We start from the raw sequence: 115,343 nt of genomic DNA, 5'->3' as shown, positions 1-115,343 counted from the left end.
AGTAATATGAAATTCTGCTTCTTCTCCTGCAATGTATTTCGCCTCTTGAGACCCATCTTTTACTGTTTTAATAAAAGAGACATTTTGTGCTGCAGGTTTTAATTCGGCATCATCCGTTACTGTTATGCCATTAAATTCCATTGTGGCGGTATTTTTTATAACACCAGTGGCTTTTACATTCACCTCTCCGCTAACTGTAAATGTCACGGTATCAAGCGGAGCGAGATCAATATTGACCTGAATATCTTCATTAATCGTCGAACTGGTTCGTGTTATAACGGTATCAGAATCATTCGCTTCAACATCTAGAACCCAATGGCTGAATGCTTGCTCTTGTATGCCATCTATCGTTTCTACAGTTAAAGCTGAAATGATGTCGTCTAATTTAATGTCGTCGGCAAAGCCATTGGTGCCATTGGTCACGGTAATAACAAAATCTGATGTTTCACCTGGAACATAGGTCTCAACCGGCGCTTCTTTTAGTAAAGTAACGACTGGAATAATAGGAAGGCTAATCGCTTCTGCGGTTTGAGTAACACCATCCAGTTCAACGGTAACTGTATTTTTAACTTCACCGTGAATCATTGGTAGTAGCTTACCGCTAATGTTAATTTCCAACTCATCGTTTGGAGCAATCTCAATCATTCCATTAATGTCACCGGAAGTAATCGTTGGGATAACCGTATGCCCGGTTAATGAACTTCCAGAAATACTAATAGAAGCGGGATCAAATGCAGTTAATGTATTTCCATCGATTGTTGGGCTTTCAATTGTAGATACAAAATCACTAATCTGGACATCTTTGGCCCATGCTGCAGTCGTATTTGTCACTTTAATGGTATACGTTAATGTATCACCAGCTTCATAGATTGGTTTATCTACTACTTTCGTTACCGTTAATGATGCTTTTTCCGGTGTATAAGTAGCTTCTGCTCTTTTTATTTTGTTTTCAACATCTGTAACATTAACAATATTAGTAATATCCCCCATTGCATCATCGTTTACTTTTCCTTCTAGATGCAGATTGATGATATGTGATGGTGCGATATTGTAATTAACCTCATAGCCATCAGTCCCTGTAACTTCACTGCCTGCTACCATTTGTGATAATGACGGTTCCGCTCCAATAACTGATACATCAGTAATGTCCCACTGTTCAAATGCGCGTCCTTCTCTGGCTTGGCCTGCAAAATCAGTTTTTATTGATTTACTTAGATCGCTAATATTGGCATTAGTTACATAGCCACCACCTGTATTCTCAACTTGAACATCAAACCCAATTGTCTCCCCAGGAACATAAGTAGCCGGAATTTTAGATGCAGTTTTTGTTACGGATAACTCCCCCTTTTCTGGAACAATATAGCCGACATCAACTTGATACTTTGCTCCGTTGACAGTTACCGTGTTTGTAAACTGGCCAATCGCATCTTTTCTGATCACACCATCAATAACAATCTCAACTTCTGTCATGGTTGAATCAGTATTTCTTGCTGCCATTTTTATAACAGAATTAATGTCTCCACTTGTTGGTAAGCTACTGATATCGGTATAACTCGGAGATGAATCATGATCACCATCAGAAATTACACGTGAAGTGATTGACCATGACCCTAAAGCTGGTTGCATAGAGCCGTCTGCTGTTTCAACCATAAATGTAGAGATAGAATCAACAACCGTAACTTCAGTGTTGGTATCAGATTTATTTAATACTCGAATAGTGTATTTAATTGGCTGCCCTGGTGAATAAGTGCTGATATCAGAGGCTTTCATGGCAACTATCTTAGCCGTGCCCGCTGCCAATGTTACATCATTAGAATTTACACCATCTATCTGAGCGGTATTTACTATTGACCCTGTAGCATTATTTGACACCGCTCCTGATATCTCAAACTTCAGGCTGTCCCCAGACATTAAATCAAACGTTGCGTTTAAATCAGATGAACCATCATATTGTCCAGATATAGAAAATCGAGAAGGATCTGGCTGCTCAATAAGATGCACATTACTTGATGTAAATGCATCGATACCATCTGAAGTTTTTAAAGCGCTAACTAAATCTTTTATTACGATATCATTAGCAGTACCTTCACCGTCATTTCGCACCATGACTTCATAAGTCACTTGTCCGCTTGGGTTGTATTGACACCCACTGCCAGTCGTTGACGGAAATGAACACGTATTACTGTCTGATGTTGTGTTAATCACTGTTTTTTCAAATACTAATAAAGGTGCTACTGGTGGAATAGGATCTGTTGTAACTGTGTTATTACCACCTATTGCCGTATTGGCGTCAACAACCCCAACAGCATCTTCACGAATATCACCAGTAATGGTAAAAGTAATCTCTTCCATTGGAGCAATATCTAAGCCATCTGACGCTTTAATATCAAGATCATCTTTAGGATCGTAATCTAAAGGCTTTGTATCAATATCAGCATCCAAACCTGTTGTTACTACATCCGTAATATTGGTGTTGATTAATGCAGGCTCTATCGCCCCACCAATAACTTCTACTTTTAATTCAGAAAGTAAATCTTGAATGATCGTATTATCACGCCAAACAGGTTGAATGTTTTTTACAACAAATTGATATTCTACACTGTCACCCGGCTTATAAGTGTCACCGCTACTATAAGAATTGCCTGCAATTGATATGATCTTTTTAGTAACTTCCAGTCCACTAGGGTCTGAATTAATATGTGATTTTGAAAAACCACTGCCATTATATAAAGGCTTAATTTGAATGGCATCTAAGCTATCGTCACGAATTTGTGATTCCATTACGAAGTCGATCCATCCATTAGGTGCAATAGACACATAAGCCAAATCAATATCTGCATTAACACCACCAACATAGGAACCAATAGAAGTCATCGATTCGCCTGAAGTTGTCGCTGTAACACTCCAACCGTTTGGTTGATATACGATACCTTTCTCGTTATCACCTTGGCCTAAAGCCGTTTGTGCTAATCTCACTTTTAATTCTGAGAACTTCTCAACCAACGATTTGCCATACTCAGTACCATCACCATTATTCTCTAAACGTAAGTGATAATAAACTTTCTGATCATCAACTTGGTGATTATAAGTCGTTTTAACAGCACTAAAGCTGCTATCTGAATAGGCTTTATGTGTTTTCTTAATGACCGAAGGTAGCATAACGGAACGATCAGAACTCACATGAAACCGGCCCGCGATGAGCGCTTCATTTTTAAACTCGCCAACAGCCTTCTCTACTATATGAGCTTTTATTTTATACCTAACAAACGAGCCTAATGGAGTGGCACTTTTTGCAGCTAGATCAAAGGTTGTGTCAATATTCTCGTTATCTTTAACGATTCCCGGATTAGATATTGGACTTCTATCCGTTTCCGTTATGATTTCCCAACGATCAAAAGCAGGACATGTCTGTACACTACCTGTATTGGGGTAATAACAATCTGTTGTTACTGATTGAATCCTGTCAGTAATCGCAACATTATCTAAATGCACTTCATTGTCATTAATAATTTCAATTTGATATTCAACAAATCCCCCCGGTTTATAGCCAGCTAAACCAGAGCTCAACTTAGTAACACCATCAGTATCGTAATAAGCTAAAATGGCTTTTGAATAATCAAATTTTTGAGCATCAGGCTTAGATATGGCACTCACTCGGTCACCATTAACTGATAATATGTTAATAATATCCCCAACAGCTTTAGGGTTTACGGTTGTAGTCACGACATAATCAATGGTCGCACCTGCTGGGATAGATGCTCTTGTATTAATGTCTTTTCCATCTGTTACCGTACCTACTTGGGCATTACCTCCAGTAGAACCACCAGTGACAACTGGGTTTATTGTCCAACCAGACATAAATGCAGGGCCTAAATTACCATCGACAAGCTCAACCTGAACTTTTGATATTTCATCAAGTACAGGAATATCGTAAGCATTACCTTTTCCGTCATTAGTAATAAGCAAATGGTAAGTTAGAGGTTCTCCCGGTTTATAGTTAATCTCATCAACTTCTTTAGAGAAGGTTAAATGAAACTCATTTGGTCGAATCGTTATACCACCAATATCAATATCACCTACGGCATCATCACGAACAATACCTTTTACTGTATATAAAACATAATCACCACCGGCTACATCTATTGTGGTATTAATATTTTTATTATTTTCAACCGTTCCGTCGAGGGTACCATCCGTAGTACCACGACCACCATTAGCATCATCTTTAATTACATCAACAGAGAATACGTTTGTGAATGGGTTTTCTGAAGTACCGTCCATAAGTAGAACGTTCAAACCTAAAATATCCTCAGATACTTTATGGTTATTTAAGTAACCCGTTTTAGAAAGCACTTTGATGGTATAAGTTAATTCATCACCAGGGCTGTAATACTGATTAGGAGAACCATTAACCAACACCTGTCTAATGGTATCAGCACCATTCCAAGTAATTTCATTTTCATGATGTGAAATATGAGATTGTTCTGTCACTTCTCCAAAATCACGATAAACATAAGCATCATTAGGCAGTAAATTCGTTAATGAGCCTGACATTACCGTACCAACGTAATTATCTTTAACCCTAGCCTTAATTTGAAAGGTTTTTACTTCTTGTGGTGCAAGCTCTAATACATCAGATGACCCTATTGCTGGATAAATAAAATCATCCGTATTTTGAGGGCCAAAAGAGGCCTCACCATCAAGTTTTATTTGCCAATAGTCAAAGGGAGACTGGTTTACATCATTTTCAAAATGATCATCTTTATCGTTTGCTAATACCGATTTTATTTGAGTCATTAAATCGGCAACAGTCAGCCTTTTTGCCGTTATCGTCGTACTGTTGTTCAATAATGATATGCTATAGGTAATATCTTCACCAGGAACTACTTTCACTTTATCTGAAGTTTTTAAGATCGATATATTAAATTTTTCTGTTACGGCCCCTTTACCTATTTCTGCCGTTGATGAATGATCCGTACCTGTAGCAGGATCATGGATTTCTACCGTATTTGATATTTCATCTTTCACATAATCGGATTTAACCGTGCCAGTGACTTTATAAACAACATAGCCCATGCCATTATAATCACCAGATGATTCTTTTGGATCAATATCAACTTTAGATTGAATATTTCCACCATCTGGCCACGTTGACTTTATATCAGCATAACTGCCACTCTTAGGGTGTCCTTCTGTACTTGCTTGAATTGTCCAACCTGGTTCAAATACGTCCATGCCAATAATATCATCACTGACATCTACGTCATTGGCATAACCTGCTCCTTTATTGAAAACATAAATATTGAACTCGACAGTTTCTCCAACTTTAAACACATCATTAGGCGTTGTTTTAGTTACCAATACATCCGGATCTTTAGGATGAACCCATGCATTATCACTATTCGACTTTCCATTATCTGGTGTAGAAACTGTGGCAATATTATTAAACTTTCCCCAAACAATTTTATTATCATCAGTACGGTCAATCTGTGCTGTAATCGTATAAATAATGCGTACATTCGGCGGGATTTGTGCTGTTGTATTTAAGTCTTTATTATTCTCGACGATACCTACATCAGTAGCAGCCAAAAGCTCTGCTTCTTCTTGTGATGACAAACCAGAAGCATCAATTACTTCTTTTTCCGTTGCAATTGTCCAAGTAGTAAATACTGGAATTTGAGTATTATCCGGTTCTAATATATCCGCTTGAACACTCGAAATAGGATCTACAATATTTACATTAGTAGCATAACCATTTGATTTTTCATTTTTTAATACAAGTTGATACGTAACTATTGTTGCCGGCTTTGAATATGACGTTTGCTCTCCACTAAAGGTTGCTGCACCATCAATTTTTACCGATTTATTTATAGAAACATTGAAATCTCTTGGTACAGATCCTCTATCTGCGATTGCTTTACCATCAACAATCACCTCATTTGTTATCGTACTATTTGCTGTTGCAATTGTTCTTGCACTTATGGTGTAAGTTATTGTAGTTTTTGGTTCAATTGTCGCTTTTACATCTAAAACATCGGGATAAACAATAGATCCGGAGAGCCCTGTATCTGTTGAGTTTGCAGGGGTTCCATCAATATGCTCCGCGCTTGCTGTAACTGTCCAATAAGAATAAGCGGGAACAGAGTTGCCATAAATATCAGTCACCATAATTGCCGTTAAATCATCAACAACAGAAACTTGATCGGCAAAACCATCGCCGTTATTTGTTACTTTTATAGTATAAGTAAGCAATTGACCTGATGAATAATAATAAGAATCGACATCTTTTGTTACCGATAAACTGTCATCAGGCATTTCAACCCCAGTACCATCTTCTATGACATCATCGGTACAGCTTGGATCATTATCAATAATAATCCCAACGCTAGTGTCATTGACCGTAGCTGTCAGTTTATAGATAACCTTTTTACCGGGAGCGACATCGGGTGAAACAACTACATCCCCCGTTCCTGACGCTGTAAATTTACCCGCATCTGTTCCTTGATTATCACTGCCATCAGTAACTTCTAACTTCCATGATTTAAAAGCACTTGCCGAGCCTGCACCACCCGCTTGCTCTGTTTTAATACATGATAATTTATCGACAACAATCAAATTGTTAGCAAAGTACTTACTTGACGTATTTTCAACCGTAATGTCATAAACCACCTCACCGCCTGGGGTATACTGACTTTGTGATGTCGATTTAGTGATTTTAATTTCTGGGTCGGCAGTTTGTAGCACTTTTTCAGCATTAATCGGAGTCGTAATTTGGCTCACCGAGCTAGCTAAAGACCCATCAGATTTTAAGGCTTTTGCGGTTAAATTCTTAATTTCACCGATAGTTACAGGTGTGATTGTTGCTGAAATCAAATAATCAATTGTCTCACCAGGATATACAGAAACCACATCATCAAATGCTGTATCTGTTAATTCACCACTGTTATTAAGAGCCGATACTGAATTGCTACCAATAGTATTTACTTTAGATACCCAAGAATTATATGGGTTTCCTTGTACGTCAATCTGATCAAAATTAAGCTCATTTAAATCGTTACCTAAAGTTGCTAACAATGCGGCAATATTATGTTGAACATGATAGTTATGAACAATACCACCGCCGGTATTTTCAACACTAAGATGAACTTTCATTTCGCCATTAACCAAATAAGGCGTTGTATTTTCAAATTCATGATTTGTAATGGTCAACTCACCAATAATTGGTGGCGTTGTGAGTTGGTTACTACTTAGGTTCCCTTCTTTGGTTACTGAGTCAGCAGAAGTGACAATGTCACCGACCAAAGTACCAATAACAGCAGCTTTGATTGTGTAGGTTATGCTTCCACTAACATCAAGAGTAGCATCACTAACAGCAAGATCTCCTTGTGAAACAAAAGTACCAGTTTCACTGTCTGCTCCACTTTTTTTTGCTGTGATAGAAGCCGATGAAAATGGAGAAACTAAATTGCCATCAATAGATTCAACCGCTAAAGAGGAAAACAATTGGTTAATGGCTAGGTGCTGTACTTTATAACTGCCTGTATTTTCGGCTTTTAATGTATAAGTTAATAGATCATTTAATGCGTATTGGCTTTTATCGACAGAAAGAGTCAATGTATATTCATAAGGTGCGGGTGTGATTATTTGTGTATTTGAATCAATATTTTCGGATGATGAAGTTACATTTGCTTGAATGGAAATATCAGTAATAGCGGTATCTGAAACTCTTGCTAAAACAGTGTAAGTTAACACACCACCCTGTTGTAATTTGGCATTGCTAACCATAAGGTCACCCGACGAACTAAAATCCCCTTTATTAGAGAACCAAGTAGCAGAGCCTGAAATTTCCGTCGATTGAAAAGCGGGTTCAGACCCTGACATTGTAGACAGAAAATCTGCCGAGACAGTAATATCATTAATTGTATTTAGAGATGAGTTGGTAATTGTTATCTGATAGGCAACAATTTCATTATTTTGGTATACAGGGTCATTCACCTTTACTTCAATCGCTAAGTCTGCCGAAAGTACAGAAGTAGAAAAGAATAAACTGGTAAATAACACCAGTAACTTATTAAATAAATTGTAGCTAAATCGAGAAATAAACATACTTATCAATAAACTCATCAAATCAAACTGTCAAAATGTTAATACCAGAACAAACTCACTATAGAGTAAATAGTCAATTTAATGACATGGTAACGTTAAGTTCTGTTCATATTAAATTAATACATGTAACATTTGTGAGAATGAGTTAACAAAAGTTTATTCGTGAGATCTATTCCCCATGTTTTTTTATTTTTCTTAAATTATCATTTACAAAGTAAATAAGTATCAGAAATTCATTAATTCAGTTAATAAAAAGGTGACTTAAAGCCTCCTTTTTATTCGTGTTACCAATTACCAAGTTTTGAATTTAGCTGGGTTTGATCCAGCTTCGAAACAACCTATTCAAGTTTGTTACTGGCTAAATCAGTATCGCGAGCTTGAGTTGTTCCTTCACGAGATACTCATGAATTGCTTCAATATTTTTCCTATATCCGCACTTACTATATGCTGCTCTTCCGATGTAGAAGCGATTTCAGCTTGTTTAACGGTGTGAACTGTCATCATCAGTAGTTACATATGGATTAAATAATATTGGTTACTTTCACGGCGGTTTATAAGAAATCACCATAGCGATACCCTAACAAAGTCATAGAGCTCTATAACTTCCCTTTACTCTTGTGACTTTGCCGCTAAAATAGCGTTTTTGATTTTTTAAAGGATTCACGCTATGTCCATCCAATGGTTCCCTGGTCACATGCATAAAGCACAAAAAGAGATCGCAGAAGTGATCCCTAAAATGGATGTGATCATCGAAGTACTTGATGCTCGTATCCCTTTCAGTAGTGAGAATCCGATGATCGCCTCTCTACGCCAAGATAAGCCTTGTATTAAAGTTTTGAACAAGCGTGATTTAGCAGATCCTGAAGTGACTCAACTTTGGATTGAACACCTTGAGAAAGAGCAAGGCGTTACAGCAATGGCAGTGACAACCAGTAACCCTGATGAAATCCATAAAATCATGGAAAGATGTCGTAAGCTGGTTCCTCACCGTGAAGCGATGGGAAAAAACGTTCGCACCATGATTATGGGTATTCCGAACGTAGGTAAATCAACCATCATTAATACCTTAGCCGGACGTATGATTGCAGTAACCGGTAACCAACCTGCCGTAACTCGTCGTCAACAGCGCATCAACTTACAAAACGGGGTCGTTCTTTCTGATACTCCTGGTATTTTATGGCCTAAAGTTGAAAATCCACACAGTGGCTTCCGTCTTGCTGCCACTGGTGCAGTTAAAGATACAGCAATGGATTACGATGAAGTGGCTTTCTATACTGTTGAGTATTTAGCAAAACAGTACCCAGAGCGTTTAAAAGAGCGTTACAACTTAGATGACTTACCGGATAACGATTTAGAGTTAATGGAAGCGATTGGTCGTAGTCGTGGTTGCTTGCAAGCTGGCGGACGAATTAATATCTATAAAGCGTCTGAAATTCTGCTTCATGAACTTCGTTCTGGCACATTAGGTCAATTGACTCTAGAGCTTCCAGACATGATCCCTGCTGAACTTGAAGCCGTTGAAATTGCAGCAGCGCTTAAAGTTGAACAACAAATTAAGAAAAAAGAAGAACGTCGTAAGCGTTACTTGAAAAACAAACGTTAATTCTTTTTAAACATATATATAAAAAGAGAGGTTAACCAATAAGTTAACCTCTCTTTTTTTATTCTTATTACTGAACCTATTACTCTTCAATAAGTAAACTTAATAACACACCTTCCAACTGATCCCAAGGTAACAGCTGAGTATCAATCACTTCTAATTTTGATTCCATGCCATCGATACTAAGTAAATTGACAGAAACAACACCATTAGCAACATTGAATGCATAAAAACCTTTGTTCGTGTTCATCACCGCTTTAACACGCTCAGCAGTCAGTGCTGAAAGCATTGAAAATAGTTCATCAAAATCAAATACCGACTCGGCTCCAAAGAACCAGCCACAGCTGACATAACCCTGTCCTTTATTTTCTTTACGGCAGAATTTTTGGCCCGGTTCTAATACCATTTCCACAATATCTTGTTCAGCATGATGGTGATGGTGCTCTTCAATAACTAACTCAGTCGTTCGCTCTTCATCTAACCACTGTAAAGGCAATTCACCATGGTTAATGGTGGTTGATTTTGGTTGATGTGGTAACGATTTAGCCCAAGAATGAAATAAACATTCATCATCATCTGTCGTCATGTCCATTTTAGTCCCGACAACGACATCAGAAATATTCAGTTGGTCATTAAAGTTTTGATTACTCGTATACTTCTCATCAGAGAGATTTCGAGGATCAACAAGGCCAAGTGTTGCTTTTAAATCAATGTAATTCTTATAGTTTTCTGACTGTAAAATTGCCAATATTTTTTTAGGATGACCTAAGCCCGTTGGTTCAATAATCAAGCGGTCTGGTTTTTGTCTTAAGAGTGCATTAATTCCAACCGACATTGGTAAACCTGCAGTACAACACATACAACCGCCAGGCACCTCTTTCACCATTGCACCACTTTCCGTTAAGAAAGCACCATCAATACCAACTTCACCAAATTCATTGACTAAAACAGCCCAAGACTCTTCTTCTGGTTTGTTTTTTAACAGCTGTAATATTGTGGTGGTTTTACCGACACCAAGGAAGCCGGTAATAATATTAGTTGGTATTTTTTTCATCATATTACTCTTTATTAGTACAATCTTTTTTTATGATACCTCTAGTGTGTCTCATGATACTAATTATTTTAGAAAACTTATCTATTAACTTATAAAATCAATTACATAAAGTTCTATTTTGAGTTATGTTAATCATATGTAGACATATCGTCTATTTTCTAATTTAAAGGTTTTATGTATGTTTAACTTCTTTGAACGGCTTACTACCGCTTTTCCAAAGCAAGAACCAAAACAGCCGCCTAAAGGCTTGTATGCATTTTGTCGTCATTATACAAGAGGTTATGAGATCCCTCTTATTGCTATGTCTTCTCTAAGTGCCATTATTGCGGTAATTGAAGTCTCTTTATTTGGTTTTATGGGGCAATTGGTTGATTGGTTATCAACACATGATAGAGAGACATTTCTAGCTCAAGAAGGGCACACTTTAATGTGGCTAGGTCTACTTGTGGTGGTTGGGGTTCCTATTTTAATCCTTATACACTCTCTTATTACCCACCAAACGTTATTGGGAAATTACCCAATGGCTATTCGCTGGCAGGCCCATCGATACCTTTTAAAACAGAGTGTGTCATTTTATTCCGATGATTTCGCCGGACGTATTGCGACAAAGGTAATGCAAACCTCTCTGTCTGTTCGTGAAACGGTAATGAAATTACTTGATGTATTGGTGTATATCTCCGTTTATTTCACCTCAATGATCGTTATGGTTGGTCAAGCAGACTGGCGTTTAATGGCACCAATGCTGATCTGGCTAGCGGCCTATATTGCTATCCAGTTCTACTTTGTTCCAAAATTAAAAGCGATTTCTGAAAAACAAGCCGATGCTCGTTCGACCATGACAGGCCGTATTGTTGATAGCTATACAAACATTAATACAGTGAAACTATTTAGTCACAGTAAACGTGAAACAGAGTACGCCGAAGAGGGTATGAAAGAGTTTCTTGGTACTGTACATAAACAGATGCGTTTAGCTACTGGGATTAATATCTCTGTTGAAATTATCAACTATCTTCTTGTTTTTTCTATCGCTGCGGTATCTATCATGCTGTGGATTGATAATGTTCTTTCTGTAGGTGCCATTGCTATCGCGATTAGTCTAGCTTTACGTGTTAATGGTATGTCTCACTGGATCATGTGGGAAATCAGTTCGTTGTTTGAAAATCTAGGTACTGTAACTGATGGGATGAATACCCTCGCAAAACCTATCACCATTAACGATAAACCGAATGCGACAGAACTAAAGGTTACTCAGGGCAGTATTAAATTTGATAACGTTAATTTTCATTATGGCGAAAATAAAGGCGTCATTAACGATTTAACCCTCGAGATCAAACCAGGCGAAAAAATTGGCTTAGTTGGTCGCTCTGGTGCGGGTAAATCCACATTAGTTAATCTGTTACTCCGTTTTCATGACATTGAATCAGGTTCTATTTCTATTGATGGTCACGATCTACGGGATGTAACTCAAGATTCATTACGTAGTCAAATAGGTATGGTTAGTCAGGATACTTCCCTACTTCATCGCTCTATCAGAGATAACATCAAATATGGTAGACCTGATGCAAGTGATGACGAACTGTTTGCAGCAACCAAGCAAGCCCAAGCTCATGAGTTTATTGAAACCTTAACAGACTCATATGGCAGTAAAGGCTACGATGCACAAGTTGGTGAGCGAGGGGTTAAACTTTCTGGTGGCCAGCGTCAACGTATTGCTATATCACGAGTACTCCTCAAAGATGCACCGCTATTGATCTTAGATGAGGCAACCTCAGCACTTGATTCTGAAGTAGAAGCCGCAATACAAGACAGCTTAGATGAGTTAATGGAAGGTAAAACAGTAATAGCTATTGCACACCGTTTATCAACCATTGCCGCAATGGATAGATTATTAGTGATGGATCAAGGCAAAGTGGTTGAACAAGGTACACACCAAGAGCTTGTTCAATTAGGAGGGATTTACGCTCAACTTTGGGCCCACCAAACTGGCGGATTTATCAGCGATTAAGAAAAGATAATTTATAAGTGAAAACATAATTTGATATTTTTCTTATTGTGTTTTCACTTTATATTCATATAGTAGCTAAGAGTATTAATTTTAGGACACTTTATTATAACAGGCTGATTTAGTGTAGATTTTAAGGATAATTTCTACTACATTATGAGTAACTCTTTTCAAAGGACTGACCATGCTACGCGGACCAATCTCCCTTCTTATTGTTTTATTACTTAATGTGGTAATGGACAAGGCTATTGCCCGGGATATTACCCCTGCCGATAGATTTGAAGCTGCATTCGCGACCTCGTTAGTTCTATCTGATAGTAATATGATCACCTTTGGTATCGCTGATTTTAATCCTAATAACTATTTAGAAACCGATAACGAAAATATTGGTAGCTCCGATTCTATTGATTTACGCAGTAAAATGACGGTTTACTCCCTCCCTTATACCTTTGAGTTAACTGATGATCCCGATTCTCTCTGGAGTCATGAAGTTACCTTACGAGCTTCTTATGTAAATACTGATATTGATGTTAAATTTGATGATAAATCCTCTCCAGATTCTGATTTAGATGAAGTCTTTGGTCTTTATGCTGAATACGCACAAAATTATGTTTTCCGTGAGAACTGGACCATATCCTTTGGTAATGCTTTCCACTTAATGCATTACAAAAATACACATAAATATAATTCACATTTTAGCCAAACTCTATCCCCTTACCTCGATGGTAATTACTATAACGTAACGACGAATACATTTGTGATTGAACCTAAAATCACATTTGAGTACAAAAAAGAAACAGACTGGGGAGAGTGGCGATTCAATAATAGTTATCACTATGCATTTGGCCAAGGTTTTGGTGGGTCATCAGATGTTAGTTCTGATGTTAATCCTGAGGTGTGGCGCTTTGTAAATAGCGTTCAACTTAGATACAACATGGCGCATTGGAATCGCTTGGCTCAAGTTCTTTACTTAAAAGCAAAACGTGTAGATCTTGGTGGTGATGTGAACGAACCTCTAGGTACTGATTACTATTATGAGTTCAATATTGCATGGTTAATCGATACTAGAAAATGGATTTCCCTTGTGGATAATGTAGGCATTGGTTTCACTTTTAATGTAGGTAGTGCTCTACGTGGTGGAAGTATTGTCTTGTTTTACGATGAATAACTACCAAAAACATCATTAAAAATAGCAACCATAACAGTGAGTTTATATATTTTACTTCACGATAACCCTATCGCATTGATAAAAATGGTACTATCGCCCCTTAAAATCAGACAATATCCTTCAAGGTAAATGCATTAAAATACATTTATTCTTCATTTATTTTCGTTAGTGTTATTTAATGAAAAAAAGGAATGATATTTCAACGTAGGAGTACTATGTCAAACACTCTATCTATTGGCGCACTAGAATCATTTTTAATTGCCATTGCGGTGCTATTTTTAGGTCACCTAATCAATTCAAAAGTTGTGCTATTTAAAAAATACAACATCCCAGAACCGATTGTTGGTGGGTTAATTGTTGCTGTCGCTATTACGCTATTGCACTTCCAGGGAATTAACTTACAGTTCTCTTTACCATTACAAAGTACATTCATGTTGATGTTCTTTAGTACGGTTGGTCTAGCGGCAAATTATAAGCAATTGATAAAAGGAGGAACTAAAGTCTTCTTATTCCTTGCAGTCGCTTCTGTTTACATCATTATCCAAAACGGTATTGGTGTCAGCCTTGCTAGCTTAATGGGACTTGATCCGTTAATGGGATTAATTGCAGGTTCTATTACACTATCTGGTGGTCACGGAACTGGTGCAGCTTGGTCGCAGACGTTTGCTGAAACGTATCATCTAAATACGCTTGAGCTTGCAATGGCATCAGCAACGTTTGGTTTAATTATGGGTGGATTAATCGGTAGCCCTATTGCTCAAAAGCTAATTCATAAACATAAGCTTGAATCTGAATACGGTACAGGAATCGATACGCATACCCGCTTCCCTGAAGTGGTAACCTATAATGAACGCGAAGAAGAAAAAGTCACCGCTAAAAAAGTAATTGAAACTCTATTCGTACTTTTACTATGTGTTGTGGGTGCTGGTTATCTTGGTGATTTTGTAGCTACCTTTGATATTGCATGGCTAAAGATCCCTGATTTTGTCTATGCCTTGTTTATTGGTGTATTCATTACCAACATTACTGAAGTGACTAAAGTTCATAAAATAGATACTGAGACCGTGGATATTTTGGGTACTGTCTCACTGGCTCTATTTTTAGCTATGGCATTAATGAGCCTAAAATTATGGAATATCTTTGATTTAGCCATTCCATTGTTAGTTATTCTGTCAGTTCAAACTGTTGTATTAGCATTGTTCTCATACTTTATTACGTTCCGTGCTATGGGCTCAAACTATGATGCGGCTGTAATGGCAGGCGGACACTGTGGCTTTGGCCTAGGTGCAACGCCTACCGCGGTAATGAACATGGGATCATTAGTTTCTCGTTTTGGTCCCTCTCCACAAGCATTTATGGTAGTACCTATTGTAGGTGCGTTCTTTATCGATATTGTAAATTTAATTATTTTACAAACCTACATTAGCTTTATTGGATAATCTTTATTTCAAATAACAAAAAGCCGACCATTCAGTTTTGAATCGTCGGCTTTTTTGTATGAGTTCACAGCGTATAGTTAACAATTCAATCTGGGTATTGTTGACGTATATCTACAAATTCATCTATATTTCTAAGAAACAAATCGCATAATTCTGGATCAAATTGCTTCCCACACTCTCGAGTAAACAGCTCAACAACCTTTTCTAGCGGCCATGCTTCTTTATAGCAACGTTTACTCATTAATGCATCAAACACGTCAGTAATGGCAGTAATACGAGCAAAAATATGTATCTCATGTTCGGCGAGTTTATTTGGATACCCTTTCCCATCCCAGCGTTCATGATGTTCCAATGCTATTCTAGCGGCCGATTGCATTAGTTCGCCATCACCAGAGCTTAACAACTTATAGCCAATTTCAGTATGAGTTTCAATAATCACTCTTTCTTCTTGGGTTAATCTTCCAGGCTTATCCAATATTGCTTCAGGGATCCCAATTTTACCAACATCATGCATTGGGCTTATCACTTCAATAAGTTTATATTCACTTTTAGGCAAGCCATATATCTTACCTAACAATCGTGACATTTTAGCTACACGACGTACATGATTTCCCGTTTCTCCTGAGCGTGTTTCAATCGCCTCTCCGAGAACTTCAATCATTTCCCTTTGTACGTTTAACGTTTTATTTTGTAGAGCTAAAATATGTGACTTGTTCTCGTTCAATTCTTTTTTACGACGAATAGCGATGAACTGAGTAATAATTATCCCTAACATCATTGCGATTAAGAGAACGGTTACCGTGATTATATTTCTATTTTCATAAAGGTATGAGGATGGTTTATTTACAATCCTTGATGCGTATGGCAAATCTTCTTTTTCTAACTTAAACTTTTCAACTACCCCATGCTCAAAGACAAATCCTTCCCATGCGGTAGGAAAATCTATCACACTATCAATCAATGAAAATTTCAATTTATGGCTTAGTGATAAAATCGATTGAACGCCTAGTGAGTATGAACGGTTAACATAACCACCTAGCACACCATAGCCAATATAATGTTCCCAAAACACAAAGATTGGCGCTGAACTATTTTTTGCTAATATAGAAGCCACCGACGCATAATCATAATATCGCCCCTGTTGTAATTCAGTATTATAGTGCGTTAAAAAAACTACCGATTTAGGAGGAAGTTGCGATAAGAATAATGCGGCTTCTGCCAGAGGTTTATCACTAATGGTAATGATGGTTAAATTTGGAAAGTTTTTTGCTTCATTTAAAAATCGACGGCGGATGAGTTGAGACGTTAAACTATCATCGCTAAGCAGATAAACGTTTTTTGTTTGAGGAAAAAGAGATTGAACCAATTCTAAATTTTTAGAAATATGGTCCCTTTCATAATAAACCGTGGTTCGATCTTTTAACGAACCGAGTTCAATATTAAGATTATTTATACCAACAGCAACAATAGGAATGCTAGGAAATAACTGGTCGCCATTTTGAATAAGAAAGTTGAGTCCATTATCATCAGAAACAACAATCGCATTAAAGTAATCTCTTGTGTACTTAGCTTCTAAATAAATAGTATATTGCGCTCTATACTCATTACCTTTAATTCGTTTTGAATCCATATACTCAATGGACAGTCGAATTGGTCTATCACTATTTTTAATTGTGTTTTTTATTCCGTCTTCAATATTTTTGGTCCACTCATAAGAAGGACTGTATGAGTGTAAAACCAAAATATTAATCGGTTTATCTGTACCAGCAGCCTGCGCAGCAGAACTCAACGAGAAAAACACTATAAATAAACTAAACAATAATGAAGAGTAATTACGCATACATTTATCGCTCAATAAACAAACAAAAAATTAGTTTTTAATGCAAGTCTTAAAGGTATTTTTAAATTTGATAGACTGCTGAGCCATCACTGCACTTAAAAAGCCACTTTCATTGATAGTATCACTGGTTAGTGCGATGTCAGAAACATACATGATATCTTCAGCAACGTGAGACAAACATGCTGCGATCGGTTTCATACCATCAAGAGCAACAAACAATTGATAATCATCACACAGATCAATTTGAGTTAAAAACTCAAGCATATCATCGTATTCGGCAGTCCATTGACTTGCCACTGTCATTGCCCAACGAATAGTTAATCTATGTTCTGTAACAGGTAAAACGGATACTGTCTCAGGAAGGGAAACTTCAGAGAATAGATGTTCTACAGCGTCTTTAGCAGGTTGCTTTAAGTAAACATCGCGACCTTTTACACTTTCAGGTGTAGGAAAGTCAACATTAACTTGATTTACTAACCAAGCCAGCTTTTGCTGATGGAATGTTTCAGAATTAATCGTCATAGCACCTACAAAAAAGGATGGTTACCCATCCTTTATATCATTAAATTTTAGAGGTTTAAGAAAGCATAAGCAGCTTCATATGCTTCTTGTTGGTAACCTTTAAGGCCAATCTCTTTTACACGTACCATTTCAGGTGCACGTTTAAGGCTTGCTTTTTGGTCTGCTGCAGTTAGTACTTCAACTTCAATGTCATCAATAAGTTGAATAGCGGCTTCTAGTTTAAAACCAACAGCGCCACCAGCAAATTTACCTTTCATCAAACGTTCTTTAATTACAACCGTTTCAATTTGGTAATCTTGCATTAATTTTTTAAATTTAAACTGAAAATCACGGATAGATTCCGTTTTAGATGGCTCAGTAATATCAAATTTAGCAACACGACAATCTGGTAGGTCAATCATGCCATCTGATTTATTCACTAAACAGATGATTGCTTCATTACCTTTAAGCTCTACGCCACATACTTTCATTTTAAAATCCTAACAATGTCTTGAACTTATTGATTATAAGCTTAAATTAATTAAATAGATACGTTGAATCTAACAATAAAAATGAGCTACTAAAAATCATTGCCCCCAAATATTACAAAAATCAGGAACACACATTCTTTGTTGTGGTGCAGAACTACAACCGGCCATTAATGCTGCCATCATCAAAACGGTAATGATTTGTTTTTTCACAATATAATCCACAATCAAATTCTATAAAATAAATACTAGCGTATTTCTAATAAATGAAACACTCATATTTACCCTCTTTTAGCTCTACGTACCTTAACAAGTAATCACTGCTAATGAGTAGAAACCTCAACGCCTAATAAAAAGGCTTTGACCTCAAAAGAGATCCTCTTCACTAAAAAATCACATTTAATGTTATAGTTACTGTATCGCCCATTTAGAGAATAACTTTATGAAAAAATTACTAATAGCGTTAAGTATTGTAGGATTACTTGCTGGCTGCTCAGATAACGAGGTTGGCGATGTGTCGCTAGGCTTATTTACTATGAAAGACATCAAAATCTCAAACCTTGATGATGACAAAATTCCTGGTGTGACTTGCCACATTGCTTCAGTTGAAGCGAACTTAAGTCTAGCTGACCCAAGTGACTCTTCAATCTCATGCCGTCAAACTGGCGAGATTACCCCTGAGATGATAGCTCAAATTGATAGAGGTAAATCAGGTGAAGTTGTGTTCAAGCAGTCGAAAAGTATTTTCTTCAAATCGATGAAAGTTAGACGTATCTATGATGCAGAAAACCAAACTCTACTTTACTTATCTTATACAACTAAAGAAACCGAAGGTAGTTTTAAACACAGCCTGTCTACAGTACCACTGTGGGGTACTAAGGCATATGTAGAGCCTGTAATCTCTACTCAATAATATAAATCACAAACTGGATAATGGTTTCCCCTATCCAGTTTGCATTTTATCTCTCAATTTCTACCAATGAATTTTCAGCACGGTAATCTCTACTCGGCGATTGCATTTTCGTCCAAGAAGCGTCTCGTTGTCACATAATGGTAAATACTCACCAAAGCCACGAGAATAAAGCTGTGCAGCATTCAATTTATTGGCTAATAAATAACGACGAACTTCGTTTGATCTCATCTCTGACAAATTCTGATTATTAACCGCATTACCCGTTACATCAGTGTGTCCATCCAATACCAAAGCAAGTTCAGGTTTTGTTGCCATAACAGAGATAAGTTTATTTAATAAGTTTTTTGCTAATGGCGTTAATTCCGCTTTTGCACTAGAGAAATGAACCTTCTCTTGAATCGAAATTACAAGCTGATCATCACTCACTTCATGATAAGTAACACCTAACTCAGTTAATTGATCTGCCACTTTTCTCATATCATCATCTTTTAGCTCGCCATTTGGCCCAGTTAGCGTATGAGTCACCTCTACAGATTCTGTTTCCTCTGCTGATGACTTATAAGGATCTTCAAATGTTGGGTGTGGCGTCTCTTCTTTAGTTTTAGGTGCTGTATCTAATAAAGAGTTACCTTGATAAACACAGCCCACTAATAATAATGAAGTGCAAAGTGATAAAATTCTAACCATAATTAATCCAAGTATTGTTATTCCTTTAAACCCTATCGGCGTGAAGAGTTATTCCTTTAAGTGGAAAGCGTGATTTTGTGACCCTTATTCCTTCTTTTTGCTTCTAAATAGAACAATTACTTCCCAATTTACCTTTACTGTTATGAATAGAATTGACATTTCTTGTGGTCTGGTTACCATTTCATTTTTATATGACGAGAAATGCCCATGTCTGAAGTTGAAAATACAAAAAAAGAAGCTATTGATTTAGCAACTATCTCTCCAGAACTTAAAAAAGTAATTGAGTTTGAAAGCGTTCCTGAAGAAATGTGGCACATGCTTGTTTCTGTTCATGAAGTCGCAGAAATTGCTGTTCGTGAATCTTGGGATGAAATGCCAAGAAGTGCTCAACAAGTTCTAGATAACTTTGAGCAATTCCACGCATTAGTTTCTTTAAGCCAAAGCTACGCTGGTTATGATTTCATGGCTGAGTTCGAAACTATCGAACTTCCTGAAAACATGGACGACGACGCTAAAGCAGAATATCGCTCTCAGCTTCTTGACCAAGTTCTTCATAACTGTGTGAAAGATCTTACTAAGCAAATTAAGAAAGCACGTCGTGATCCAATCATGAGACGTGAACTTGCTGACATCTTTAAGAAGTAATTGATGTTAAAGGTGGCCAAGCCACCTTTTTTCGAGGAATTATAATGGCTCGTACTGTTCGTTACACTTATAAATCAGAAACGAAAGAGATCCCTTTTTCGTTCCGTGAATTTCACGGTCCATTTGAAGCCGCTGCGGCAGCTGAAGGCATTGATATCTCAAAATTTGATACCATGCTTAAGCAAGTGGAAATGGCATCAAGTAACCCTGGTGCAGTAAAGGATTTCCGTCACAGCTACTTTACTAAATTAGGTTTTAGTAAAGTTCGCTTTGTGAGAGATGGAGAATAACGCAATTATCTGATTTGCGTTAATCTACCTAGCATTGATGGATGATAAGACCAAGTATGGTCAAACATCGCCATTAATGCTGGATTTCCATATTTAGATAGACACACCGCATGAAAACGATTCTGACACTGTTTTAAGTCCCCTATCATCGCATCGATATGTTCAGATTGCGTTGGTGCTATAAAGTCTGACAATACAACTAAATCTGCATTTTTGTATTTATCCCCGTGCATAAGCTCAATTGATTGCTCTAACACCGGTTCTAAATCTGTCCCACCATGGAATCTATACGATAAAAAGTCTGCAACTTCTTTAAGCCCGTCTTGTTTTGATAGCTCATAGGTGATTTGTTGAGTTGAAAATAAGATCACGTAGCAATCTCGCTCTTCTGCCAATGCTATTTGCATTAACCCATAGGCAAGAGCCTTAGCGCACTGCTCTGGGAAGCCACTCATTGAGCCTGATGCATCAACACAGATAACAAATGGCCCTTTCTCAATCAGAGCGTTATTTGATGCTCTTGATTGAGCAGTGACTTTACGCAATTTTCTGTCAGCTCCTTCCATACGATAATTCATTAAGCGTTTATCGACTAAGTGCTGATAAAAAATCACTTCAAGTTCAGGGTGAGATAAGAATAACGTTTCATTTGGTAATAATCGACTGAGATCATCTCCTTCCTGTATGCCTACGATATCGTCAGTAACAAAATCACTTTTCTCTTCCACCACTTTGACTTCTTCAGCAACGGCTTGTGAACGGTCATGATCTTGTGCTTCATTAGCCATACGACCCAGCTTTGCAGCTATCTCTTGTAGGCCTTTATTTTTCTTAAGAAAACGAGCATGAAGCTTCATGATATCAACATTTGACTTTGTTAATCTTGCCGATGCCATGTCCCAGAGTTTACCTATCTGCGCTTCATCACCTTCCGCTGAAACTGATTCCATAGTTTTCAGTGTTTCAATCCGTTGATATAAATCGGCTAACAGCTTCTCTTTATCTTCTTTAAGTTCTGTTAATTGCGCTTTTTTTATCGCATCGGAAAGGCTTTCGTACCAGCGCTCACAAAAAAAACGAGGAAACATTGGGTTAAATAACCCTTTGTTATTTTTTACCAATTTACTGGCTTCAATATAAAATGAAGAGTGCCATTCTAACTTAACAACCACTTCCTCTATCTTTTGATAGAACCCATCTTCACTCCAGTGTATTACTTCTTGATATAAAGCCAGCTCTTCTTGTATACGCTCAGTTTCACACACTTTTGTCATCTTGTGTTTCACTTTGCCACGCCATTTTAAGATATGGTTTTTAAGGGTGGGTTTTATATTAGGGTTAGATTTAGCCGCCGTTAAGAATTGCGGTCTTGATAAAATCTCAGTAATTGAGGAGTCTATCATCCCTGATTCGGCAACCATCACTACCAAGTTTAATGCATCTACACCTAACATAAATCTCCCCGCATACTAAGACACACCATACTTTTAAGAATAGTAATCACTAAATTTCAACATTCGACGACTTGCTCCATCAAATTGAGTTTTACAACTTTCAATACGCTGCCCCAAAAGATGCAAGCTATTTTCAATCACAGATGGCAAGCCCTCTTCTATAAAATGATGAGGCAGTGCCGCATGAAATTGCGCACGACTTTTTCTTAATTGATGCTCTGCTTCATCCAGTTGACGTTGATTATGTGCGATCTTTTTTGACCACTCGTCAAACTGAACCTGTGTAGGATCATTATGACCAACCATACCAACAAGAACAGAACGATTTGCGATATCTTTGATTACTAATCTGGAGTCAGCATCCAATTCAAACGTTAAGCTGCACAGGTTTTGGTTCTGGTTTACATAACCATATACCGTGGCTCTGCCTTCTTTCATCTGCTTAGCCAGCTCTTCAGGGTTAACATACACCCAACGACTGTCCCCTTTTTCACTTTCAGAAACAGACATATTTGATTGCAACATAATAAACTTCACCAGTTGATTCGTATGACCAACGCTGTAACGTTTTCCTTTATTGAAATCAAATTCAAAGCTTTCTTTTTTCATCAAACGATTACCGCCAGATTCAATATGAAAAGCAATGCCTTGTTCAACAAGAACTTGCGCTTCCATCTCTGCGATATCGGTTTGAATCATCTCTATGTTCATTGAGACATTTTTTTGGTCAAACGCTTTGTCCGAAGCAAAAGAACGAATACTTTCTCTTACTTGCTCGCGGTTATCTGGGGTTGTCCATAAACAATCTTGAAGTAACAGTAAATCCATTGGATTAATTTCATCACGACCACTAAAGAATGCAGAGGCTTTAAGTAATTTAACTGATTTTTTCCAACGGCGATCTGAAACATATAATGAATCATCATAAGACGCATTATGTTTCTCAAGCATTGTTTTTAACTCAAACAGTTTTTCAAATACTTCTTCGGATAGGGTCAGTCCATCAAACTCTTTTTGCCACTGATGGTATTCCGCATCTGTAACAACTAATGTTGGGTCGATTTCAGTTTCTTGGATCGTGCCCGTCATCAACATAGATTTAAAATTGTTTTTATCTTGGATTCGATTTACAAATATGCGAACTAACATACGGTCATATAAGGCGTCTAGACCACTGTCTTCATCCGGTAATTCATTCGAGGCGGAAATAAGAAGGCGCATTGGAACTGGAAGGATTTCATTACCATTTTTAAAGGTTTTTTCATTAACAACAGTTAACAAGGTATTAAGAATGGCAGGACCCGCTTTCCAAATCTCATCTAAGAAGACAACTTGAGCCGTAGGTAAATACCCTTGAGTCAATCGAACGTATTTTCCATTGTCTTTAAGTTCTTGAATTGATAATGGCCCAAACACCTCTTCTGGTGTCGAGAACCTTGTCATTAAATATTCAAAATAACTACTGTTATCAAACGCTTTAATTAATCGTTTTGCTATTAAACTTTTCGCGATACCTGGAGGACCAAGCAAGAATACACTTTCACCAGAGAGTGCAGCAAGCAGACACAACCTCATTGTATCTTCTCTTTCATATACCCCATCAGATAGCGCGGTTGTCAGTTTTTGAATACGTTCTGATAACAACGCTCGCTCTGCACTGGTTCTTATTGAGTTACCTTGCATTACATTCCCTTACATTTCAGATACCACATTTCTCTTGAGTATAATGTAATTTTTAGAAGGTACATAGTTAGATATTGATACAATCGCTTGATTAATAACCACTTCATCTACCCAATTAGTCGTATTTCTCTATTTTCACGCTTTTTTTACGCTCTCAACTCTATAGTTGCTCTCTATGATTTTCATGAGTTAGTGTATATGAATAAAAAGAAACCAGTCCTATTTGGGCTAGTTGGTGGGGCTGGATTTGTGGTCGATGTGACGGCTATGGCACTCTTATCACAGTGGCTACCTATGTCTTCCGCTCGTGCTAGTTCATTTTGGGTGGCAGCCTCGTCAAACTGGTGGCTCAACCGTCAGCTCACTTTTAAAAAGCAACAAAGCAAAAACAAAACGAAAGAATGGTTAAAGTTTCTGACGTCTTCTTGCTTTGGCTTTATTCCAAACTGGGGCTGTTACGCTTTATTGATCCCAAAGCTGGGTTTCTTTATTTCCCTTTTTGAAAGTCTAGGGCTAAATCATGACTTATTTATCTCTACTATTCCTTATCTTTTAATGATCCCTGGCATCTTACTTGGCATGATCATTAATTTTAATTTTGCCGATAAATGGGTTTTTTCTCACACCACGCCATAGCTCTTTCAAAAAAATCCCGACCTAATCATTGATTACATCGGGATTTATTTTATCTACTTCACTTCAATCTATCCTTATGGACAATAAAGTAAGCGTCTTCTCTTAGAGTCAGCAACGGCATTACAACCGTTAATCGGCTCAATTCTTTTAGTATCAATAACAACATAACTTGGTGTTGTTATTTCTTCTTTATTTGTCACTTGCTGCGCTACACCATCAGAATAGAATTGGCCTGAGAATGGACGTTTACCTACATAATACAAAGGCAGTTCTGTATGGTTTGATTGTAATTTCCATGATGTAAGTAGCCCTTTCTCCGCCTGCTTACTGGTTAAGTTACTTCCTAGTAAACCCGTTACGATGATCAAGATAACCGAAATACTTAATCCACAAACCTTAACCAGAGTGAATTGTTTTTTACTCTCAAAATTAATATTCATTGCCACCAATATCGCCATAGCAGGGATCGCAGGCATGGTATAACTTGCTAATATATTTCCTGACATGGTGAATAAGATCATTGGAGCGAGCATCCAACACCAAAGAAAGCTTCTTAATGATGGCTTTCCTTTTTCTGAAGCATCACCACTACGTAATCCTTTAATCGTCTGCCAAATTAATAATGGGGACCAAGGTAACGCGGCACCTAACCAATGGACCCAAATCATCCCTCTCGCTTCTTTGTGAGCAGAGCCGTATAAGTCACCTTCCCAGCCGCTAACCACAAAGCGCTTAAAGTGCTCTCCGACAATAAAGTAATCTAAGAATCCTGGAGTTTTTAATTCTGCCGCTATATACCAAGGCACAGATAAAGCAAAGAATAAACCTAATGAACTTATCCATGGGAAGCTTAATAGCAAACGCCATTGATTGTTAAATGCTAACCAACCAAATAAAGAGATCCCAACAAGCACTAAGGTTAACGGCCCTTTAGAAAGCATTCCTATTGACATTGCAACAGCAAAAATCAAACCCCACTTATAGGCATCTTTGCTTTTCACCTCACTTTGAGAAAACTTCCAAAATGACATCATTCCAAGAGTTATTGCTAGGGTTAATGCCGTATCGGTCATGACTGAACCACCCACCACAATAAATACCGCGCTGGTTGCCGTAATTGCAACTGTCGTTAATGCTAAGACCTTGTTTTTCAATTCACTATTAACGAACCAGTAGCTCATTACTAGCATTAGTACGGTCAACAATAAATGAGGCACTCGCACTGCAAATTCATTAATACCAAATAATTCAATACCAGCAGCACTGATCCAAGTAAAGATCGGCGGTTTTCCCCAAAATGGAACGTTGTAATCAAACATTGGGGTGATCCAATCCCCAGTTTCCGCCATGATACGTGCCATTTCGCCATATCTTGCTTCAGTCGTATCCATAAGTGGGAATGAAAAGAGTGATATCAACCGAACGACCAAAACACAAGCAATTAGGAGCATTGCCATCTTGCCCCATAATAACGTGTTATTTTTCTCTATATTATTGCTCATGTATTCTTAACCTAATTTTTGTTCTACTTCAGTGACGTTGTCACTCATTGTTTTATTGTTTTTATCCATAATTAAATAAAGCGGCCTGCCTTTCGCCTCAATAAATAATCGACCTACGTATTCGCCCATTAAGCCTATGGAAAGAAGTTGTACCCCTCCCAATAATAAGATCACGGTAATTAATGTCGGATACCCCGCAACCATCTCGCCAAATAATACGGTTTTAAACAGCACAAATAACATCATTGCGATTGCACATGCAGAGGTAAACAAGCCAGCCATTGTTGCTACTCGTAACGGTTTAGTACTGAATGAGGTAATGCCTTCAAAGGCGAGATGGATTAATTTTGTATAGTTCCATTTTGTTTCACCTGCAATACGGGGATCACGGTTGAACTCTAATGTTGTACGACGAAAGCCCGGCCACGCAAACAGCCCTTTCATAAAGCGAGTTTTCTCAGGTAGCTGATTAATTTGATCGACGACTTTTCGATCAAGGAGCCTAAAGTCTCCGACATTTTCAGGAATTGGTAGATCAGATAAGTTATTAATTACTTTATAAAATAGAGAGGCCGTAAATATCTTAAACCAACTTTCTCCATCACGGCTTTTGCGTTTCATATCCACTACATCATAGCCTTTGCGCCATTCAGTCAGCATTTCTGGAATGAGTTCAGGGGGATCTTGTAGATCGGCATCAAGCAATATTACCGCATCCCCTTTAGCTTCAACTAAGCCAGCGCTCATCGCAGCTTCTTTACCAAAATTTCGTGACAAATTTATTGTTGTAATAGTTACATGCTTTACAGGAGATGAGAGCTCAAACAATTGCCCCCAAGAGTCATCCGTACTACCATCATTAACATAGATTATTTCAGATGCTTCGTTAAGTGATTCTAATACTAAACAAACTCGTGAATGACACTCTATAATCGATTCACTTTCATTAAAAACGGGGATGATAACTGAGAGTTCAGCTTCTCCAGAAAAAGGGATTGAATGTGGCTCTGTGACTAAAGTTAGTGCAGACATAATAATTAAGCTCGATTAATAAATACCTAATAACAGTACTATCAACGATGTATAAAAGTTGTTGTCGACATTATTTTCACATTTATAAACACTATGTTATCTTTGCTCTAAAGTGAAACATAATAATAACACTGCCATTCTGTATTCATCTGAAAATATATAATGCGCCAATGCAAGGAAGTAAACATGATTGATTTTCGCTCTGATACCGTAACAAGACCAACTCAAGCCATGCGTGATGCTATGGCGAATGCCCTAGTGGGCGATGATGTGTATGGTGATGATCCTACCATTAATGAATTAGAAGCATGGGCAGCAGAGCGACACGGCTTTGAAGCAGCACTTTTCACTTCATCAGGTACTCAGGCTAACCTACTTGGCTTAATGGCACACTGTGAACGTGGTGATGAGTATTTATGTGGTCAACAAGCGCATAATTATAAGTATGAAGCTGGAGGAGCTGCGGTATTAGGCTCAATTCAACCTCAACCTGTTGAAAACAATCCTGATGGTTCACTTTGCTTTAGTAAGCTTGAAGCTGCTATTAAACCTGATGACTTTCATTTTGCCAGAACCAAATTACTAAGTTTAGAAAACACAATTAATGGTAAGGTTTTACCTCTTTCTTATCTGGCACAAGCGCGTGAGTTTGTAAATAAACACAACCTACAACTTCACCTTGATGGCGCACGAGTTTATAACGCAGCAGTTGCACTGGATGTTGATATTAAAGAGATAGCTCAGCATTTTGACAGCATGACAATTTGTTTATCAAAAGGATTATCAGCCCCTGTTGGTTCTTTATTGTTAGGTACTACAGAATATATCCAAAAAGCACGCCGCATTAGAAAAATGCTCGGTGGTGGGATGAGACAAGCGGGGATTTTAGGAGCTGCAGCTAAACTGGCACTCACAGAGCAAGTGCCACAATTAGCCATCGACCATAGCAACGCTAAGTATTTAGCAGAACAACTGAATACAGTTGTTGGTTTCAACGTTAATGTTAAGCATATACAGACGAATATCGTCTTTGCTCGTTTAGATAGTCAAATCGATATTCATGATGTTGTACAAAAAGCGAAAGAGCAAGATATCTTACTGTCTGCAAGTAACCCTATTCGATTTGTTACTCATAAAGACGTTTCAAAAGAAAATATTGATACTTTTATTGAGTTTCTTAAACGCGAAGCCTAGTTGCCTACAAATAAAAATAGCAGCTCATTTCAGCTGCTATTTTATAGAATAAAAGATTATAAATATTACCCTTCAATTACCCTCATTAACAACGAACCATCACACATCGCTTGTTTCACTAACGCTGCACCCGGCATCGTTGCTTGAGTATAAAAACGACTTTCAACTAACTTAGTGTCTTTGGCATACAGTGGCAATACTTGGTTTTGAATTGCATCCATAATCACAGGATAAAGCAGTTTTTTTGAGAGGTTAATTTCTCCCCCAATTAATACAATTTCAGGATTAAATAGATTCACCATAATCGCAATTGCTTCGCCAAGGTTATGACCTAGCTCTGTAATCACTTGTTTTGCCAACATATCTCCTGCATTAGCCGCAAGACAGATATTTTCTATTGTTATCTCTTTATTTGTTAAGGACGTTTGATGCCCATCCTTAATTAACTTTTGAACTTGGTCACGTAACGATTTAGCACTGGCTACTGTTTCTAGGCAACCTGAATTACCACAATGACATCGAGCACCCAGTTTATTGATTTTGATGTGTCCCATCTCACCAATATTGCCCGTTCTGCCTTGTAAAACTTCACCGTTCATAATGATACCAGCACCAACACCATGATGAATTGATACCAGAATTGAGTTATCGTGTTCTTGAGAGTTACCAAATAGCTTCTCTGCCAATGCCCAACTACGCGTGTCATTACCAACAAAAACAGGCAGCCCCGTTGCTTCGTGTATTTTGGGTCCTAGAGGCAAATTATCAACATTATAATGAGGCATTTGAATAACAAGGCCTTGTGTTGAAATCACTAAACCTGGTAATGAAATGGCAATACTCGTGATCCTTCCAAGCACTTTAGAATGCTTTTGAAAAAACAGTTCAATCTCAACCAATAATTTAGCAAGTAATTCATCTTGCTCTATTTCCTGAATAGTTTGTCTTTCTTCAATGAGCTGCTCACCACCTAACTCATGCAATGCAATTGTTAAGTACCCTCTGCCTAAACGTAGAGATAGAAAGTGCCAACCTTCATTATCAACTTCAAGTCCAATTGCAGGTCTTCCGCGACTATTTGCTTCTTGTACTTGCGTTTCTTTGATAAGGTGTGCATCAATTAATTCACGTGTGATTTTTGTAATACTGGCAGGAGCTAAATTACTTTTTTTAGAAAGGTCGATTCGAGAGATAGGGCCAAGTTGATCAATTAACTTATACACCCGTCCAGCATTTACTTGTTTTAAGTGATCAATGTGTCCGGGTTGGGCCACGTACATGCGTCTCTCCAATAAATAATTTTTCATCAAATTTCATTTTTTTACTTTGCGAACAAATTGTGAAGTCCAAGTGTTAACCTACGTGATGTCTATCACGAAGATTATGAAATATTTACTGAAAATGCGACTTTAACACGTATTTCAACCACCAAATTTTGTAGTTTTTTATTTGAGTAAAATAATTATGTCATCGTCAACATTTAAGATTAATGAGCTATTCGAAACCATTCAAGGTGAAGGCACATTTACCGGAGTTCCTTCTATTTTCCTACGTTTACAGGGTTGTCCTGTGGGTTGCTCGTGGTGTGATACCAAACAAACATGGGATGTAGAGCTCAGCGACCAAACTGATTTAGCCACTATTTTAGCGAAAACTGAAGATAACCCTAGCTGGACAGAGCTCACTAGCACTCAAATTATTAACATGCTTAAAGAGCAAGGCTACACAGCCAAGCACATGGTTATCACTGGTGGTGAACCATGCATGTATGATTTAACCCCATTAACAGAAGAGTTAGAACAGCATGGTTACCGTTGCCAGATCGAAACCAGTGGCACGTACCCTGTTCTCACATCAGAAAATACATGGGTAACCGTATCACCAAAGATTAATATGAAAGGCAAACTTCCTGTTTTAGAAGAAGCCTTAATGCGTGCAAACGAAATTAAACACCCTGTTGGCACCAATAAAGACATTGAGCAATTAGAAACACTCTTAGACGGTGTAAAACTGCTTGATGATGTCACCATTGCATTGCAACCAATTAGCCAAAAACCACGAGCAACCGAGCTTTGTATTGAAACTTGCATCAAACGAAACTGGCGACTTTCTATACAAACACACAAATATTTAGCGATTGCGTAATGGTTTTTTACAATTTCCTTGTTTGAATCATGGAATTGTCATCATTCTCGATATATGTTTACTTGATCACAGAATAAACACAACAACATCCATCTTGGAGATAATATGTCTAACAGACTACGTAGAACAAAAATTGTTACCACTCTTGGCCCTGCAACTGATCGTGATAATAACCTAGAAAAAATCATTGCCGCTGGTGCAAACGTTGTTCGTATGAACTTTTCACACGGTAGCCCAGAAGACCACATCATGCGTACTAAGAAAGTACGTGAAATCGCTGCAAAACTTGGTACTCACGTTGCTATTCTTGGTGACCTTCAAGGTCCTAAAATTCGTGTATCTACTTTTAAAGACGGTAAAATCCAATTAGCTATTGGTGATAAATTCACCCTAGATAGCGATTTACCTAAAGGCGAAGGTAATCAAGACTCTGTTGGTCTAGATTATAAAGAACTTCCACAAGACGTTGTTACTGGTGATGTATTGCTTCTTGATGACGGCCGTGTTCAACTTAAAGTAACTTCTGTTGAAGGTAACAAGGTTCACACTGAAGTAACCGTTGCTGGTCCTTTATCAAACAACAAAGGCATCAACAAACAAGGCGGCGGTCTTTCTGCTGACGCACTGACTGAAAAAGACAAAGCTGACATCATCACTGCTGCTGCAATGAAAGTTGATTACCTAGCGGTTTCTTTCCCACGTAACGGCGAAGACATGAACTACGCTCGTCGTCTAGCTCGTGAAGCGGGCCTTGAAGCAAAATTAGTTGCTAAAGTTGAGCGTGCTGAAACAGTAGCTACAGAAGAAGCAATGGATGACATCATCATGGCTTCTGACGTGGTAATGGTTGCTCGTGGTGATCTAGGTGTTGAAATCGGCGATCCTGAGCTAGTTGGTGTTCAAAAGCAACTTATCCGTCGTGCTCGTAGCCTTAACCGTACGGTTATTACTGCAACACAAATGATGGAATCAATGATCACAAGCCCAATGCCAACACGTGCTGAAGTTATGGATGTTGCTAACGCCGTACTTGATGGCTCAGATGCGGTAATGCTTTCTGCTGAAACAGCAGCTGGTGACTTCCCTGTTGAGACAGTAATGTCTATGGCAAGTGTATGTATTGGTGCTGAAAAAGTTCCAACTGTAAACGTGTCTAACCACCGTTTAGACCGTCGTTTCACTACACCTGAAGAAACGATTGCAATGTCTACCATGTATGCTGCAAACCACATGGAAGGCATCACAGCGATGATCACGCTTACTGAGTCTGGTCGTACTCCACTAATGATGTCACGTCTAAGCTCTGGTTTACCAATCTTTGCTTTATCTCGTAACGAAAGCACACTAAACCGCGCTGCTCTTTACCGTGGTGTAACGCCTGTATTCTTTGATGAAAACGCTGACTCTGGTCTTCCATCAACGTACGCAGCAATCAGTACGCTAAAAGAGAAAGGCCTATTGAGCTCTGGCGACCAAGTTATCATCACTCAAGGTGATGTAATGGATATCGTTGGTTCTACTAACTGTATGCGTATCATTACGGTTGAATAATTGATCGACATTTAAAATAAAAACCTCGTAAATCAATTTGAGTTACGAGGTTTTTTTATGTGTTCTATTTTTTATAATGACTCAGATTTATATTATTTTTCAATAAGAATCACTCTGCATTCATAAGGTCTAAGAACCATACTCGATTGTGGCTTCTCCGCTTCCAGATCTCCATAATTACTCAAAATATATTCAGCGCCTTGTCCTTGAACATCAAGGCTTAATCCCACTTCATTATCATAAAAGTTATGAACAGCAATTAATCGATGAGTTTCATTTTCACGTTGATAGCAGAACAATTCTTCATGCTCTGGCATCAAATCGACATAATCCCCAGTGGTAATCACATCGATATCTTTACGCAATTGAATTAGCTTTTTATAAAAATAAAATACCGACTCTTGATTTGTTAATGCGGATTCTGCATTCACTTGTGGATAATTGTTAGCTACAGATAACCACGGTGCTCCTTGAGTAAAACCGGCATGACTCGTACCATTCCATTGCATCGGTGTTCGTGAATTATCACGAGATTTTTGATCTAAGATCTCCAACATTTCAGCTTCAGATACTGATTTTTCTTGATTGACCATAATGTCGAACATATTGGTACTTTCAAGATCTCGGTATTGTTCAATAGACGTATAATGTGGGTTGGTCATCCCGATCTCTTCACCTTGATAAATATACGGTGTTCCTTGCATCATATGCACCGAAGAAGCGAGCATTTTAGCGGATAATTCACGGTACTCTTTATCATTACCTAAGCGACTCACCACTCTTGGTTGATCATGGTTACACCAAAAAAGAGCCCCCCAACCTTTGCCATTTAAGCCAGTTTGCCAATGATTGAAGATCGACTTTAACGATAAAAAATCAAACGGAGCTTTGGTCCACTTTTCTCCATTTTTGTAATCAGCTTTAAGGTGATGGAAATTAAATACCATCGATAATTCTTTACCATCTTGAGCAGAGTATTGCTGACAATGCTCTAACGTAGTTGATGACATTTCACCTACGGTAACAGAGCCATACTTTTGAAAAACGGCGTCGCTGATCTCTTGCAGGTATTGATGCACTTTAGGACCATCGGTATAAAAACGACGTCCATCGCCACTTTCATCGTTAATAAATTCATTCGGTTTTGAAATAAGGTTAATAACATCTAATCGAAAACCATCAACCCCTTTCTCAGCCCAAAAACTAATGATTTCTTTTACTTCTTGGCGAACCTTTGGGTTTTCCCAGTTTAAATCCGCTTGCTCTTTAGCAAACAGATGCAAATAGTATTGATTTGTCGCTTCATCTAGCGCCCATGCATTGCCACCAAATTTGGATTGCCAATTAGTTGGGGCTTTTCCATCGATTGGATCTTTCCAAATGTAATAATCACGGTATTCACTCTCTTTATTTCCCAAAGCAGATTGAAACCAATGATGCTCTGTCGAAGTATGATTAACCACAATATCCATAATAATGCGTATACCACGAGACTTTGCTTCTTCAAGTAGATTATCAAAGTCAGTCATGGTGCCAAAATCTGGATTAATTGAGTAATAATCAGCGATATCATACCCATTATCGATCATCGGTGATTGATACACTGGTGTTAGCCATATTGCATCGACACCCAATTTTTGAAGGTAATCTAATTTAGAAATAATACCTTGAATATCACCAGTGCCTTTATCGCTACTGTCACAAAAACTTTTTGGGTAAATTTGATAGATAGTCGCTGTACGCCACCATTCTGAATTTGTCATGTTTATTCTCTCAACCACTAAAAAAGAGAACACCTCTGTTCATATACACATCATGCAAAGGTGTTATTTCATATTTGTTTATTACTGTTTATACCGCTGACACAGCTAGCTGATCTTTCGTTTGTGCACGTTTATACATCGCAAGTGTCAATATTGCTGGAACAAAAATCGCGACTAGCATGGCAATACCATAAATGCCCCAATATTGTGGTTGGATAGAAAGAATACCGGGTAAACCACCAACACCAATACCATTTGCCATCACACCGGCCCCACCACAAATAGCAGCAGCCATAGCAGAACCAATCATTGCGCTTAGCATTGGAAATTTATATTTTAAGTTAATCCCGTACATCGCAGGTTCAGTCACACCAAGATAAGCTGAAATCGCGGCAGGCACTGAAATATCACGTTCGCCACTTTTCTTACTGATAATAATAATTCCAACAACAGCAGATGCTTGAGCTATGTTTGATAATGCAATTAATGGCCAAATAGGTGTGCCGCCTAACTCTTGCATCAGCTGTAAGTCAACCGCATTGGTTGTGTGATGAATACCCGTAATAACCAATGGCGCATAGAAGAAACCAAAGATCACAGACCCAACAATCGCAAAATCTCCAGTCATAGCCGCTTTAGCAGCCATTGCTACACCATCACCGAGTACTCGACCAAATGGGCCGATGAATGCGTGAGCTAAAATGACAGAAACGATAATTGAAACAAAAGGCACAACAACAAGATATAGATAAGAAGGAACGATGCGCTTTAAATTTGTTTCAATAAAGGCCAGTGCAACCCCTGCTAGCATTGCAGGAATAACTTGAGCTTGATAACCGACCTTCTCGATAACAAACAGGCCAAAATCCCACACTTCAGGTACTTCTTTACCTATGAGATAAGCGTTCATCAATTGCGGTGATACTAACGTCACCCCTAATGTAATACCTAAAATTGGCGTCCCGCCTAACTTTTTCACCGTTGACCAACACACGCCAACAGGCAAGAAGAAGAATATAGCTTCACCAATCAACCATAAGAATGAATGAACGGTTGCCCAAAACTGGCTGATTTCAACCAAGGTTTGGCCATCAAACATTTTTAGATCGCCAATGACGTTTCTAAAACCTAGAATCAAACCACCAGTGATAATAGCAGGCAGTAATGGAACAAATATTTCAGCAAGATGTGAAATACCACGCTCTAATATATTCATATTTTGGCGAGCCGCGAGTTTTGCATCCTCTTTTGACTCACCTTTATCGCCTGAAAGTTCATTCAATATCTTAAATACTTCATCAACTTCAGTCCCAATGACGACTTGAAATTGCCCAGCGTTGGTAAAACACCCTTTTACCATTGGGATTTTTTCAATCGCTTTTACATCAGCACCTTTGGTGTTATTTAATACAAAACGTAAGCGAGTCAAACAATGACTTACGCTAGCGATATTTTCTGATCCCCCGATCAGTTCGATCAAACGTTGTACGTCCTTTCTCTCTATTTTACTCATACCTTTGTCCACGTTGATTGTTATTTTACATTCATGGGAATGTTCCCATTTCGTTTTAAGTATAATTACAAAGATGAAACAAAAAATAAATGGGAACAATCCCACAAAGTGAATCAGATCACAATAAAGCGTGTTTTTTAGACAATATTAAAGAGATAAAGGCTGGGTTAGATGCGCGATACTTACGCTTGCTTCTAATTGTTGTAAAAGCTGCTTAGCGGCACTCTCCCCTGCATATTGATAGCCTGGGTTAATACTAATAATGTTGGGGAATAGAAATGAAAGTAGCTCATTACCACCGACACCAGTGATCTGAACATCATTGCGCTGTAGCTCTTGAAGACGTTTCGCAACCCCTAAGGCTAACGTATCACTAGCACAAACAATCGCTTGAATTTCATCATCAAGAACAGAATCAACTAACGCATAAGCACTTTTGTGATCTAACTGCCCTGTGGCAAAATTCGGCAAAAGATCATGCTCTTGGCACCATTCAAGGTAAGCATCCAAACGTAATTTACCCGTTGTTTTATCGTTTGGATCAACACCGATATACGCAATATTCGTTAAGTGTAGTTCAGAAAGGTAATGTAACGCTTGTCTGATAACACCATGATTATCGTAATTAATTGAGCTCACCTTATCCGTGTCCATTGCAATCACGATAATACGCTCATTCCAACGCTCAATTTCAGCCATATCACAGTCTGTAAAACCAAATAGAATGACACCATCCACGCTGCGTTTTCTTAATACCTCTAAGTGCTCGTTGGTTTTTTGAGTATCAAACTGGCTCTCCATGATCACGGCATCATAACCTTGCTGATAAATAATCTCTAAAATGCCGCTAATGGCTTTATTTTCTGAAGGTGAATCAAGACGAGATGTGATGATCCCTATTACTTTTTGACTGCCACCACGCATACTCTGAGCGGATTTAGAGGGAGTAAAACCAGACTCTTTAATTATCTGTTCTACTTTCAGTCGAGTTTCTGGCTTCACTTTTGGATCATTGGTTAATACACGAGAAACCGTCGATTTTCCAACACCAGCCATTTTAGCTATATCAAGAATCGTCAATTTTTTCGTCATGTCTACTGTATCCAATAAGTAAAGGGGTAGTCCTGATTATAACGTTAACGCTTTCTATTCTAAACCAAAAAGAAAAAGCCTGACCATAAACATGATCAGGCTTTGAAAATTATCTATTTTCGGTTTAAAACAAACTACGCTTTGGCTTCTCTGTCGTATTTATTTGCTCTAAAGAACAAGCTGTACAATACAGGGACAACCCCTAATGTAAGTAATGTACCTACCGCCATACCAAACATCATCACAATCGACATCGAATACCAGAATTCACCACCAGAAATTGCCAGTGGAACTAAACCTAGTATTGTTGTTAATGTTGTCATCACAATTGGTCGTAATCGAGTCATACAGGCGTCAATAATCGAATCTCTTATCAACATTCCTTCTGCTCGATTACTCTCAATGCAATCAATTAATACAATGCCATTATTAATAATGATCCCCGCGAGACTGAAAATACCAAGCATTGCTGGGAAAGTGAAATACGCATCCATTATCAGTAACCCACTAACTGCTCCAATTAAGGATAACGGGATCGTCAACAGAATAATGGCAGGTCGACGCACAGAATTGAATTGTAATAACAACAGCAAAACCATAACAGCAAAACAGTGTGGAAGGTAACCAAACAGTGCTCCATTAGCTTTACTTGCTCCCTTTAGCTCTCCACCTAACTCAATAGAATAACCGTCAGGTAGCTTCAAGTTCTCTAAGTAAGGCTGAACCAATTTATTCAATTCACTTGCTTGAAGATTGGCGTGCTTAACGCTGACAGTCATCACTCTTTGCAAGTCTTCACGTCGAATAACAGCAGATTCTCGCGTAGTTGAGAAATCAGCAAACTGTAATAACGGCAGTGGTTCACCTGAACTGCTTGAAATGATCCGCATACTAAAGAGTTTACCAATTTCATTTCGCTCATCATTACCACGGATCATTACAGGGATAACATCATCATCTTCACGATAACTAGTCACTTCATAACCCTCAAGAAAACTATTCAAACTAATCGCAATATCACGACTGGTGATCCCTGCCCTTTGCGCTGCAGTTTGGTCAATATCAATAGTGATTTTAGGGACGCTATTTTCCCAGTTATTATCAATACCCACGGTTCCTGGGATATGATGTAACGCATTTTCAATTTGACTCGCAATAACCCTAAGTACGTTCTCATCATCACCCACGACTTTATATTCAATCAACCCAAGCTCTGTACCGCCTAACCACATACGTTTGGCTTGCCCTGAGGCTTCTGGTAATTCTTGAACAATAAAATCATTAGTTTTAGCGACCATTTCTAAAGCAGAATCGGTATCTGTGGTGTTAACCACCATAGATGCACGGTTCGTTGCACGATCCACTGGCGCTAGCGCAAGGAAGAAGCGAGGGCCACCATCGCCAATATACGCCACCGTATTCGTGACGTCTGGGTTTTGCTCTTTATCTAATAGCCATGAATTTAAACGACGAGTCACTTTTGTCGTTTCTGTAACGGTAGTTCCTGCTGGTAAATTTAAGAACACTAGATATTGATTACGCTCAGAGCCTGGCATAAATTGAATCGTAACGAATTTCAAACCAAAAATAGCCAAGAAAAATAACGATACACATGCTGAAATAAACAACAATCGATAATTAAGCGCATAACCAATTACGTTTTTATAAGCTTGAGTTAGAAGCGTTTCTTTCCTTAGTGCCTCTTTCTTAATGCCTGGTTTTGGCGATTTTAAGAACCAAACACATAAGGCGGGTGTTGCAAATAGACATAAGAACCACGAAGCCAACAATGCTAACGTAATAACTTGAGATAAAGATCGAAGATATTCTCCCGTCACATCTTGAGCTAATAATAACGGCATAAAGGCCAAAATACTGGTCAGTGAAGACGTTAGTAACGGCAAAGCCATGGTTTTAGACGCCAATACCGCCGCCTCTACCTTCTCCATTCCCTCTGAAATTTTAGTCTTAATAAACTCAGCAATAACAATGCCATTATCCACCAATAAACCCAGAGCGATAATAATGGCAGCAATGGACATTCGCTGCAGTTCTACGCCCCATACCGACATACCAATAATGGTTAATAGAATGGTTAAAGGGACGATACTACCTACAATCAAGCCCATTCTTACCCCAAGAAAAAGCATAACAACAGCAAGCACAACAACAACCGTTTGCATTAAATTTGAGGTTGCAGAAGAGACTGATGCGGTGACTTTTTCAGGTTGAAATGTCGCTAATTCCAAAGCCATTCCAGCCGGTAATTGTTTTTGATATTCAGCTAAAAATGATTCAATATCAGCCCCGAAATCATCACTGCGAGTGCCATCTGCCATTGATGCAGCAATCACAATCGCTGATTGATTATTAAAGAATACGGGCGTTTTGAAGGGGTCTTCATAACCTCGGCTTAAGTCGATCAAATCTCGAAGGTAGACACTCTGTCCACTGTCTCGCTCAAACAACACCATATTTTGAATCTCTTCAACTGATTCAAAATTTCCTGACGGCTCGATAACAACTTCTAATGCTCCTGCATCTATTGTTCCTCCGGGTAAAACAACGTTGCGAGCTTGAACACTTGTTTTTATCTGTTTAACCGAAAACTTATTTTCTGCAATCGTATCGTCTTTTGGCGTTAACCAAATACGCTCTTCTTGAACCCCGTATAATGCGACTTGAGAAATGGTTGAATAGGTGCTCATTTTATCTTGTAAAAACTCAGCCATACGTCGTCGTTCACGAGGCGTAAAGTCATCACCAGTTAAGGCAATAGTCGCAGAATATACTCGTCCAAACTCATCATTCACATAAGGTCCATAAGTCCCTTCAGGCAATTTGTTTTGGACTTCTTCCATCCTATTACGTAACGTGTCCCAAATTGGCTGCAGCTCGAAGTACTTATCATGAACCGATACATTAATTTGAGTAACACCCGTTCTAACCCATGACTTAATCTCTGACACTTCGGGGATTTGTTTTATTTCACGTTCTAAAGGTTTGGTGATCAGTTTTTCTATGCGGTCAGGTGACATCCCCGGAAATTGAGCCACCACAATCGCGTTACGGATCATAATCTCAGGATCTTCTTTACTGGGTGATTTTAGAAATGTAGAAATCCCAATAATAAAAAGCATGATGATAAAAACTTGCGTAAAGCGAGCATTAGTTAGTGCAAAACGAGTTAATTTTCCCATAATAATGCTTCCTTATTTTTCCTGCCAAAGTTGTACTTTTTGGCCTTCAAATAAGAACGGAACACCAGCAATAACAACATGCTCGCCTTCAACTAATCCATCATAAACTTTAAACTTATTATCCAATGTACGCTCTGTTGCTACATAGCGTTTTTCTAATGTCATCGTCGTTGGGTTTACGACATAGATTGCCGCTTTTTTCTCTTCTCGCGCTGCGCTAATATCATCAAAATTCACAGCACTTAACGGTAATACAATCGCCGTTGGATCTTCATTACCAAGGGTAACCATCACATTGGCTGACATTCCATTACGGATTTTATTGTTACTTTCTAAAATTCGAACCGTTACTGAATAGGCGTTTCCTTTTTCAACAACGGCACCAATTTCAGTTAACTCCCCAGAGACTTGTAAATCATCAAGGGCCGGAATTTCTATCGTTACTCCCATACCAAAACTAAAATACTGTATCAAGCTTTCAGGAACAAGTACGGCAACCTCTAAAGAGTTATTATTAACCAATTCAAGTACTTTCTGGCCTGAATTTACCTTTGTAAAATCATCAATCATGACATGACTGATTAAGCCTGCGTAAGGTGCAATCAATTCCGTACGTGATAAATTTAATTTTGCATTACGTAGATCAATTTGAGCAGAAAGCATTTGCTGATTCTTAGCATCAAAATCAGCTTTAATATTTAATAATTCTGAGTCGCTCACAAACCCTTTAAGTTGTAACTTCTCAGCTCTGCTGTATTTATCTTCAGCCTGAACTAATGCAGCTTGAGCTGCCCCTAAGGACGCCGAAGCTTTGCCAATTGTTAGTTCTAACTCATCCGTCTCTAATCTCGCAAGTACTTGTCCTTTTTTCACTCGATTGCCCTTAGCAATCAAGATATCACTTACTGTACCGCCAACTTTAAAACTCAATGGTGAAGTTCGTGTGCTTTGGACTACTCCCGCTAACTCTCTTTCAATAATAAAAGAGGTTCGGGCTGTCGTAAGGTATTTAACGCTATGAATGACTTCTGCTTTCGTATCGTTATTTAAAGCTGGTTCTTTTTCGCAACCGACTAACAAAAAAGCAGTAAATAGAATAATGAGATAGTTCACAATAGACTCCAATGTTACGCTGATAGCGCATATCATACCAGTATATCGTTCTGCATTGTAAAATAAAAGTGAAAGCATTATCAAATTGGACCGACATCAACTAATCACTGTTGCTAAATCACATGTAACTCATTAATAATAAGACATAAAAAAACGCACCAACCTAAGCTAGTGCGTTTTGTTGTTCGTTAAGTTCGATTACGACTTCCATTTATCAAAGGCTTTATTTATGGTGAAACTAGCCTCTTTCCACTCTTTGCTGCTCAGTAATTCGCTGCGATTAAAATGCGTAGTTTTAAGCAAATTATTGGCCTTTTCTACGGATTGAATGGCTAAGTTATCCAAAACCTCGACGGCTGATTTTCGATTATTACACATTAATACCATGTCGCAACCGGCATCAAGGGCTTGCTGAGAACGCTCTGCTGGTCCACCCATAATAGTGGCGCCTTCCATACTTAAATCGTCAGAGAACACCAAGCCATTAAAGTTAAGTTGTTTACGTAATACGTCTTTCAACCAATATGAAGAGCCACTTGCTGGTGACGAATCGTATTCAGGATAGATAACGTGGGCAGGCATCATCGCATCTAAAATGCCCGCTTCGATTTGTGCTTTAAAAATCGCCATATCCAATTCAAAAATATTGTCACGGTGATCATAAGGGGTTTCTAAATGCGAATCCGCGATCACACCACCGTGCCCAGGGAAATGTTTCCCCGTTGTCGATGTTCCTGCTGATTTCATACCTTTCATAAAAGCTGTGCTGTATTTAACGATAGTATTAATATCATCACCAAATGCTCGGTTACCAATGGCTTTACAATCAAAACCATTATCGAGTACTGGTGCAAACGTAAGATCGATGTCATGAGCAACGAGCTCTGAACACAATAACCAGCCTGCCGTTTTCGCTAACTCAAGACCATTATCCATTTCAGCATACGCTTGCGCTGGTGGAATAAGCGTAAATTCATCTCTAAAACGCTGAACTCGACCGCCTTCTTGGTCAACACCAATTAGAATTGGACGCCCTGCCGCTTTACGAATAGAAGCTGTTAATGCTGCTAATTGCTTTGGATCATGATAATTTCGAGCGAAAAGAATTAATCCGCCCACTGTTGGATGTTGAAGCAACTCACGCTCTTCTGCATCTATTTCGTACCCTTCAACATCTAGCCATAACGGACCCATAACGTTCTCCAAATCGTCTTAATTTTTATAGGCTTAAAGTATCACGCCCTTTCTCATTTTAAAATCTTATCTATGGAAATTTTGTGTCAATTGTGTGAGTAACATAGATATTATCCCAACACTTTATGGCACAATAAAACCGTTAATTAATCCGTAGTTATGGAGTATCCACATGGAAAAATACATTGGCTTAATGTCAGGAACCAGTTTAGACGGTGTCGATGCGGTTGTCGTTGAGACAAATGGCACAAAAATCAACCTACTTGGTCATGCTGATTTCCCAATGGATCCTCAACTAAAAGCAGATTTACTGGCGGTTTGTACTGGGCAGCAAACCAACCTAAAAGTGATTGGAGAGATTGACCATCGTTTAGGTCACTTATTTGCGGACGCAGCACTTCATCTTCTTCATACACTCAATCTTAAACCAGAAGATATCACTGCCATTGGTAGCCATGGACAAACGGTTTTTCATTCGCCTGACGCACAATATCCTTTCACAATGCAACTTGGCGATAGCAATATTATCGCTGCTAAAACAGGAATTAATACCGTTGCTGACTTTCGCCGTAAAGACATGGCACTAGGCGGACAAGGTGCACCTTTAGTTCCTGCTTTCCACCACACTTTATTTGGAAAACCCGAGAGCACACACGTTATCTTAAACATTGGGGGCATCTCTAATATTTCTATTTTACAGAAAGACTCCCCTGTTATCGGTTATGACACAGGCCCAGGTAACATGTTAATGGATGCATGGATCACCGAGCACCAACAAGTCAGTTACGATAAGAATGGCGATTGGGCTCGCAGTGGAGCCGTGATTGATGAACTTTTGATAAACCTGAAGCAGCATAGCTATTTTGCTCGCCTTTATCCAAAAAGTACCGGGCGTGAGTTATTCAACTTAGATTGGTTTTCTCAATATATTGAAAATACCCCTTATCTACCACAAGATGTGCAAGCAACGTTATTGGAGTTCACCGTAACTACGATTGTCGATCAGGTTCTAAAATTCCATGTTGGAGAGAGTGCAAAACTGCTCGTTTGTGGAGGTGGTGTTCATAACCAATATCTTATGGAAAGACTGCAATTCCATTTAGCAAATTGGGCAGTTATTAGCACTAACGACTACAATGTAGATAGTGACAATATGGAAGCAATGGCGTTTGCATGGTTAGCACATCAACGAATTCATGATTTACCAAGTAACGAACCGGATGTCACGGGCGCTTCTCGTTATGCAAGTTTAGGTGTAATCTACCCGGCATCTTAAATACAAATAATAATAATTTAAAGTAGCTCATATGCATATTGCAGAACAATTAACGCCATTATGGCGCAGCAAAAAATCATCTGATTCATGCCACTCTTTAAAAGAGCAATTGGCATGGTTAAACGATGCTGATGACAATTTCAAACTCAAAGCAATCAATAAAGAACAGCTGGATGATAAGCACTTACCATTAAATCAGTGGTTACCAGTCAACTTATCCAACGCGATTGAGTTATTCGGTAAAAAAAACGACGTCAATACGAACGTTTCGGCTTCCATGTGGCTAAAATCATTTAATAACCAATTTTTTACTAGCCTAGTCGCTCTACGTTTACGCTTTAATCGCGTTCCTATTATTCAGTTTAACGATATTTTCATTTCAACACCCAATGGCGAAAAGATAAAATCACTGAAAATTAATAACGCCTGCCCTTTTGTTTGCCTTGCAACCGATCCTTTGGCTTCTGAACCACAAGCGACCGTCGTAGAGAGCCAAGAGAAACTTGATGAAGCATTTACCCATTTATTACAGCAAATAGGTGGTGGACTAAGTGTATTATTTGAACAAGAAAGACTGAAGCACAAACCATTTTGGGGAGCCGTTTCACTGGCAGTCAGTGTTTTTTTCATGCGCTTAACTGAAAATGGATTGGCCTCTGATCTAGCAAATCAACTTGCGCCACAAGCACAGCAATGGCTCGAGAGCGTTATGCCAGAAATTGGAAAAAACCTTGCGCATATACGAGTAGCCGAAAATAAACAGCAAGCAATTCTCTATGTTCAGCGTGAAACCTGTTGCATGAAGTACAAAATAGATGGCAAGAAGAACTGTGCAACCTGCCAACTATTAAATGAAGAAGAGCGCCATAAAAAGAACATTAAGCGAATTCCTAGCTCATAAACTAATAAATAATCCTATCAAGAGTAATATGTTAGTCACTCAACTGACATATTACTTTTATAAATTCTAAACAAAACTTACATCAATCTTTCATATATAAATTTTATCTTAGAACCCAAGCAAATAACTAAGCCTAAACGGACTGTTTTGGTTAATTTAAAGGTATGGGATCTAATGAAAAAATTACTACTATCGACAGCTATTTTATCTTCTTTTGTATCAGCCCCTCTTTTAGCAGCAACGGTTTATGATCAAGATGACACTCAACTAAAAGTAGGTGGCAGAGCCGAAGCTCGTGCAAATATCTCTGATAATAATGAAACCGCAGCAGATAGTTCATTTGAAGACAAAAGTCGTGCTCGTATTAATTTAAAAGGGAAAACTAAAATCAACGATAGCTTAGGGGCATTTGGTACCTATGAAGTCGAGATTGGTAGTGGTAAAGACAATACTGTAAATACGCGTTACCTATTCGCAGGTTTAAGCACAAACGTTGGTAACTTCTCGTATGGCCAACAAGATTCTGCGCAAGTAATGCTGACCGATTACACCGATATTTTAGCTACATTCGGTGGTGATGCGGCTGACTTAACCACAGGCAACAAAGATAAACGTGAGAATAACTTTTTATACTCAGGTGAATTTGATGCACTCACTATTCAAGCAAACTACATTGCAAGTAACGAAAAGAAAAACGACAGCTTTGGTATTTCAGGTATGTATGCGTTACCAATGGGCTTAGATTTTGGTCTTGGTTACACCTCTGGAGAACAATCTCCAAATGGCATCACAACACTAGATGCAGATCAAATTAACTTAGCGGTTCGCTACACGCTTAATGCCTTTATGGTATCAGGCTTATTTACAACGGGAGAAGTCGATAAACTTGATGCTAGTGGATATGAATTAGCTGCCGCTTATAAACTTGACCAATGGGTGTTCCAAGGCGTTTATAACTTCCAAGAAATTGACAGCAATGACACCGTAAACAATGTTGCCATTGAAGCCATTTACAAATTAAACAAAAGCTTTCGTACCTATGCAGGGTACAAGTTTGAGCAGATTGATAATCTAGATGACCAACTTCAGTTTGGCCTACGTTACGATTTCTAATCCAGCTGAATACGCCCAAATTTTAGCGCTCTGGGTGGAGGGCTAAATACAAATCCGAAACCATTACTGCATGGTTTCGGATTTTCTTTTCTTAAAGAGACAGAGTACTTGGGTAAAGTACCAAGATCTGTTATAACGTACCCTTAAATCACTACTATATGGTTACTCATGAAATTACTTGTTCGCAATCTTCCTCGTACTATGTCTGAATTCCAACTGCGTGAAATGTTCCAAGCACACGGTTCATTCAAATACTGTAAGTTAGTAATCGACGAAATCACTGGTGAATCAAAGGGCTTTGGCTTTGTTGAAATGCTAGTAGAAGAAGAAGCGTTAGCCGCTATTGCAGCAGAAGACGGTAAAAAGTTTGGTAAAGACAAAATTCGCGTAAAAGCAGCAGAATAAGCCACTTACTTCTGTAAACCAAACGCATTCGAGTGATTCAAAAATCAGCGGTCTCAACCTATTTTTGAATCACTTATCTTTATGCGCGTCATTCTGCAATATCCCCCTATTTCATCCCTGCTAAATAGATATCATTATGCCTACGTCTGATCTGTGTTTTACCTCTTTTTCTCATCCAATTGACAACTACGCTTTGCCAGAGCGATTCACTTTTCCATTTTATTATGAACCGCATCCCTTATGTGAACTGGCTGCTAATCAGTTACAATGTCACTTAGAGAGCCAAACTGAATGGAAACATAACTTTGGCTTAGAGAATCAATTACCGGCCACAAACAACAGCGAAAAAGCCATTGGTAAGATGTTTGGCGTATTACTCGTTCAACATTCATCAGGCGAGATCGGGTTCTTATCTGCGTTTTCAGGAAAAGTGGCTGACAGCAATCACCTTCCCCACTTTGTTCCTCCTGTCTTTGATATGTTAGAAGAGGACGGATTCTTCAAAGCAGAGTTAGCAGAGATCACTGAGATAAATGCAACCATCAAACAACAGCAGATCAACCCATTACTTGCTGATTTAACCGCAGCAGTAAAAGCCGAGACTATCGCTTCACAAGAGCAATTAGAAGCCCAACGCCAAGTGATGATTGAAGGGCGAAAGTCACGTAAAGAGCAACGTGCAGAAGCAGAAATCAACGCTAAAGATAGCTCTCAAGAATCAATCGATGCGCTAGAGCAATTAAAGATACAATTGGGCAGAGAAAGTGTCCAAGAGAAAAATACGTTAAGAGATCTTAAGATCTTTTGGGATGATAAAGTTAGCCGTATTCAACAGCAGTTAGATGAAATCAATACCGAATTATCGCAATTAAAAACAGCGCGAAAAAATCTATCTAATGCATTGCAAAAAAAGCTATTTCAACAATATAAATTCTTAAATACCCATGGTGTAGAAAAAGATCTCAATGATATTTTCAAAGACACGCCAAACCATATTCCTCCAGCAGGCTCTGGTGAATGTGCCGCACCTAAATTATTACAATACGCCTTTGCTCATGGTTTAAAACCGTTAGCATTAGCTGAATTTTGGTGGGGAGTTGCTCCAAAATCTGAAATACGCCAACATAAAAAGTTCTATGCTTCTTGTCAAAGTAAATGCCAGCCAATTTTAGGCCATATGCTTGATGGCATTGAAATAGATGAAAACCCATTACTGATAAACCCAGCAGAAGGCAAAGACATTGAGATCGTTTATGAAGATGAGTTCATGCTTATCATCAATAAACCTGCTGATTTTTTATCCGTACCCGGTAAGAATATACAAGACTCAGTATATACACGCATTCAACAGCGCTACCCTAATGCAACCGGAGGATTGATCGTTCATCGCTTAGATATGGCGACCTCTGGATTAATGATATTAGGGCTAACCAAAAAAGCACATAAACGATTACAAAAGCAGTTTATCAATCGCACCATCGAAAAGCGTTACACCGCCTTAATTGAGGGTGTATTAGCACAAGATGAAGGCATGATCACACTGCCACTGCGTGGTGATTTATATGATCGTCCTCGTCAGTTGGTCTGCTTTGAACATGGAAAACCGGCAGAGACAACGTATCAAGTCATCGAGCGCATAAAAGATAAAACTAAAGTTTACCTGTACCCAAAAACAGGACGCACACATCAATTACGAGTTCACTGCGCCCATAATTTAGGCTTAAATATGCCGATTGTTGGTGATGATTTATATGGTAAAAAAGCGGATCGACTACACCTACACGCTGGCTATTTATCTCTGACCCATCCAATGACTAAAGAACCAATGGAATTTGATATTGAGGCGGAGTTTTAATATGCAACAACACAACATAGCATCTTCAAAATTTACACGATTTTCTGGTCAGATCGATACTATTGCCCTGCCTGATCGTTTTACCTTTCCTTATTTCTACGTTCCACATCCATTGGCGTCACTTGCAATGGAAGAGCTGCAGCACTATTTAGATAATCAGAAAACATGGCAGCATGACTTTAGCACTCAAGGTAAAATGTTTGCCGTTCTTGTCGTCAAAAATCAACAAGGCGAGCTTGGTTATCTCTCCTCTTTTGCTGGCACGCTTTTAGACAGTGAAGGGAGCCTCAGTCAAGCGCCTGATTTTTTTGTTAATGCCATTTTTAATAACCAAGCACGCGATAATCTATTTTCTAATCAAGAAGACGAATTCAAAACCCTTGAAGCAGAGGTTATCCGATTAGAAAACGCGCCTGATTTTGTCGCATTAAAAGAGAGCCTAGCCGCAAGTACAGCTCAATCAGAACAAGAAGTTTCAGCGTTTCAGCAAGAAGTGGCAACAGCAAAAAAAGAACGAAAGCTGCGTCGTTCTCATGCTGAATCAGACTCTGAATCACCACTATCTCCAGATGAATTAAGCGCCTTAATTAGTGAGCTTGGAAATCAAAGCAGTCGTGAAAAACGAGATTTAAAGCAGTTAAAACAGCAATGGCAGCAGACTATTACTGAGTTAACCACGCAGCACAATGAATACCTTGAAGCGCTTAACTTAGTTAAACACCAGCATGATAAATTACAACAAAAAGTAAAAAATGATGCATTAAAAGCGACTCTATTTCTTAATCAATCTGGTGTATCAAAGAGTCTGTTTGAGCTATTTGAACAAAATAATTCAACTAAACATACTCAAGAACCAATCCCTTATTCAAGTGAGCAAAACTTACCTAAGCTACTGCAAGCGGCTTTTACATTAGGCTATACACCAATAACATTAGGTGAATTTTGGTGGGGTTCAGCACCGTATGAGCAAGTTCGCCAACATAAAAACCGCTATCCAGTATGTCAAAGTAAATGTTTTGAAATCATCGAACACATGCTTGATGGTATTGATGTTGATGATAGCCCATTAGAACAAACTCCTTCTTATGGAAAAGAGTTAGAGATCGTTTATGAAGATGATGTCATGGTCGTTGTTAATAAGCCTGTTGAGTTTTTATCGGTTCCCGGTAAGTTTATTACTGATTCTGTCTATACTCGAATTCAAGCGCGCTACCCTACCGCAACCGGGCCTTTAATTGTTCATCGCTTAGATATGTCGACCTCTGGCTTACTCGTATTAACGTTAACGCCAGAAACCAATAAACAGGTACAAAAGCAGTTTATTGAGCGCACAGTAGAAAAACGCTATACCGCTCTACTTGAAGGTAATATCAGCAATGATAGTGGTTTAATTACGCTACCATTACGCGGGGATCTGGAAGATAGACCTCGTCAAATGGTTTGCCATAGTGACGGTAGAAGTGCAGAAACATCTTACCAAGTTATTGAGCGTGAAAATAATCGCACTAAAGTTCACCTATACCCTAAAACGGGACGCACTCACCAACTGCGAGTACATTGTTCACATCAAGCAGGATTAAACACCCCGATTGTGGGCGATGATATATATGGCTTTAAAGCGGATAGACTGCATTTACACGCAGGATATTTAAAGTTGCGTCACCCTATCACTGGTAATGAGATAGAATTTGAAGTCGAAGCTGAATTTTAATCGCCTTCTAAATAGCTCCAACTAGTAAACTGGCACTGAGTCGTGCCAGTTTTTTATCTTATTCATCAAGTAAAGATTGCTTTTTTTTGTAAAAGAGTTACTTTTCGTCATCTTATAAATCACTCGGTCACATTGCCCGATTATAAAAAGCCCTTAATCAAGCACTTTTCTCTACCCAATTTATCGCTCAATGCTATGAGCTCTCGCTTGTCTATCTGTTTTATAATGAATGATTAACTATGTTTAAGTACGCACCTCGAATTGACTACCCACTACTGATTGCGATTTCATTACTCATTTTACTTGGCTCACTCACAGTCTGGAGTGCCAGTGGTTTTAGTGAACCCATGTTAGAGCGACACCTTATTCGTGCTTTTATTGCTATTGGCTGTATTGTAGTGATGTCTGCTATTTCACCACGAACCTATGAGCGAATAACCCCTTATTTATTTGGTTTAGCCGTTATTCTATTGCTTGGCGTTATCGTTGCGGGTGACAGTACTAATGGCTCTCAACGCTGGTTGGCTATTGGGCCGATTCGATTCCAACCTTCAGAACTGGTTAAAGTTGCCATCCCTCTAATGGTTGCATGGATACTGGTCGCAGAAGCAGGCCGTCCTGATATGAAAAAAATCATCATCTGCTTACTTGTCACCGCCATTCCTGCCGGTTTGATATTTATCCAACCTGATCTTGATGGTGCCATATTTACGATTATTTATGCTCTGTTTGTCCTCTATTTTGCAGGGATGAGCTGGAAGATTATTGGCTCTTTTCTTGGAGGGATTGCCGTTATCGTTCCAATGCTATGGATCTTTGTGATGGCCGCTTATCAAAAAAAGCGTGTGACTCAGTTTCTTGATCCCGAGTCAGATCCCCTTGGCGCTGGATACCAAATTATTCAATCATTAATAGCGGTTGGTTCCGGTGGAATGCGTGGTAAAGGCTGGACGAACGCAACACAAGGACAGTTAGGGTTTATTCCTGAAAGTCATACTGACTTTATTTTTTCAACTTATGCTGAAGAATGGGGCTTTTTAGGTTGTCTAATCTTACTTGGATTATATCTGTTTATTACAGGTCGAGTAATTTGGCTTGCTTACCAATGTGAATCTTCATTTAATCGCTTAGTCAGTACTACGTTTGCTCTTAGTTTCTTTCTGTATGCTTTTATCAATATAGGAATGGTAACAGGGCTATTACCAGTAATGGGCAGTCCATTACCCTTTTTTAGTTATGGTGGTACAGCCATGATTACCCAAGGGATCTGTTTTGGTATCATTATGTCCCTTTGTCTAAATAAAGCATATAAACCTTAATAATCAGTAAATTACAAAGTATACAGCAGGGGTATTGAGATTGTATTTGTTATGCCTCATTTCTAATATGAACTTTTTATGACAGTGAATATTTATAGTGACATTTTTAATAACTTAGCATAATCTCGATCTTCCTAACAATGCTCATCTTAGTAAGATATCAAAGACTTACTTGGATTAGCATCATACCTATTGGTTTGATAATTTTAACTTCGAGCTTTTATGACAAATACTCTATCTATCGGTGCTTTAGAATCGTTTCTAATTGCTATTGCCGTGCTGTTTCTTGGTCATTTCATTAACTCAAAAATTGACCTTTTTAAACGATATAATATCCCCGAGCCTATTGTTGGTGGATTAATTGTGGCTTTTGCCATTACACTTTTACACTTTCAAGGCATCAGTCTTGAGTTTTCACTGCCTTTACAAAATACATTCATGCTAATGTTTTTTAGTACGGTTGGCCTTGCCGCTAATTACACACAATTACTAAAAGGCGGTACCAAAGTATTCCTTTTCTTAGCCGTTGCTTCGTTCTATATCATCATCCAGAACGCGGTCGGTGTTGGACTTGCTAGCGCAATGGGATTAGATCCGTTAATGGGATTAATTGCCGGTTCAATTACCTTGTCTGGTGGTCACGGAACAGGAGCAGCTTGGTCGCAAACCTTTGCTGAGAACTACCAAATCAACACTCTTGAGTTGGCAATGGCTTCTGCTACTTTTGGCTTAATCATGGGTGGCATTATTGGTAGCCCTATTGCACAGCGGTTAATTAAAAAACATAACCTTGAATCTGAATATGGTGTTGGGGTTAATACTCACGAGCGATTCCCCGAGCTTGTCACTTATAATGAGCATGAAGAAGATAAAGTCACGGCTAAAAAAGTGATCGAAATGCTGTTTATCTTGCTTATTTGTGTGGTTGGCTCTAAATATTTAAGTCAATTTGTAAACAGTTTCGGTGTTGCTTGGCTAAAAATCCCTGATTTTGTTTATGCCCTATTTGTCGGTGTATTCATTACTAATATTTGTGAAATCACAAAAGTACGTAAGATCGATACTGAAACTGTCGACATTTTAGGAACGGTTTCTCTTTCACTATTTTTAGCCATGGCATTAATGAGCTTAAAACTTTGGAATATCTTTGACTTAGCCATACCCTTCTTAATTATCTTAACCGTTCAAACTATTGTTCTGGGGTTATTCTCATACTTTGTGACTTTCCGAGCAATGGGATCTAACTATGATGCTGCAGTAATGGTAGGTGGTCATTGTGGCTTTGGATTAGGGGCTACGCCGACAGCAGTAATGAATATGGGCTCTCTCGTTTCTCGTTTTGGACCTTCTCCACAAGCATTTATGGTGGTGCCAATTGTTGGTGCATTCTTTATCGATATAACCAACCTCATTATTCTTCAGGCTTATATTAGTTTTATTGGTTAGATCAACGTATCTAACTGATTTAACGGTTAAAATAGAAAAAGATCGAGTGACAAATATTCGGTCTTTTTTTTATCTGCAATTCAATTATGAACTTTTTATGACAGTGTATATTTTTAGTGACTTTATCAATAAGTTAACTTAATCTCGAAGTACCTACCTAATTAGTTTACGACTTATTTTTCGTCTGGAGAATGGCGATGTTTGACTCATTTGTTTCGATTTTAACGGCTCTTTGGCAACAAGATTTCACCGTACTACAAAATCCAGCAAGTATGACGATGATTTACTTTTGTTTGATTTTATTTATTTGGTTAGAAAGTGCTTTCATTCCTGCGGCTCCCCTTCCTTGTGACAGTGTTGTTATCCTTGCGGGTTCACTAGCGGCGGCAAATGTCATTAGCTATCCTGTGATTGTCGCTGGATTAATTATGGCGGCAGCTATTGGTAGTCAGCTTGCATTTATTCAAGGCCGTTGGCTGCATAAATTTCCAATGATTCAAAAATGGATCAATGCGGTTCCTGCTCATCGCTTACAAACCGTAGATTCTTTATTAGCTAAACACGGGCTGATTGCTTTATTTGTGGCTCGTTTTATTCCTGTTGTACGCCCTCTTCTGCCGTTAATGATGGGATTAAGAATGCAGAAAGCATCTCGCTTCCATTATTTCGCATGGATGAGTGCCGTTATTTGGATTTTGTTGTTAACTGGTTTTGGTTACTCTCTTTCATTTTTACCAGAAAAATTGTCTAAGTACATAACGATGGCCTTAATGGCAGCTCCTGTAATTACTTTAGCAATTGCAGTAGGTAGCTTTGTTAGCGGTTACTGTGTCAAAAGATATCGACGCAAACGCATTATTTAAATTGTTTCCACTTAGAAAAAACACAGATCGACAGATACAAAAAAGCCCTTAACTTATTATTAGCTAAGGGCTTTTTATCAGATTTCAATAACTACTTTACGTATATTACACGTCGTAAGTTGTTGATGCTGTATTACCGCCTGTACCAGTCCAGTTTGTGTGGAAGAATTCACCACGTGGACGGTCAGTACGCTCATAAGTGTGAGCACCAAAGTAATCACGTTGAGCTTGTAAAAGGTTCGCAGGAAGACGCGCTGTTGTGTAGCCATCTAGGAACGTAAGTGCAGAAGTCATACATGGCATTGGGATGCCAGATTCCATAGACTTAGCTGCTACTTTACGCCATGCACCCATACAGTTGTCTAGGATGCCTTTAAAGTAAGCATCTGAACCTAAGAATGCGATCTCTGGGTTTGCTTCATAAGCATCACGAATGTTACCTAGGAATGCAGAACGGATGATACAACCACCACGCCACATTAGAGCTACGTTACCGTAGTTAAGATCCCAACCATTTTCGTTCGACGCTTCGCGCATTAGCATGAAACCTTGAGCGTAAGAGATGATCTTAGATGCTAGTAGTGCTTGACGAACTGCATCAACCCACTCTTGCTTATCGCCTTCAATTGGAGCGATGGTCTTACCGAATAATACTTCAGCTTCAACACGTTGATCTTTAAGAGCAGATAGGCAACGAGAGAATACAGATTCAGTGATTAGCGTTAGTGGGATACCCATATCTAGCGCGTTGATACCAGTCCACTTACCAGTACCTTTTTGGCCTGCTGTGTCTAGGATCTTTTCAACTAGAGCTTCACCATCTTCATCTTTGTAACCAAGGATGTCAGCGGTGATTTCTACTAGGTAGCTGTCTAGCTCAGTTTTATTCCAATCTGCAAATACAGCCTGCATTTCGTCAGAATTCATACCAAGACCATCTTTCATGAACTGGTATGCTTCAGTGATAAGCTGCATGTCACCGTATTCGATGCCATTGTGAACCATCTTAACGAAGTGACCAGCACCGTCGTTACCAACCCAATCACAACAAGGCTCACCTGCATCAGTTTTCGCAGAGATACCTTGGAAGATAGGCTTAACCGCTTCCCAAGCTTCTGGAGAACCACCAGGCATGATAGAAGGACCGAAACGAGCACCTTCTTCACCACCAGAAACACCCGTACCGATAAAGTGAATGCCTTTCTCACGAAGAGCAGCTACACGACGGTTAGTATCTGGGAAGTTAGTGTTACCACCATCAATGATGATGTCACCTTTGTCTAGAAGTGGTACAAGCTTGTCGATGAACGTATCAACAACATCACCAGCACGTACCATTAGCATTACTTTACGTGGCGCTTCTAGTTTCTCAACTAGCTCTTCTAGAGAGTAAGCACCAACAATGTTAGTTCCTTTAGCTGGACCTTCTAGAAACTCGTCTACTTTTGCAGCAGTACGGTTATGAGCGACAACTTTAAAGCCGTGGTCGTTCATGTTTAAGATAAGGTTTTGACCCATTACTGCTAGGCCGATTACACCGATATCACCTTTCATTATTTTCTCTCCTTGCGGCTATTCACGATTATGCGATAGCGCTTGCTGCATTTGAATCGAGGAACCACTCTGTTTCACCAGTTGTAGACTGGATTTTTGCTGCCGGATAAGGCAACTCTGAAGCAGGTGTCGTATGAATTTCTTTAACGATCTCAACTTTGCCAGAACCTAGTACTAGGTAGCTGATTCGCTTTGCGGCTTCTAAAACTTTTGCCGTTTTAGAAACACGGATTTGACCAGACTCAGGATGAGAAGCCAGTACAGACAAGTTCTCATCTTGGTAATTAGTCACACCAGGGAACAATGAAGCAGTGTGGCCATCAGCGCCAACACCTAATAAAATCCAATCAAAAACTGGCGTGCCATTTTCAGATGGGATCACGTCTGCCATTTCTTTAGCAAAACGTTCCGCTTCTACCGCTGGTTCATCTTCACCACGAATACGGTGAATATTTTCTGCTGGTAAATTTACTTTAGTGAAAAGTAATGTATTAGCTTCACCAAAATTACTCTCAGCATCATCAGGGGCAACACAACGCTCATCACCCCACCAAAAGTGTAGGTTATTCCATTGAATGCCTTCTGCATATGGTGCTTGTGCTAACAATTTGAACAGCATTTTAGGCGTACTTCCGCCAGAAAGTGAAATATGAACAGCTTTACCCTGCTCACTATACGCTTTCATTTCATTTGCTAAATTTTCAACAACTAGCTCAGGTGTAGCAAAAATTTTGTGATTGATCATAATTCGCAGTAATCCGTATCTGTTAAATTTTTGCATGGGAAACGCCATGCACGATCATCTCTTTGTAAAAGCTCATCCGCTTCTTGTGGTCCCCAAGTACCACAGGCATATCCAAACAAAGATTGAGGATCTTGTTTAAAATCTAAAATCGGTTGAACATATTTCCAACACGCTTCCACTGCATCAGTACGAGCAAATAACGTTGCGTCACCATTCAGTGCATCTAGCAATAGACGTTCATACGCAGTAAGCATTTGAGTTTCTTGCAAGTCAGCATATGAGAAGTTCATCTTAACTTCTTTTGCCTTAAAACCAGCGCCAGGCTCTTTTAAGCCAAAGCTCATCTGAATACCTTCATCTGGTTGAATACGGATAATCAACTTATTCTCAGGCGCATTCTGACCAAAGACTGGATGTGGGGTTTGTTTAAAGTGAATAACAATCTCTGTTACTCGGGTCGGTAAACGCTTACCAGTACGAACATAGAAAGGAACACCATTCCAACGCCAGTTATTGATATAAGCTTTTAAACCGATGTAAGTTTCTGTTCGAGAATCATCGGCAACACCATGTTCTTCACGATAACCCGCTAACTGTTGGCCACGTACATCAGATGCAGTGTATTGACCTAACACAAGGTTTTTACGCAAATCATCTTCTTCAAGCGGTTTAAGACATTGAAGAACTTTAACCACTTCATCACGAATCGAATCGGCGTTAATTTGAGCCGGTGGTTCCATGCCTACCATTGCTAATACTTGTAGTAAATGGTTCTGGAACATATCACGAACGGCCCCAGAGCCATCATAATAGCCACCACGTTCTTCAACACCAAGGAATTCTGCACCAGTGATTTCAACATAATCAATAAAATTACGGTTCCATAACGGTTCAAACATCGCATTTGAAAAACGAAGAACAAGTAGGTTTTGAACGGTTTCTTTACCTAGGTAATGGTCAATGCGGTAAATTTGATGTTCTTGGAAATGGTTATGAATTTCTTTATCAAGGCTTTGTGCTGATTCAAGATCATATCCGAATGGTTTTTCAATAATCAGACGCTTCCAGCCATTAGATTCATCGTTAAGACCATGAGTCGCTAAGCAAGCTGGAATAACACCGTAAAGGCTTGGCGGAGTTGCTAGATAGAAAAGCGTATTCTGTTGCTCAAGTTGGTATTTGTCAGCCAATAAGTCTAACTTAACAGCCAGTTTACTGTAATCATCAACATCTGAGGTATTTACCGCTTGATAATGTAAATGCTCACAAAATGCAATAAGCGTTTCTGGATCTGTTTTTTCCATCTCTTGCAGTGATTTTTTCATCTTTTCACGATACGACTCATCGTCATATTGAGAGCGGCTCACGCCTAAGATTGAAAAAGATTCTGAAAGTTGATTACTCGCGTACAGATGATACAAAGCAGGAATAAGCTTGCGGAAAGTAAGATCTCCCGAAGCTCCAAAAATTACGATGGTATTGTTGTCCGAAATTGTCATTATTTCTCTATCCGATACACAGTAAAGTATGCGCGTATAATAGAGAAAATCTTTTCGAATTTCTAATCAATTTTAATTATTATATCAATAGGTAAAACCTAACAATAGAGTAACCACACAAAGTAAAAGGGTATAAACCTCCTAATTTATATAATCTATCGGTTTTTTATTCTAAATTAAAAATAAATCTCTACTGGCATCCCTTCTACCCATTCGCTCTCTAGTAGCCCACCCAAAAAGGTAATTTTCACCTTTAGTAATGCTTTCGCCCCTTCAAAAGGTTTGGCTAATTGTGCAGGTAACTTAGACGTTAACCCTATTGATTGCGCTACCCTTGCTTTCACTTTCTGTCCACTAGGAAGCACAACACTCACTAAGGTTCCTAATTTAGCTTTGTCTATATGCTTAGGCTCTAAATAACTGATCACAAATGGGGCGACATCAGGAGAAATCGTTACAAGCGGGTCTCCGATACTCACTCGCTGCCCTTCAAGTGCATTAATATCAATAACGAGCCCCATGTAAGGAGCCTTAATTGCTAATGCTTCTAATTGGTTCATTTTTGTTGTTAGACTTTGGTTTAACGTTCTTGTGACTTGAGCAATACCACCAGCTAGCTCTCTTTGTTTTTGAGCAATTTGGGCTTGATTTAAAGCAATGTAAGCACTTGTTAATGAGCTCTGTGAGGTATTATAAATCCCAATAATAGCCGCATAGTCTACTTGTGACACCTTTCCTTCCTGAGCATATTGGTCATAGTTCAATTTAATTTTAGTGACTTTTCGTAAGTTATGCTTAGCTGCCGTAATTGCTGCGTAGTAAGGTGATAAATCCTCTTCATCCTTTCCTTCTTTCGCCTCATTTAAACGTAATAATTCCTCTTTAACAAAAGCAACTTCTTTCTCTAAAACGGGAGCTTTAAGTTGTATAAGCAATTGCTCCTCAAGTACAAATTCATTTTCATCTACGGCTATCTTTTTAACTATTCCATTTTGAGACGCAGTAATGACTACTGGACCCGTAGTTATCACTCCAGGAGCAGTAATGAATAGATATTGTTTAGCATAAGTGTAAATTATAAGAAAAATAGGGCTTAATATAATCGCTAAAATCAAATACCAGCGAAAGCGATACCCCCCTCGCTTAGCGGTACCATATACTACCTTCATACCATGTTCAGTCGTCGGTTTTTGGCTTTTCTCTAAGTGAAATTTAACTTTCATAATCGTTAAAACCTTTTACCTCGTTTAAGTACCCACCATGGAGCCATACTTGACTCTTCATGGCCCCTCCTAACCACTTCATTAATCATCGCAAAGGCGGTAACGACTCTCATAAACAATGCATAGAATGGATAGATAAATAGCCAAAGCACCATCTCTCTATCTTCTTTTACTCTTTCTGAAATTAATGCTAAATAGACAATAAAGGTAAGTGAAATGAACAAAAAATAAATGACATACAAACAACTTAATACCGCGAGTACGACTGTTGTCGGATAAAATAAAAAAAGATAGACATTAAAAAGTGTCATGATTAGAGGTAACAACACAGTTTGAAGTACCCCATAAACTAAAATATATAAGAAGCTGCCCCACCCTAATAAATTAGGATCTAACCCTCTTCGATGCTTACGTAAGTACAGAAATAACAAATCACCATCCCAACGTAATCTTTGTAACAGTAAAGAGTGTAGCGTTGAAGGGACATCAGTATGACCAATTGCTTGTGGAGAAAAATTAAGTCGCATATCAGGATAGCGTTTTTTATATTGCTTTAGGCGAAAAGTAAGGTCGAGATCTTCAGCGGTATGCGTATCCCATCCACCTATTTGTTTTAGTATTGGTTTTTTGAATGCCCCAAATGCGCCTGATATATTATTAAGCAGGCCCCACGTTGCCATCCCTGTTTTACTTGTTTGCATCGACATCATGTACTCAAGTGACTGCATTCTTGTCCAAAAACTATCTTGTCTATTTCGAACTCTTAACGCCCCACCACAAGCGACGACATTAGGATCAGAAAATGACATGGCTAATTGACACGCCATATTATTATCAAAAGAGGTATCACCATCTACATTAACAACCAGATCGTACTTAGCTTCAGATAGACCTGCGTTCAATGTAGATACTCTTCCTCCACGCTGCCATTTTGGTAATACTTTTATCGCTCTATCTTTTCTTAAGTGATGACGTTTCTGTCCTTTAATAGCAGCACGATAAGTTAATAAATTCTGCTCTGCACCATCAATCACAATCAGAATTTCAATCAAACCCGAATATCTTTGCTCAACTAAGGTATCAATCGTCTTAGTAATCTCATCACCTTCTCCATAGCAGGTAATAATAAAACTCATTGATGGTGTTGAACTTAAATAGGTATTACTTGCTTCTCTTGACCAAAATAACACCCCAATAAATACAAAAAGCAACAAGGGGACTTCAATAGCTAACATGATAGGAAGAAAAGTAAGAATTAATTCAAAATAAGTCCCTAACGTTCCGGTAAGCGTATGTAAAATATATTGAAATTCATTCATGCGAATTACCCTTAATTAACTGAGCTAACCAAGAAGGTGCATTATCGCTTAATGAGGTACTAGGCAATTGCCATAAATACACATTCAGTACTATCAATTCTGACTCTATATCATTGGCTATTTTTTCAATTTTGCTTTCTATAATGGAGTAAGAATCAATTGGAGTCATTGGCATCAATAGCAACATTATTTCAGAACTATAATGACAACAAATATCAGTATCGCGCAGTAGTCGATTAAAATGATTCGATATTCCTTCAATCAATTGCAGCCGTTTTATTTCACCAAACTGTTGAGAATATTCCTCAATGCCTGATAGCTTTACTCCTAACAATAAATGGCTCTGTTGATGCCTTATCGCAAGCTTATTTACCCAACTTAATAAGTTATGAAACGATTTCTGATCTATAAGCCCATTTAATTTTAGCTCTTGATCTAACGGTCTTCGGCCATACATCATTAAGCTTTTAACTTGTTCTCCTACTCGAAATTGATTAATTTTTCGAGCGATTAATTCATTAGTCTCATTAACCAAAGAACAAGATAAACAGCGAGCACGTACGACTGATTCAGAAAATAGCAACTTGCATTCTTCACATTTATATCGCTCTAAAGGTCGATCATAATCAACGCCAATATGACGCAATTGAGTTAAACAATTCGGACAAGCGAGTTTATCTTGTTGGGTAAATTGACTCTCTTCAGCGATATGCCCACAAGTAAAACAGTGCAAAGAGACCATCTCTTCAATATTAGTGCTTTTGCAATCAGGACAGGTTTCAATATAGTTTAAATGCCCACTATGACAATAGGAGCATAACCTCACTTTATCTATCGTCTTTTCTCGCTCTAAATACCCTCGTTTTTCCTCTAACTGAAAATATGTATAAGGGCTATTGTCTTCTCCTGAATAGCATTGCATTAACGGATAATAATAAAGATCTTGTCTTTCACTCTGACAAAGTGGTGCCAATCGTCGTTGAGATCCTAGCCACAGCCATGCAAGTAATTTATCAAGTGGTTCTTCTTTTATTAAGGCTAATTTTTCCTGATGTATTTCCCACTTATCGACAACCTTATTAGGTTCTAAAATTCCATCTGATAAATATGGGCTTAATGTACTCTCTTGCAGAACGTAGACTTGGCAGTTCCAAATAGACTGCTTACTATGTAAATGCAATAAGGCTTTATTTTGCGCTACTGGCGAAAGAGATAATATACAAATCAATGGTTCTGATAATGTTAATTCTTCATAATCATTAACATGAATAAACTGACCTTCTTTATTATCTATTGGGATATCATCACCAATAATATAACCATGAACTCTACTATTAATATTTGTATTCATAGCATTACCTCTAAAGACAAGGGTTCATTCTTTTTATCCCAATCTATTAATATCAATAAAACACTCACGTTTTATATATTATAGTCGGTATTTTTACTTTACATAAAAAAGGCCCCTAATTAGTTAGGGGCCTGATGAATATAACTATCTATCTGTGGGGGTTATTTAGAGCTCAACACCGCTGCAGGATGTAACTGGCTTGCCTTTCTTGCAGGATACCAAGTCGCGATGGCACTTAAAAATATCGCCGTCGCTGTCACAATAGCGACATCACTCCAAACTAGCTCTGAGGGTAAGAAATCAACAAAATAAATATCACCCGATAAAAACTGATGACCAATCAGTGACTCTAACCCTTTAATCATAGGTGTTAAATTTAACGCAACAAACGAACCTAATGCAGAGCCTGCTAAACTGCCTGTCACACCTGAGAATATCCCTTGGCATACAAAGATACGTTTAATTAAACCGTCATTTGCACCCATGGTTCTTAAAATAGCAATGTCACCAGAGCGATCTTTCACGGCCATCATCAGAGTTGATACGATATTAAAGCAAGCAACCCCAATAACGAGAACCATAACAAGGTACATGATTGAACGAACTAATTGAATGTCTCGGTATAAGTAACCATATTTCTGAACCCAACTGCGTAAATAAACATACTCGGTTAATGTTCCCCCTACTTCGCGGACAATATTTTGGGCATCTAAAACACTACTGACTTGTAATGACACGCCCGTGACACTGTCACTTAGATTAATATACTGCTGCGCATCTTTTAGAGGAACAATCGCTAAACCATGGTCAACTTGCCCACCTAAAGACAATAGTCCAACCACTTGCAAACGTTGACGCTTTGGAGAACGAAGTTGTTTACTTGCATTTTCATCAGGGATCATCGCCGTGATCCAATCTCCAACTTTTACATTTAATGTATCCGCAACGCCCTTGCCTAAAATAACGCTTTGCTTGTTCGCTTCAAACGATTTCCATGCCTCGTTATCAATATACTCAGGTAACTTAGAAACCGCTCCTTCTAATATAGGTTCAACACCTCGAACTTCAACCGCTTTTAATTTACTTCCTCTTTCAAGTAAGGCGGTAAATCGTACATAAGGAGCTGCACCTATTACCTTTGGGTGCTTCTTAGCTTGGATCATCATGGTTTGCCAATCAGATACTGGGTTTTTAACCCCTTCAAGCTCAGCATGTGGAATTACCGAAAGCACTCGATTTTGTAATTCACGCTCAAAACCATTCATTGCAGAGAGACCTATAATGATCACTGCAACACCAATAGCAATACCAAGCGTGGATGAAATCGAAATAAACGACACCATCTTGTTACGCTGTTTAGCTCGCGCAAAACGACCACCAATAAAAAGAGAAAGCGGTGAAAACATTACGCCTCCTGCTCTTGACTTAATGTAGAACGAACTGTTTCAGTAATAAAGCGGCCATCTTGCATGCTTAGTTGCTTATCCAGTTTCGCTGCTAATTCAGTATCGTGTGTAACGACTAAGAATGCAGTACCTGATTCTTGATTCAATTCGCGCATTAAATTGTAAATATCCAATGCTGTTTTATGATCCAAGTTACCTGTTGGTTCGTCAGCAAGCACTAAAGCAGGCTTGTTAACTAACGCACGAGCAATCGCTACCCGTTGACGCTCGCCACCTGACAGCTCAGAAGGACGATGTTCAATACGATGAGCTAAACCTACTTTCTCAAGTAATTCTGTGGCACGTTTTGCGGCTTCTTTCTTATGAACACCACCAATTAACAACGGCATTGCTACATTTTCTAACGCGCTAAAATCAGACAGAAGGTGATGAAATTGATACACAAATCCAATATGTTGATTACGAATTTTTGCTTGCTTATTCGCACTCAACTTCGTCAATTCATTTTGTTGAAAATGTACCGTTCCTGCTGTTGGCTCATCAAGTGCGCCAAGGATGTGCAATAATGTACTTTTACCAGAGCCAGATGAACCTACTATCGCCACCAATTCACTTTCATTAATTTGAAAATCAACCCCTTTTAGCACTTCAGTTTCCATTGTGCCTTCTTGGTAAACCTTACGAATACCCTGACAAACTAATAATGGATTACTCATATCTTAATGCCTCTGCTGGTTGTACGACTGCCGCTCGATAAGATGGGAATACGGTCGCTAATAAACTTAATAAAATTGCTAGAATAATGACTACGCACACTTGTAATGGTTCAACCTGTGCTGGCAAAGATCCACCAACAGTAAATAACGACAATCCAAGTGTAGAAAGAATAACATTAATATTACTGGCAAATAATGCACCTAACGTGCCACCAACAATGGCACCAATCACACCGCTGCTCGCCCCTTGAACCATAAAGATAGAAAGCACTTGGTTACTCGTCATACCCTGTGTTTTTAGTATCGCGACTTCGGCTTGTTTTTCCATTACCACCATAATAAGTGCAGATATGATATTAAACGCTGCAATTGCGACAATAAGACCAAGCATTAAGCCCATCATGTTTTTTTCCATTTTTACTGCTTGGAATAACTCTCCGCGTTGATCGCGCCAATCACTCCACGTCATATTTTTTTCTAACGGTAATTTAGCTAACTCTGTCACTTGAAATGGGTCTTCAAAGAATAAGCGCCATCCTGTAATATTACCTTTTTTCAATTTCATCAAACGAGCGGTATCTTGAATGTTCGCAACCATTAATTGGCCATCAACATCAGATCCCGTATTAAATACACCGACAACTTTAAAGTTACGTTGACTTGGAATACGCCCTAGTGGAGTGTATTGGCTTGCATTCGTTACCATAATACGTACGGTGTCACCGTAACGAACGCTTAACTCTCGCGCTAATTTTGAACCAAGGAAAATACCGTATTCTCCGGCTTTAAGTTGACGCACATTGCCTGAAATTAATTCATAAGCAATAGGGTCATATTCATTAGGATCAATACCAACAAGCATACCCGCGCTCAACCCTTTTGCGCTTTGAATAATCGCTTCACCACGAACCACAGGCGTGACTTGAGTAACATGAGGCAAACTTGCTACGTAATTACGATCGTCTTCTAAAGGGGTTAACTGACCTTCGATAGTCGATACTACCGCTTGAGGTAGTACACCAAGGATCCTATCTTTTAATTGGGCTTCAAACCCATTCATCACAGACAATACCGTCACTAAGGACAGTACCCCAATAGTGATCCCCGCAGTAGACATGTAAGAGATAAAACGACTGAATCTATCGCCAGAGCGTCCTCTTAAATATCGTAACCCTATAAATACTGATACTGGATGAAACATAAATTCTCTCAATCATGCTTTTTGAAGCTATAATAATGAATACAGTCTATCACGTAAAATACTGGTATTTATTCCTTTTTTTGCTCTTTTGTTCATCATTGTTACCGATTAAACACTTGCTGATATCCAGTGACTTCGCCATAATCAAGAAATAATAATAGAGGGACGTTTATGTCACATAATGAATACTTTTCGGTTCACTACGATTTAACCATCAATGTTGAACCTCTGTCGAACGATGCTGCACTACCAAACATGGAAACGTTTGAACGTGAGATCCCAGCCCCATTTCGAGTTGCTCAAGAGTGCAGTTCTATTGATGACCTCTCTGAGAACGAGCTTTCTTTCTTGAAGTTAGATGATGGTAAACGTCTTGCTAACTATTTAAAAAATCAGAATCAAAAACTCAATCTACTGCTGTCATATTTGTTAATTCAACAAGATGATGAAGCTTATCGCTATAAAACGTCGAGCTTTGGTGCGAGTAAATTTACTTTTGAAAGTAAGACAGCACTCAATTTAACTCAAAAAGCCAAAGTAAAACTCTTTCTTGAGCATCCGCCATCAGCGATTTACTGCTATGCTACGGTGACTCAATGCACCGAAACTGAAACAGGCTATAGTATTGAAATGGCTTATGAGCTTCTTCGTGATATCGATCAAGACTTACTGATCAAAGCCGCTCTGTTTCAACAACAAAAAGTGCTTAAACTTCGTGCTCAAGAACGCAACTTAACCTAATAATTGAATATCCTGATGCCTATAAAAAACTTACTGTCATTACCGTTACCAACGAAAGCCAATGATACACGCTCAATTGGTAACCTTACGGGTTCTTCTCTAGCACTTGCGATTGCAGAGATTGAGCAACAACACACTGGTCCTGTCGTGGTTGCGGTTACTGAGCCGCAATTGGCGTTTCGTTTACAAAATGAAATTAACCAATTTAGCCAACATTCAGTAGAGGTTTTTCCTGACTGGGAAACCCTTCCTTACGACAGTTTTTCTCCGCATCAGGACATTATTTCTGACCGTTTATCGCGCCTATATCACTTACCTCAGCAAAAAGATGGCACGCTAATCGTTCCTGTTAGTACCTTATTACAACGTCAATCACCACAATCTTTCTTGCACAAGCACGCATTGGTTGTAAACGTCGGTGATCGTCTATCGTTTGATAAGCTAAAATTACAGCTAGAAAAATCCGGTTATTTACACGTTGACCAAGTCATGAGCCACGGTGAATACGCAAGTCGTGGATCTATTCTAGATTTATTTCCAATGGGTAATGCACACCCTTACCGAATTGATTTTTTCGATGATGAAATTGACACCATTCGTCAGTTTGATCCAGAAAACCAACGTACCATTGAAGAAGTAAAATCCATTAATCTACTTCCTGCTCATGAGTTCCCTACTGATGACGTTGCGATTGAAGATTTCCGTATTCGCTGGCGCCAACGTTTTGATGCTCGTCGTGAGCCAGAATCGGTTTACCAACAGATCAGCAAAGGCGCTTGGCCTGCAGGTATAGAATATTGGCAGCCGCTGTTCTTTGATGAAACTGAAACTCTGTTTGATTATCTACCAGATAACACATTACTGGTTACTATTGGTGATATAGAAAAAGCAGCCAATGATTTCTTAGCCGATGCCGAGTACCGCTATGATCAACGTCGAGTGGATCCACTACGCCCTCTTCTACCTGTAAACGAGCTGTGGCTTCAAACGGCGGATATGTTTGGTTTATTCAAACAATATCCACGAGTTAAATTATCTAAAGAAGCCGAAATAGAAAAAGCAGGTCGTTTTAATCCAGATTTACTTGAGTTGCCAGAAATTGCAATTCAGCATCAAAACAAAGAACCCTTCGCTCAATTTCGTCAATTCTATGAGAAATTCAGTGGTCAGGTTATTTTCTCAGTTGAATCTGAAGGTCGCCGTGAAGCCCTTCTTGAATTATTAGCGCGTATTAAGCTAAAGCCTGCGATTTGTAATTCAATGAAAGATGCCGTCGCACATAAAAATAAAGCCACGTTAGTGATTGGCTCGGCTGAACACGGCTTTATTCTTCAAAACCCATGCGTTGCTTTTATTTGTGAAAGTGACTTACTGGGTGAGCGAGTAATTCAACGTCGCCGTCGTGGTGATAACAAATCAATAAACAGCAATACACTGATCCGTAATCTCGCTGAATTAAAAATTGGTCAGCCAGTGGTTCACATTGATCACGGTATTGGCCGTTACATGGGGCTTCAAACGTTAGACGTTGGTGATATGCCAGCGGAATATATGATGTTGGAATACCTCAATGAAACCAAACTGTATGTTCCTGTTTCATCATTAAATCTGATCAGTCGATATTCAGCAGGAGCCGATGAAACTGCCCCTATCAGCAAACTGGGCAGTGATACGTGGAGCAAAGCACGTCGTAAAGCAGCAGAAAAAGTACGTGATGTCGCAGCAGAGTTACTGGATGTTTATGCTAAACGAGCAATTAAACCAGGCTTTGCTTTTAAACAAGATCGTGATGCTTATGCTGATTTTAGATCAAGTTTCCCGTTTGAAGAAACGCATGACCAAGAAATCGCCATTAACGATGTGTTATCCGATATGTGCCAAGCTAAAACGATGGATCGTCTCGTTTGTGGTGATGTAGGTTTTGGTAAAACAGAAGTTGCCATGCGTGCAGCATTCTTAGCAACACACAACGAAAAACAAGTGGCAGTATTAGTTCCTACCACTCTACTTGCTCAGCAGCATTTTGAGAATTTCCGAGATCGTTTCGCTAACTTCCCAATTCGAGTGGAAGTTTTGTCTCGCTTTAAATCCGCCAAAGAACAAAAAGAAATATTAGCGGCAACAGCGGAAGGCAAAGTAGATATTCTGATCGGTACTCACAAATTACTGCAAGACAGCATTAAATTTGAAGATCTTGGCTTACTGGTTGTGGATGAAGAGCACCGTTTTGGTGTCCGTCAAAAAGAAAAAGTAAAAGCGATGCGTTCAGACGTAGATATTCTAACGCTAACCGCAACGCCAATTCCAAGAACCTTGAATATGGCAATGAGTGGCATGCGCGATTTATCAATCATCGCAACACCACCGGCTCGTCGATTAGCGATTAAAACATTTGTGCGTGAAAAAGCGGATGACGTGATCAAAGAAGCGATTCTTCGTGAGATCAAACGTGGTGGACAAGTGTATGTCCTGCATAACAATGTTGAAACGATTCAGAACGCCGCTGAAGAGATTGAAAAGCTGATCCCAGAAGCTCGTGTCACCTTAGCTCATGGTCAAATGCGTGAACGTGAATTAGAACGCATCATGGGTGACTTTTATCATCAGCGTTTTAATGTTCTTGTTTGTACAACGATCATTGAAACCGGTATTGATGTTCCAACTGCCAACACCATTATCATGGATCGCGCCGATAAACTCGGTTTAGCACAATTACACCAACTGCGTGGTCGTGTGGGTCGCTCACACCACCAAGCGTATGCGTATTTACTGACGCCACATCCAAAAGCATTAAGTAAAGACGCAAGAAAACGTTTGGATGCGATAGCTTCACTGGAAGACTTAGGTGCCGGTTTTACTCTTGCTACTCACGATTTAGAGATCCGTGGTGCCGGTGAGTTATTAGGTGATGGGCAAAGTGGTCAAATTCAATCTGTTGGCTTTACCCTTTACATGGAAATGCTTGAGCAAGCAGTTGAAGCATTAAAAGAAGGTAAAGAGCCATCGTTAGATGATTTATTGCGAGAACAAACAGAAGTCGAACTTCGTTTGCCAGCATTAATTCCTGAAGATTACATCCCTGATGTCAATACTCGCTTGTCGCTCTACAAACGTATTGCGAGTGTTTCAGACAATGGCGAATTAGATGAACTAAAAGTAGAAATCATTGACCGTTTTGGATCATTACCAGAAGCGACTCAAACATTATTAGTCAGCTCAGAAGTTAAAATGTTAGCGGCTTCATTAAAAGTGAAGAAATTAGAGGCTCATGGAAATGGTGGTTACATTGAATTTGAACCTACCGCTGACATAAACCCTATGTTCCTTGTGTCATTATTACAAAAAGATCCAACAGGCTTTGCGCTAGATGGCCCAACTAAGGTTAAATTTATAAAAGACTTAACTGAGAGACAAGTGCGAATTAAATACGTAATGGACTTGCTCAAATTGTTTTACGAAAATAGAATCTAACTATTAGATTTAAATAATAAGAAAATACTAATTTTTGGTCTTGATTATGGACAACCAAGACTTTAAAGAACCATTTCACTGGAGTTTGAATGAAAAAAATAATTTACGCGTTAATTTTACTGGCAAGCTGGCCTTCTTTTGCTCGTCAATTTGACGTCGAAGTCATCATTTTTAAACGCAATGTTGAGCCATCTTCTTATCAAGAATCTTGGCCTGATATTCTTGCGCCTATCAATTTAGATCGTGCTTTCTCATACCGCGATAAAAAGATGATGAATAGTAATGGTGCGTCACTACTTCCTTCTGGCTACTATAAGTTAAATGAAGCTTATACTAAACTGCAAAATCACGCTGGATTTAAGCCGTTAGTACATGTTGCTTGGCGCCAAGGTGATTCCGGCTCATCTCGTTCTCCTATTTTCCATATTCAAGCAGGACAAGATTTCTCTGATCGTTTTGTTGCTGATGGTCGAACTATTGAAGATGCAAACGCTGATTTATCACTGGTTCCTTTAGACGCACCAAAACCTGCGCTTATTGAAGGCTCAGAAACTCTTGAGGCAGATACAACAGCAACAACACCATCTTCTGGCCCTCTTCTTGAGTTAGATGGAACAATGCAGGTTTACGTTCAACATTACCTATACCTAAATACGATTTTAGATCTTAAAGTTCCGGGTCAACACGAGTTTATCGTCAGCACACCAAAAGAAGAAAAAGACGTTATTACAGAAACAACCTCTACTTCTTCTGACGAGGTAACAACCACGGAAACCGCAGAACTATCGACTGAAGCGACAGCAATTGAAGATCCAAATGCGGATGTTCAGTTAGGCCATTTAGAAGACGTAACTCCGGAAACTGAAATTAAAGAGTTTTTAAAATCTTACCGCATGGAAGAAAGACGTAAAATGCGCAGTGGTGAAACTCACTATATTGATCACCCACTAATGGGCATGATCATCCAAGTGCGTAAAGTATAACATCGTAATTTCTTTACATAGTTTTACTAAATAGGACAACAATTGTTGTCCTATTTTATTTCTACTTTTTTAAAATCATGCTATTTTCACTCGAAATAATAACCTATGAGAATTCACATGAAATCCATTATCAAACCATTGTTACTTGTTCTTTCTTCAGCTCTTTTTTTAACAGCATGTGGCGATACTAACGAACCAAAAGAAGGCGTTCAATATGAAGTGCTTTCTACCACATTACCTACAGATTCAATTGCACCAGTAACTGAAGTTTTTGCCCTATCTTGTGGTCACTGCCGTAACATGGAAAACTTTTTACCTGTGATCAGCCAAGAAGCAGGCACTGATATTGATAAAATGCACATCACATTTAATCAATCAGCTCATGTTGCTGCTATGTTCTACTACGCTGCAGAAATGCAAGTAGATGGCACTCCTGATCACGCCTTTATGGAAGACTTATTTGCTGCAACCCAAATGGGCGAAGGTACAACGCTTACTCAACAACAAGAAGCCTATGCAAAAGCGTTCACATCTCGTGGTTTAACAAGCCCTTACGACTTTAATGAAGAGCAACGTGATATTCTTATTCAAAAAGTAGATAATGCTAAGATGCTTTCTGAGCAATCAGGTATTAGCTCTGTTCCTACTTTTGTTGTTAACGGTAAATACAACGTATTAATTGGTGGTCATGATGATCCTAAGAAAATCGCTGAAACTATTCGTTACCTACTAGAAAAATAATTGATTTAATACCAATATAAGGAAATAACGTGACTAAAATTATCATTACCCTTGCGCTTATCGTTGTTGGTTATATGCTGTTTCAGCACTTTGTAAATAACCCAAAAGCAGCAAAAGAGAACATTGAAATTGGAAACGCATTTTTAGCTGAAAATGCCACAAAAGAAGGTGTTCAAACAACTGCATCTGGTCTTCAATATCTTGTACTTGAAGAAGGTACAGGTACTGAGCATCCTACAGCGAAGAGCAAAGTTAAAGTTCATTACCACGGTACCACTATCGATGGTAACGTATTTGATAGTTCAGTTGAGCGCGGTGAGCCGATTGAATTTGGTTTAGGTCAAGTAATCAAAGGCTGGACAGAAGGTGTTCAACTGATGGTAGTTGGTCAAAAGATGCGTTTCTTTATTCCTAGCAATTTAGCTTACGGTAACCGTTCTGCAGGCTCTATTCAGCCTGGTTCAGTACTGATTTTTGAAGTTGAGCTATTAGATTTTAAATAATCATTTATCAGCGTAAAGCTTCAATATCATATAATAAAAATGGCGAATCACTTTGATCCGCCATTTTTTGTTTCTAACTGTCGATAAACTTAACTTAGTTTAATTTAATTTACGCATCACGATTGTAAAATCTTCATCTGCATAGTCATCTATCAATTCACAATTTGGGCATAAACTTAAACAATAACTAAGAACCTGCTGCGGATCATGTGCTTCTAGTAAATTGGTTTCTTTAAAATGATGGCGGTTTAATAAATTAAAAACAACGGCCTCTTCTGCCTTCTCATACATAGTTCTAATTACTTTTGCATGATAGGTTTTGTTACGAGCTCGATAATTAAGAGAACCACTTGCCACCACAATATCTGCCATTGGTAGCTTAGTTGATGAAAAATCCCCTTTAATAAACGCACAATTATGTTGATACTCAAAATGTTTTTTTGCTTGTTTAATGAAACTCCCCTGCTGATCAACACCAGTATAAGACTCTACAGTGCAACTCATATCAAGAAAGGTTTTAAAATCACCATAACCACAACCTAAATCCAATACACGTTTACCATCAAAATTAACGGCTTTAGCTATAGTTTTAAAACGTAAAAATTGAGATTCAGTCGAATTCCAACCTAATGATCTGGCATGATCACCTGCATATTGTTTCAGTCTTTCATCATGATAAAGACGAATACTCAATCTATCTAATAAGTGCATATGTTGTTTTTACCATTTTATTCTTAGAATTATACGGCTTGAAGTGTACTCCTGATAATTCTAGTTTTCATCTACTTATCGTTAGCTACTCCGTATAAATAGCACTGTATTGATTAATTTACTTGCAACTAAGACTAAAAATTGCTTTTATTTGTATAGTCAATTTAAAAAGTGAATCCTATGTCACAACCACGCTATCTACAGATTAAGCAATATCTTAATGAAAAGATTCAAACACGTACTTGGCCTGTCGGGTATAAGGTCCCTACAGAAATAGAGCTGGCTGATGAATTTTCAGTAAGTCGCATGACCGCAAATAAAGCTATCAAAGAGTTAGTATCTGATGGGCTACTCAAACGAACACCGCGCCTGGGTACCTTTGTTTGCCATAAAAAAGCCGAATCACCTTTAATGGAAATTCGCAATATCGCGGTTGAGGTACGTCAACGAGGTCATCAGTACAGTAGTAAAGTGATCAAAAAAGAAGAAGTTATTGCTAGAGATAATGTTGCGCTAAAAATTGGAGTTCGTAACGAAACGGCAGTCTACTTTACTCAAATTGTTCATTACGAAAATGATGTTCCCATTCAATTAGAAGAGCGCTGGGTTAATCCAGCTTTCGCACCAGACTATATACAACAAGACTTTAAACAACAGACACCTAATGAATATCTTGTACGAACTTGCCCTCTGAGTGATATTGAACATACTGTCGAGGCGATAATACCGCCACCTCACATTTCAAATTTATTAGAAATAAATAATACAATCCCTTGCCTTTTACTTAACCGTCGAACCTGGAGTGAAGACAACCTTATCAGCGTCGCTCTTTTGTATCACCCTGGGGATAAATATAAACTGACTTCTCGCACCAAGGTATAATAGTAAACCTAGTAAGTATGTTCTTAACTTTCAATTTAGCATTAATTACACACCTTTCTCCCTTCAATACTCTTTCATTTATCTTCTGTTTATTTCTCATTTTTAATCTATTTGCGGTTAATAATCGCTCTTTTGATCACAATTTCATTACATACTATCTTGTGCTTTCTGTTAAAAAAGACTATTTATTTGTATATACATATTCTCTCTATTGAGGTTGTTACCATGGACAGAGTCTTTACCAATCTGAATCTTGTTACATTAAAGGCTAATTCGCCCAACACAAATGACGGCTATCGAGTAATCGAAAACGTTATGATCGGCGTGGCCAATGGCAAGATTGAATATGTCGGTAAACCTTGCTCTGATATTTTACATGGCCATCCTGATGTCACTGATTGTGCGAATGCTTTAGTCACTCCCGGTTTAATTGATTGTCACACTCACCTTGTTTTCGCAGGTAATCGAGCTAATGAATTTGAGCAACGGTTACAAGGCGTACCTTACGAAGAAATAGCTAAACAAGGGGGCGGGATTTTATCTACCGTCTATGCCACTCGTGGAGCGACAGAAGATGAGCTTTACCATTCAGCATTGCAACGCTTAGAAGGCTTAAAACGTGACGGCGTCACTACCGTGGAGATTAAATCAGGCTATGGCTTAACGCTTGATGATGAAATCAAAATGCTTAGAGTAGCCAAACGCATTGCTGAATTACCAGATATAAAAGTCTCTGCCACTCTGCTTGCTGCTCATGCCATTCCTCCTGAATATAAAGATCGTCCTGATGATTACATTCGCTTAATTTGTGACACCATTATTCCTCGCGTTGCTAAATTAGAGTTAGCGGATCATGTTGATGTCTTCTGTGAAGGGATTGGGTTTTCGATTACGCAGTGTGAGCGGGTATTCAATGCTGCATTAGAGCATGGTCTAAAAATCAAAGGCCATACTGAGCAGTTATCGAATCTTGGCGGCAGTGCATTAGCCGCTTCAATGGGCGCCTCTTCGGTTGATCATATTGAATACCTTGATGAAGATGGGGTCAAAGCATTAGCACAGAATAATACCGTAGCAACTCTTTTACCTGGTGCCTTTTATTTCTTGCGAGAAACCAAACTCCCACCGATTGAATTGCTGCGTAAACATCAAGTTCCAATGGCCATTGCCACTGATTTCAACCCCGGTACGTCACCTATAGCTTCGCTTCGAACCATGATGAATATGGCTTGCACTTTATTTAAATTAACACCTGAAGAATCCTTACGGGGCGTAACTTGCAATGCTGCTCAAGCTCTTGGATTGCAAGCCTCACGCGGAACGATTGAAGTGGGTATGGATGCTGATTTTGCACTTTGGCAATTGGACTCTCCTGCTGAACTCTCCTATCGATTAGGCGTTCCCGATCTTATTGCACGGGTGGTTGATGGTAACGTTTTTTATAGTAAGGACACTTATGAAAAATAATACCTTAATAGACATGACAAGTTGGACAGGCAGACTTGATCTTGAAGATGGTGAACTCGGTTTACGTTGGCATCAAAAAATTACAGCAGCAACGAGTTCAAGCACAGACGGGATCATGTTGCTTGGTTTTGCTTGTGATGAAGGTGTTTATCGTAACAAAGGTCGTATTGGTGCTTATTCTGCTCCACAAATCATTCGACGCGCCTTAGCCAATTTAGCTTGGCATCATAATAAAGCCGTTTTTGATGGGGGCGATGTCTACTGTGATGATGCAGAACTTGAAATAGCACAGCATCAACTTGGTGATAATGTTGAACATGCCCTTGCTAACCACAACCAAGTGATTGTTTTTGGTGGCGGTCATGAAATTGCGTGGGGTTCCTTTCAAGGCATTGCGCGTCATTTAAAAAATATAGCTGAATCAAACCAACAAAAAACGCCACCACGCATTGGTATTATTAACTTTGATGCACATTTTGATCTACGAAATCCACCACAAAAAGAACACTTATCTGAAGTCTCATCAGAACAGCAGCTTGGCAACTCAGGCACTCCTTTTCATCAAATCGCTCAATATTGTAAAACGAATGGGTGGCCATTTAATTACGCCTGCTTAGGATTAAACCGAGGCAGTAATACTCAAGCTCTTTACCAAAAAGCGGGTGATCTGGGCGTGCTTTATTTTGATGATACAGAAATGACGCACGCTAATTTTCCGACAATCCAACGGGGTTTATCCAATTTTATTGACCAAAATGACTACCTTTATCTCACGATAGATATCGATGTTTTTCCTGCATCAACGGCTCCCGGAGTGAGCGCACCTGCTGTTCGTGGGGTTTCGCTTGAGATCATTGAGCCTCTAATCTGTCATATTTTAAAGGCTAAAAATCATCACGGTAAGTCTAAATTACTCTTAGCTGATATGGCTGAATTTAACCCTAATTTTGATATTGATAATCAAACAGCACGCTTAGCAGCAAGGCTCGCTTGGACCATTACTCATGGAATGAAAGCGTAATGCTTTTATTTTTAGATCTATTAACTCGCAAGGAGAGCAACAATGACACATGCATCGCCATCTAACCCTAGATTGGATGAGACTCGTACTATTATTGCCCCAACAGGTACAACACTCACCGCGAAATCTTGGCTAACCGAAGCCCCACTTCGTATGTTAATGAATAACTTACATCCTGATGTAGCAGAGCACCCTCATGCTCTGGTTGTGTATGGTGGTATTGGTCGTGCTGCACGAAATTGGCAATGCTACGACAAAATTGTAGAGGTGCTGACTCGCCTTGAAGACGATGAAACCTTAATGGTGCAATCAGGAAAGCCTGTTGGTGTGTTTAAAACTCACACTAATGCACCACGCGTATTAATTGCCAATTCCAACTTGGTTCCTCACTGGGCGAATTGGGAACACTTTAACGAATTAGATAAGCAAGGTTTGATGATGTACGGTCAAATGACGGCTGGTAGTTGGATCTACATTGGATCTCAAGGCATCGTTCAAGGGACTTATGAAACCTTTGTTGCAATGGCAAAGCAACATTTTGATGGTAAGGCTCAAGGGCGCTGGGTTCTTACTGGTGGACTTGGAGGTATGGGTGGCGCACAACCTCTTGCCGCAACGATGGCTGGTTTTTCAATGCTTGCGGTTGAATGTGATGAGTCGCGTATCGATTATCGTCTCCGTACTGGCTATGTTGATCGTAAAGCCACCACATTAGATGAAGCTCTTGCCATTATTGAAGACGCAAAACAGACAGCAACACAAATCTCAGTAGGTTTACTAGGAAATGCCGCTGATGTTTATGCAGAAATTGTTCAACGCGGCATTGTGCCTGATGTAACAACCGATCAAACCTCTGCACACGATCCTCTCAACGGCTATCTTCCGCAAGGTTGGTCAATGGAACATGCTGTTGAAATGCGTTTAGAAGATGAATCAGTAGTCGTATCAGCGGCTAAAAAATCAATGGCAATTCAAGTTCAAGCCATGCTGGATTTACAAAAATCAGGCTCTGCAACTGTCGATTACGGTAATAATATTCGTCAAATGGCCTTAGAAGAAGGTATCGCTAATGCCTTTGATTTTCCGGGTTTTGTACCTGCTTATATTCGTCCGCTATTTTGTGAAGGGATTGGTCCTTTCCGTTGGGCTGCCCTTTCTGGCGATCCAGAAGATATCTATAAAACCGATCAAAAAGTAAAAGAACTCATTCCTGATAATCCACATCTGCACAACTGGCTTGATATGGCGCGAGAACGTATTCAATTCCAAGGATTACCTGCACGAATTTGTTGGGTTGGTTTAAAAGATCGTGCACGTCTCGGTAAAGCCTTTAATGAAATGGTAAAAAATGGAGAACTAAAAGCACCGATTGTCATTGGTCGAGATCATCTTGATTCAGGCTCGGTTGCCAGTCCAAACCGTGAAACCGAAGGCATGATGGATGGATCTGACGCGGTATCTGATTGGCCACTATTAAATGCCCTATTAAATACAGCTTCGGGCGCGACTTGGGTATCTCTGCATCACGGCGGTGGTGTGGGTATGGGGTTCTCTCAACATTCAGGCATGGTGATTGTGTGTGATGGCAGTGATGATGCGGCAGAGCGTGTTGGTCGAGTACTTCACAATGATCCTGCTACCGGCGTCATGCGTCATGCGGATGCGGGTTATGACATCGCGATTAATTGCGCCAAGAAGCAAGGCTTGGATTTGCCTATGCTACCAGAATAAAACCAACAGACATAAACTCTACATTTCAATTTTAAAAATAATTATAAAGAATACCAACCTAGCGACACGAGTTGGTATCACAACCATAACGAGAAACGAACTATGTATTCATTAGAAATTATTCCAGGCAAGTTATCTCTAAAACAATTACGTGAAGTTAGCCGCCATCCTACTCAGCTATCATTAAGTCCAGATGCATTGCCCGATATGCTGACCAGTGCCGAAGTGGTTGCTCAAGTGATCCGTGAAGATAAAACCGTCTATGGCATTAACACTGGTTTTGGTCTGTTGGCAAACACTCGAATTGCTGAAGAAGATTTAGAAACTCTACAGCGTAGTATTGTTCTCTCCCATGCTGCTGGCATCGGTGAGTTCATGAATGATGCCACTGTGCGCTTAATGATTGTACTTAAAGTAAACAGTCTTTCACGTGGTTATTCTGGTATTCGCCCATCCGTCGTTAATGCATTAATACAATTGGTCAATTCAGAGGTTTATCCGTGCATTCCTAAAAAAGGATCTGTGGGTGCTTCTGGTGATCTTGCTCCTTTAGCGCACATGAGTACCGTTTTACTAGGCGAAGGGGAAGCTCGTTATAAAGGCGAAGTGATTTCAGGACTAAAAGCCTTAGAAATAGCAGGATTAGAGCCAATAACACTCGCACCAAAAGAAGGATTAGCACTTCTCAACGGAACTCAGGCCTCTACTGCCTTTGCTTTAGAAGGCTTATTTGCGGCTGAAGATCTTTATGCTGCAGCCACCGTATGTGGTGCCATGTCTGTAGAAGCCGCACTTGGCAGCCGTAAGCCGTTTGATCCACGAATTCACCGTGTGCGTGGCCATCGTAGTCAAATGGATGCCGCTTTAGGTTATCGTCATTTATTAGGTCAAAACAGTGAGATCGGTCTTTCTCATCAATGCTGTGAACGAGTACAAGACCCCTATTCATTACGTTGCCAGCCCCAAGTGATGGGCGCTTGCTTACAGCAAATAAGAAATTCGGCAGACACACTAGAAGTAGAAGCCAACTCAGTGTCAGATAATCCTTTAGTCTTTGCTGATGATGGTGACATTATCTCTGGTGGTAATTTCCATGCAGAACCTGTTGCTATGGCCGCTGATAATCTTGCTCTCGCCATTGCTGAAATAGGCAGTTTATCGGAGCGTCGAATGGCGCTTCTTATCGACAGCGGTTTAAGTAAACTTCCTCCATTTTTAGTTGATAACGGCGGTGTAAATTCAGGTTTTATGATTGCTCAAGTTACTGCTGCCGCATTGGCAAGTGAAAACAAAAGTCTTGCTCATCCAGCCTCTGTTGATAGCTTACCGACGTCTGCAAATCAAGAAGATCACGTATCAATGGCTACCTTTGCCGGCCGTCGCTTAGCTGATATGGCAGAGAATACGCGTGGTATATTAGCCGTAGAACTATTGGCATCTGCACAAGGTCTAGACTTTAGAGCACCAAATAAGAGTTCAGAACGTATTGAAGAAGCCAAAAACATGCTGCGTGAACGTGTCGATTTTTATGATAAAGACCGTTACTTTGCGCCAGATATAGCTAAAGCAAATACCTTATTACTTGAAGCAAAATACAATGCGCTAATGCCTGAGTCCTTACTTCCTAGTATCTAAAAACGTAGAAAACCCTCAAAAAACATAGCCGTAATTTCTTTATTCATGATTAAGAAAATGCGGCTATGACATAAAGTATTCCTCTATTCTCACTCATGCCTTTGAGTCTTGCTCTATAATCAGTACAATGGCCGACCAATACTTTTAGAGCACCCTTTTAATCATGCCAAGTCCTTCTCTCTCAAAACAGCTTTTTCAAATGACATGGCCAATGATGTTTGGTGTTCTTTCTCTAATGAGCTTTCAATTAGTTGATAGTGCCTTTATCGGCCAACTGGGCATACTTCCTCTTGCTGCTCAAGGGTTTACCATGCCATTACAGATGGTCATTATTGGTTTGCAAGTTGGATTAGGCATTGCGACAACCGCTGTAATCGCACGAGTATTAGGCGCTCAACAAATAAAAAAAGCCAAGCAGCTTGCCGGATTAGTTCTCTCGCTGGGCGCGGCAATGGTATTCATCATGTGTCTGCTCATTTGGTTCTCTCGAGGTTTATTGCTTGGCCTACTAGGCGCAGAAGCCAATGTATTTCCCATAATCGATAGTTATTGGCCAGTATGGTTAGCAAGTTGCTGGGCAGGGGCTATGATCTATTTTGCTTACAGTGTGTGTCGTGCCAACGGTGATACTAAACTACCGGGCTTAATGATGATGGCGACCAGTATCCTAAATATGATCCTTGACCCTATTTTCATCTTTCAATTTAACTTAGGCTTAAACGGTGCAGCTTGGGCGACGATAGTCTCGTTCACTATTGGTTTTTGTATCATTCTTCCCCCTATTTTTAAACGTCATTGGATCTCTTTTTCATGGCACGATCTCAATATCCTGCAATCCATTAAAGAGCTAAACGCAGTAATGGCCCCAGCAATGATGAGCCAACTTCTGCCACCCCTCTCTTCTATGATGGCAACGAAAATTATCGCCGGTTTTGGAGCAGCTGCCGTTGCCGGTTGGGCGATGGCCTCTCGTATCGAATTTTTTGCTATTGTCGTTGTACTTGCACTTACCATGTCGATTCCGCCAATGGTTGGGAGAATGTTAGGGGCTAAACAGTTCGACGAGATTCAAAAGCTAATCAAAATCGCGGCTAAATTTGTTCTCTGTTGGCAGATTGGTCTTGCGATCCTTCTGTTTATTATTGCCAAACCACTCGCAAGCCTGCTAAGTACCGATAGCAATGTCATTGATGTTATTTACCATTATTTATTATGGGTTCCTATCAGCCTTGGCTCTTTAGGTATTTGCATGTTAATGGTGTCAACCTGCAACGCTCTTGGTGTGTCTATGCGCGCATTAGTGATTTCAATTCTTCGTCTATTTATCTGTTTCTTACCCATGATATGGATAGGTTCAAATTTATTTGGCTTGTATGGCATCTTTATGGGAGCACTTGTGGGTAATAGTTTCGCAGGGTTCATGGCATGGGTTATGTATAATCAAGCCATTAGTAAGATCCAAACAGATAATCAAAATTAAGGGAATACAATGAGTACAATTACTATACCTAAAAACAAACGTGACGAGCTTGTGCAAAAGTTCCAAGACTATTTTGAACAAGAACTAGAGACAGAACTTGGTCAATTTGATGGTGAATTCTTATTGGATTTTATAATTAAGCAAGCGGGTCCGGTTTTTTATAATCAAGGATTGGCTGATGCTCAAACGATTATTGAGCGAAAAACACAAGATATTGCCGATGAAATATATGAAATCGAAATGCCAGAAAGCTAAACCCTCCGCTTTGTTCCAATAAATTTATTTTAAAACAATAATGTAACTGATAAATATATATTTAACGACAAAGTTAGTTACATTAACTTACATTTACCATCGACAAAACTGTGACAAACGTCTAAAATTTAAGAAATCATAAAATCACATGTAGATTAACCATTTTCTTAAAAACGAGAGAGCTTTGATGCAATTTTCATTAAAAAATACGTCTATTCGTATTCAAATACTATTACCTGTCCTCCTTACTGCCTTAGCTTTATTTGTTGCGCTAGGTTTTACCGCTTCTACTTTAGAAAAAGAACAAAATATCATAGCCAGTAATACTGATTCATTTGTCTTTTATAAAGATCAACTGGCTGAGATTGACGATATTGTCTACCCATTGCGTATAGGAGCTGTTTACGCAATTTATGATACTAGCCGCCGTGACAGTTTCACTTCTGAATTAAGAAATAAAGTTCGTGAAATAACGGTTCTATTAGACGAACTAGAAGCAAGAAAAACATTTGCTCGTGAAGTCAACCAAGTTCGTGATAACGTCAATGCTTATGTTCAGTTCTCTCACAAAGTTGTTGAATACTTAAATAAGAAAGAGAGTGGCTTAGCCGTAAATGAAAGTTACGAAGCATTAATCTCGCAATACCGTGACATTGGTAATAGCATGGTATCCTCTATCAACTCTCTGTCTCAACAGGTGAATAAATTCTCTGATATTGCGATGAGTGAAAGTTATGAGAAAAACACTCAAGTTAAGGTTAATGCTGGCTTAACTATATTGGGTGTATTTATCATTTCAATGATCACGGCATGGTGGCTATCTGGCCTTATCGTTACGCCTATTAAACACATTCAATTAATCATTCGTCGTTTGGCTGAAGGTGACTTAACCGTTCGTGCTGACGCTGATGGTGATAATGAAGTTGCAGAGTTAGGCAAAGATATCAATGGCACCACAATTCAACTCCAAACAACAGTAGAAGCGTTATCTCGCATTAGTGAAGATGTGGCAGCAGCCTCAACAGAACTTGCTGCAGTAATGACTGAATCAGAAACAAATTCACAAAAAGAATTAAGCGAAATAGAACAAGTTGCTTCTGCTGTTAATGAGCTATCAAGTACTGCAGATAACGTGAGTGATAATGCGCTATCTGCCGATCAAACCGCTCGTAATACTAATGATCTTGCTCGTTCTGGTTTAGACATTTTTACTCAAAGTAACCAAGCAAGCGAAGACATGGCAAACGCTCTAACTGATGCCGCTGTTGTGGTTAATCGCTTAAAAGAGCAATCAGAGCAGATCAATAACGTGGTTGAAGTGATCCGTGGTGTTTCAGAGCAAACTAACCTGCTTGCACTAAATGCTGCAATTGAAGCGGCTCGTGCAGGTGAATCTGGTCGTGGATTTGCGGTGGTTGCTGATGAAGTTCGTCTACTCGCTGCTCGTACTCAAGAGTCAACCAAAGAGATTCAAACCATTATTGAATCACTGCAAGAACAGTCAGGTTTAGCTAATGACAGTATGCAAACGAGTCTTGATAAACTTGAATTAAATAAAGAGTTAACCGCAAAAGCGGGAGATGCGTTGGTCAGCATCACTGAATCAATTACTGCGATTAATGACATGAACACTCAAGTTGCTACCGCAGCAGAAGAGCAGTCTCAAGTAACTCAAGATATTAATCGTAACGTGGTAAACATGTCTGAGCTTGTAAATCAAAACGTAACTGGTATTAGCCAAAGTGCGAGTGCAAGTAATGAATTATCTCGATTAGCTGAACAACAAAAAGAACAATTAGCATTCTTTAAATTGTAATGTAAGTTATTCTTTCAAATTAAAGCAGTAAGGTTAACCCCTTGCTGCTTTTTTGTATCTAGAAAAAAGAAAAGTGTATTCGATTAATCTAGATCAATTAGAAATACACATTTAGTTACAAAAACAATCGACACAAATGTGACAAAGGTCTATATTTCGAGAAAATTCTAACAATAAGACATATCTAACGATATTTTTCGATTTACAGAGGTTGAAATGCAATTTTCACTTAAAAATACGTCAATTCGCGTTCAAATATTACTACCAGTATTACTAACAGCTATCGCGTTGTTTACTTCACTATGGTACACAGCAGTTTCATTAGATAATGAACAAGATACTATTGCCGATAACACTACTTCATTTGTTTTTTATAAAGATCAATTAGCGAAAATTGATGACCAAGTATATTCATTACGCATTGGTGCTGTTTATGCCATTTATGATCCTGCTCGCCGTGATGCATTTTATAAAGAAATGCAATTAGAAATCGATACCGTTGAGCAACTACTCAGTGACATTACTCAAAAACAAACGTTTAGCGCTGATGCAGCCAAAGTTCACGAAAGTATGAACGCTTATGTCGATTTTACAAAAAGAGTAATTACGTACTCAGAAAGAAAAGAACAGGGCCTTCCAGTCACAGAAAACTACAACACATTAATCGCAAATTATCGCAAGACTGGTAATGACATGGTAGAGACAATTAATCAGTTGTCTGAACAAATTAACCACTTTTCCGATGAAGTAATGAACGAAAGTTATACAAAAAACAACCAAGTTAAAATGACAGCTGCCATTACAATTATTTCTGTGTTTATTATTTCTTTACTCGCCTCTTGGTGGTTATCAGGATTAATCGTTAACCCTATTCAAAAGCTACAAACCATCATTCGTAAATTAGCTGAAGGTAACTTAACAGTACGTACAGAAGCTGATGGTGATAATGAAATTGCTCAACTAAGTAAAGATATCAATACTACTGCTATTCAACTTCAAAAAACCATTGAAGAGCTGCATAACATTAATGAAAGCGTTGCTTCTGCATCAACAGAACTTGCCGCTGTAATGAATGAAGCTGAGTTAAACTCTCAAAAAGAACTGTCAGAGATTGAACAGGTTGCCTCTGCTGTTAATGAACTATCAAGTACTGCTGATAATGTAAGTGATAATGCCCTTGCTGCGGATCAAACAGCGCAAACAACAAATGAATTGGCAAAATCAGGCTTAGATATCTTTGCTCAAAGTACGGATGCAAGTGATAAAATGGCCATAGCATTAACAGACGCCGCTGTTGTTGTTAATCGTTTAAAAGAACAATCTGAGCAGATCAATAATGTCGTTGAAGTAATTCGTAGCGTGTCAGATCAAACTAACTTACTTGCATTAAATGCTGCAATTGAAGCCGCTCGCGCTGGCGAATCTGGTCGTGGCTTTGCAGTTGTTGCTGATGAGGTACGTTTACTGGCAGCTCGAACTCAATCATCAACTCAAGAAATCCAAACAATCATTGAAGCACTTCAAGAACAGTCAGGGTTAGCGAATGACAGTATGCAATCAAGTCTTGATATGTTAGAACTAAATAAAGAATTAACAGCAAAAGCTGGTGATGCGCTTATTGGGATCACAGAATCTATCACGGCGATTAATGATATGAATACTCAAGTGGCTACCGCTGCAGAGGAACAATCACAAGTAACTCAAGACATTAACCGTAACGTAGTCAATATGTCGGAACTTGTAAATCAAAATGTAACTGGCATTAGTCAGAGTGCGAGTGCAAGTTCTGAACTATCAAGATTAGCGGAAGAACAAAAACAACAATTATCCTTCTTTAAATTATAATTAAACAGTAAATCTTAAATGAAATAAAAAAAGCGGTAAGGTCACCCACCTTACCGCTTTTTCATATCATCTAATTAGCATTATAACGTTACTTTTTTTACCATCCCTGCTTCTGCATGACCTGGAATATTACAGGCAAACTCTACGTTATTATCACCATGGAAATGCCATGTAATTTGTTTTGCTTTACCAGGTTGAACAGTTACGGTACTACCACTGTCATGCGCGTGACCCGATGTCATTTTTTTCATCATTTCGCGATGTTCTAACTGCTCAGTTTCATTACCAATCGCAAACTCATGATCAATCTTACCTGTATTCATTATCACAAATTGAACGATGTCGTTTGGTTCAATATTCACTTCTTTTTTGAATGTGATTTTCATATCATCAGATAAGATAACGTGTACGACTTTGTTTGGTTTCATACCTGTTGCTGGCATACCTACAGCATTCATATCCTTCATCGACATGCCTTCCATCTTACTCATATCCATGTCTTTCATATTCATTGAGCCGTGATCCATTTTACTGTGGTCCATCTCTGCCATTGCTGAGCTTGCGACTAATGATAATGCAATTGCTAATACTGTCTTTTTCATTTTATTTTCCTTTTTAGATATTTATTAATTGGCTTATTACTTAGAACAATAAGCCATTGATATTTTTAGGTTAAGTTAATTGGTGCTATATTTGATCACTTTGACACTGACGCTGTTTCCAGAGTTTAAATACGGCAGGAATAACAACTAATGTCAGTAACAATGCTGATACCATTCCACCAATCATTGGCGCTGCAATTCGTTGCATTACTTCAGATCCTGTACCTGAGCCATACATAATTGGAATTAGACCAATAATTACAGTAAGCACAGTCATCATGACAGGACGAACACGTAAACCCGCCCCCTCCCCAATCGCTTGTGTTAAGTCTTGTTGAGTCGGTAAGTTGTTTTTCTCAGAAGCATTATTCTGTTTTTCATTCCATGCTTGATTTAAATACACCAACATAATTACGCCTATTTCAACCGCAACACCGGCTAAAGCAATAAAGCCAACCCCAACAGCAATAGAAAAATTAAAGTTTAAAATATGCATGAGCCACAGGCCGCCAACCATAGCTAACGGTAATGTTCCCATGATAATTAACACTTCAGAAATTCGCTTAAAACTAAGATAAAGAAGCAACATAATAATGCCAATCGTAATGGGAACTACCGTTGTTAAGCGCTCTTTAGCTCGTTCCATATATTCATATTGTCCAGACCAACCTAATGAATAACCTGCAGGTAAATCTAATTGCTCATGAACGACTTGCTGAGCTTCGTGAACATAAGAGCCCAAATCTCGACCATCAATATCAACAAACACCCAACCATTAGGACGCGCATTTTCTGTTTTGATCATTGGTGGACCATCTTCATAACGAATATCCGCTACATCAGCTAACGCAATTCGAGCGCCATTAGCGGTAATCAGTGGTAAGTTTTGCAATTTTACGACAGAATCTCGATACGACTGTGGATAACGAACATTGATCGGATAACGCTCTAGCCCTTCAATGGTTTCCCCTACATTCATGCCACCAACAGCGGTTGAAATAACTTGCTGTATATCTTTAATATTCAATCCATATCGGGCTGCTTGGCGACGTTTTATATCTATGGTTACATAACGGCCACCAGCCACTCGTTCTGCATAAACCGAGGTTGTACCTTGGATGTCGTTTAAAATAGGTTCTAATTCTGCACCGATCTTCTCTATGACTTTTAGATCTGGCCCCGCTATCTTTATCCCGATAGGGGTTTTAATCCCTGTTGCTAACATATCGATACGCGTTTTAATTGGCATTACCCATGCGTTCGTAATTCCGGGAAATTGAATCAATTGATCTAGCTCGTTCTTGATCGATTCAGTTGTGACGCCGTCACGCCATTGATCTTTTGGTTTGAACTGAATAACCGTCTCTATCATGGTCAATGGTGCCGGATCAGTCGCGGTTTCCGCTCGACCAATTTTTCCCCACACGGTATCAACTTCAGGAACGGTTTTAATCAGTTTATTGGTTTGTTGTAGTAACTCTCTCGCCTTACCAATTGAGATCCCTGGGTAGGTTGTTGGCATGTACATTAAATCGCCCTCATCCAATGGCGGAATAAACTCACTGCCCATTTTAGAGATCGGATAATACGCAGAGCCCATAAGTACGATAGCAACAAGTAAAACCGTTTTAGGAAAACGTAAACTCACATTAAGTAGCGGGCGATATAACGCCACTAATGTTTTATTAATTGGATTCTTATGCTCAGGTAGAATCTTTCCTCGAACAAAATAACCCATTAATACTGGAACTAAAGTAATAGCCAAACCTGCTGATGCTGCCATAGCAAAAGTTTTTGTAAAGGCTAATGGGGAAAACATCTTTCCTTCTTGGCCTTCTAACGCAAAGACGGGAACAAAACTTAACGTAATGATAAGTAATGAGAAAAATAATGGCGTTCCCACCTCTTCCGCAGCTTTACCGATAACTTGCCAACGGTTCTCATCCGTTAATGGCGTTTTCTCTATGTGCTTATGTACGTTTTCTATCATTACAATTGCACCATCGACCATGGCACCAATGGCAATCGCAATACCACCTAACGACATAATATTGGCATTAATACCTTCCCAATGCATCACGATGAACGCGGCTAAAATTCCAACCGGCAAACTTAATGCAATAACCAGTGATGAGCGAATATGGAATAAAAACAGAGCGCAAACAATCGCAACAACAATAAATTCTTCTGCCAATTTTTCCCATAGGTTAGTTACAGCGTGATCTATTAAGGTTGATCTATCATAAGTCGCTTTTATTTCAACGCCTTCTGGTAATCCCTTCTGAAGTTGAGCAAGCTTTTCTTTCACGTTAGCAATAACTTCACTGGCATTCTCACCAAATCGCATCACGATCACACCACCAACCGCTTCACCCTCGCCGTTAAATTCGGAGATCCCACGGCGCATTTGTGGTCCAAGGTTAATGTCTGCAATATCGCCAAGCAGCAATGGCGTTCCTTTATCTGTTACTTTTAATGGCAGTGACTGAATATCTTCAATACTGCTTAAATAACCTGAAGTGCGAACCATATGCTCAGCTTCTGCTACTTCAATAACGGAGGCGCCTGCTTCTTGATTTCCGTCTTTAATCGCTTTATTAATTTGTTGTAGTGTTAGGTTATAAGCTCGTAATTTATCAGGATCAATTTCAACCTGATATTGCTTGACCATTCCGCCAACGGTCGCGACTTCCGATACGCCATCAACGGTTTGTAATTCATACTTTAAGAACCAATCCTGTAAACTACGTAATTCAGCGAGATCATGTTTTCCTGTTTTATCTTGTAAAACATAACTGTAAACCCAACCCACACCTGTCGCATCTGGACCTAATGTCGGTTTTGCTTCTGCTGGTAACTTAGGTGCAACTTGACTTAAGTACTCTAAAACACGCGAACGTGCCCAGTACATGTCGGTATCATCATTAAAAATAATATAAACATACGAGTCACCAAAGAAGGAATAGCCGCGAACGGTTTCAGCTCCCGGAACCGAAAGCATGGCTGTCGTTAACGGATAGGTAACCTGATCTTCCACCACTTGTGGTGCTTGTCCTGGGTAACTTGTTTTGATGATCACCTGTACATCAGAAAGATCAGGCAGAGCATCTACTGGCGTATTCTTTACACTGTAAATCCCTGCTACGACTAAGGCGAACGTTGCAACTAACACTAAAAATCGATTTTTTATCGACCAATGAATAATGGCAGGGATCATAATAATTCCCCTTCTTTCTCTATCTCAAGCAGTTGATATTCATCATTTATCTTTTGAACTAGAAACTGAACCGCTTCACCTTCACGAAAAGAAACTAAATCAATCTCTTTATCGACCGAAAAATTCATTTCACCCGCTTTCCAATCCCATTGTGATACGGGTTTATGAGCAAAGGTGACCATACCAAAATCAGCCATAAGCATGGTGATATTTCCAGAGATCCAAACACTGTTTTCTGGTCCATTAATTCGACTTAGTTCTGCCGTTTTACTTGATTCAGAATCTAATAAGAATTGAGCTGATGTAACTACTTTATCGTTTTCTTTCAATCCCTTAACGATTTCAACTTTATTCGCAGCTTCACGGCCTGCAATGATGCGAACTGAACGATATTTACCTTCTCCTTCATCTAATACAACACGTTCCATACCATTTGAACGTATTACCGCTTGGCGAGGAATCGTCAATACTTCCTCTTTTGTTTTAGGATGAATTGTAATGTTTGCGAACATGTTGGGCTTTAATGCACCATCTTGGTTATCAAATTTTAAGCGCATACGCATGGTTCGTGTTTTTGGATCTAAAATCGGATAAACGTAATCAACTTCGCCTTCCCATTTTTTTCCAGGGACAGCATCGAGTGTCATTACCGCTTTATTGCCTGACGATAACCAGTGTGCCTGACGCTCAAAAACTTCTGCATCTACCCAAACTTCTTCTAAAGGCCCCGCGCTTATCACAACCTGAGAAGGCGATAAATACCCTCCTTCACGAATATTCAGACTTGCAATAACACCACTAGATGTTGCTTTTATCTCTATGTTTTTATTTGCTTTACCTTGTCTAACAATAGAATTAATCTGTTTAATATCAACGCCAAAAGAATGTAATCGCTCTCTTGCGCCTTTAACTAATCCTTTGCGGCCAGTGCGATACGCGTTTAATAATTCTTCTTGTGCTTTTACAAGCTCTGGAGAGTAAAGCGTAAATAATACATCGCCTTTATTTACTTTTTCACCAATCGCGTTGATATTCAGTTTCTCAACCCAACCCGCAGCCCGCACGTTGACTTGCCATAATCGACTTTCATCAAATGCGATGTAACCGACGGTATCTATATTTGGTGATAAGATCGTTTTCTCGACAAACGCACTTTTTACGCCAAGGTTATTAACCACGCTTGGATCAATTGTTACCGTTCCTGCTAGTGCTTTCTCTCCTTGTCCTTCATCGGCATAAACAGGCACTAAATCCATTCCCATTGGGGATTTACCTGGCTGATCTCGACGATAATTTGCATCCATAGGAGCAACCCAATATAAAGGCTCACTTTTCTCAGCACCGACTTCTGAATTGTTATTCATCGTCATAGCCGCCATATCATGCCCTGAGTACAAGCTCATACCCGAAGCGCCAATAACGCCACCAATCACGATTGAAAGTAATGCTATTTTAACTGGTTTCATTTTCTCTTCCTTACTGCTCTGATGGCGAAAGTTGTGGCGCAGAAACGTGATAATCAAAGCCATTTAGATAAAAAGCTAAGTTACTGTATGTTTTATCTAAATCACTGAATAAACGTTGTTTTTCTAGTTCAATACTCAACTCATCACTGGCTGCTGAAATCACATCATTAAATTGTGCGGTATTATTTTCATAACCACGCTCAACGGCTCGAGTTCTGTCTTTTGCTTGGGGCAGTAAAGTATGGTTATAACGAGAAAGACGCTGCTCAAGATTGTTTTTATCAACCAATAGCGAATTTACTTTTGCGTTCATTTGACGAAGTAATACGTCACGTTGTGATTTTGCAGCACCCACTTGATATTGCGCAGCTGCATAGTTTTGGTCTTGACGTTTATCTGTAAATAGCGGGAGATCCATGGTTACATATGCACTCACCAAATCAGACGCAGGTTGTCCACCCATGCCATTCGCTTGACGATAGGCATACATTACTTCTACACCAAATTGAGGTGAATAAGATTCATCGGCAATATCCACTTTGGTTTTGGTTGCGGTTATCGCTAATTCACTCATTTTTATTGTTGGATTCGACTTCAATAAGTCATAAAATTCAGTATCTTGACTTACCTTTGAATTTAATAATTTATTCAATGTCGACCACTCTAGTGCTTTTATATCTTGCGATTTTTGCTCGGCTAAATTAGGCAACCATTCTGTGAGTTGTGCATAAATACGGCCTTGCAACTGACGATTCGTTTGCAACTTTTCATCCAATCGACTCAATTGAAGCTGAGCTTGTAGCAAGTCCTGACTTTCACTTTTACCAATCGAATAATTGGTCTTAATGTAGGTTTCCATCTCTGACAGTAGTTGACGATTCTCATATAAAATAGCTTCTGCTTTTTGTAAGAATCCCAACTCAATCCAAAGTTGAGTAATGGCATTTGCCACTTCTAACTCACGAACTTGAACCTGCATTGCTAATACATCGGCTTGTTGCCCCGTTTGCTTTTGTTGTAAGTCTAAACTTGAGCCTCGACCAAACTTTTGCATTAATCCAACCGATATATTGGTCATAGGGTCTTCATCAAATTTAAAACTGTCCACCGGTAAACCACCAAAACCGACTTTTAGCGTAGGATCGGCAAGCGTTGAACTCGCAATACCTGTAGATCGAAGTGCTTGAGATTGTGCGTATATTTGCTCTCTACTTGCATCAGAAGAGAGTGCTTGTTCGATAAGTTGTGTTAGCTGACTTTCTGCCATCACTTGATTTGAAATCATTAACGAGATCGCAGAGGCTAACCACACTTTAGTAAAGTGTTTACGTGCTGTATTTTTCATGGAAACATTCCAATAACGACATGATCGTAAAGACAGATCAGTGCCATGATTAAACCGGAAAATAAGAAAGCTTATTTAGCGTATTGATTTAATAGATATAATTGGAATTAAACTATTGGAGGTCGATATAAGGAAGAAGATGAAAATGAACGAGGCTGTTCATTGTACAAACCATATTTGATAGCAAAAGCTAATGAGTTAATTTGAGTATTCAAGCCAATTGGTAAAGCATAAACCGATACTGTACATACTGTTTTACAACAGTTATCACCTTTATCAGAACAATGGTCATTACTATTCATCGACATAGATGACATATCACATTCCAAGTCACTACTTTGAGACTCTTTTGGTGAATGGCAATCAGGCATGCTATAACTCATAGGCGACATTTGACTTTGAGGCATTGCCATGTTCATGGTCATTCCTTCCATTTTCACTGGATAGCTGTAAGCAACACTAGATAGCACTAATGCCATCAGCGTAACGCTCACCACTAACCACTTAGAAAAAGAAGAAAACACTATAAATGATCCATATATTCAGAATTAGCCAGATACTAAGGCTTCCACTAGGGGTAAGGTCAATAGTTTTATGTGAAAACCCTCTCATTTATGAAAACATCCAATGCAAAAATCTCAACGAATTAATCTAACTCATATATTTTGTTAAAAGTCCTTGATAGATTACGCAAAAAATTAAGGATGTTATTTTAATGGAAAACTCTCAAAAAATCGCAAGCTTAGAGCTCGGAAGACTTATTGCTATGTTCGCAATTATTGCTTTGCACTCACAAGTATTTATGACGTATCTCCTGATGGATGATATTCCCGTTTTTGGTTATGCTTTTAATCAATTCACTCGTTTTGCTGTCCCTTTCTTTTTCATTTTATCCGGTTATTTTATTCAACCTAAATTAACTGCGGCTCCTTTAAAAACAGTACAGTTTTACTCTGCTCCGTTACTTAAAATTTGGTTAGTATGGAGTTTTTTATGCCTAGTAATGCCTTTTAACTGGAAAAAGGTTGCTGAAAGCGGTTACCTAGCAGAGCGTACAGGATATTGGAGCTGGCTAACTCAGAACCCTCTTAATGCAATTATGGAAGGTGGTATGGTGCACTTATGGTTTATTCCAGCTCTTATTATCGCCGTTGCTATTATTGGTTTATTAGTTCATTTTAATAAAACAAGATGGCTTATTCCTGTTGCTGTTATCTTGTATGTATATGGCCTTGCTGGTGGCAGCTACCAAACATTAACTGAAGTTTGGACTCCATTCTTTACTAGGAATGGCCCTTTCTTTAGTACCTTAATGCTTGTCATTGGCTTTGAATTAAGAAGAAGATCAATCACACTATCATCAACAAAAGCGATTATCTTATTAGTCTTAGGCTTTGTTATTCATTTTAGTGAGGCTTATTGGCTAACAAGTTTTGACGTTCCTTTTAACCTGCATGATTTCTTAATCGGTACCCCATTAATTGGCATCGGCATGTTTTTTCTATTGTTATCAAAGCCGAGCTTAGGTCATCACCCTATCACTTTCACATTAAGCAAGCATGTTCTTGGTATTTATGTATGCCACCTACTTTTTGTGGTTGTGTTCTTAAACATTACCGGAATGATGGGAATAACATTAGCACTAAGAGATTTTGTGATTGTATTTGGAACGGCTGGGGCATCTACTTTGTTTGTTTTAGCGATGAATAGAACGTCGTTACGTCGGTTGTTATTTAGATAAATAAAAAACAGATGCATTCAGCTCCTGCGATGCATCTGCTTTATCTCACAGCTTATTGATTTAAGTTAACTTAATACATCAAATGCTTTCTTCGCCTCATCACTCGCCATTACTCGACCATGACCCAAACCTGTTGTTGGGTATAGTGTGACATGCTTAATATGCTCAGACGCTGATTTTGAAAGATCAAAACTGGTAAAGCGATCCTCTTTATCATGCACAATGATGGTTAGCGCTTCTCTTTGCGTTAATCGTTGATACGGGTTAAAACTATCAATAGAACGCTGGTATTGATCTTCTATATCACCAACAATCGCTTTAAATAATTTAATTGAGTACCCAGAGCGCTCAATGCTACGGAATAAATTCTCGGTATAGTTAAGTACTGGTGCAATTAACAGTAAAGGTGCATTATCCAACTTCACATGATGACATTCCAGTACCGCAGCCGTTCCCATGCTATGTGCGACTACCCCCACCACATCACCACAAGAATCCAATACCGCATTTAAACCTTCAATAAACGCAGGTAAATGGGCATGTTTTCCCTCACTTGCACCATGTGCAGGGTGATCAAAAGCAACAGCGGTAAAACCTTGAGAAGCGATGTGCTCCATTAATGGATAGAATTGACTCGAATTCCCCGACCAGCCATGAGCCAATACCCAAGTAGGACCAGAGCCAAGTTGATAAAGACTAAGTTCACCTTCAGATGAGTTCAACTTACTCTTTATTAACCCTTCTGGCTCAGAGTTTTTTGATTTGGTTCTTACAGGAGTTAATAGTAATTTACGCCCCATCTTCTTCGCGTGACTGGGGATCAATAAGTGATGCAAACGCGTTACTGCATTTAAAGCACTTCGTTTAAAGCTAAACTTGTTCTCTGTACCAAAGTAAATTTCCTGACTCATGAGTACGTCCATTTATAATTTCTATCTGTGCATCTTATCTAAAGTATCCTCTTTGTCGATAGAGCACTTTAAAATTTAACAATTAGATCACAAACTCTATTGTGTAATCTAAAAATACACCTGAAACATAACATGCATAAAAAATACATGTTATTGGTTTTTATTTCAGTTATACTTATTTTGTCCTTACGAATTGAGAAGATCTTATGATGAATATTACAGATAAAGCTGTCGAAGAAAGAATTCCACCTATACTGCGTTTAGGGTTTCGACCGTTTTTTTTATTAGGTAGTATCTATGCCATTATTGCTGTAGCTGTATGGGTTTGGGCATTTCAAACAGGCCAACCTAGTTACCTAAACGTACCTGCTCTTTGGTGGCACGTACATGAAATGCTTTTTGGTTTTTCAATGGCAATTGTCGCTGGTTTTGTTTTAAGTGCCGTTCAGAATTGGACTGGTGTTAAAGGAACTTCCGATAAACGACTCGGTTTGATTGTCTTATTATGGTTGTTACCGCGAGTGTTATTTTGGACTTCAGCACCACTTTGGTTAATTTCAAGTATCGAAGCATTGTTTATGCTTGCTATTGCGTATGAAGTTGGATTCCGTGTAATCAAAACTAAAGGAGTTCGTAACTTCTTCTTCATTCCGCTATTTTTAGTCGCTATTGCCGCGAACTTCGCTAGTTACGCAACAATTAAAGGCATGCCACCATTTACTTCTGCTGCGGTTTGGGAATCCATGCTTTGGTGGTTTACGCTATTAATTTCAGTAATGGGAGCACGAGTAATCCCATTCTTTACTGCACGTCGCTTTCAGTTTGAAAAAGCACAGCCGATGATGTGGTTAGAAGCCTTATGTAATATTCCGCTGGCAATGCTATTTATTCTTAGCTTTTTCCCTATTACCTCTGCCGAAATTAGCCCGTACTTAATGGTGATAGCAGGATCAGCACAACTTATTCGTATGATTAGCTGGAAAGGGTATAAAACACTGAGTGAGCCATTAGTATGGTCTCTTCATGCTGGTTATTTATGTATCCCTTTAAGCCTATTAATTCGTGGTTTTGCTAATAATAGTTTTATTTCGCACACAACAATTCATCTCTTCGCTATTGGTGCATTAGGCGGGGTGATTTTAGCAATGATTGCTCGTGTCACTATGGGTCATACTGGTAGAGAAATCTATAAAGGACCTGTTATGTGGCCTGCTTTCTCGGCTATTATTCTTGCTGCTGTGATTCGCTCTGTCGGCGTGATCTTGTTCCCTGAATACATGATGAATATGATCAATATTGCTGCAGTATTATGGGCATTTGCATTTGGTCTATTTGTTTGGCATTTTGCCCCTATGCTATGTAAAAAACGTGTTGATGGTCACCCAGGTTAATTTACAGCACGAATAAACAAGATCCAACTCACACATTCTTAATATTACTGTCAACATTAACAATAGTTAATGTTGGCACAACCTTTCCTTAATCTTCCCCTCTGTATTCTTCTCTTAGTTTAAAAATAATTACGATTTTTACTTTGAGGAATATAATATGAATGTATTAGGTTACATGCAAAAAGTAGGTAAAGCGCTGATGGTTCCTGTCGCTACGCTTCCTGCTGCCGCGATATTAATGGGTGTTGGTTACTGGATGGATCCAACTGGTTGGGGTGCCAACAGTGTATTCGCTGCGTTTTTAATTAAATCAGGCGGAGCTATCATTGATGTGATGCCGATGCTATTTGCCATTGGTGTAGCGTTTGGTTTGAGTAAAGACAAAAACGGTTCGGCGGCACTAGCAGGTTTCATCTCTTTTACCGTTGTTACTACCCTTCTTTCTCCTGCGGTTGTTGCTCAACTTGAAAACATCCCTTTAGATCAAGTTCCTGCGGCGTTCGCTAAAATTAATAACCAGTTTATTGGTATTATTGTTGGTATTATTTCTGCTGAAATTTACAACAAATACTCTACGGTTGAGCTACCAAAAGCACTTGCTTTCTTTAGTGGTAAGCGTCTTGTTCCTATCTTGACTTCAATTGCAGGTATGGCTTTATCATTCGTACTTCTTTACGTATGGCCTGCTATTTTTGATGCACTCATCTCCTTTGGTACTCAACTTCAATCAATGGGTGCTGTAGGTGCGGGTCTATTTGGTTTCTTTAACCGTTTAATGTTAAGTGTTGGTATGCACCATGCGCTTTACCCTGTGTTCTGGTTTGATGTTGTTGGTATTAACGATATTCCAAATTTCTTAGGTGGCGCACAGTCTATTGCTAACGGTACTGGTATTCCTGGTCAAACAGGCATGTACCAAGCTGGCTTCTTCCCTATCATGATGTTTGGTCTTCCAGGTGCTGCACTGGCTATGTACCACTGTGCAGAAAAACGCAATAAAGCCGCGGTATTCTCTATCATGCTTGCTGCTGCAATGGCGTCATTCTTTACTGGTATCACTGAACCGCTAGAATTCAGCTTCATGTTCCTTGCTCCGTGGTTATACCTGATCCATGCAATCTTAACGGGTCTATCTCTATTCATCGCTGCAAGCATGGAATGGATGGCTGGTTTTGGTTTCTCTGCTGGTTTAGTCGATTTTGTACTTTCAAGCCAAAACCCACTAGCGGTTAAATGGTACATGTTGATCCCACAAGGTCTTGTATTCTTTGTTCTTTACTACACCATCTTTAGATTCGCGATTAAGAAGTTTAACTTCCTAACTCCAGGTCGTGGTGAAGACATGAATAAAGATGACTCTGTAGAAGAGAACATTACAGATGTAACAAATGCCTACATTGAAGCAATTGGTGGAGCAGACAACATTCTAGAAGTAGATAACTGTATTACTCGCCTACGTTTAACAGTAAAAGACTCTGGACTTGCTGATAAAGATAAGCTGAAATCAATTGGTGCAGCAGGTGTTGTTCCAATGGGTAAAGGTGGCTTACAAGTAATCATTGGCCTAGGAAAAGTCGATAAAGTTGCTGCTGAAATGAAAGTGATTTTAAAAGCAGAATAGCAATCTAATTAAATACGAACCATATTTAGTTAAATTGGTATCAGCCCCATAATATTCGTACCAGATGTTATGGAGTACAACTCAAGAGCCTTAATTCTTCCCCCTTTAAGGCTCTTTATGATGTATTCCTATTTTCGTTATTTTCAAAACTAGTTATCTAATCACTCTCTTTTTCTTGCTACAATGTATGAACTAAATATAGAGAATTCTTATGAAAATATTGGTTATAGAAGACGATCAAACCACCCGTAACTTTATTGCTAAAGCATTAGAACAAGAAGGCTTTATTGTCGATAGTTCTGGCGATGGTAAAGAAGGCTTAATGATGGCAATTAGCTGTGAATATCAGTTAATTGTGCTAGATCGCATGCTTCCTAACCTTGATGGCTTAAAGATTTTATCTGCAATTAGAGCGACGGATAACAATACACCCGTTCTTATTCTTAGCGCACTAGATAGCGTAGACCAACGTGTTGAAGGCTTAACCGCGGGCAGTGATGATTATCTAACTAAACCTTTTGCTTTGGCAGAGTTGCTAGCACGCATTAATATTATCTTGCGCCGTAACCGTCCAATAGAAAATACGCTAAACGAAATACAGATCAATAATCTAACCATTAACCTTCGCTCTCAAAAAGTAACAATAAACAACGTCCCTATCGCATTACAGAATAAAGAGTTTATTTTATTACGTTTTCTTATAGAGCATGTCGATGAAGTCGTTTCTCGCATGCGATTGTTTGAAGCTGCTTGGGATTATCATTTTGATCCTAAAACCAACGTCATTGATGTTCATATCGCTAAATTGCGTAAAAAACTAGAACACGGTGGCGCAGTAAACCTGATCGAAACGGTACGTGGAGCGGGTTATGTTATTAGACAAGCGTGATGAACTGTATCGCTCATCCATCTTAAAACTATTAATCTGGTTTGCTGTTGGCTTATTCTTGATGATGGCTCTTCTTCTTTATCAACTGTATTCCACGTCTCTGCATTTATATAACCAAAACCTTGATGATTGGCTACAGGGCGAAACCTCACAACTTCAATCCATAGCAAATAGCGAAGGTATTAAGGGCGTTCAGCAAAGCATTGATAATAGTAAAGATAATAATCGCTACATTTATCAAATTGTAAACCATGCCTTCCCAATACCAACAGATACATCGTCAACCTCTTACCCTGTTATTGCACAGATCAGACAATATCAAGCCAATAATGATTTACCCAACATGAGAGCAACAAGAATAGAACTTCCTGATGGCTCTCTACTAACGGTAGGTATTGATCAAGAACGCTATTTAAGTTTTAAAAAACAACTAGATAATTCTGTTATTTGGGGCACGTTTTTCCCCTTTATCGCTTTGTGCTTAATCGCAATCCTAATTGCCGTATATATCCTTAAACGCTTAAATCTTGTCAATCAGACCATGAACCGAGTGATGCTAGGTGAGCGTAATGTTCGCTTAAAAGTCGGCCCTGATATGAATGAATTTGATTTACTGGCTTTGCATTTGAATAATATGCTAGAGCAAATGGAACAGAGTGAATCTAAACTTAAATCATTAACCGTAGATATTGCTCATGATTTAAGAACCCCAATGGGACGCATTAAACTACGTATTGAAGATCTTTTGTATGATAATACTGTAAGCGATTATCATCAGGATAAATTAGAAAACATACAATCCGATTTCTCCCTTCTGCTTGATACCTTCAATGGCATGATGGAGTTATATCACTTAGAAAATGGCGGAACTCCCGTTAATAAACAACAGTGTGAGCTCAGTAAAATAGTGCAAGACGCCATTGAATTTGCAGAGCCTACCGCATTAGATAAACAACAAAAGTTATATTTGACTATAGAGATGCCCTGCCCACTCTACGCTAACCCAAGTCTGCTTTTTCGTGCTGTATTTAATATCATCGATAATGCGATTAAATATACTCATAATGGTGGTGTGATTGAAGTGATTGTCGATTGCTTTGGTGTCGTTGTTGCTGATAATGGTATGGGGATAAAACCAGAAGATAGAGAGCGAGCATTAGATCAATTAGTACGTTTAGATCCTAGCCGAACAGAGCATGGCTTTGGTTTAGGCCTTGCTCTGGTTAAAACAGTAATGAAGATACACACTGGAAAGATCAGCCTAAGTGACAACTACCCAGGCCTACGAGCCCGTTTGTTATTTGATGACACAGTGAGAGTACTCAATAAATGATTAACGCAGTACATTCCAAGCTTCACACATCACTCTAAACTTATCGGCATTACCTGTCGCTCTGTCTGGATGATGTTTCATTGCCAATTTTCGCCATTGCTTTCGAATGTCTTTTGCAGTGGTGCTTTCTGACAAACCAAACAGTTTTAACGCTTGGATCCGATCCATTGAGGAAATAGCGCTAGATCCACCTAAATAACGACGGTAATTACTCCAAAATTCGTTCAATAAACGCTTAACTTCATCTTCTTCTACTTGGTAATTTGTCCACTCTAAATAATATTCTCTAAGTGGATGCGTGGTATTAATAGCCTGTGTTGAGCCTTCTGTTTCTGCCACCGAGAACAACTGTATGCTCATGGCTTCTACTTGCAACCATTGCTCTGGATACAACTCAGTTTGCAGTTGATAGAGTGCATTCATGATCAAAAAATTACGCTTAAACAGATCTTTATCTGGGCTTTCATCAAGCTGTGCTAATAAGCCTTTTTCGATCAAATGCGAAGATAGCGTATGAACTTTCCACTCTTGATTTGTTTCTTGTAGTACCTCAAACAACGGCCATACCAATGGATTTTCAAACTGGCCGTCTGTTTTATCTAAATGCTTATCCATTACTTCTTATGCCTCATTTGTTCAATTAACATAATAATCATAAAAAATGGCAGCCATTTCTGACTGCCATTTATTTACAAACCTAACTCACTATTCAGCAATCTCTGCTTCTTCTAGTGTTTGTTGAGTTCGGCTTGCTGCTGTATCTTGTCCAAAACCCTTTAGACCCACCACATGAACGTGTTCACGATCTTTAAAGATCTTACGAACCAGTTTATACGTCGTACCTTTCTCTGGGCTGATGTTCTCTGGTGCCGCGATTAATAATTGCATATCCAAACGGTCACACAATTCAAATAACGTCGCGATAGATTTACCATCCAGACGTGCCGCTTCATCCAAGAACAGTAGACGACAAGGCATGATGTCTTTGCTACGAAGGCGACGAGACTCATCTTCCCAGCTTTGAATAACCATTAGTAGGATCGCTTGACCCGTACCAATTGCCTCACCTGTTGATAATGCGCCCGACTCTGCTTGTAACCAACCATCAGATCCACGGTTTACTTCAATGTTTAGCTCTAAGTAGTTACGGTAATCCAGTAACTCTTCACCTAATGTTTGTGGTGAACGTTGACCTACATCGATATGTGGGTTGATACGTTGGAACAGTTTCGCAATTGCTTCTGAGAACGTAAAGCGAGGATTACCAAACAAGTCTTGGTGCTGCGCTTGATGCTCAGACAGACCAGCTAATAATGTCGCGTGCGTTTCTCGGATACCTACGTTTAGACGAACACCCGTAACTTGACCAAAACCAATTTGAGATAGACCTTGGTTTAGCATACGAATACGGTTTTGCTCACGTTGAATGGTTTTACGAATAATGTTCGCAACACTTTCAGAGCTTAATGCTAAGCGGTTTTCACGAGAGGTTAACTCTTCAGTCAAACGACCAAGCTCTGTTTCCATCTCTTCAATTGCTTCAACTGGATCATCAGTATGAATAATATCCTGACGAATACGCTCACGAAGATGCTGATAAACCGCAATGTAGAATAGAACCTTACGCTCTGGCTTACTTGTATCTTCAGAGGCGCGTAATGAATCACGTAGGTCTTCATTATCTGCAACTGCTAAACGAAGCGCACCTAATGATTTATCCGACATTGAACGCAATTCTTCTGCACTTAAGTAGGCTAATTCACGTTTATGTAGACGACGTTCAACATCATTTTCACGAGCTAAACGTAAAACTGAACACCAACCTGCTTTTGCGTTAACCACAAAAGTACGTAGCTCTTTGTACAGTTTTTCAACTTTACGAGATTGCTTAACTAAACCTTTAATCTCAAGCTCGTTTGATGTGATGCCTTTTTCTAGCTCACTCTTACGGCCACGAGAACTGTGTAGACGCTCGTTCAATTCACCTTTACGAACTTCAGCTCGTTCTAGTGCGCTTTGGTCAGCATGAACACCAAACTCTTGCAGTTCACGCTTAAACTCTTGAACCGTTTCTTGTTTTGCTTGATGTGAACTCTTAAGCGACGCCATAACTTGGTTGTATTGGTTTGCTTGAGCTTGTGATTGCTTTTGTTGCTCTTTCGCTTTAGTACGCGCTTGTTCTGCTTGTACTAATTTCGCTTTAAGTTGTTCGTTTAGTTCACTGCTCTTATTAAGTAAGGCAACTGCATCTTCATAACCGAAGTGATGGCGACGCTCTACTAAATCAGAAATAGCAAACAGTTGAGCTTTAATGCTTTGTAGCTGTGCATCAATTTGTTCATGTTCAGCTTTTAATGCATCAAACTGCTCAGGATCCACTTCTAGAGCACGTTGCAAGCTTTCTAACTCAGTAATCGCTTTACCATTTTGACGTAGGAAACTTTCTGCTTCTGATACTTGCTCAACTTGAACACTGATCTCTTCAAAACGCTCTGTGATGGTTTCATCTTCAAGCACATTGATATGCGGTGCAATTTTAGCTAATTGAGACAGGGCCTCTTTTGACGCTAAAATTTGAGATTTATGTTGCTGCTCAGTCGCGACCAATTCATTTAATTGACGATTCGCTTGTGATAATTGCTCACGTGCTTTCTTCAATTCAACTTCTGGATCGGCATCGAACGCGACTGCTAGGTGTGTTGATACGAAACCATTAAAGCTTTGGTATAGGCGTTGAAGTTTTTGTGAATCAAATGCCGCTTTTGCATGCTCTTCAACCGCAATTTCACGTTCTTCACGTAATGTATCTAAACGTTGCTCACGAGCAGCACGACCAAACAATGGTAACTCAGGGAAACGAGAGTAACGCATTTGGCGATCATTTAGATGAACACAAACCGCATTCTCCATTTCATCGGCATCAAATACGCTATCATCAAACGCGTCAATATCACCTTCAATGATGTAAAGATCATCAGGGCAATCATCAAGATCAACCAATTTATCTTTAATACCAGACAAGTCAGAAACAACGATAGCATGTCGAGCTGGACCGTAAAGCGAGCTGAAATACGGTGCATCACTTAACGTAATATCATCGTAAATTTCAGAAAGCAGTACGCCACCTAATGTATCCGCAAGACCTTTAAGGCGAGCATCACCACTACCACCAGGAGCCGCTAAACGTTCAATCTCACCATCTAACTCTTCTTTACGAGCAGCAAGACGATCTTTATTAGTTGAAAGTACACGTTCGTTTTCTAGCGTTTCTTGCATCTTGCTGATAACCATATGGCTATCTTCTAACTCAATACCACATTGGTCATTAAGTTTGTTTAATGCATCGTTTGCTGCAATCCATTTTGGTGCGATCGATTCTAAACGCTGAGTTTCAGAACGAAGTTGCTGTTCTTGACGTTTTAGCTCTGAGCGCTTATCAATGATATTTTCTTGTTGTTCTTGAACGGTTTCAAGCATCTCTTCATGACGAGCTTGTTCTTCTTCAAGTACAATTTCAGAATCCACAGTGATATTAAAACGTTTTGCATATTCAGCCGCTAATTCTTGAGCTTGACGCTGTAAACGCACGGCACGTTCTAAATCTTTGTATTGCGCTTTAAGCTGCTCTGCACGCTCTGCAATATTGCTGAACTGACGAGCTTGCTCAATTAAGGCCTTCGCTTTATCTGACGCTTCGCTGCGCTCAACATGACCTGCAATTGAGGTAACTAATGCCAAGCCACGCTCAAATTGTTGAACTGCTGCAGAAGAAAGATCCAACTTATGTTTAATCGCAAGAAGTGCGGTTGTTTGACGCTCTTCTTTTGCTTTTAATTCAGATTGAAGATCTACCGCATTGTTTTGCGTTAGTTCATCATTTGCTGTTAGCTGTTGTGCTTTTTCAAGAGCTTTAACCGCTTGTTGATATTGAAGCGCACGAGTTTGCTGCATATCCAACGCTTGTTGGTAGTCAGCAAGTTGTGTTTTAAGGCTATCAACTTCTTCTTCAGTTAATTGTGCTTGCTCTTCTGACATCGCAAGTTGTTCAGCGGCTTCTTCCACCACCATAACTTGCTCTTCTAGACGCTCTGTTAGCTCTTCTAGATCTTCAGAGTAGCGTTCAATCTTCTCTTGTTGACGAACGGCTGTCTGCACTAATTGAAGATGATCTGAGGCTGCTTGATAATCTTGCTCAAGACCTGATTCAGAATCAGTCAGCAGCTCTAGTTCACTCTGCATATTGTTCAGTACAGAAGATAAACCGACTAAGCTATTTTGTGCATTCATTAACTCAACGCGGTGCGTTAATGTTTGCTCAAGTTTTTTACGGCGATCATTCGCATGACGCATGTAATCTGAAGCAACATAGTTAGTTGACTCAGTAATTAAATGTTTGAATAAGTCACGATCAGACTGAGTGGTTTTGATCGCTTCTAATGTCATACGGTTTTCACGCAGTGCCGCTTCCATATCTTGGAAGGCTTTCTTAACACCACCATTTTGTGGCAATAAGTAATCACGTAAAGAACGCGTAATTGCACTTGAAATACCACCGTATAAAGATGCTTCAATTAAACGATAGAATTTAGAACGGTCACTTGTATTACGAAGTTTCTTAGGCAGAACACCGTAATCAAACATTTGCGCATGATAATCAGTAACTGAGTTAAACGCTTTGAACTGAACACCTTCGTATTCTGCCGTAATGTCTTTTACTTCATTAATTTGACGAACACGAGCTTGATTATCAGACACCGCCTCGATCATTAAATCGGTTGGTTTCACATGACTTGGAAGACCAACAATAATGAAAGGTTTAATATCTACTTTCTTATCACGGCCAGCAACTTGCTGTAATTTAACCGCAAACAGAACACGTTGATTACGTGAGTTTACAACGTCTAGTGCAGCATAACATGCACCCGGCTTTAATTTACCGTGTAGACCTTTATCACGAGACGCTTGTGAGCTACCCGCTTCAGTTGTGTTACGGAAATGCAGTAATGATTGGTCTGGAATTAGTGTTGTAATAAACGCGGCCATCGTGGTCGATTTACCCGCACCGTTACCACCAGAAAGTGTCGTTACTAGATTATCAATATCAAAGGTACGAGCAAAAAAGCCGTTCCAGTTAACCATGGTGAGTGATTGATATTTACCACGTTCAATCATGCTCATGCATCACCTTCCAATTCTAATTCATGCTGCTCTTCAGCTGGCGTATCATCTAACTTTGCAGTTTCATCAAGATCAAAACTTGATTGGCTCGATTCTTCTTGATGAACCACAACCGCTTCACCATCACGGATCAAGCGTAATTGCGCTTCTTTCATATCATCATTAGAGCGAACATCAGCACCAAAACGGAATACCGCTTCACTGATACGGAATTTACCCTGCTCACCTACTTGAATGATCATACCTAGACGCTTTAAACGACGTAATGAAGTACGAACTTTATCAAACAGCTTTTCTTTATCTAAGTCAGAACCTGATGCACGGTTAGTCACTAACTTCATTAGCTTTTGTTCATCAGCTAACACTAATAGCTCATCAAACAGCTCTTGGTTCGTAAAGATACCTTCGTGAGCCAAACGCTCTGGGCTTAGGTATAAGAAACACAATACTTTACCAACTAGCATGTCTATCTCAGCCAATACACTGCGTGCAATGAAAGAGGTAGAGCGTGGACGTAAGTAAAAGAAACCTTCTGGCGCTTTTACTAATTCAGCATGATAACGCTGATAAAACATACCAAGCTCATGTTCAAACTCACACAATAAACCGTGGTTATCTAAATCTTCGCTGGCAATATGGCGGCCAGAACGCAATAAACTGTCTAATGCTGGGAATAATGGATTAGCAATTGCTTTTGCTAACTTCTCAGGCATAAATTCTTCAATATTTGTCAATGACATTTGCTTGTACCTTCGCACCGAATTCGTTAATAGATTGCCAATCAGGTTGAACGGCTTGGAAATCGGCTTCTGAATAACCGAGACGCACGGCTTGATCTACCACGATACGGGCAAGATCAAAGTGCTGAGAATGAGGATAAGTCGTTAGGTAGTTTTTAAGCATTGTACCTAATTCAATCGCTTCACCCGTCGCTTTATGACGTTGAAGCATTTCACTCACTTGTTCTGCTAAGATATCTGTGATTACACTTAACTCTTCATATTCCATTTCATCAGGAACAATACCTGTGACTTCGTCATCACGTAGAATTAAGGCTTCATCACGCATATCTCGTAATCGTTCTGTATCGGCATACGTTAACAGCCAAGGCGCATCAAAATAGCCTTTAACTGAATCACGCAGACGTTGACTGAACGCACGGTTTTTATCCATATCAATCGCGGTACGGATAAACTTATGTACGTGTCTGTCGTAGCCAATCCACAAATCAATCGCTTGTTGTCCCCAACTTACAATGCGGTCAAGTTTCATTTGCAATGAATACAACAAGGCATCAATAAACTCTAACTCTTCATTACCATAAACAATTTCTTGAATATTCAGTAATTCTGTTTGAAGTTGATCGCCTGCTGCTTGCAATGAATCTTGCAGTTCACGTAAGTTGCCAGAGGTTTCATCAAGCAGCTTTTCACAGCTAGAAATCGCTTCACGCCAATTTTGGTTTAGCAGCTCTGCAATTTCTTCTTTAACTGATTGTTGTTGCTCATCCATTACACGTTGGTTTAGATCGATACGATCAAAGATCTCACCAACTGAGTATTTCAGAACTCCGAATACGTTTTTACGCCAGTGCTTAGCTTCACCACCTTTTTCAGCGGCTTGCGATGCTTTCTGGATCTCTTCTGCAACCATCGTCAACTGAATAGAAAGCTTCAATTTAGAGAATTGACGGTGGCGCACGTAATAATCGGTAATGCCTATCGCTAGTGGTGTTAAACGATAGATGTTCATTCCATCGGTACTTTCACCACTAAAACGGCTAATTAAACGTTGTTTTACTAATTCATTGATTGCATTGTTCGCACGAAAAGCAATGGTGTCATTGGATTGACCAAATAAACCACTGATGATACCAAACGCGTCGTGAAGCTCACCTTCACCCAGCTCATCATCAAATCTTTCATTACTGAGAACAGCAATGGCCAACAAAAATGCCAGACGTTCAGTCGGCAAGTTCAATGAGAAATCGTGCTGTTTTACCCAGCCAACCAGTTCATCAACCGTTTGGTCTGTAACAGCATTAGAAAACTCACTCATTGTGTATCCTTTGTGTACATCATTATTATTTTCTCTTCGCCCATACGTGAATATAACGACCAAGAGAGAGATAAGGTTCTTGACGGCATAACTGCTCTTCTAGTTTTAGCACGTCTTCGATTTGGTAGTCCCCCATGTATTCCATATTACCAATGTAATCATGAAATGAGCGAATACCCGATTTCCCTTCAATTTCATAACCAGCGTCTTCAATCCACTGATAGACATCATGAGGCATTAAGCCTTTTTGCGGTTGTAACTTAAACCGTTTTCTATGTGGCATGCCATCTAAAACATGAGGAATGTTGCCACATATCACATTTTTCAATACTAAACCGTGGTGATTATAAAACATAATCGAAGCATAGCCACCTGGCTTCACTTGCTGCAATAGAGTATCTAAGGCTGTTTTTGGATCATCTAACCATTCCATTACTGCATGGAAGAGTAGAATATCAACCTTACCAACTTTATGCTGTTCAATTTCTTGTACAGCTGAATGAATAAATTGATATTGAGCCAATAAACCATTGTCTTGAACCGATTCTTTCGCTAACTTCAACATTTCTGAAGAAATATCACATAACGTCACCAAATGTCCTAATTTGGCCATTTGTTGAGATACCTGACCAATTCCTCCACCGGCATCTAAAATAGAAAGTGGCGCAGAATTTGCTTTAATATCAGCTAAGATAGTTGTTATATCTTGCCATACAATCGTTTGACGGATCTCGCCTTTGTCAGAACCATAAATGTTCTTTGCAAATTTGTGGGCGATGTCGTCGAAATTACGGTCTTTATTCACAGTGGTTAAGTTATGATATTATCTATTGGAAACAAGCATTGTCGCATAAGAGCTCAAGGAAGTAACAGCATGACGCTGTTTTTTGCTCTCAAGTGGTGATTTTTCATTCTATATCATCGGTAATAGTCAAAAAATATGTTTGAGTTAAAGAAGTTTGTATCATCAATGCTCATGCCCCTACCTGGATTACTCCTTATAGGGTTCATCGGTCTATTTATTTTATGGTTTTCTAAAAGGAAAGGATTTGCCTCTTTTTTACTGACACTATCTCTTATTGGGATTTTCTTACTGTCTTTTCAGCCAGTCACTACGCCGTTACTTAAATCTACAGAGCGAATATATCCTTCATATATCAGCCCTGAAGTACCTGTAGAATATATTCTCGTTCTTGGTAATGGGCATGTTGTTGATGATGAAATATCACCAATTTCTGAACTATCACGCGCCGCCGTTATGCGCCTCACGGAAGGGATCCGTATTTATCGAATGTACCCTGGAGCAAAATTGATTTTGTCAGGCTACAAGGGTGGAACAACCGTTAGCCATGCTCGTATGATGGCACGCGTTGCACTGTCTCTTGGTGTTAATAAATCAGATATTCTATTATTAGAAAGTGCGCAAGATACACATGAAGAAGCAATACAAACATTAAATTCTGTCGGAAATAAAACCTTAGTACTCGTCACCTCTGCGAGCCACATGCCGCGAGCTATGGCTGAATTTAAACAATTAGGTATGAATCCAACACCAGCGCCAACCAATTATTTAGCGCACTCTGAAATTAAGCAGCCATGGGAAAAATACGCCCCTAAAGCTAAATATTTAGAGCAATCTGAACGCTTTTGGTATGAGCAAATGGGCCGCTGGTTTATGCAGTTGAAAGACTTTCTTATTTCAAACGAACGACAAGCACAAAAGACCCCAAAGCTTGAAATTGAAGATGTAATGGAAAAAGTTGATGAGTTAAAGCAATCTCTTCCTTTACCCAACAAAGACAAATAAGCTCTAATAAAAAAGCCCGAATCTACTAAAAAGTGGGTTCGGGCTTTTCAATGTATATAGAGTTAGTTTATTTAAGAATAGCTCTAACTTTTTCTAAATCTTCAGGCGTATCAACCCCTGCGGCAGGTGCTTCTTTAGCTACTGCTACATGGATCTTTTCACCATACCAAAGCACTCGTAATTGTTCTAAACACTCAATTTTTTCAAGTACACTTGGTTGCCAATTAATATACGTGTTAATGAAACCTGCACGATACGCATAGATACCAATATGACGAAGTAATGGGTTTGCAGTTAGTGATTCACCTTGCGCAAACGCATCACGATCCCATGGGATCGAAGCTCGACTAAAGTACAGTGCGTACCCTTCAGCATCGGTAACCACTTTTACGGCATTTGGATTAAAGACATCCTCTTCTTCATCAATCGCTACTGCTAACGTTGCCATTGGTGCAACTGAATCCGCTAAGTTTTGTGCAACTTGCTGAATGATACTAGGTGGGATCAAAGGCTCATCACCTTGAACGTTCACAACGATTTCATCCGCTGTAATACCACATTTTTCAATAACTTCAGCAAGGCGCTCAGTACCTGATTCATGATTTGGAGAGGTCATGCATACATCACCACCAAACGCTTTCACTACGGCTTCAATACGACTATCATCGGTTGCGATAATAACGCGATCAGCACCCGCTTTTGACGCTTGCTCATAAACCCATTGGATCATTGGTTTACCACAAATATCAGCCAGCGGTTTACCTGGTAAACGAGTTGATTGATAACGCGCAGGGATTATGACTGTGAACGACATGATTCCACCTCTTCCATTGTCATACGACGAGCTTCAGGTTCAATCATTACTGGAATACCTTCTTTGATAGGATATGCCAGACGATCAATTTTACAGATCAGCTCTTGCTTATCTTTATCGTAGTTCAATTTTCCATTACACACAGGACAAGCAACGATTTCAAGAAGACGATAATCCATATTGTTCTTTTACCTCTATAATTTTATTTAATATTTGTTGTGCTTTTTCTTCTGGAAATTCTGCATCAACAGGTAAATACCACCATGACGACTGAGCAAAAGATTGACACTTAACGGCATCTTTCTCTGTCATTATTAGCTGTTCGCCATACTGCATTAAGTTTTGAATTTCTGTTGGTTCAAAGGCTTTATGATCGCCAAAACCTTGAGTGTGCACGACATCAGCCTTAAGCAAACTCAATGTATCAAAGAAACGAGGAGGATGCCCAATACCGGCAAATGCCACCAAGCTTGATAATGAACTAACTGGACATTTTTCCCCAGTGACTAAATTAATCGCATGGCTTGGAGTCAGCTTCATGGATATTTCATTTTGTTGAGGTTGTTCACCATTACAAATCAAAAAATCAACTGTTGATAATCGCTCGATACCTTCTCTTAATGGGCCTAAAGGGATGTACTGTTCATTACCAAAACGACGTTTACCATCAATAATGATAAATTCGACATCGCGCTGTAAGGCGTAATGTTGTAAACCGTCATCGGTAATAATGATATCCACACCCTGTGCTTCAAGCATTTTAACAGCTTCACTTCGCACAGGGGCAACCGCGACATCGGCTTTAGTGCGCTGCTTAATCAATACCGGTTCATCGCCTGAAATGTCGGGAGTTGTCGTTTCAGTTAACAAATAAGGGTAATGTGGGGCTTTACCACCATAACCACGAGAAGCGACACCCACTTTGTAGCCTTGCTGCTGTAATTGCTCTACCAGCCATACCACTACCGGTGTTTTACCATTACCACCAGCGGTAATATTCCCAACCACGATAACAGGAACCGACGAACGATAACTTGGTTTCTTACCTGATTGATAATCCGCTTTACGTTTAGATGCAATCCATTTAAATAGGCAGCTAAGTGGCCAAAGTATCGGCCACAATAACTTTCCTAAAAAATGGTTATCAAACCAAATTTTCTCAACCATTAATCACCAAACTGAATACGGTGTAACTGTGCATAAGCACCATCATGTGCAATTAGTTCAGCATGTGTTCCACGCTCAACCACTTCACCTTCGTCGATCACTAGGATCTGATCTGCACTTTCAATGGTTGATAAACGGTGTGCAATAACTAATACCGTTTTGTCTTTTTGTAGCTCATCTAATGCTGATTGAATCGCTTTTTCTGACTCAGTATCTAGTGCTGATGTAGCTTCATCAAGAATCAATACCGATGCATTTTGTAATAGAGCACGAGCAATAGCGATACGTTGACGTTGACCACCCGATAAGCTTGCACCATTTTCACCAATCATGGTATCAAAACCCTGTTCCATCTTATTGATGAAATCTGATGCATAGGCAAGTTCTGCAGCTTTCTCTATTTCTTCGCGACTAAATTTACCCTCTGAAGCATAAGCAATGTTATTCGCTACCGTATCATTAAATAAATGCACATTTTGAGAAACTAGCGCAAAGTGTTTACGAAGATTTGGAAGTTTATAATCTTCAATTACATCACCATCTAACGAAATAGAACCTGAATCTACATCATAGAAACGGGTGAACAAATTCGCAATCGTACTTTTGCCAGAACCAGAACGACCAACTAATGCCACCGTTTTACCTGTCGGAATATCAAAGCTGACATTACGTAAGGCAGGACCTTCCGCTGTTGGGTAAGTAAAGGTGACATTCTCAACTTTAATCTCACCGTCAACTTTATCTTTAATAATAACACCGTCGTCTTTTTCTTTATCCATGTCCATTAACTCGAACAAAGTTTGACATGCAGCCATACCACGTTGGAAATCAGATGTTACGCTTGTTAAGCCTTTTAGCGGACGCAATAAACCAAACATAGCAGAGAAAACAACCGTAAATGTACCAGGTGTTAATGTCTCTTTAATTGAATCAACACTTGCTAAATATAAAACAGTAACTAATGCAAAAGAGGCGATCATTTGAATGATAGGGTTAGCTAAACCTTGAGCTACCACCATTTTCATTCCTTGTTGACGCATATGATTACTGATGTTATCAAAACGCTCAGATTCAACCTTTTGACCACCGTAACTAAGTACCACTTTATGGCCTTTTAGCATTTGCTCAGAGGTCGCAGTCAATGAACCCATTGCCGTTTGCATGTTTTTACTGATCTTTCTAAAGCGCTTAGAAACAAAGCTAATCGCAAAAGCCACAATTGGAGCTACGACAACTAGAACAAGAGAAAGCTGCCAGCTGTTCCAAAACATCAAGCCAAGTAAACCAATAATACTTGCTGATTCACGCACAATATTTACTAATGCCTTACTGGTTGCAGAGGCAACTTGCTCTGAGTCATACGTAATACGAGACAACAAACGACCTGTAGATTCTTGGTCGAAATAGCTCACAGGCATGTGCATAAAATGATTGAAGATCTGGCGTCTAATACGCATTACTACGTTGCTCGCGACCCAGCTCATACAATAACCAGAAATAAAGCCACTAAAACCACGAATAAACATCATCGCTAAAATGATAAATGGCATTTTTTTTAAGAAATCTGAATCTGCGTTACCAAAGCCTTCATCTAATAATGGTTTCAATAACGAAATCATATAGGTATCGCTTAAGGCGTTTATAACTAACGCGACAACAGCAACCCCCAATCCAGCTTTATAGAGAGAGATTAGTGGCCATAAACGTTTAAATGTTGCCCATGTAGATTCGTCTTTTTCAATAGTCATAAGTACTTATTCTTCATATACAATTACCTTTATTCTACTCTGAATTTAGGTTATCGCCAAATAGCTTTCTATACCAGACACTGTGATTGAGCGTTGAATAGCCTTTTATGAGTAACTTTCCATTATGACTTGTTAGGCTCACCTGCCCTAATTGTGCAGTATCTAGCCACTTAATGCCTTTTTCTTCATGCTTTCTAATAATAAGAGCACTAGGAAGATCCCATGGTGAAAAACGTCCGGCAGAAACTACTGCAATTTTATTTTTCATCTCATCTACCCAACGGTCCGTTGAAGAAGAGTTAGACCCATGATGCGGCACCAAAAACACATCAACATCACTAAAGTCATTTTGATTTAATATCAACATCTCTGAGATTGCATCAATATCGCCAGTCAGTAAAAAAGTCCACAGCCCTATTTTGGCCTTCACAACACAAGAGTGTGGGTTATACGCTCTACCTACTATTTTTGGTGGCCAGATAGCGGTAAATTCCATTGGGCCGGCTTGCCACTGTTGACCTTTAATGCAAGCTTCACTCCCTTGGCCTTCTTCACTTGCTCTTACCCATTGAGGGTCGAAGTGCTTAATTAGGTAAGACTTCCCTCCGGCATGGTCATTATCAGTGTGACTAATAATCAGTCCATCAATAAAACGAACCCCTCGACTACGTAGAACTGGCTCTATAACACTTTCTGCGATACTGCCATTGTTCCACTTCATCCCTGTATCATAAACAACGGTATGACCCTGACTGGACAATAAAATCGACAAGCCATGACCTACATCTAAGAAATCCACCTGCCACTCTTTCTGTGGTTTTAAGAGTAATGACCCAACAATGATTAAAACTATCGGCTGGACAAAGAAATTCATAGGAAGAAACAGTCGAAACATGACAAACACAATCACACAAATAATAATCAAGTTAACGCTCTTCGACAGCACTAACCATGTTTGATCCGATTTTTCTGCCATCCACCAGACAGGGGTGATAGAAAAGTCAGCTAAAAACCAAAGTGCATTAACCACTTCACTGTTAATAGGCTCAAGCACTACCGCTAATAGACTTAAGGGGACAGTCGTAATACTAACCCAAGGTACTGATACTAAATTTATTAATGGTGATAGATAGCTAATCCCTGTAAAAAAGTACCCTTGCACTGGTGCTAATAAGACAAAAAGCCCAAACTGCACAGCAATAATTTGACTCCATTTTCTGATAACACTATTACGGTGAATTTGAATGAATATTTGATAAAAATGAAGCGATAAAAAAACCACACAGACCGCACTAAATGAAAGCCAGAAACTCATGGATAATGACGAGAAAGGATTGATGATAAGACAAAGGACTACACACCATAATAATATGAGATGCTTTGGCCAGAAACATCGAAAGATCAATAATAAAGAAACTAAGAAACACGCAATTAACGCTCTTATTGTGGGTAATGAGAAATCAGCGAGCCAAGCGTAGAAAACAGCAAATAAACACCCACCAATAACCGGGAGCCAAAGGTGCCTATCTTTTGTATAAATGACCCGAATTAATTTACCAACCCACCAGCCAATCGCAAAAACAAACCCAATATGTAGCCCTGAAATCGCCATTAAATGAGCCAGTCCTGAATTACGCAATACTCGCCATTCGCTAGCTTCAATATCTCCTTTATAACCAAAGGTTAATGCCAATAGTAGAGATTGAAACTCTTTATCTTGCGTTTGGTTATAAACACGATCAAACCATTGATTTCTGAGTGATGGGCTATCTTCTAACAAGAGTGCGTGGTTTATCTTGCCATAAGAATGAATACCTTTAGCTAAAGCATAATCTTCAAGCTTATAACCAACTTCATTATGCCGCCCTATTGGAGGCCGCAGTTTTACATCAAACTCCCATATCTGCCCTTGTCTAAAAAGAACTGAATCACTTTCATTTATAAGGTTTTTCTTATAATCACGAAGAGATACCCGTATTAATGGCGATTGAATAAACGTAATAGGTACTGTGTTAATCTCACGAACTTGAACTAAAATTGAGGATGTTGTTTCTTTAAATGCAATTAGACTTTGAATTTCACCTTTGATGGTAATATTATGGCCTTGACTATAAAGCCCTTCATTTATGCTTTGATAGTATGTTATGTGTGAGGACGCAATGATTAAGCCTAGCAGGATGCCTTGTATTAATTTAACTTGATCAAACCTTAAAGTGACCACATAGCCAAGGATACACAAGAAAAATACAAACGAAGGCAGGTTTGTTGGCCAATAGGCTGATGATAAAAGAATAAGAATTACGACTGCAATCTTTAACCGCATGTCATTAAAAAGAAGCATTAACTTATGCCAAGAAAATTCATAAAACGTTTTTTACCAAACCATGAAACCATTAAGCGCCAAAAAGCATTAAAGATATTTGGTAACGTCTTGTATAACCCTAATTTATGGAGTTTAAATCGCCGATCCGCTGCGGGTGCTTTTGCTGTGGGTTTATTTATGGCTTTTGTTCCTCTACCTAGTCAAATGATTATGGCTGCAGGTCTTGCGATCCTCTGTAGCGTAAATCTACCATTATCGATTGCATTAGTTTGGATAAGTAATCCTGTTACCATGCCTGTTTTATTTTATGGTGCCTACAAAATTGGTGCTTGGGTAATGTCTACCCCTGCGCAACACTTTCATTTTGAGCTATCTTGGGATTTTATCACTTCTCAGATGTCGACGATTGGTCCCCCTTTTCTTTTAGGCTGTGCGATTTGTGCTATCGTTTCTTCGTTGATCGGCTACTTTGGTATTCGTGCTCTCTGGCGTTATTCGGTCGTCCGTAGCTGGAAAAAAAGAACATTACGATTAAAACTACCTAACTCAAACTAATCTACTCTTTTCTATTCCCTTCTTTCTACAACTGGCAGTAAAACTTTGCTGCCAGTTCACAAAACTTCACCCTTACTTAAACAGTATGACAGCTTTAATGTAGTATCTTCATAGGTATCTTATTTTTTGAACAGCTTTATTTTTGCTTTCAATTATTATTAGGTACAAATAATACTAATAAAAATCACAGTACATTATTTGCAGCTGCTTAAGGAAAATCACATGAATGAATTAACTGAATGCCCAAAATGTCTTTCGGATGAATTACTCATTTCAGACAATGAAAATACAGTGATCTGTTCAGATTGTGGAGTAATAAAAAAAGATGGGGCATGGCTTATTGCTAAAGAGCTTAAGACTGAAGTTACTGCTTAATAACCGTCATAAAAAAGCCCATACAAAAGTACGGGCTAATATTTAATTAGTTATCGCTGTCAATTATTCGAAAATAATTAAGCAAAAACTTCTTGTAGCTGAGGAACGATTTGTTTCTTACGGCTAAGCACACCATCTAGCCAAACACGGCCATTCTCTGTTGCTTTACCATAAGCTTTTTCTGTTAGTTCTGCATTATCACTGATAACTAATAGCTCAGAGCCTTCTTTCATGATGTCTGTCAGAAGTAAAATCATAGTGTGACGATTACCTTCAGCTTTCATTGCTGCGATATCCGCTTCTAATTCTTCTTTGATACCATCAAATACAGATAAGTCGATAACTTCAAGTTGACCGATACCAACTAGCTCGCCATTCATGTTAAAGTCTTTAAAATCACGCATAACAAGATCACGAATTGCTGTGCCTTCTACTGCTGATTTAACTCTAAACATATCCATGCCTAGCTCTTTAAAGTCTTCAACACCAGCGATCTCTGCTAGTGCTTCAACACACTTAATATCAGCAGTTGTACATGTTGGTGATTTGAAGATTACTGTATCACTTAAAATGGCACATAGCATGATACCAGCGATGTTTTTTGGGATCTCTACGTTGTAAAAATCATACATCATCTTGATAACTGTATTACTACAACCAACAGGACGGATCCAACATTCAAGTGGTGTTGATGTTGTTAAATCACCTAATTTATGGTGATCAACAATACCTACAATCGTTGCTTCTGCAATATCGTCAGGTGCTTGAGTCATTTCAGAGTGGTCTACGATGTAAACTTCTTCACCAGCATAGCTCATTTTAAGCTCTGGAGCTTCGAACCCAAATTTCTCAAGGATGAATGCGGTTTCAGGAGATACTTCACCTAAGCGAGCAGGAATAGCTGCTTCACCAATTTGATTTTTTAAGTAAGCAAGTGCGATTGCACCACAAATTGAATCTGAATCTGGGATCTTATGGCCCACTACATACATTGACATTGTATTACTCTCCTTTAAATATGGCGCTATTCTAACAAATTGAGACGATTTGAAAACAGAAAGTATCAATAGAATATAAACTATCGATTATATGAATAGGCATAACTCTATAAACAGAAAAAGGCTCATACCTTTCGGTATGAGCCTTTCACTTGTGTTCTTATTTTTTTAAGAAAAAATAAAAACGAATTTAAAGCCTGGCGATGTCCTACTCTCACATGGGGAAACCCCACACTACCATCGGCGCTATTACGTTTCACTTCTGAGTTCGGCATGGGATCAGGTGGGTCCATAACGCTATGGTCGCCAAGCAAATTTTGTCTATATCTCCCACTTACTATAAAGCTTCAAGGGAAATATAATAATCTGGAAAGCTGTTTCTCTATAAAAGAGTATTCTTAATCACATTCAATATTGTGTCTTGGTTAACGAATCCGTTAAAACCCCTTGGGTGTTGTATGGTTAAGCCTCACGGGCAATTAGTACAGGTTAGCTCAATGCCTCGCAGCACTTACACACCCTGCCTATCAACGTCGTAGTCTTCAACAACCCTTTAGGATACTTAAAGTATCAGGGATGACTCATCTCAAGGCTCGCTTCACGCTTAGATGCTTTCAGCGTTTATCGATCCCGAACTTAGCTACCGGGCAATGCTACTGGCGTAACAACCCGAACACCAGAGGTTCGTCCACTCCGGTCCTCTCGTACTAGGAGCAGCCCCTTTCAATCATCCAACGCCCACGGCAGATAGGGACCGAACTGTCTCACGACGTTCTAAACCCAGCTCGCGTACCACTTTAAATGGCGAACAGCC

At 39.1% G+C, this 115,343-nt stretch carries 85 protein-coding genes, 2 rRNA genes and 2 pseudogenes (1 of these 89 running past the window's edge); 42 read left to right on the top strand and 47 right to left on the bottom strand.

The window, feature by feature from the left end:
- On the bottom strand, window positions 1–8,106 hold the 5' portion of the coding sequence (locus ED622_RS09050; protein ID WP_122033572.1) for a DUF11 domain-containing protein. It extends 1,962 nt beyond the left edge of the window; 8,106 of the gene's 10,068 nt are visible here — the first part of the coding sequence; it begins with the start codon at window positions 8,104–8,106; its stop codon lies off the left edge, out of view.
- Window positions 8,107–8,773: 667 nt separating this feature from the next.
- Here ED622_RS09050 and ylqF point away from each other — a divergent pair.
- Entirely contained in the window at window positions 8,774–9,709 is a 936-nt protein-coding gene (gene ylqF, locus ED622_RS09045; RefSeq protein ID WP_122033571.1) for a ribosome biogenesis GTPase YlqF, read from the top strand.
- 79 nt (window positions 9,710–9,788) lie between these two features.
- Here the strand turns inward: ylqF and ED622_RS20160 are convergent.
- Together ED622_RS20160 and ED622_RS20155 are read right to left on the bottom strand one after the other, a co-directional pair.
- Window positions 9,789–10,217, bottom strand: a pseudogene (locus ED622_RS20160) (GTP-binding protein); the annotation flags it as partial.
- A gap of 74 nt (window positions 10,218–10,291) precedes the next feature.
- Window positions 10,292–10,763: pseudogene (locus tag ED622_RS20155) on the bottom strand (GTP-binding protein); the annotation flags it as partial.
- A gap of 175 nt (window positions 10,764–10,938) precedes the next feature.
- On the opposite strand from ED622_RS20155, the gene ED622_RS09035 reads away from it, so the two are divergent.
- From ED622_RS09035 to gltS (ED622_RS09025), 3 genes are all read left to right on the top strand, one after another.
- Window positions 10,939–12,765 carry an ABC transporter ATP-binding protein gene (locus ED622_RS09035; RefSeq protein ID WP_122033569.1) on the top strand — a complete coding sequence of 609 codons (1,827 nt, stop codon included), beginning with the start codon at window positions 10,939–10,941 and terminating at the stop codon, window positions 12,763–12,765.
- 181 nt (window positions 12,766–12,946) lie between these two features.
- Window positions 12,947–13,930 carry a Solitary outer membrane autotransporter beta-barrel domain gene (locus ED622_RS09030; RefSeq protein ID WP_122033568.1) on the top strand — a complete coding sequence of 328 codons (984 nt, stop codon included), beginning with the start codon at window positions 12,947–12,949 and terminating at the stop codon, window positions 13,928–13,930.
- A 215-nt stretch (window positions 13,931–14,145) separates the two neighbouring features.
- A complete protein-coding gene (gene gltS, locus ED622_RS09025; protein WP_122033567.1) occupies window positions 14,146–15,369 on the top strand; it encodes a sodium/glutamate symporter in 1,224 nt (407 codons plus the stop codon).
- Window positions 15,370–15,454: 85 nt separating this feature from the next.
- Here gltS (ED622_RS09025) and ED622_RS09020 read toward each other — a convergent pair whose 3' ends face one another.
- Genes ED622_RS09020 through ED622_RS09010 form a run of 3 tightly spaced genes read right to left on the bottom strand, consistent with a single transcriptional unit; the run spans window position 15,455 to window position 18,201 of the window.
- Window positions 15,455–17,209, bottom strand: coding sequence for an HD domain-containing phosphohydrolase (locus tag ED622_RS09020; RefSeq protein WP_122033566.1), 1,755 nt, complete (start codon window positions 17,207–17,209; stop codon window positions 15,455–15,457).
- 30 nt (window positions 17,210–17,239) lie between these two features.
- Entirely contained in the window at window positions 17,240–17,731 is a 492-nt protein-coding gene (locus ED622_RS09015; protein WP_254052611.1) for a hypothetical protein, read from the bottom strand.
- A 47-nt stretch (window positions 17,732–17,778) separates the two neighbouring features.
- The gene (locus tag ED622_RS09010; RefSeq protein WP_122033565.1) at window positions 17,779–18,201 is read right to left on the bottom strand and encodes a DUF3010 family protein; all 423 of its coding nucleotides are present in this window, start codon (window positions 18,199–18,201) and stop codon (window positions 17,779–17,781) included.
- A gap of 439 nt (window positions 18,202–18,640) precedes the next feature.
- Between ED622_RS09010 and ED622_RS09005 the strand changes: the two genes are divergently transcribed.
- Window positions 18,641–19,111, top strand: coding sequence for a CreA family protein (locus ED622_RS09005; protein ID WP_122033564.1), 471 nt, complete (start codon window positions 18,641–18,643; stop codon window positions 19,109–19,111).
- A 60-nt stretch (window positions 19,112–19,171) separates the two neighbouring features.
- Here the strand turns inward: ED622_RS09005 and ED622_RS09000 are convergent, their stop codons facing one another.
- Complete coding sequence (locus tag ED622_RS09000; RefSeq protein WP_122033563.1) at window positions 19,172–19,798, bottom strand: OmpA family protein; 627 nt, start codon at window positions 19,796–19,798, stop codon at window positions 19,172–19,174.
- A gap of 207 nt (window positions 19,799–20,005) precedes the next feature.
- Between ED622_RS09000 and ED622_RS08995 the strand changes: the two genes are divergently transcribed.
- Both ED622_RS08995 and ED622_RS08990 read left to right on the top strand, forming a co-directional pair.
- Window positions 20,006–20,443, top strand: a complete 438-nt coding sequence (locus ED622_RS08995; protein ID WP_122033562.1) for a DUF3069 domain-containing protein — start codon at window positions 20,006–20,008, stop codon at window positions 20,441–20,443.
- Window positions 20,444–20,487: 44 nt separating this feature from the next.
- A complete protein-coding gene (locus ED622_RS08990) occupies window positions 20,488–20,733 on the top strand; it encodes a DUF2960 domain-containing protein (RefSeq protein WP_122033561.1) in 246 nt (81 codons plus the stop codon).
- Between the two features lie 5 nt (window positions 20,734–20,738).
- On the opposite strand, the gene viaA is transcribed toward ED622_RS08990, so the two are convergent.
- A complete protein-coding gene (viaA, locus tag ED622_RS08985; RefSeq protein WP_122033560.1) occupies window positions 20,739–22,187 on the bottom strand; it encodes an ATPase RavA stimulator ViaA in 1,449 nt (482 codons plus the stop codon).
- 33 nt (window positions 22,188–22,220) lie between these two features.
- Window positions 22,221–23,870, bottom strand: a complete 1,650-nt coding sequence (locus ED622_RS08980) for an ATPase RavA domain-containing protein (RefSeq protein WP_122033559.1) — start codon at window positions 23,868–23,870, stop codon at window positions 22,221–22,223.
- Between the two features lie 198 nt (window positions 23,871–24,068).
- Between ED622_RS08980 and ED622_RS08975 the strand changes: the two genes are divergently transcribed.
- Window positions 24,069–24,506, top strand: coding sequence for a GtrA family protein (locus tag ED622_RS08975; protein WP_122033558.1), 438 nt, complete (start codon window positions 24,069–24,071; stop codon window positions 24,504–24,506).
- A 74-nt stretch (window positions 24,507–24,580) separates the two neighbouring features.
- On the opposite strand, the gene ED622_RS08970 is transcribed toward ED622_RS08975, so the two are convergent.
- Window positions 24,581–26,008 (bottom strand): glycosyltransferase family 39 protein, encoded by a 1,428-nt coding sequence (locus ED622_RS08970; protein WP_122033557.1) that lies wholly within the window; start codon window positions 26,006–26,008, stop codon window positions 24,581–24,583.
- Window positions 26,009–26,014: 6 nt separating this feature from the next.
- Window positions 26,015–27,040, bottom strand: coding sequence for a glycosyltransferase family 2 protein (locus ED622_RS08965; protein WP_122033556.1), 1,026 nt, complete (start codon window positions 27,038–27,040; stop codon window positions 26,015–26,017).
- A 186-nt stretch (window positions 27,041–27,226) separates the two neighbouring features.
- Here ED622_RS08965 and ltaE point away from each other — a divergent pair, with 186 nt between their 5' ends.
- Window positions 27,227–28,234, top strand: coding sequence for a low-specificity L-threonine aldolase (gene ltaE / locus ED622_RS08960; RefSeq protein WP_122033555.1), 1,008 nt, complete (start codon window positions 27,227–27,229; stop codon window positions 28,232–28,234).
- A 65-nt stretch (window positions 28,235–28,299) separates the two neighbouring features.
- Here the strand turns inward: ltaE and ED622_RS08955 are convergent, their stop codons facing one another.
- Window positions 28,300–29,514 (bottom strand): ROK family protein, encoded by a 1,215-nt coding sequence (locus ED622_RS08955; RefSeq protein ID WP_122033554.1) that lies wholly within the window; start codon window positions 29,512–29,514, stop codon window positions 28,300–28,302.
- A 184-nt stretch (window positions 29,515–29,698) separates the two neighbouring features.
- On the opposite strand from ED622_RS08955, the gene queE reads away from it, so the two are divergent.
- Window positions 29,699–30,379, top strand: a complete 681-nt coding sequence (gene queE, locus ED622_RS08950) for a 7-carboxy-7-deazaguanine synthase QueE (protein WP_122033553.1) — start codon at window positions 29,699–29,701, stop codon at window positions 30,377–30,379.
- A 105-nt stretch (window positions 30,380–30,484) separates the two neighbouring features.
- Window positions 30,485–31,930, top strand: coding sequence for a pyruvate kinase (pyk, locus tag ED622_RS08945; protein WP_122033552.1), 1,446 nt, complete (start codon window positions 30,485–30,487; stop codon window positions 31,928–31,930).
- Between the two features lie 92 nt (window positions 31,931–32,022).
- Here the strand turns inward: pyk and treC are convergent, their stop codons facing one another.
- The 6 genes from treC to nagZ all read right to left on the bottom strand — a co-directional run bounded on the left by treC (window position 32,023) and on the right by nagZ (window position 41,805).
- Complete coding sequence (treC, locus tag ED622_RS08940) at window positions 32,023–33,693, bottom strand: alpha,alpha-phosphotrehalase (protein WP_122033551.1); 1,671 nt, start codon at window positions 33,691–33,693, stop codon at window positions 32,023–32,025.
- A gap of 88 nt (window positions 33,694–33,781) precedes the next feature.
- Window positions 33,782–35,206 carry a PTS trehalose transporter subunit IIBC gene (gene treB / locus ED622_RS08935; RefSeq protein ID WP_122033550.1) on the bottom strand — a complete coding sequence of 475 codons (1,425 nt, stop codon included), beginning with the start codon at window positions 35,204–35,206 and terminating at the stop codon, window positions 33,782–33,784.
- A gap of 147 nt (window positions 35,207–35,353) precedes the next feature.
- Window positions 35,354–36,298, bottom strand: a complete 945-nt coding sequence (gene treR, locus ED622_RS08930; protein ID WP_122033549.1) for a trehalose operon repressor TreR — start codon at window positions 36,296–36,298, stop codon at window positions 35,354–35,356.
- 134 nt (window positions 36,299–36,432) lie between these two features.
- Entirely contained in the window at window positions 36,433–39,498 is a 3,066-nt protein-coding gene (locus tag ED622_RS08925) for an efflux RND transporter permease subunit (RefSeq protein ID WP_122033548.1), read from the bottom strand.
- A gap of 12 nt (window positions 39,499–39,510) precedes the next feature.
- A complete protein-coding gene (locus ED622_RS08920; RefSeq protein ID WP_162922490.1) occupies window positions 39,511–40,611 on the bottom strand; it encodes an efflux RND transporter periplasmic adaptor subunit in 1,101 nt (366 codons plus the stop codon).
- A 198-nt stretch (window positions 40,612–40,809) separates the two neighbouring features.
- Window positions 40,810–41,805, bottom strand: coding sequence for a beta-N-acetylhexosaminidase (nagZ, locus tag ED622_RS08915; RefSeq protein ID WP_122033546.1), 996 nt, complete (start codon window positions 41,803–41,805; stop codon window positions 40,810–40,812).
- Window positions 41,806–41,977: 172 nt separating this feature from the next.
- Here nagZ and ED622_RS08910 point away from each other — a divergent pair, with 172 nt between their 5' ends.
- The 9 genes from ED622_RS08910 (at window position 41,978) to ED622_RS08870 (ending at window position 52,694) form a co-directional block, all read left to right on the top strand.
- A complete protein-coding gene (locus tag ED622_RS08910) occupies window positions 41,978–43,081 on the top strand; it encodes an anhydro-N-acetylmuramic acid kinase (protein WP_122033545.1) in 1,104 nt (367 codons plus the stop codon).
- Between the two features lie 31 nt (window positions 43,082–43,112).
- A complete protein-coding gene (locus ED622_RS08905) occupies window positions 43,113–43,982 on the top strand; it encodes a (2Fe-2S)-binding protein (RefSeq protein ID WP_122033544.1) in 870 nt (289 codons plus the stop codon).
- A gap of 174 nt (window positions 43,983–44,156) precedes the next feature.
- Window positions 44,157–45,095, top strand: a complete 939-nt coding sequence (locus ED622_RS08900; protein ID WP_122033543.1) for a porin — start codon at window positions 44,157–44,159, stop codon at window positions 45,093–45,095.
- 168 nt (window positions 45,096–45,263) lie between these two features.
- Window positions 45,264–45,500: an RNA-binding protein gene (locus ED622_RS08895; protein ID WP_122033542.1), complete on the top strand. Its 237-nt coding sequence runs from the start codon at window positions 45,264–45,266 to the stop codon at window positions 45,498–45,500.
- Window positions 45,501–45,636: 136 nt separating this feature from the next.
- Entirely contained in the window at window positions 45,637–47,355 is a 1,719-nt protein-coding gene (locus ED622_RS08890) for an RluA family pseudouridine synthase (protein WP_122033541.1), read from the top strand.
- 1 nt (window position 47,356) lies between these two features.
- Window positions 47,357–49,066 carry an RluA family pseudouridine synthase gene (locus ED622_RS08885; protein WP_122033540.1) on the top strand — a complete coding sequence of 570 codons (1,710 nt, stop codon included), beginning with the start codon at window positions 47,357–47,359 and terminating at the stop codon, window positions 49,064–49,066.
- Window positions 49,067–49,305: 239 nt separating this feature from the next.
- Window positions 49,306–50,385 (top strand): rod shape-determining protein RodA, encoded by a 1,080-nt coding sequence (gene rodA / locus ED622_RS08880; protein WP_122033539.1) that lies wholly within the window; start codon window positions 49,306–49,308, stop codon window positions 50,383–50,385.
- A 222-nt stretch (window positions 50,386–50,607) separates the two neighbouring features.
- Window positions 50,608–51,831, top strand: a complete 1,224-nt coding sequence (gene gltS, locus ED622_RS08875; RefSeq protein ID WP_122033538.1) for a sodium/glutamate symporter — start codon at window positions 50,608–50,610, stop codon at window positions 51,829–51,831.
- Window positions 51,832–52,028: 197 nt separating this feature from the next.
- Window positions 52,029–52,694, top strand: a complete 666-nt coding sequence (locus ED622_RS08870) for a DedA family protein (RefSeq protein ID WP_122033537.1) — start codon at window positions 52,029–52,031, stop codon at window positions 52,692–52,694.
- A 105-nt stretch (window positions 52,695–52,799) separates the two neighbouring features.
- Here ED622_RS08870 and gnd read toward each other — a convergent pair whose 3' ends face one another.
- The 9 genes from gnd to lolC all read right to left on the bottom strand — a co-directional run bounded on the left by gnd (window position 52,800) and on the right by lolC (window position 63,708).
- The gene (gnd, locus tag ED622_RS08865) at window positions 52,800–54,248 is read right to left on the bottom strand and encodes a decarboxylating NADP(+)-dependent phosphogluconate dehydrogenase (protein WP_122033536.1); all 1,449 of its coding nucleotides are present in this window, start codon (window positions 54,246–54,248) and stop codon (window positions 52,800–52,802) included.
- Between the two features lie 28 nt (window positions 54,249–54,276).
- A complete protein-coding gene (gene pgl, locus ED622_RS08860; protein ID WP_045103843.1) occupies window positions 54,277–54,993 on the bottom strand; it encodes a 6-phosphogluconolactonase in 717 nt (238 codons plus the stop codon).
- Entirely contained in the window at window positions 54,990–56,492 is a 1,503-nt protein-coding gene (zwf, locus tag ED622_RS08855; protein ID WP_122033535.1) for a glucose-6-phosphate dehydrogenase, read from the bottom strand. The genes pgl and zwf overlap by 4 nt, the downstream gene beginning before the upstream one ends.
- A 176-nt stretch (window positions 56,493–56,668) precedes the next feature.
- Window positions 56,669–57,715 (bottom strand): HlyD family secretion protein, encoded by a 1,047-nt coding sequence (locus ED622_RS08850; protein WP_122033534.1) that lies wholly within the window; start codon window positions 57,713–57,715, stop codon window positions 56,669–56,671.
- 5 nt (window positions 57,716–57,720) lie between these two features.
- The gene (locus ED622_RS08845; protein WP_122033533.1) at window positions 57,721–59,034 is read right to left on the bottom strand and encodes a glycosyltransferase; all 1,314 of its coding nucleotides are present in this window, start codon (window positions 59,032–59,034) and stop codon (window positions 57,721–57,723) included.
- The gene (locus ED622_RS08840; protein WP_122033532.1) at window positions 59,027–60,385 is read right to left on the bottom strand and encodes a GGDEF domain-containing protein; all 1,359 of its coding nucleotides are present in this window, start codon (window positions 60,383–60,385) and stop codon (window positions 59,027–59,029) included. Before ED622_RS08840 ends, ED622_RS08845 begins: the two co-directional genes overlap by 8 nt.
- A 161-nt stretch (window positions 60,386–60,546) precedes the next feature.
- Window positions 60,547–61,791: a lipoprotein-releasing ABC transporter permease subunit LolE gene (lolE, locus tag ED622_RS08835; RefSeq protein ID WP_122033531.1), complete on the bottom strand. Its 1,245-nt coding sequence runs from the start codon at window positions 61,789–61,791 to the stop codon at window positions 60,547–60,549.
- Complete coding sequence (gene lolD / locus ED622_RS08830) at window positions 61,791–62,507, bottom strand: lipoprotein-releasing ABC transporter ATP-binding protein LolD (RefSeq protein WP_122033530.1); 717 nt, start codon at window positions 62,505–62,507, stop codon at window positions 61,791–61,793. Before lolD ends, lolE begins: the two co-directional genes overlap by 1 nt.
- Window positions 62,500–63,708 (bottom strand): lipoprotein-releasing ABC transporter permease subunit LolC, encoded by a 1,209-nt coding sequence (lolC, locus tag ED622_RS08825; protein WP_122033529.1) that lies wholly within the window; start codon window positions 63,706–63,708, stop codon window positions 62,500–62,502. Before lolC ends, lolD begins: the two co-directional genes overlap by 8 nt.
- Window positions 63,709–63,879: 171 nt before the next feature.
- On the opposite strand from lolC, the gene ED622_RS08820 reads away from it, so the two are divergent.
- From ED622_RS08820 to ED622_RS08800, 5 genes are all read left to right on the top strand, one after another.
- Window positions 63,880–64,449 carry a PilZ domain-containing protein gene (locus ED622_RS08820; RefSeq protein WP_122033528.1) on the top strand — a complete coding sequence of 190 codons (570 nt, stop codon included), beginning with the start codon at window positions 63,880–63,882 and terminating at the stop codon, window positions 64,447–64,449.
- A 15-nt stretch (window positions 64,450–64,464) separates the two neighbouring features.
- The gene (gene mfd, locus ED622_RS08815) at window positions 64,465–67,920 is read left to right on the top strand and encodes a transcription-repair coupling factor (RefSeq protein WP_122033527.1); all 3,456 of its coding nucleotides are present in this window, start codon (window positions 64,465–64,467) and stop codon (window positions 67,918–67,920) included.
- An 89-nt stretch (window positions 67,921–68,009) separates the two neighbouring features.
- A complete protein-coding gene (locus tag ED622_RS08810) occupies window positions 68,010–68,903 on the top strand; it encodes a peptidoglycan binding protein CsiV (RefSeq protein ID WP_122033526.1) in 894 nt (297 codons plus the stop codon).
- 117 nt (window positions 68,904–69,020) lie between these two features.
- Entirely contained in the window at window positions 69,021–69,644 is a 624-nt protein-coding gene (locus tag ED622_RS08805) for a thiol:disulfide interchange protein DsbA/DsbL (RefSeq protein WP_162922489.1), read from the top strand.
- A 29-nt stretch (window positions 69,645–69,673) separates the two neighbouring features.
- Window positions 69,674–70,147, top strand: coding sequence for an FKBP-type peptidyl-prolyl cis-trans isomerase (locus ED622_RS08800; protein WP_122033524.1), 474 nt, complete (start codon window positions 69,674–69,676; stop codon window positions 70,145–70,147).
- A 99-nt stretch (window positions 70,148–70,246) separates the two neighbouring features.
- Here the strand turns inward: ED622_RS08800 and ED622_RS08795 are convergent, their stop codons facing one another.
- Window positions 70,247–70,858, bottom strand: a complete 612-nt coding sequence (locus ED622_RS08795; protein ID WP_122033523.1) for a class I SAM-dependent methyltransferase — start codon at window positions 70,856–70,858, stop codon at window positions 70,247–70,249.
- A gap of 180 nt (window positions 70,859–71,038) precedes the next feature.
- Between ED622_RS08795 and hutC the strand changes: the two genes are divergently transcribed.
- The 9 genes from hutC to ED622_RS08750 all read left to right on the top strand — a co-directional run bounded on the left by hutC (window position 71,039) and on the right by ED622_RS08750 (window position 82,990).
- A complete protein-coding gene (hutC, locus tag ED622_RS08790) occupies window positions 71,039–71,740 on the top strand; it encodes a histidine utilization repressor (protein WP_122033522.1) in 702 nt (233 codons plus the stop codon).
- Between the two features lie 225 nt (window positions 71,741–71,965).
- Window positions 71,966–73,207: an imidazolonepropionase gene (gene hutI / locus ED622_RS08785; RefSeq protein WP_122033521.1), complete on the top strand. Its 1,242-nt coding sequence runs from the start codon at window positions 71,966–71,968 to the stop codon at window positions 73,205–73,207.
- The gene (gene hutG / locus ED622_RS08780) at window positions 73,197–74,228 is read left to right on the top strand and encodes a formimidoylglutamase (RefSeq protein ID WP_122033520.1); all 1,032 of its coding nucleotides are present in this window, start codon (window positions 73,197–73,199) and stop codon (window positions 74,226–74,228) included. Before hutI ends, hutG begins: the two co-directional genes overlap by 11 nt.
- Before the next feature lie 42 nt (window positions 74,229–74,270).
- Entirely contained in the window at window positions 74,271–75,959 is a 1,689-nt protein-coding gene (gene hutU, locus ED622_RS08775) for a urocanate hydratase (RefSeq protein WP_122033519.1), read from the top strand.
- Between the two features lie 102 nt (window positions 75,960–76,061).
- Window positions 76,062–77,594: a histidine ammonia-lyase gene (hutH, locus tag ED622_RS08770; RefSeq protein ID WP_122033518.1), complete on the top strand. Its 1,533-nt coding sequence runs from the start codon at window positions 76,062–76,064 to the stop codon at window positions 77,592–77,594.
- 163 nt (window positions 77,595–77,757) lie between these two features.
- The gene (locus ED622_RS08765; protein ID WP_122033517.1) at window positions 77,758–79,074 is read left to right on the top strand and encodes an MATE family efflux transporter; all 1,317 of its coding nucleotides are present in this window, start codon (window positions 77,758–77,760) and stop codon (window positions 79,072–79,074) included.
- A gap of 9 nt (window positions 79,075–79,083) precedes the next feature.
- Complete coding sequence (locus ED622_RS08760; RefSeq protein WP_122033516.1) at window positions 79,084–79,329, top strand: DUF2164 domain-containing protein; 246 nt, start codon at window positions 79,084–79,086, stop codon at window positions 79,327–79,329.
- A 187-nt stretch (window positions 79,330–79,516) separates the two neighbouring features.
- The gene (locus ED622_RS08755) at window positions 79,517–81,145 is read left to right on the top strand and encodes a methyl-accepting chemotaxis protein (RefSeq protein ID WP_122033515.1); all 1,629 of its coding nucleotides are present in this window, start codon (window positions 79,517–79,519) and stop codon (window positions 81,143–81,145) included.
- 216 nt (window positions 81,146–81,361) lie between these two features.
- Window positions 81,362–82,990: a methyl-accepting chemotaxis protein gene (locus ED622_RS08750; protein WP_122033514.1), complete on the top strand. Its 1,629-nt coding sequence runs from the start codon at window positions 81,362–81,364 to the stop codon at window positions 82,988–82,990.
- 80 nt (window positions 82,991–83,070) lie between these two features.
- On the opposite strand, the gene ED622_RS08745 is transcribed toward ED622_RS08750, so the two are convergent.
- From ED622_RS08745 to ED622_RS08725, 5 genes are all read right to left on the bottom strand, one after another.
- Window positions 83,071–83,592, bottom strand: a complete 522-nt coding sequence (locus ED622_RS08745) for a cupredoxin family protein (protein ID WP_122033513.1) — start codon at window positions 83,590–83,592, stop codon at window positions 83,071–83,073.
- 85 nt (window positions 83,593–83,677) lie between these two features.
- Window positions 83,678–86,809, bottom strand: coding sequence for an efflux RND transporter permease subunit (locus ED622_RS08740; RefSeq protein ID WP_122033512.1), 3,132 nt, complete (start codon window positions 86,807–86,809; stop codon window positions 83,678–83,680).
- On the bottom strand, window positions 86,806–88,275 hold the full coding sequence (locus ED622_RS08735; protein ID WP_122033511.1) for an efflux RND transporter periplasmic adaptor subunit: 1,470 nt from the start codon (window positions 88,273–88,275) through the stop codon (window positions 86,806–86,808). The genes ED622_RS08740 and ED622_RS08735 overlap by 4 nt, the downstream gene beginning before the upstream one ends.
- Before the next feature lie 10 nt (window positions 88,276–88,285).
- Complete coding sequence (locus ED622_RS08730) at window positions 88,286–89,620, bottom strand: TolC family protein (RefSeq protein ID WP_122033510.1); 1,335 nt, start codon at window positions 89,618–89,620, stop codon at window positions 88,286–88,288.
- Window positions 89,621–89,727: 107 nt separating this feature from the next.
- Window positions 89,728–90,144, bottom strand: a complete 417-nt coding sequence (locus ED622_RS08725; protein WP_122033509.1) for a hypothetical protein — start codon at window positions 90,142–90,144, stop codon at window positions 89,728–89,730.
- A gap of 191 nt (window positions 90,145–90,335) precedes the next feature.
- On the opposite strand from ED622_RS08725, the gene ED622_RS08720 reads away from it, so the two are divergent.
- Complete coding sequence (locus ED622_RS08720; RefSeq protein ID WP_122033508.1) at window positions 90,336–91,361, top strand: acyltransferase; 1,026 nt, start codon at window positions 90,336–90,338, stop codon at window positions 91,359–91,361.
- Between the two features lie 65 nt (window positions 91,362–91,426).
- Here ED622_RS08720 and ED622_RS08715 read toward each other — a convergent pair whose 3' ends face one another.
- Window positions 91,427–92,272, bottom strand: a complete 846-nt coding sequence (locus tag ED622_RS08715; RefSeq protein WP_122033507.1) for an alpha/beta fold hydrolase — start codon at window positions 92,270–92,272, stop codon at window positions 91,427–91,429.
- A 206-nt stretch (window positions 92,273–92,478) separates the two neighbouring features.
- Here ED622_RS08715 and ED622_RS08710 point away from each other — a divergent pair, with 206 nt between their 5' ends.
- From ED622_RS08710 to ED622_RS08695, 4 genes are all read left to right on the top strand, one after another.
- Window positions 92,479–93,663, top strand: a complete 1,185-nt coding sequence (locus ED622_RS08710) for an NnrS family protein (RefSeq protein WP_122033506.1) — start codon at window positions 92,479–92,481, stop codon at window positions 93,661–93,663.
- Between the two features lie 157 nt (window positions 93,664–93,820).
- Entirely contained in the window at window positions 93,821–95,284 is a 1,464-nt protein-coding gene (nagE, locus tag ED622_RS08705; RefSeq protein ID WP_045104014.1) for an N-acetylglucosamine-specific PTS transporter subunit IIBC, read from the top strand.
- 211 nt (window positions 95,285–95,495) lie between these two features.
- On the top strand, window positions 95,496–96,173 hold the full coding sequence (locus ED622_RS08700) for a response regulator transcription factor (RefSeq protein WP_122033505.1): 678 nt from the start codon (window positions 95,496–95,498) through the stop codon (window positions 96,171–96,173).
- Window positions 96,154–97,506: a HAMP domain-containing sensor histidine kinase gene (locus ED622_RS08695; RefSeq protein ID WP_122033504.1), complete on the top strand. Its 1,353-nt coding sequence runs from the start codon at window positions 96,154–96,156 to the stop codon at window positions 97,504–97,506. Before ED622_RS08700 ends, ED622_RS08695 begins: the two co-directional genes overlap by 20 nt.
- On the opposite strand, the gene ED622_RS08690 is transcribed toward ED622_RS08695, so the two are convergent.
- The 5 genes from ED622_RS08690 to cmoM form a co-directional block, all read right to left on the bottom strand.
- The gene (locus ED622_RS08690) at window positions 97,507–98,121 is read right to left on the bottom strand and encodes a DNA-J related domain-containing protein (protein WP_122033503.1); all 615 of its coding nucleotides are present in this window, start codon (window positions 98,119–98,121) and stop codon (window positions 97,507–97,509) included. It lies immediately after the preceding gene.
- 90 nt (window positions 98,122–98,211) lie between these two features.
- Window positions 98,212–102,684 carry a chromosome partition protein MukB gene (mukB, locus tag ED622_RS08685; RefSeq protein ID WP_162922488.1) on the bottom strand — a complete coding sequence of 1,491 codons (4,473 nt, stop codon included), beginning with the start codon at window positions 102,682–102,684 and terminating at the stop codon, window positions 98,212–98,214.
- Window positions 102,681–103,424: a chromosome partition protein MukE gene (mukE, locus tag ED622_RS08680; protein ID WP_060993849.1), complete on the bottom strand. Its 744-nt coding sequence runs from the start codon at window positions 103,422–103,424 to the stop codon at window positions 102,681–102,683. The genes mukB and mukE overlap by 4 nt, the downstream gene beginning before the upstream one ends.
- A complete protein-coding gene (gene mukF, locus ED622_RS08675) occupies window positions 103,405–104,742 on the bottom strand; it encodes a chromosome partition protein MukF (RefSeq protein ID WP_060993850.1) in 1,338 nt (445 codons plus the stop codon). Before mukF ends, mukE begins: the two co-directional genes overlap by 20 nt.
- Window positions 104,743–104,767: 25 nt before the next feature.
- On the bottom strand, window positions 104,768–105,547 hold the full coding sequence (cmoM, locus tag ED622_RS08670) for a tRNA uridine 5-oxyacetic acid(34) methyltransferase CmoM (RefSeq protein ID WP_122033502.1): 780 nt from the start codon (window positions 105,545–105,547) through the stop codon (window positions 104,768–104,770).
- Between the two features lie 135 nt (window positions 105,548–105,682).
- Between cmoM and elyC the strand changes: the two genes are divergently transcribed.
- A complete protein-coding gene (elyC, locus tag ED622_RS08665) occupies window positions 105,683–106,549 on the top strand; it encodes an envelope biogenesis factor ElyC (RefSeq protein ID WP_122033501.1) in 867 nt (288 codons plus the stop codon).
- A 67-nt stretch (window positions 106,550–106,616) separates the two neighbouring features.
- Here elyC and kdsB read toward each other — a convergent pair whose 3' ends face one another.
- Genes kdsB through ED622_RS08640 form a run of 5 tightly spaced genes read right to left on the bottom strand, consistent with a single transcriptional unit; the run spans window position 106,617 to window position 112,619 of the window.
- Entirely contained in the window at window positions 106,617–107,363 is a 747-nt protein-coding gene (gene kdsB, locus ED622_RS08660) for a 3-deoxy-manno-octulosonate cytidylyltransferase (protein ID WP_122033500.1), read from the bottom strand.
- Window positions 107,345–107,542: a Trm112 family protein gene (locus ED622_RS08655; protein ID WP_122033499.1), complete on the bottom strand. Its 198-nt coding sequence runs from the start codon at window positions 107,540–107,542 to the stop codon at window positions 107,345–107,347. Before ED622_RS08655 ends, kdsB begins: the two co-directional genes overlap by 19 nt.
- A complete protein-coding gene (lpxK, locus tag ED622_RS08650) occupies window positions 107,523–108,530 on the bottom strand; it encodes a tetraacyldisaccharide 4'-kinase (RefSeq protein WP_122033498.1) in 1,008 nt (335 codons plus the stop codon). The genes ED622_RS08655 and lpxK overlap by 20 nt, the downstream gene beginning before the upstream one ends.
- A complete protein-coding gene (gene msbA / locus ED622_RS08645) occupies window positions 108,530–110,278 on the bottom strand; it encodes a lipid A ABC transporter ATP-binding protein/permease MsbA (protein ID WP_122033497.1) in 1,749 nt (582 codons plus the stop codon). Before msbA ends, lpxK begins: the two co-directional genes overlap by 1 nt.
- 34 nt (window positions 110,279–110,312) lie before the next feature.
- A complete protein-coding gene (locus ED622_RS08640; RefSeq protein WP_122033496.1) occupies window positions 110,313–112,619 on the bottom strand; it encodes a DNA internalization-related competence protein ComEC/Rec2 in 2,307 nt (768 codons plus the stop codon).
- Window positions 112,620–112,625: 6 nt separating this feature from the next.
- On the opposite strand from ED622_RS08640, the gene ED622_RS08635 reads away from it, so the two are divergent.
- On the top strand, window positions 112,626–113,156 hold the full coding sequence (locus tag ED622_RS08635) for a DUF2062 domain-containing protein (RefSeq protein WP_122033495.1): 531 nt from the start codon (window positions 112,626–112,628) through the stop codon (window positions 113,154–113,156).
- 222 nt (window positions 113,157–113,378) lie between these two features.
- Window positions 113,379–113,531, top strand: a complete 153-nt coding sequence (locus ED622_RS08630; RefSeq protein ID WP_122033494.1) for a nonsense-mediated mRNA decay protein NMD3 family protein — start codon at window positions 113,379–113,381, stop codon at window positions 113,529–113,531.
- Window positions 113,532–113,608: 77 nt separating this feature from the next.
- On the opposite strand, the gene ED622_RS08625 is transcribed toward ED622_RS08630, so the two are convergent.
- The 3 genes from ED622_RS08625 to ED622_RS08615 all read right to left on the bottom strand — a co-directional run.
- Complete coding sequence (locus tag ED622_RS08625) at window positions 113,609–114,529, bottom strand: manganese-dependent inorganic pyrophosphatase (protein ID WP_122033493.1); 921 nt, start codon at window positions 114,527–114,529, stop codon at window positions 113,609–113,611.
- Between the two features lie 195 nt (window positions 114,530–114,724).
- Window positions 114,725–114,840: ribosomal RNA gene (gene rrf / locus ED622_RS08620) — 5S ribosomal RNA — on the bottom strand.
- Window positions 114,841–114,987: 147 nt separating this feature from the next.
- A 23S ribosomal RNA gene (locus tag ED622_RS08615) occupies window positions 114,988–115,343 on the bottom strand; the annotation flags it as partial.

It is taken from the genome of Aliivibrio sp. EL58 (assembly GCF_900312675.1).
Taxonomy (GTDB): domain Bacteria; phylum Pseudomonadota; class Gammaproteobacteria; order Enterobacterales; family Vibrionaceae; genus Aliivibrio.
This window is presented reverse-complemented; position numbering and strand designations above follow the sequence as displayed.

Coding starts and splice junctions, on each gene's coding strand:
- ylqF (WP_122033571.1), top strand. CDS start 8,774: ATGTCCATCCAATGGTTCCCTGGTCACATGCATAAAGCACAAAAAGAG.
- ED622_RS09035 (WP_122033569.1), top strand. CDS start 10,939: ATGTTTAACTTCTTTGAACGGCTTACTACCGCTTTTCCAAAGCAAGAA.
- ED622_RS09030 (WP_122033568.1), top strand. CDS start 12,947: ATGCTACGCGGACCAATCTCCCTTCTTATTGTTTTATTACTTAATGTG.
- gltS (WP_122033567.1), top strand. CDS start 14,146: ATGTCAAACACTCTATCTATTGGCGCACTAGAATCATTTTTAATTGCC.
- ED622_RS09020 (WP_122033566.1), bottom strand. CDS start 17,209: ATGCGTAATTACTCTTCATTATTGTTTAGTTTATTTATAGTGTTTTTC.
- ED622_RS09015 (WP_254052611.1), bottom strand. CDS start 17,731: ATGACGATTAATTCTGAAACATTCCATCAGCAAAAGCTGGCTTGGTTA.
- ED622_RS09010 (WP_122033565.1), bottom strand. CDS start 18,201: ATGAAAGTATGTGGCGTAGAGCTTAAAGGTAATGAAGCAATCATCTGT.
- ED622_RS09005 (WP_122033564.1), top strand. CDS start 18,641: ATGAAAAAATTACTAATAGCGTTAAGTATTGTAGGATTACTTGCTGGC.
- ED622_RS09000 (WP_122033563.1), bottom strand. CDS start 19,798: ATGGTTAGAATTTTATCACTTTGCACTTCATTATTATTAGTGGGCTGT.
- ED622_RS08995 (WP_122033562.1), top strand. CDS start 20,006: ATGTCTGAAGTTGAAAATACAAAAAAAGAAGCTATTGATTTAGCAACT.
- ED622_RS08990 (WP_122033561.1), top strand. CDS start 20,488: ATGGCTCGTACTGTTCGTTACACTTATAAATCAGAAACGAAAGAGATC.
- viaA (WP_122033560.1), bottom strand. CDS start 22,187: ATGTTAGGTGTAGATGCATTAAACTTGGTAGTGATGGTTGCCGAATCA.
- ED622_RS08980 (WP_122033559.1), bottom strand. CDS start 23,870: ATGCAAGGTAACTCAATAAGAACCAGTGCAGAGCGAGCGTTGTTATCA.
- ED622_RS08975 (WP_122033558.1), top strand. CDS start 24,069: ATGAATAAAAAGAAACCAGTCCTATTTGGGCTAGTTGGTGGGGCTGGA.
- ED622_RS08970 (WP_122033557.1), bottom strand. CDS start 26,008: ATGAGCAATAATATAGAGAAAAATAACACGTTATTATGGGGCAAGATG.
- ED622_RS08965 (WP_122033556.1), bottom strand. CDS start 27,040: ATGTCTGCACTAACTTTAGTCACAGAGCCACATTCAATCCCTTTTTCT.
- ltaE (WP_122033555.1), top strand. CDS start 27,227: ATGATTGATTTTCGCTCTGATACCGTAACAAGACCAACTCAAGCCATG.
- ED622_RS08955 (WP_122033554.1), bottom strand. CDS start 29,514: ATGTACGTGGCCCAACCCGGACACATTGATCACTTAAAACAAGTAAAT.
- queE (WP_122033553.1), top strand. CDS start 29,699: ATGTCATCGTCAACATTTAAGATTAATGAGCTATTCGAAACCATTCAA.
- pyk (WP_122033552.1), top strand. CDS start 30,485: ATGTCTAACAGACTACGTAGAACAAAAATTGTTACCACTCTTGGCCCT.
- treC (WP_122033551.1), bottom strand. CDS start 33,693: ATGACAAATTCAGAATGGTGGCGTACAGCGACTATCTATCAAATTTAC.
- treB (WP_122033550.1), bottom strand. CDS start 35,206: ATGAGTAAAATAGAGAGAAAGGACGTACAACGTTTGATCGAACTGATC.
- treR (WP_122033549.1), bottom strand. CDS start 36,298: ATGACGAAAAAATTGACGATTCTTGATATAGCTAAAATGGCTGGTGTT.
- ED622_RS08925 (WP_122033548.1), bottom strand. CDS start 39,498: ATGGGAAAATTAACTCGTTTTGCACTAACTAATGCTCGCTTTACGCAA.
- nagZ (WP_122033546.1), bottom strand. CDS start 41,805: ATGGGTCCGTTATGGCTAGATGTTGAAGGGTACGAAATAGATGCAGAA.
- ED622_RS08910 (WP_122033545.1), top strand. CDS start 41,978: ATGGAAAAATACATTGGCTTAATGTCAGGAACCAGTTTAGACGGTGTC.
- ED622_RS08905 (WP_122033544.1), top strand. CDS start 43,113: ATGCATATTGCAGAACAATTAACGCCATTATGGCGCAGCAAAAAATCA.
- ED622_RS08900 (WP_122033543.1), top strand. CDS start 44,157: ATGAAAAAATTACTACTATCGACAGCTATTTTATCTTCTTTTGTATCA.
- ED622_RS08895 (WP_122033542.1), top strand. CDS start 45,264: ATGAAATTACTTGTTCGCAATCTTCCTCGTACTATGTCTGAATTCCAA.
- ED622_RS08890 (WP_122033541.1), top strand. CDS start 45,637: ATGCCTACGTCTGATCTGTGTTTTACCTCTTTTTCTCATCCAATTGAC.
- ED622_RS08885 (WP_122033540.1), top strand. CDS start 47,357: ATGCAACAACACAACATAGCATCTTCAAAATTTACACGATTTTCTGGT.
- rodA (WP_122033539.1), top strand. CDS start 49,306: ATGTTTAAGTACGCACCTCGAATTGACTACCCACTACTGATTGCGATT.
- gltS (WP_122033538.1), top strand. CDS start 50,608: ATGACAAATACTCTATCTATCGGTGCTTTAGAATCGTTTCTAATTGCT.
- ED622_RS08870 (WP_122033537.1), top strand. CDS start 52,029: ATGTTTGACTCATTTGTTTCGATTTTAACGGCTCTTTGGCAACAAGAT.
- gnd (WP_122033536.1), bottom strand. CDS start 54,248: ATGAAAGGTGATATCGGTGTAATCGGCCTAGCAGTAATGGGTCAAAAC.
- pgl (WP_045103843.1), bottom strand. CDS start 54,993: ATGATCAATCACAAAATTTTTGCTACACCTGAGCTAGTTGTTGAAAAT.
- zwf (WP_122033535.1), bottom strand. CDS start 56,492: ATGACAATTTCGGACAACAATACCATCGTAATTTTTGGAGCTTCGGGA.
- ED622_RS08850 (WP_122033534.1), bottom strand. CDS start 57,715: ATGAAAGTTAAATTTCACTTAGAGAAAAGCCAAAAACCGACGACTGAA.
- ED622_RS08845 (WP_122033533.1), bottom strand. CDS start 59,034: ATGAATGAATTTCAATATATTTTACATACGCTTACCGGAACGTTAGGG.
- ED622_RS08840 (WP_122033532.1), bottom strand. CDS start 60,385: ATGAATACAAATATTAATAGTAGAGTTCATGGTTATATTATTGGTGAT.
- lolE (WP_122033531.1), bottom strand. CDS start 61,791: ATGTTTTCACCGCTTTCTCTTTTTATTGGTGGTCGTTTTGCGCGAGCT.
- lolD (WP_122033530.1), bottom strand. CDS start 62,507: ATGAGTAATCCATTATTAGTTTGTCAGGGTATTCGTAAGGTTTACCAA.
- lolC (WP_122033529.1), bottom strand. CDS start 63,708: ATGTTTCATCCAGTATCAGTATTTATAGGGTTACGATATTTAAGAGGA.
- ED622_RS08820 (WP_122033528.1), top strand. CDS start 63,880: ATGTCACATAATGAATACTTTTCGGTTCACTACGATTTAACCATCAAT.
- mfd (WP_122033527.1), top strand. CDS start 64,465: ATGCCTATAAAAAACTTACTGTCATTACCGTTACCAACGAAAGCCAAT.
- ED622_RS08810 (WP_122033526.1), top strand. CDS start 68,010: ATGAAAAAAATAATTTACGCGTTAATTTTACTGGCAAGCTGGCCTTCT.
- ED622_RS08805 (WP_162922489.1), top strand. CDS start 69,021: ATGAAATCCATTATCAAACCATTGTTACTTGTTCTTTCTTCAGCTCTT.
- ED622_RS08795 (WP_122033523.1), bottom strand. CDS start 70,858: ATGCACTTATTAGATAGATTGAGTATTCGTCTTTATCATGATGAAAGA.
- hutC (WP_122033522.1), top strand. CDS start 71,039: ATGTCACAACCACGCTATCTACAGATTAAGCAATATCTTAATGAAAAG.
- hutI (WP_122033521.1), top strand. CDS start 71,966: ATGGACAGAGTCTTTACCAATCTGAATCTTGTTACATTAAAGGCTAAT.
- hutG (WP_122033520.1), top strand. CDS start 73,197: ATGAAAAATAATACCTTAATAGACATGACAAGTTGGACAGGCAGACTT.
- hutU (WP_122033519.1), top strand. CDS start 74,271: ATGACACATGCATCGCCATCTAACCCTAGATTGGATGAGACTCGTACT.
- hutH (WP_122033518.1), top strand. CDS start 76,062: ATGTATTCATTAGAAATTATTCCAGGCAAGTTATCTCTAAAACAATTA.
- ED622_RS08765 (WP_122033517.1), top strand. CDS start 77,758: ATGCCAAGTCCTTCTCTCTCAAAACAGCTTTTTCAAATGACATGGCCA.
- ED622_RS08760 (WP_122033516.1), top strand. CDS start 79,084: ATGAGTACAATTACTATACCTAAAAACAAACGTGACGAGCTTGTGCAA.
- ED622_RS08755 (WP_122033515.1), top strand. CDS start 79,517: ATGCAATTTTCATTAAAAAATACGTCTATTCGTATTCAAATACTATTA.
- ED622_RS08750 (WP_122033514.1), top strand. CDS start 81,362: ATGCAATTTTCACTTAAAAATACGTCAATTCGCGTTCAAATATTACTA.
- ED622_RS08745 (WP_122033513.1), bottom strand. CDS start 83,592: ATGAAAAAGACAGTATTAGCAATTGCATTATCATTAGTCGCAAGCTCA.
- ED622_RS08740 (WP_122033512.1), bottom strand. CDS start 86,809: ATGATCCCTGCCATTATTCATTGGTCGATAAAAAATCGATTTTTAGTG.
- ED622_RS08735 (WP_122033511.1), bottom strand. CDS start 88,275: ATGAAACCAGTTAAAATAGCATTACTTTCAATCGTGATTGGTGGCGTT.
- ED622_RS08730 (WP_122033510.1), bottom strand. CDS start 89,620: ATGAAAAATACAGCACGTAAACACTTTACTAAAGTGTGGTTAGCCTCT.
- ED622_RS08720 (WP_122033508.1), top strand. CDS start 90,336: ATGGAAAACTCTCAAAAAATCGCAAGCTTAGAGCTCGGAAGACTTATT.
- ED622_RS08715 (WP_122033507.1), bottom strand. CDS start 92,272: ATGAGTCAGGAAATTTACTTTGGTACAGAGAACAAGTTTAGCTTTAAA.
- ED622_RS08710 (WP_122033506.1), top strand. CDS start 92,479: ATGATGAATATTACAGATAAAGCTGTCGAAGAAAGAATTCCACCTATA.
- nagE (WP_045104014.1), top strand. CDS start 93,821: ATGAATGTATTAGGTTACATGCAAAAAGTAGGTAAAGCGCTGATGGTT.
- ED622_RS08700 (WP_122033505.1), top strand. CDS start 95,496: ATGAAAATATTGGTTATAGAAGACGATCAAACCACCCGTAACTTTATT.
- ED622_RS08695 (WP_122033504.1), top strand. CDS start 96,154: ATGTTATTAGACAAGCGTGATGAACTGTATCGCTCATCCATCTTAAAA.
- ED622_RS08690 (WP_122033503.1), bottom strand. CDS start 98,121: ATGGATAAGCATTTAGATAAAACAGACGGCCAGTTTGAAAATCCATTG.
- mukB (WP_162922488.1), bottom strand. CDS start 102,684: ATGAGCATGATTGAACGTGGTAAATATCAATCACTCACCATGGTTAAC.
- mukE (WP_060993849.1), bottom strand. CDS start 103,424: ATGTCATTGACAAATATTGAAGAATTTATGCCTGAGAAGTTAGCAAAA.
- mukF (WP_060993850.1), bottom strand. CDS start 104,742: ATGAGTGAGTTTTCTAATGCTGTTACAGACCAAACGGTTGATGAACTG.
- elyC (WP_122033501.1), top strand. CDS start 105,683: ATGTTTGAGTTAAAGAAGTTTGTATCATCAATGCTCATGCCCCTACCT.
- kdsB (WP_122033500.1), bottom strand. CDS start 107,363: ATGTCGTTCACAGTCATAATCCCTGCGCGTTATCAATCAACTCGTTTA.
- ED622_RS08655 (WP_122033499.1), bottom strand. CDS start 107,542: ATGGATTATCGTCTTCTTGAAATCGTTGCTTGTCCTGTGTGTAATGGA.
- lpxK (WP_122033498.1), bottom strand. CDS start 108,530: ATGGTTGAGAAAATTTGGTTTGATAACCATTTTTTAGGAAAGTTATTG.
- msbA (WP_122033497.1), bottom strand. CDS start 110,278: ATGACTATTGAAAAAGACGAATCTACATGGGCAACATTTAAACGTTTA.
- ED622_RS08640 (WP_122033496.1), bottom strand. CDS start 112,619: ATGCTTCTTTTTAATGACATGCGGTTAAAGATTGCAGTCGTAATTCTT.
- ED622_RS08635 (WP_122033495.1), top strand. CDS start 112,626: ATGCCAAGAAAATTCATAAAACGTTTTTTACCAAACCATGAAACCATT.
- ED622_RS08630 (WP_122033494.1), top strand. CDS start 113,379: ATGAATGAATTAACTGAATGCCCAAAATGTCTTTCGGATGAATTACTC.
- ED622_RS08625 (WP_122033493.1), bottom strand. CDS start 114,529: ATGTCAATGTATGTAGTGGGCCATAAGATCCCAGATTCAGATTCAATT.